Genomic DNA, 113,564 nt, shown 5'->3' with positions numbered 1-113,564 from the left:
GGCGACGACGATGAGGGAGGCAATGCCCAGCAGCGAGATATTCCGCTCCAGCTTGCCATGGTCGAAGAATTTGGAAGCCATGATGGCGTCTCCTTATGCAGGCTGGGCAGCGATGAGAGGCTTGTCGGCGCCGGCATCATAGGCCGCGCCGCGCATCGGCTTCTCTTCGCGCAGGGGTTTGCCCGCGATGGTCATGCCGATGTTCCAGGCCATGATGATCGCGCCGCTGAGGTACAGCAGACCGCCCGCCGCGCGGATCAGATACATGGGCAGCATCGCGCTCACGACTTCGGAGAAGCTGTAGACGAGATAGCCGTCGGCCCCATATTCGCGCCACATCAACCCCTGCATGATGCCCGCAACCCACATGGCGGCGGCGTAAAGGACGATCCCCAGCGTCGCGAGCCAGAAGTGCCAGTTAACGAGGCGCAGCGAGTAGAGCCGTTCCCGTTTCCACAGGCGCGGCGTCAGATAATAGAGGCAGGCGAAGGTGATGAGGCCGTTCCAGCCCAATGCGCCGCTATGCACATGGCCGATGGTCCAGTCGGTATAGTGGGACAGGCTGTTGACCGCCTTTACCGACATGACTGGCCCTTCGAAGGTGGACATGCCGTAGAAGGCCAGCGCCATCACCATCATGCGGATGATCGGATCGGTGCGGATCTTGTCCCATGCGCCGTTCAGCGTCATCAGGCCGTTGATCATGCCGCCCCAACTGGGCATCCACAGCATGATCGAAAAGACCATGCCCAGCGTCTGCGCCCAGTCGGGCAGCGCGGTGTAATGGAGGTGGTGTGGCCCCGCCCAGATATAGAGGAAGATCAGCGACCAGAAATGGATGATCGACAGGCGATAGCTGTAGACCGGCCGTTCCGCCTGTTTGGGTACGAAATAATACATCATGGCCAGGAAGCCGGCGGTCAGGAAGAAGCCCACCGCATTATGGCCGTACCACCATTGCGTCAGCGCATCCTGTACCCCGGCAAAGGCGCTATAGCTTTTGGAGCCGAGCAGGCTGACCGGCATCGACAGATTGTTGACGATGTGCAGCATCGCGATCGTCAGGATGAAGGCGAGATAGAACCAGTTCGCCACATAGATATGCGGCTCGGACCGCTTGATGACGGTGCCGCCGAAGACGATCAGATAGCAGACCCAGACGATCGTCAGCCACAGATCGACATACCATTCCGGCTCGGCATATTCCTTGCCCTCGGTGATGCCCATCAGATAGCCGGTCGCGGCCAGCACGATGAAGAGCTGATAGCCCCAGAAGACGAAGTCGGCGAGTTTGGGCGAGAAAAGCCGCGCGCGGCAGGTGCGTTGCACGACATAGAAGCTGGTCGCGATCAGCGCATTGCCGCCAAAGGCGAAGATGACCGCCGATGTATGTAGCGGACGCAGGCGTCCGAAGCTGGTATATTCAAGGCCGAGGTTGAGCGCCGGGAAGGCCAGCTGGAGCGCAATATAGAGGCCCGCCAGAAAGCCGGCGAGGCCCCAGAAGACCGTCGCGATCACGCCCCAGCGGATGACGTCGTCATAATATCTGCCCTGATCGGCGGGCATTTTCATGAGGCCCCGCGCAAAGCCCGCATAGTCGGCGCTGCGCATGGCATAGATGACCAGTCCCAGCGCGGTCGCGCTCACAATCCCCATATGGACGGCAAATCCGCTGTCGCGCGCGCCCAGCATCGCCGCAAAGGCGATCAGCGCCACCGCGAACCAGCCGCCCGTCCGCATCACCAATCTGTCCATGGCCTTGTCCCCGCATCAGCTCTTTGCGGCGCTCCATCGGACAGGCGCCGCGCTTATGCCTTGATCCCTGTCAAAAGCGGGCGGCGCGGTCTTTACGGGATAGTGCGTAGGGAGGTGGGTCAGTTGCCAATCATCCGTTCGCCCTGAGCGAAGTCGAAGGGCAAGTCTGAGCGAAGCGAAGACATTTCGCTCTGCTCAATGAAGGGCTTCGACTTCGCTCAGCCCGAACGGACATTGGGCTAACCCGCGTCGGCCAAAGCCTCCAGCGCGCCTGCATCCACCAGCCTTACGCCGCGCCGGCCGATCAGGTCGATGACGCCCGTGCGCTTCAGCTCGGTCATCTGGCGCGAGACGGTTTCGATGGTGGTGCCCAATATGTCGGCGATCTGCTGGCGCGACAGGGGCAGTGCGATCACCCCGTCCGCGTCCGCACGCAGCCGCCGCCCCATGTCGAGCAGGAAGGTCGCGACCTTTTCCCGCGCAGTCTTGCGGCCCAGCAGCAGCATCCAGTCGCGGGTACGGTCGAGGTCGTCGAGCGTCCGCTGAAGCAACCGGTGCTGCAATTCGCCATGGCGCATCGCAAAACCGTCGAAACTGCCGCGCGGAAACAGGCAGAGCCGCGCGTCGGTCAGTGCGGTCACGCTATGCGGCGTGCGCGCACCGAAGGGGCGACCGATGAAATCGGACGCATAGACCACGCCCACGATCTGCTCGCGCCCGTCGCCGGTGGAGGTGGCGAGTTTCAGCGTCCCTTCGATCACATTGGCGACGACGGTGCTGTCGTCCCCTTCCCACATCACCGTCTGCCCGGCCTGAAGCGTGACGCGCCGCCCGATCCGGCTGAGCGCCTCCCGATCGCCGTCATTGAGGTCCGCGCAGATGGCATGGTCGCGCACCACGCAGGCGTCGCAGGACTGGCCGCTACAGGGACGGGCCATGGGCGGAGGGGCGACATTTTGCGCCATGTCAAATCGCATATCCATGCCCGGTGCATGACGGGCGCGCAGGTCGCGACCTATCCGTAAATGTCCTTAAAGGCGGGTGAGATCGGACGATGCCGAATAGGAAATAGCGCGCTTAACTTCGCACATTTCCCGCTGAATGCGACATTTGCGAACAACTGTTGGAAATTTTGTTGCGAGAGCGGTGCGGAGTAACCCAGCGCGCTTATAGCAAGTGCAGCGATGATAGGACAGAGTCGGCTATGGCGGATTTGGGTGGTGAGGGGACGTTTCTTACCCCTCTCCCTTGAGGGTCGGCCAGAGTCACGTGCCTCTGGCCGAGGCTGCGTAGACTTGGCAACTTGTTGCCTAGTCGTAGCTGGGTGAGGGGGATAACCTCACGGCAGTAGGCCAATCTTGCGCCAATCCCCCTCATCCAACTTCGCCTAACCGCTCTGCGGTAAGGCTTCGTATCCTTCTCCCTCCGAGGGAGAAGGAACGTCTCAAAATCGCCGCTACCCGCCCGCCACTTCCACGCCCTCACTTGCGTGAAACGCGATGCGCAGGGCTTCGGCGAGGCTCTTGACCTCCAGCTTCTGCATCAGATTGGCGCGGTGGATTTCGACCGTCCTGGGGCTGATGCCCAGATCATAGGCGATGCTCTTGTTGGGCAGCCCCTCGACCAGCCCGTTCAGCACGTCGCGTTCCCGGTCGGTCAGTATGTTCAATCGCGCCTGTGCCTCCTGCGCGCGGGCGCTCGCGCCCCGCGCGGCGATCGACTGGCGGTGCGCGGCCTCGATACAGGCGATCAGCGCGGCTTTCTCGAACGGCTTTTCGATGAAGTCGCTGGCGCCCGCCTTCATTGCGGCGACCGCCATGTCGATGTCGCCATGGCCGGTCATGATGACGACCGGCAGCATCACGCCACGCGCGCGCAGCTCCTGCTGCACCGCCATGCCGTCGATATCGGGCATGCGCACGTCCAGCAGCACGCAGCCGGGCGGCAGATCGGCCGCCTCCTTCAGGAAGGTATGCCCCCCTTCGAACAGGCGGACGGCATAGCCGCTCGTCTTGAGCATGAAGGATAGCGACCGGCGGATCGCATCGTCATCATCGACGACATAAATGGGATAGGGCTCGCTCATGCGCGTCTCCGGCTCAGTCTTCGGCGATATCGAGGGTGAAGTGGAAGGCGGTGCCGCCCCATGGCGAGGGCGCAGCCCAGATGCGGCCGCCATGCCCCTCCACGATGGTCTGGCTGATCGACAGGCCCACGCCCATGCCGCGCGCCTTGGTGGTGGAAAAGGGGGTGAAGAGCGTGCGCGACATGTCCGGGTCCAGCCCCGGTCCGCTGTCGGCGACGATCACCTCCACCTTGCCCGGTGCGTCGGTGGCGGGGGTTGCGGTCACGCGCAGGATGCGGACCGGGCTGTCCTGCATCGCCTCCACCGCATTTTTGACGAGGTTGATGACCACCTGCTGCAATTGCACCCGGTTCACGAACACCCTGTCGATGGCAGGATCGACGCTGACGTCCATGTCGATGCCCCGGCTGTCGATGCCGATGAAGGCCAGAGCCGCCCCCTCCGCCAGCAATCCGCGCAAGGGTTCGGGCTGGCGCATGGTTTCGCCGCGCTTGATGAATTCGCGCAGCGAGCGGATGATTTCCCCGGCCCGTAGCGCCTGCCCAGCGCTTTCGTTCATCGCCTCGCGCAACATGTCGCGGTCGACGGGGCCATCCCCATCCAGCAGATCGCGCCCCGCCTCCATATAATTGGCGATAGCGGTCAGCGGCTGGTTCAGTTCATGCGCCAGCGCGGCGGCCAGCGTGCCCATGGCGGTGACGCGCCCGGCATGGGCGAGTTCGGCCTGCAAATCGGCGACGCGCCGTTCCGCCTGCTGCCGTTCGGTCAGGTCGCGGATGAAGCCGGTGAAAAGACGGCGTCCTTCCGTCTCCACTTCCCCCACCGACAATTCGATGGGGAAAGTCGATCCATCCCGCCGCCGCGCGCTGGTCAGCCGGCCGATGCCGATGATGCGCCGTTCGCCGGTGGTAAGATAATGGTCGATATAGCCATCATGCCGTTCGCGATCGGGCGATGGCATCAGCATGGAGATATTCCCCCCCCAGCACATCGCCTTCGGCATATTGGAACATGCGCTGCGCCGCCGGGCTGAACGATACGATCCGTCCGCGCATGTCGATGACGATCAGTGCATCGGGCACGGTGGTCAGGATCGACCCCAGCAGCGCCTGTTCCAGACTATGGTCGCGCATGCCCAATCCGTCGGTGTCGTCGTCCGCTACTGCCATCGGGGAATCATGCCGTCCTTTGCCTGCGCCAGCAAGAGTGGCGACCCTGATCCGGTTAGGCGCCCGCGTCCATGCCCGCCATCCGGGATAGTCCGTATTTCGCGTGGCAGCGGAAGCGGTCAGACAGGGCAGCATGACCTGGACCACGATACGCCTGGAACTTGCCCGCACGCCCGCCTTCCCCAATGGCTCGGCCGCGCGCAGCTATGTGATGCGGCTGCCGCTGGGGCCGGACGGGCGGATCGACGAGCAGGAATATCGCCATCATCCCGAATATGCGACCGTGCGCCGCTTCTGGCCCAACGAGCCGGACCGGCACGGCCATTTGCTGCGCACGGCGGAGGGATGGGCGCTGACATACAATCCGCATGAGGCGCCATACCGGCTGGAGGCGACGATGATCCGGTCGGGTAGTCATCTGACGCTGATCGAGCCGGGCGGCGAAGGGATGCCTTTTGAAGTGAAGGCCGTCGGGTCCATTTAGAGCATCGAGCGTTAAATTTGGATCACCTGATTTCCGTTCGTCCTGAGCCTGTCGAAGGACGTTGGGCAACGTCCTTCGACAGGCTCAGGACGAACGGATCATATTTAAAGCGCGCGGCTTTGATCCCTTCGTCATTGCGAGCGGCCAATTGGCCGGCGGCGGCCCGACCGGACCGCCGCCCCCCTCTCCTCACAGTTTGAACCCGACGCCCACGCCCACCACCAGCGGGTCGAGGTTGACGCGCACCTTCTGCACGCCCGCCGCCGTGGTGGACAGGCGCGCGGTGGTGTCGATGTCGATATATTTGACGTCGATATTGAGGAACATGCGGTCGTTGAGGTCGATGTCGACGCCCGCCTGCGCCGCCCAGCCGAAGCTGTCGGACATATGCACCTTCGTCCTGCCGACCGCGCCCTCCAGACCGCTCGACGCATCCTCATTGTAGAAGAGCGTATAGTTGACGCCCGCGCCGACATAGGGGCGGATCTTGCCTTCGGGCAGGAAATGATATTGGGCCGTCAGCGTCGGCGGCAGCACCCAGGTCGATGCCAGCTTGCCGATCGAACCGGTCGTGCCGCTGCGGCCGCTGGCGGAATGTCTGGTGGTCGCGGCGATCAGTTCGAAACCGACATGGTCGCTCGCCATCCAGGTGAAGTCGACTTCGGGCGTCACCGCATTGTCGACGCTCACCTTTTCGCCGGGGAAGCCGGGCAGCACGCTGCCGCTCTTTTCATTGGGGGCGACCATGATGCCGCGCACGCGGATCAGCACATCGCCCTGCTTCGCCTGTGCCGGGGTGGCGAGCCCGCCGACGATGGCGGCGGCGCCCAGCAAAATGGCTTTCCTGTTCATTAGGAGTCTCCTTCCCTTCCGGTTGGTGACTGCCCTTTGCGCCCGGCCGATCAGCCCGGCATTGATCCGGCGCAAGCTGCAATTTGATGTGGCGCAATGCGTGGAAGTGGCGCCCGTGCGATCCGGCCGCCATGTGGACCTATCATCCCGATCTGCTCGCCCGGCCGGTGCCGCGCTACACCAGCTATCCCACCGCCGCCCAGTTCAGCGACGCCGTGGGGGAGGCGGACCTGCTGGCACGGCTGGACGCGCTGGAGCCGGACACGCCGCTGTCGCTCTATGTCCACATCCCCTATTGCCATGACATATGCTGGTATTGCGGCTGCAACACCGGCGCGGCCAATCGCACCCAGCGGCTGACCGCCTATGTCGAGGCGCTGGAGCGGGAGATGGCGATGGTCGCCGCCCGGCTGGGCGGATGCGGGCGGGTGCGGCGCATCGCCTTTGGCGGGGGCAGCCCCAATTCGCTGCCGCTGGTCGATTTCATCCGCTTCTTGCAGCAGCTGACCCGCTGCTTCGATGCGGGGGACGCGCATATCTCGGTCGAGTTGGACCCGCGCCGGCTGGATGGCCCATGGATTGCGGCGATGGCGGCCATGGGGGTGGACCGGGTCAATCTGGGCGTACAGACCTTCACCCCGGCGGTGCAGGCGCGGATCGGCCGGGTCCAGCCACACGACTTGGTGGAACGCGCGGTGGAGGGGTTCGCCCGTGCCGACGTGTCCGTTGGGTTCGACCTGATGTACGGCCTGCCGGGGCAGGTGATAGACGATCTGACCGCGACGCTCGACGCCAGCATCGCCATGGCACCGGCGCGAATCGCGCTGTTCGGCTATGCCCATATGCCGCGCCTGCTGCCGCGCCAGCAGCGGATCGACGCCAGCGACCTGCCCGATCTTGCAAGCCGGTTCGCCATGGCGGCGCAAGGGCATGATAGGCTGGTCGCGGCGGGCTATCAGGCGATCGGCTTCGACCATTTTGCTTTGCCGGGCGACAGTCTGGCGCAGGCCGCGCGCGACGGGCGGCTGCGGCGCAATTTTCAGGGCTTTACCGAGGACGATGCCGATGTTCTGATCGGCATGGGAGCAAGCGCGATCAGCGCCTTTCCCGACCTGCTGATCCAGAATGAAAAGCGCGCTGGTCCGTATCGCGAGGCGATTGCCGCTGGCCGCCTGCCCGCCACGCGGGGCGTGGCACGTGACGGTGAGGATCGGCAACGCAGCCATATCATCGAGGCGCTGCTTTGCCGGGGAGAGGCGCATGTCGGCGCGACGCCGATGCCCGACCTGTCCAGTTTCGCAGCGCTGGGACTGGTCCAGTGCAGCGAGAGGCGCGTATTGCTGACGCCCGCCGCGCGGCCCTATGCCCGCGCCATCGCGGCGCGCTTCGACGCCTATCTGGCGGTCGAGGAAAAGCGGTTCAGCCATGCTGTCTAGCGCCGCACCATGGCTGGCGGCGATGGCATGCCTCAACCTGGCCGCCGCGGCGCTGCCAGTGCCGGCGGATGCGCGCGCCATCCCCTTTTGCGGGACGCCGCCGCCCGGATGGCTACCACCGGGCCATCGCGAGCCGGCCCGGCCACCCCTGCCGGGCGGCGGCTGCCATGTCATTTTATGCGCTGGCGATCGGGAGAAGGACTTGGTGTGGGACGACCCGTCACACCTGTAGACACCATTGTCGCAGGGCGACCCGCATGCTATGATCAGCATCAGGGCGCATCATATTTTTGAATCATCGTCGATGATGGAGCGGTTCATGACGAACCCTGCGCATGTCATGGTGCTTGGCCTTCTTGCCAGCGGATGCGTGACGGACACGTCCGCGGACGCTTCTGCGCCTCCAGCCGAAACGCGCCGTTTGCCCGGCACCGGCGGAATCATGGCGCCGCCATCCGACCCTGAAGCGGCGATTCGATCCGAGTTTGCAGCAATCGAGCGCAAGGGTACGGCACAGGCCTATGCCCTGTTCGCGCATCGCCATCCTGATCACGCTCTGGCCGATGAAGCCCGGCGCCGGGCTGCTACGCTGGATGCAAAGGCTCCGCGTACCGCTAATCCCACCCCTTGCCCGGAGGACGATCCGCGCAATTGTGCGCCGGCTTCCTGATTTTACGTGAATTCGCCTTCACTAAAATCGAAACAATACAACATGCTATAGTTTTACTTATACTATGCCGTTGATTTATTGACACAATGTAATGCTTGGCATGGAATAGAAATAGTGCCATGAGTGCCGGCAACAAAACGGTCGCCAAACGACACAGTGAACGTGTCAGCCTCTAAGCTCTTCAGGAGGATGTATGTTCAAGGTCACTGGCTCAGGCCCTATCAAGGCCAAGTTAACTCCCGACTATTCCTTGCCATCAACTTCGGACGCAGCGGGATCTGCGCCTGAATTTACCGGCGCGTGGTCGGTATCGCGCGAGGCACAGGTGCGCAGCGAAGTGCGACTGCTCTATCCGATGGACGCGCCGACTCCACCGGTGACGACGCCCAGTTCGGGCGATCTGGCGGAAAATGGCAGTGCCTCCACCACGGCAACCGTCGGAGCGTCCGGCGATGCCAAGATCGACGGCATCCTGCGCGGCGTCAAATGGTCCGGCAGCATCACCTATTCGGATACGGATGCGGCAAGCGACTATCAGTCCGGCTATTTTTCCGACAGCGACGGCGATGGTACAAGCGCGCAGAACGAGGGTTTTTCCCAGTTCACGCCGCAACAATTGCTGGCGATGCACAGCGCGCTCAACGCCGCCACCTACACCCAGTTAGCCGGTGCTTACGGCTTTTCGATCGAAGGCTTTACCAACCTGACGATCGACTATAACGGCGCGGGCAGCAGCACCGCTACCATCCGCGGCGCCAATTCCAGCGATGCGCCAACGGCTTATGCCTATTATCCCGCCAGCAACATCTATGGCGGCGATACTTTCTTCGGCAATGCCTATGACGGTACGTCCAACTCGTTGAAGAATCCGATCGCGGGCAATTATGCCTGGCACACCATGTTGCACGAACTGGGCCATTCGCTGGGCCTGAAACATGGCCAGGAACTGGGCGGCGTCAGCAACACGGCCCTGCCCACAGCCTGGGACTCGATCGAATTTTCGGTCATGACCTATCGCAGCTATGTGGGTGCCCCGCTTTCAGGCTACAGCTATGAACAGTTCGGCGCGCCACAGACCTATATGATGCTCGACATCGCCGCGCTCCAGACCATGTATGGCGCAGACTATACGGTCCATGCGGAGAATACGACCTATAGCTGGAACCCGTCGACGGGCATCACCTATATCAATGGCGACGTCGCCATCCAGCCGGGCGCCAACCGCATCTTCGCGACCATCTGGGACGGTGGTGGCATCGACACTTATGATCTGTCGGCCTACAGCAACAACGTCACGATCGACCTGACGCCCGGAGGCAATTCGCTGTTCAGCTCGACCCAGCAGGCCTATCTGGGCGGCGGCAACTATGCCCGCGGCAATATCTTCAACGCGCTGACCTTTGGCGGCAGCAACGCGTCGCTGATCGAAAATGCCACTGGCGGATCGGGCAATGACACGATCACCGGCAATGCCGTGGCCAATCTGCTCAAGGGTGGCATCGGCAACGACGTCATCTATGGCGGTGACGGCAACGACATCATCCAGGGCGGCTTTGGCGAAGATACTGTCTATGGCGAGGCCGGAAACGACGTCTTCCAGGTTCTCCAGGGAGAATTTGGCGACAATATCGATGGCGGCAGCGGCACCGACCGACTGGACCTGAGCGATTATACCGCCTCTTATGGCGCGACGGTCGATCTCGGCGCGGGCAGTTGGGATCTCGATCCCAGTTTCGGCGGCCCCTACACCATCACCAGCGTCGAAGACGTCGATGGCACCCAATTGGCCGATACCATCATAGGCAGCAGCGCGAACAATGTCCTGCGCGGCAATGGCGGCAATGATATACTGAAGGCCGGGATCGGTAACGACACCGTCTATGGTGGCGATGGCAATGACATCATTCAGGGCGGCTTTGGTGCCGATGATGTCTTCGGCGAAGGCGGCGATGACGTCTTCCAGGTGTTGCAAGGCGAATATGGCGACAATATTGACGGCGGGACCGGAATCGACCGACTCGACCTGAGCGATTATACTGCTGATAGTGGCGCCACAGTGAATCTGTCAGCTGGCAGTTGGGACTTCAACCCCAGTTTCGGCGGCCCCTACACCATCACCGGCGTGGAAAATGTCGACGGCACGCAACTGGCCGATACCATCACTGGCAACAGCGTCGACAATGTCCTGCGCGGCAATGGCGGTAATGACACGATCAATGGTGGCGGCGGCAACGACACCATGATCGGCGGCTCCGGCAACGACATATTCGATGGCGGGTCCGGGATCGACGTCGCCTATGGCGAGGCCGGGGATGATGTCTACAAGGTCATTGCCGGCTGGAATGGCGGTTATGGCGAACTCTTTTCCGGCGGCTCCGGGACGGACACGATCGACGGCTCCACTTTGGCTTCCGACTATGTCGTCAATCTGGCCGATGGCGAATTCGCGGGCAGCAGCGGCGTCGGCCTGATCACGCTCGCCAGCGTGGAAAATGCGACGACCGGGTCGGGCAATGACACGCTCACCGGATCCGGCGAAGCCAACCGCCTGATCGGCAATGCCGGCAACGACACGATCAGCGGGCAGGACGGCGACGACGTCCTGCAAGGCGGCGCAGGCGATGATCGACTGAGCGGCGGCAACGGCAACGACACGCTCGATGGCGGGGCGGACAACGACACCGTCACCTATGCCGGCATCGCTACCGGCGTCACCGTCAGCCTGGCGATCGCCGGAGCCCAGAATACCGTGGGCGCCGGTGTCGACACGTTGATCGGCATCGAAAATCTGTCGGGAACGTCCTACAATGACACGCTGACCGGCAATAGCGGCGTCAACCAACTGTTCGGGCGCGCTGGCAACGACATTTTGAATGGCGGTGCCGGCGCCGACTATATGAATGGCGATACGGGCAACGACACCTATTATGTCGATAATGTCGGTGACAATGTGGTCGAGTCATCCGCATCCGGTGGCACCAACGATCAGATATTCTCGTCTGTTAGCTACAGTCTGGCCGGTCGTCATATCGAGCGACTGACCCTGACCGGCTCGGCGAACATCACCGGAACCGGCAACGATCTGGCCCAGACCATTGTCGGCAATAGCGGCGACAATGATCTGATCGGCCTGGGCGGCAACGACATACTCCAAGGCGGTGCCGGGGCCGATCGGCTCAACGGCGGCACCGGCGATGACACACTGGATGGCGGCACGGGCAGCGACACCGTGACCTATGCCGGCATCACGGCTGGGGTCAATGTCAGCCTGGCAATCGTGGGTGCGCAAAATACCGGCGCCGGCGGTACGGATACGCTGATCGGCATCGAGAACCTCTCCGGTACCTCCTATGCCGACACGCTCCGCGGCGACAGCAATGCCAACGAGCTATATGGTCGGGCCGGCAATGATACGCTGATCGGCGGCTCCGGTGCCGACCTGATGGTGGGCGATACCGGCAACGACATTTATTATGTCGATAATGTCGGCGACGTGGTGGTGGAAACGGCCGGGAACGGCACCAGCGACCTCGTCTATGCTGCTGTCAACTATTCGCTGGTCGGTCTCGACATCGAAAAGCTGACCCTGACCGGTTCGTCGAACATCAACGGCACCGGCAATGATCTGGCCCAGACGATCACCGGCAATAGCGGCCAGAATGTGTTGAACGGCGCCGGCGGCAACGACGTGCTCAATGGCGCTGCCGGCGCGGATACGCTGACCGGTGGAGCAGGATCGGATATCTTCCTGTTCGCTTCCGCACTGGGCGGAGGGAATATCGACGCGATCACCGATTATTCGGTGGCCGACGATACGATCCAACTGGACGATGCCATCTTCACCGGCCTTGCGCTGGGAACTTTGGTGTCGGGTCAATTCTATGTCGGATCGGCCGCACATGACTCGACCGATCGGATCATCTACAACAAGACGACCGGCGCCCTGCTGTTCGATGCCGACGGTACCGGGTCGATCGCAGCGGTCCAGTTCGCCACACTTACCCCCGGCCTGACCATGGCGACGGCGGAATTCGTCGTCGTGTAAGGATCAGTCAGGCGATCGCAATGGGCCATCCGATCCGTCGGGTGGCCCTTTTTTTGATCGCGAGGATGGACAAACCCCGACAGGTTAACCCGGCCAATGACGACCGTCAGAATGTTGGCCATCAGTTCCATCGCTAGGCGGACCACCGCCAAACATCATCTGCCATAGCGCAAGGACGAGTACAGCAACCCCGAAAAGAGCAAGAAGCGGTATCATTCTGCTTTTTCCATCGGCTTGTGCTGCAAGATTTTTGCCTGCCGCCTGTTTGCCGCAAAAGACACAGCGCAGGCTCAAGGCACGGGTCGCCAGAGACCGGAGCCATGGCTCCAGCCCCGTGCATGACCGCCCCCTGCCCGGAGTGGATCATTCGCGGAAGGCGGTTTCCTTGAGGCGGGTCAGCGGGGTCAGGATATAGGCCAGCACCGTGCGCTTGTCGCCGAGCAGATTGACATTGGCGCCCATGCCGGGGCCGATCCGCAGCCGATGGCCGTTCTTGTCCAATATGGCATCGCTGGTCGTCCGCACCCGGACGAGATAGTGGCTCTCGCCCGTCCGTTCATTGATGACCGCATCGGGCGAAAGCGCCACGACCTGCCCCTGCATCGACCCGTAGATGGCGCTGTCATAGGCCGATATCTCGACCTTGGCGCGCTGGCCCAGCCGGACCGAGGCGATATCCTTCGCCGCCACCATCGCTTCGACCAGCAGATTGTCGCGCGCCGGCACCATTTCGAGCAGCGGATCGCCCGGCCGCACGCTGCCGCCGACCGTCGTCACGAAGACGCGGTTGACGCGGCCGTCCAGTGGCGCGCGTACGATCGTCCGGTCGAGCTTATATTCATAGGCGGGCATGGTCGCCTCGCGCACCGCCATTTCGGCGCGGGCGGCGGTGAGTTCATCACCCGCGCGCGCGATCCAGTCGCGCTTCTGCTGCATCGCCGTGGCCTGTGCTTCGGCCAGGATCGAATGGGAACGGCTGAGCGCGGCCCCTGCCCCTGCGGCTTCGCTGGCCGCGACGCTATAGCTGTTTTCGGCCTGAAGCAGCGACCGGCGTGGCTCGATCCCTTCGCGAACCAGCGGCCGCATCAGGTCGAGATCAACCCGCGCCGTGTCGCGCGCCGAAATGCGCGCCGCCTGCGCCGCAGCCGCTTCGCCGATGCCGCGTTGCGCCTGCGTGATGCGGGCCGAGCCGACATTGGACAGACTGGCCAGTTCGGCCATGCGCGCACGATAGAGGCTTTGTTCGACCGCAATCTGGCTGGCCATGCTGGGGTTGCGCGCGGCCGGGAAGACCGGCGAGCGCCCGGCAATTTCCGCTTCCAGCCGCAGGATCTTGAGGCTGAGCGCATCGCCGCTGGCACGGTTGCTGGCCAGTTCGGCGCCCGGCTGGATCGGGCTGAGGCGAATAAGCGGCGCGCCGGCCTTCACATCCTGCCCGGTTTTGGCGAGGATGGTTTCGACCACCCCGCCTTCCAGATTGGAGATGACCTGGAGCTGCGAACTGGGAATGACCCGGCCGTTCGCCCGCACGGTGCGGTCGATTTCGGTGAAGCCGGCCCAGAGCAGGAAGATCAGCAGAAAAGCGGCGATCGCCCAGAGGAAGATATTGGCCGGAACGGCAGGCCGGATATGCGCGTCGCCCGGCTGCGGGATGTCGTCGCTCATGCCGCCTTGCCCCGCGTCAGACGTTGCAGGATGACGTCGCGTGGCCCGTCAGCCGCGATCTTCCCCTGTTCCATCACGATGATCCGGTCGACCAGCCGTAGCAGCGAGGGGCGATGGGTGATGAGCAGGACGGTACGCCCTTCCACTTCGGGTTGCAGCCGGTCGATGAGGTCTGTTTCGGTCTGGGCATCCATGGCGCTGCTCGGTTCGTCGAACACCAGAATCGGCGGTCGCCCGGCCAGTGCGCGCGCCAGCGAAATGGACTGGCGCTGCCCGCCCGACAGACCGTCGCCACGATCCGCCAGCTTCAGGTCATAGCCGTTGACGATCTTGCCCATGAAGGCATGGGTGCCGCTGAGCGAGGCGGCGCGCAGCATCTCGTCATTGTCGATATCGGGCCGTTCGAGGCAGATATTGTCGCGCACCGATCCGGCGATCAGGACATTGTCCTGCATCGCCGCGCCGATGAAACCGCGCAATCGGGCAGGATCGAACTGCCGCACATCGGTGCCGTCGATCATGACGACGCCTTCCTGCGGCTCGTACAGGCCCAGGATCAGCCGGGCCAGGGTCGACTTGCCCGATCCGACACGGCCCAGAAAACCGACCCGTTCACCCGGTGCGATCGACAGGCTGATCTGGTCCAGCGCCTTTTCCGCCGCACGGGGATAACGGAAGGCAACATTGCGCAGTTCGACCGCGCCGAGCAGCCGCGCCGGCTGCAACGGCTCGCCCACCGGCCCCTCGCTCGGCGTGTCCATCAGGCTGTTGATCTGACGACAGGCGATACGGGTGGCGGACAGGCGCGCCAGCAGGTTGGCAATCTGCGCCAGCGGGGCGATCGCCCGGCCGCACAGGATGGAGCAGGCGAGCAGCGCGCCGGTGGTGATGCTGTGATCGCGGATCAGGCCGACACCCAGGATGATGATGCCGCAATAGGCGATGATATTCGCGCTATTGGCGACCGTCATCGCGATGGAGGCGGTCAGCCGCTGGCTGAGCGAACTATGCGCATGGCTTTTGAGCGCGGTGCGCCACCGGTCGCCCAGCATCCCGCCCGCGCCGATGGCCTTCACCGTTTCCAGACTGCCGATGGTTTCCACCAGTACCGATTGCTTGCGCAGGCCATCGCCCAGGCTGGCGGCGGACAGACGGTCGAGCGCCGGATTGGTGACCAGCCCGGCAATGACCACGACCGGGATCATCGCCAGCGGCGGCAGCACCAATATTCCGCCCAGCATGGCCATGACCGCCAGCGTGATGATGATGAAGGGCACGTCGATGATCGCGGTCAGCGTGGCGGAGGCGAAGAAATCGCGCAGCGTTTCCAGTTCGCGCATCAGCCCGGTGAGCGTGCCGGTAGACCCCGCCCGTTTGTCGAGCCGCATCGACAGCAGCTTGGCAAAGAGGGTGTCGCCGACCTCATAGTCGATATTGGCGCCGGCAATGTCGACGAAATAGACGCGCAGCAGCCGCAGGACGAAGTCGAATATGACCACGATCGCCAGACCGATGCTGAGGCCGACCAGCGAGGAGGAAGCATCATTGGGAATGACGCGGTCATAAACGGTCATGGTGAAGAGCGACGACACCATGGCAAACAGGTTGATCATCGCCGCAGCGATCGCGACCTTGATATAAGTGCCCTTGTTGCGGAGCATCGGTTCGATCAGCCAGGGCGCGAAGCGTTGCCGGGCGGCGGCGATCAGGGGCTGGTCGGTCATGGCGTTTCCATCCGGTCCGAAGGATTGGCGGCGATAGAGAGACTGGGCAGAAGACGCCCCGTCCGGCTCAACAGGGCGAAGCGCGACACATCCCGTTCGGCCAGCGTCTGAATATAGTTGGCGATCGAATAGAAGTAGTTATCCTCGACATAGAGCAGGTCGTAGAGCGTGCCCTGCGAGGCTTCGAAACGGGTGGCGATGACGTCGCGGGTGTTGCGGTTGGCGACATAGCTCGCCTCGGCAGCAGCCAGTTGATCCTCCAGCCCGCGAATGTCGGACAGCGCCATCTGCGCGTCACGCATCGTTTCCTGCCGGACCCGGTTGGCATAGGCATCCGCCGCATCCGCGCGCGCCGTCGCCTGATCGGCCTTGGCGTTGAAGCCCGCACCCAGTTGCGCGCGCACGATGATCCGGCCGCGCACATCATAGTCGCCGGGATTTTCAAAGACACCGTAGCGGCCGGCATCCACGCCGGCGGCAATGGTCGGCAGACGCTCCGACCGCGTCGCGCGTGCCTCCTGTCGGGCCGCCCGCGCCTCGGCCTCCGCCTTGCGGACGACGGGCGATCGCAGCACGATGGCGTCCAGTACGTCCGCATCATTGACGGCTTCGGGCGGCAGCACGGCGCGTGTCAGTGCAGGCGGCACGTCATGGCCGGCCAGGGCACGATATTGCGCCTCCGCATTGGCGAGATCGCGGCGGATGCTGGCGAGGCGCGACTGGACATTAGCGATCGAACTGTCGACGCGCGGCAGGTCGCCCTGGGCGGAAAAGCCTTGGTCGATGCGCCGTTGCAGATTGGCGCGTAGCTGCTGTTGCCGCCCGATATATTCCTGCGTCGCCTGAATCAGCAGCCGCTGGGCGAAAACCGAATACCAGGCGGTGATGGTGCGCAGCCCCACTTCCTCGCCATAGCCCAATATGCCCTGCTGCGCCGCATCGACCCTTGCATTGCCCGCATTGATGCGACTCGACGCTGCGCCGAAATCGAGCAGGCGCTGCCGCACCGATGCGGTCGCGTCGGTCCGCCCTTCGGGGCGTGACCGTTCGATGATATTGCCGATATCGTTGGAGAAGTTGCGGGCGAAAGAGCGGTTGGCGTCGATCGACAGGTCCACCGAGGGGAAGAGCAGCGAGCGGGCCTGGGTACGCGCGGCTCGCGCTTCCCGCTCGCTGGCGCGCGCCTCATCCAGCAGCGGGTTGTTGCGGATCGCCGCCTCGATCTCCGACCGGAAAAGGGGATCGGCAGCCGCCGGCCTGGCCAGCGCGAGCAGAGGATCGGCCGTGGCGGGAGCAGTGAAGGGCCGGGGATTGGGCGGCTGGACCAGCTTGCGCGGCGCATCGGCGGCATGGGCAGTGCTACCATGCGCGCAGACCATTATGCCGAGCGCGATCGCCACGCACCCGGAGCCGCGGAGGTCGAGCCCCCTGTTTCCTAACCAGCGATGTAACACAAGCACAGTGCCCCGGCCGCGCGAATAAACCCCCTCCAGCTCTCCACCATATCCGATGACGGAATGGTGGAAGACCGGCTCATTTCTGCATGCCCCAGAAAGGTTGCGCTGGCAACTTACATCCACTGTAATGTTCGGTGAATCGAAGGCAGACGATCATTTCGTTACCGCAAGCATCCAGACAGACTAAACTTGTCGTCAACTGTACGGCCGAACCGTCAGGCCAGCCGATCCGGCACGGACAATGCCTCGTCCACGATCGCCTGCTGCGTGGCCAGTTCTTCCCAGGGGAAGACGAACCAGCGCTTGTCGGTGTCACGGTCGACGCTGTCCGCCCAATAATCGACGCTTTGGCCCGATCGGCGGTTGTTGAGCAGGACAGCGAAGCGCAGATGAGCCATATCACCGCCCTTGTCGGCCAGCAGGCCGCGCAGGGCCGAGATGGTGCCACCGCTGTCGTTGATATCGTCCACGATCAGCAATTGCGTGCCCGCCGCGCTGCGCGCCGCCACATCGGCCAGCGCCGCGTCCGCCGAGGCGCTGCTATAGTCGATCGACAGCATCGGGCAATTCAGCCGGTGCGACAGATAGACCGCCGGCACCAGCCCGCCGCGCCCCACGCCCACCAGCATGTCGGGCGCCCAGTCGCCAGCCTCGACCGCGCGGGCCAGCGCCTGCACATCGGCCAGGAAGCGGTCGTGGGTGATGGGGTGTAGGATCGGACTATCGTTGCTCATATATGAGAGCGGGAATTAGCCTGTCCGACGCGCGGGGGCAATGCGGGGCGATATCGTCCAGCAAGGCTGCCCATTGGTCGAACATCGCGTCCAGTCCATAGGCCGCGATCCGGTCGCCGGGATGCAGCGCGGTGGCCGGGTCGATCTGATGCTGTAATGCCTGCGCCATGGCGGCCGGATCGGCCGGATCGACGAGCAGGCCATGACGTCCCCCGTCCAGCACGGACGCCGCGTTGCCGGCAATGTGCGAGGCGACGACGGGTATGTTAAGCGCCATCGCCTCCAGCAGGACATTGGCCGACCCTTCCCACCAGCTGGGCAGGATAAAGGCGGCGGCGCGGGCGAGCCAGGGGAAGACATTGTCCACCGTGCCGGGCAACAGCAGGTCGGCGCCGATGCCGAGTGCATCTGCTTGTTCCCGCAACGCCTGCCGCGAGCGATCGCGACTTTCGCCCAATATAACGAGGCGGGCGGTGGTTCCGTTCTGTCGCAATTGGGCGAAGGCGGCGAGCAGGGTGCCGAAATTCTTCTGCGGCGCCAGCCGGCCGATTGCGACCACCACCGGCACGCCATCGTCGAAACAGCCATGCGGCGATGGGCCGGCGGCACGGGTGCGGGCGATGGCCGGATCGATCGCATTTTCGATGACGGTGGCGCGGCGCCGGGCCAGAGCGCGGCCGAAGGCCGCCGCATCGCTGGCCAAAGTGGGCGATACCAGCACAAGATGATCCGCATCCGCCGCCAGCAGTCGGGCGATCAGCGATCGGCCAGCCGAACGGATCGTGCTTTTGGGTGTGCCCGGCGCGGCGCGGCGCAGGTCGTTGCTGATGCGATAGAGCCGGCGCAGGCCCGGCACCGCCCGGCTGCCCAGCAATGCGGTCAGATGACCATGATTGCCGGCCGACATCAGCAGGTCCGGACGGTGCGCGCGCAGATGAGCGTGGAGCCGGGGCATGGCGCGCCATTTCTGGAGCAGGCGCGATCCGCCCGTGTCGGACAGCAGCGCATGATGCGGCACGCCATCCACGCCCTTGCCCCCCGGCAACGCGGTCAGCAACGCCACATCATGCCCCCGCGCGCGGAAATCGGCGGCGAGCAGGCGGACGTTGCGGACGACCCCGGTGGCCGCCAGCACATGGACATAGAGGGCGATCTTCATCGCCGATCCCGCTGCACCACCTGCGCCGCGCGCCAGTCCGCTGCCGTCAACTGGGCCAGCGCGTAGCGGTAGAGGATGCCTAGCCGGCTGTCCGCCAGCCCCCGGCCGTTCACCAGCTGGACGATGTCGGTGCCGGGGTTCCAATTACCCTCGATCAGTACCGGTCCCTGCGCGGTCAGGCCGATATCCCAGCCGATGAGGGTAAAGCCATCGCGGAATCGCTCATGCGCCCGGATCGCCAGTGCTTGCGCGGCCGCATGATCGGGCAACAATACGCCCTCGATCGCCACACCGGTCACAGGGTGACTGGTGTGGCGGGAGGGCGGCCGCTTGCCGCCGCTGCGCCACGCCGGACCGCAGCGTCCCATGCCATCGACCGCCAGCACCAGATTACCGGCGTTGAAATTATCCACAGGGCGCGGGCCGCCGGCCGACAGGCGCAGCGCCATGTCGCAAATTTCCGGTTCGCCCTGTTCATCAAGGCAGGTGACGATGCGCAATGTCGGCAGCGCGCCCGGCGACAGATCGGCCAGCGCATCATGCGTGGGCAGGCGTTGCTGGATTACCCCGCCCTGCCGCCAGACGTGGCGCAGATGGGCGGCAAGCTGGGCAGCGTCCATCGCCCGGTCGCCACCGCGCCAGCCAATGCCCTCGCGCACGAAACGCTCGACCCCCTGCCCTTTCGACCGGTAGCTGGGCTTGGCGATGATATCCTCCTGCCCGGCGATCCATGCGCCCAGATCCTGCAGGTCGGGATCGCAGGCGTCGGGCAACGGCAGGCCCGATGCGGCCTGCGCGAAGAGTTGCTTGTTCTTCAGCGGATTGGCCGCCAGCGGAAAGGCGGCGGGGTTCAGCAGCCGGTGCAGCCCCTTGCGATCGCGCATGCTTAAGCCCTGCCCGCGCACCGCGTCACCCAGATAGAGGCGCTCGGCCGGCGTCCAGCCGCCTCGCCCCAGCGCGGCGAGCAGATGACCGGTCAGACGCTGCGCAGGGCTCCAGTGCCGGACCAGCCCGTCATGATAGTCCCGCAGCAAGGCATTGCCGCCCCGGTCCCGCAGCGGCAGCGCACGCACGGTCAGCAAGGGGCGTTACTCCGCCGCCTGCGCCAGGGACATGCGCTGGTCGAGCAAGGTGGAGGCGACGCCGTGCGAGCGTGCATTGTCGACGTCGATCGCCACCGCTCCGTCGGTCAGGATCACCGGACTAATGGTCATGCGGAAGCGGCGCGAAAAGCGGGCGAAGGCCTGATCCAACGTGCCGATGCCGAAGCGGAAACGGATGAGGTTGATGAGGCCGAATGCACCGATGATGCGGCCGGGATGCTTCACGAACTGCCCGCCCGAACGGAAGGTTTCGGCGGCCTTCAACGCTTTGCGATCGCACAGCCAATAAGTGTTGCAGTTGGAATAGCCATCGTCGGCGAAGGTGTAGAATTTGCGCTGCCCCTCCGGATGCGCGGCCAGCACCGATGCACGGCGTGTGAAGGCGACGGCCGCGTCCGCACCCTGCGTGGCGCAACCGTCGAGCATCTCGTCGATAGCGTCCGGGGTCAGCATCACATTGTCGGCGGTGGTGATGAGCAGGGGGAAGGCAGCCCCCTCCGCGCCGGCCAGCACGCTGTCGACCAGATTGGGCTGCGCCGCCACGCCGACCAGCCGGCCATTATGGAGCAGGCCACGCAGCGCCGGGATGGTCGCCAGCAAATTGGGATCTTCGATCACCACGCGCACCGTGCCGATGCGACGATTGGCGACCAGCGCGTCGATGACATGGAGCAGCATCGGCTGGCCGACGACCGGCACCAGGCATTTATGGCTGACACCATGGGCCAGTGCGAGCGGATCGGTCGCGCCGTCGCGGCGGCCGGCGAGCAGGATCGCCGTGGCCCTAGTCTCGTTATGGCGCCCGATCATGCCGCTACCTGCACGATCGCTTCGTCCAGCAGGCCCTGTCGCGCCAGGCTATGGCCGACGATGGTTTCGACCAAAGCGGCATGATCGACGCCGATCGACGCGGCGGAGCGCGAAATCGTCTTCTTCGACCAGAGGTTGCAGGACAGGTTCACTTCCATGAACAGCAATTGCCCGCTCGCCGGGTCATAGCGAAACTCGAAGCGGCCATAGTCGAACGGCCAGAGTTCGGGCAGCAGCGCGGCGGTCATCGCCTCCAGCCGGCTGCGGAGGTCAGCATCCTCGACCAGGATCAGCGGATCGTCGCCCGCGTCGATCAACCCGCGCTTCTCCTCATAGCTGCGTTCGCGATGCGGATCGGCCGGCACATACATCATCGGCGGCAATATCCAGGGCTGGCCGCCGCTGCCGCCGACCACCGGCACGGCGACATCCAGCAACGGCGCCCATTGTTCCACCAGCACATCGTGGCCGAGCGCGAACAGGCTGTCGGCATGGTCCTGCGCCTGTGCCCAGCTATCGACCATCTTCACACCCCAGGAGGCGGAAGAGGCGTTGGGCTTCACCACCAGCCGATCCGCATCAAACGCGGGCGCCTCGAACAGGCCGCCACGGCGGAAAAGCTGTGCCGCCATGGTCGGCACACCGCGCGCGCGGGCGATCATCTTGCTCAGATATTTGTCGTCGGACAGGCCACGGACGATTGGACTGGCGCCCAGATAGGGCATGTCGCGCCGGCCGAGCAGCAAGGGGGCCAGCATCTCGCTATTCTGGAAACCGCCGCGGTTGAGCAGGGTGACGACGAAGTCGGTATCGGGCCGCTCGTAAAGCGCGTCATAGCTGTTCGCGACATCGACGTTGAGGCCGATCGCCTCCAGCGTCGTGCGCATTTCATGATGATAGATGGCGTGATTGCCATCCTGCGCGTCCGGCCGGCCGTCGGCACAGGCGTGCTTGGCAAGAAAGAGAAGGCGCAGCCGCGCCTTGTCGGCGGCGGGGATGCGGATCTGGCGGGGATGTGTCGCGATCATGGCACCGGATTACAAGCCGCGCGTGACAGGGCGCCTACATTGGCGTTGCAGCGGGATAACCGCAGTCGGTCAAAATGATGACGGTTCGGTCACGCATTTGTGACCGAACCGTCCGTCGTTACAAAGTTTAGAAACCAGCCTTCAGCGTCGCGAAGAATTGCTGCGGCGCACCGATCAGCAGGGTCTGCGCGTCGCCGCTGTTGCCGAAGCCGCCCGAACCGATCGTGCTGACATATTTCTTGTCGAACAGGTTGCTGGCGTTCAGCTGCACTTCGATCTTGTCGGTCAGGCGATAACCGATCGAGGCGTCCACGATCACGCGGCCGGGGACAGATACGTCGTTGGTGTAGCTGTAGAAGCGCTTCGACATATAATTGGCGCCGATGCGGGCGAAGACCGGACCCTGATCGTAATTCAGTTCAGCTCGCGCCATATGCTTGGGACTGTCCACCACCGTCTTGCCCTTCAGCGCGGCGACCAGCGTGCCGTCCGAGCTATTGATCACATCGTCGCGATAGGTGGCATCGGTGTAGCTGTAGGAGCCGAACAGGCTGACACCCGAGCCCAGATTGACGGTACCGGCCGCCTCGACGCCGATGGTGCGGACCTTGCCCACATTCTGGAGCGCCGATGCGAGACCCTGAATCGGGCTGCCCACCTGCACCGCGTTCAGCCGGTTGCGGAAGTTGACGAAATAGGCGCCCAGCACGCCGTTGAATACGGGACTGTTATAGCGCAGGCCCAGTTCATAAGTGTCCGACGATTCCGGCTTCAGATCGTCCTTGATCTGGTCGAAGCCGGCCTGATTGGTCTGGAACGGACCGGTGGTGGTGGCCGACGCAAAGGCGCGGGTTACCTGCGTGAAACCGCCGAACACTTCCATTTCAGGGTTCAATTCCACCGCGAAGCCGGCATGGGGCTGGAACCAGTCCTGCGCCTTGATCTTGCCCTCCGGGAAGGTGGAGGCGACGATCGCGTCCGCCTTGTTGGTGACGCTGAAGCCCTTCCACCCCAGGTTGATCGTCACGGTGCCGAGGTCGATCTTGTCCTGCACATGATATTGGAAGGTGTCGGTGGTGAAATCGAACTCCCACTGGGTGAAGAAGGGATTCTTGGGATAGTCGCGGAAGCTGACGCCCGGATCGGTGCGGCTGGCGAAGGCGTAGAAGCGGCGGGCCTGATGGAATTTGTTATTTTCATACCAGGCGCCGGCGCTGAGCGTCTGGATGCCGATCGTGTAATCGACGCTGCCGAACGCGCCGATGCGGTCCATGTCATATTCGGTGGTACGGATCGACATCGGCACGCCGTTGGGGCTGGGCGTATAAGGCGTGGCCCACAGGCCCATGCCGCTGTTGTTGTGATAATAGCCCTTGATCTTGAAATTGGCGTTTTCGCCCAGCGGCGTGGTCAGGCCGATCGAGCCCAGCCAATCCTTGCGCAGGCCAGCCGCGTCATAATAAGCATCGTCGGCGCTGGTGACATTGCCGGGATAGACCTGACTGCCGAACGGCGCGCCGCTATAGTCGTAGAGGCCGTCAGGGAAGGGCGAACCACCGCTGTTGCTGATATTATCAACGTCGTTCAGGCGGTCGGCATAGTCGATCGCGCGGGCATAGTCGGGATAGGTATTGTCCCACTTCCAGCCGAGGCGACGGATCATGCCCATCGACATGTCCTGATAATCCTGCTCGCGGCGGTCGGAATAGCTGAGCCAGCCATCGATCTTCGCTTCGCCGACCGGAATCACGACCTTGGCATTGCCCATATGCTGGTCCTGCGTGCCCTGACCCCGCCACTTGTCGGTCGCGCCATAGCCGTAGGACAGGAAGCCGCGAATGCCGTCCTTCGTGCCGAGCGCGATGCGGCCGAAGGCGCGCCAGGTTTCGTCGCTGCCATAGGTCAGGTTGCCTTGGGCACCGTACGCGCCGCCGCTCAGATAATCGGCCGGGTCGGCGGAGAAGGTTTCGATCGTGCCGCCGAGGTTGCCGGTCGACTGGGTACCAAGCGAGCCAGCGCCCTGCGATACGCGCACGCTGCCGATATTTTCGCTGCTGATGGCGCGCGTGATATGCAGGCCGTTATGGTTGCCATAGCTCATGTCGCCCAGCGGAATGCCGTCGAAGGTGAAACCAAGCTGATTCTGGTTGAAGCTGCGGATGGTGACGCGCTGCGACCATTCATAATTGCCGAACGGGTCGGACGACTGGAAATTGACGCTCGGCAGCTTCTCGATGGCTTTAAGCGCATTGGTGCCGGGCGTCAGCGTGATGATGTCTTTGTTGGTGATTTCCTGCACCTGGCGGGTTTCGCCCCGGCCGAAAACGATGATCTCCGCGCCGGATTCGGCCGCGGCGGCATCGACGGGCGCCACATCCTGCGCGAAGGCGGGCATGGAAATGATGGCGGTCGACGCCATCAGCAGAGCGGTGGTGATACGCATGGACTTATAATCCCCCTTTGGACCCTTGGTCGGGGGGCGGCCTAGCTGCGCGATGTTGCAGTGCAATGTGGGATGGTTGACGGGGCGAAGTCAGTCGCGTGACAGGCCTGTCATAATAGGATCGGGGAGAGCGGCGCCCTCCCCGACCTTTTGGGTCAGTCGTTCACGAAGGTCAGCGTCGCGATATGATAGAGGGTCGCGACCTTCTGCCCGGCGAGGGTCAGGTCGCCCTTCTCCTCCTGCGAGCTGGTGACGATGAAGCGGCCCTTTTCCTTGAGCGGCAACGTCACCAGGCCCTGCGCGTCGGTGACCAGTTCCTTCGTCCATTTGTCGGGCGAAATGACGGTCAGCTTGGCGGCCGGCACCGGCTTGCCGTCGCGCACCAGCGTGAAGCTGTCGGCATTGGCAGCGGTCGGCACGATTTCCAGCGGCAGGCCCGCCTTGGCTTCCGCGCGGCCGGCGCGGGCATAATAGATCACGCCCTCCTTCTTGCCTTCTTCACCCCAGGGCGCGAACACCGTATCGTCGATCAGGCGGACGTCGCCGGCGGGCACCGCGACCTCGATATAGCCGGCCTTGCGGGTCTGGGCCGCCTTGGACGCGGGCACCAGCTTTGGCGCCTTGAGCTTCTCGAACTCCGGATCGCCGCCTTCGGGCAGCACTTCGCCGGGTTCGCCCAGATAGATGCGCGCCGGGCCGGTCCCGTCCCGCTCTACCCAGACTTCATGCGCCTGCGCCGTCGCGGTCAGGCCGGCCAGCGCCAGCAGGGCCATGGACAATGTCTTCATCTTCACTCTCCCCATCATGGTCTTCAGAAGCGGAAACCGACCGTGCCCATCACGTTGCGCGGCGCGCCCATGAAGCAATCGCCGCGCGCCAGACAGGACGCATAATAATTGTTGTTGAGCAGGTTGGTGGCATTCAGCGCGAAACGCCAGTTGTTCCAGTTGATCTCCGCCAGCGCGTCCACGGTGGTGCGGGCCGGGGTGACGATCGACCAGAGCGAACTGGTCGAAATGCTCTTGCCGCTATAGACGACGCCGCCGCCCAGACGCAGATTGGCCTCGCCAGGCAGACCGAAGGTCTTGGTCGACCAGACCGATGCCGTGTGACGCGGCATATAGTCGAGGCTGGTGTTCGTTTCCGACTTCAGCTTCGCATAGCCATAATTGGCCAGAAGTTCGAAATTGCCGGGCAGGGTATGGCTGGCTTCGATCTCGAACCCCTTGGTGTTGAGTTCGCCCGACTGGGTGGTGCCGCCGGCGGCGAGATAGAGGACGCGGTTGCGTTCCTTGATCTTGAACACCGTGGCCGTGACCAGCGTGTTGATGCCCGGCTGCCACTTCACACCGGCCTCGAACTGTGTACCGGTCTGCGGCCGATAGGGGTCGCCGAAGCTGCCGTCGCCATTGTCGATGCGGCCCGCCACCGGCAGGAAGCTCTCGGTATAGCTGAAGAAGGGCGAGATGCCGGCGCCGATTTCACCGATGATGCCGGCACGGAAGGTGGTGGCATTGTCCTTCTGGCCAGAGGAGCCGGTCACGCGGTCGCGGCGGGCGCCCAGCACGACCGAAACGCGGTCGTAGAAGCGGATCTGATCCTGCACATAGACGCCCAGCTGCTTCTGGCTTTCCGTGGTGAAGGGACCGGTAGGATCGTAGGTTGCCAGCGCATCATAGTCGATATCGTACAGGTCCACGATCTCGAAACCGCCAGCGTAGCGCTTCTGCACCTTGTTCCAGCTATAGTCGATGCCGACCAGCAGCTTGTGCTCGATATTGGCGCCGGTGTTGAAATTGAACTGGACGTTGTTGTCGGTCGAGAAGACGTTCATCCGCGCGTCGCTGGCATCGGCATAAAGGCCGATGGTCCGGCCATCCGTGCCATAGACCGAGAAGGGATCCTGCGGGTTGGAATAGCTGTCGGCATAATGGGTGTTATATTCAAGGTCGCTGTCGATATAGCGGGCCTTGAGGCTGAGCTTCACATTGTCCGAGAAGCTGTGGGTGATGGACCCACCCCCCTGCAAGGATCGGCCATTATAGCGGTCCCAGCCGGGCTTGCCGACGAACGTATATTGATCGAGTTTGCCTTCCGGATAGGCCGTGTTCGGGCGGAAGGTACCGACGATCGGCAGGAATTGCGACGTCGAACCGGTGTCGTCCTCCTGATAGAGGCCAGTCAGCACGATGTCGGTGTCGGGCGTCGGCTGCCAGCGGATCGACGGCGCGAACATCACGCGGTCGTCGGGCACATGATCGACATAGGTGTCGGCATCGCGGACGCGTCCGACAAAGCGGACCGCCAGATTGTCGGCCAGCGCGACATTGACGTCGCCCATCGCTTCCTTGCGGTCAAAGCTGCCATAGACGAGGTTGAATTCGCCGCCGGTGCGGAATTCGGGCGTCTTGCTGACGAGATTGACGAGGCCGCCGATCGAGCCCTGACCGAACAGCACCGATGCCGGACCGCGCACGATTTCCACGCGGGAGAAGTTGTAAGGGTCCGACGTGATGCTGGCATAATAGCTGAAGATGTCGCGCATGCCGTCACGGAACTGGAGCGCGTCGAGCCCGCGCACGTTGAAGCCGTCCACACGGGTGTCGCGGCCATAGGGATTGGCCAGCACGCCGGCGGCATATTTCACCGTGTCGCTGATGCTGATCGCGCCTTGCGACAGATATTGTTCGGAACTGATGACCTTGATCGGCTGGGGCAGTTCGATCAGCGCCGTGTCCGTCTTGGTCCCGGTCGTGGCGGCGGTGACGATGATGCTGTCCTGATCCGTATCGGCAACAACCGCCTCATCCGCTGCATAAGCTGCCGTGTGGCACAGAGCCATGGCCGCTGCGCCGCCCAGCGCGATCCACTTCACATTCATTTCAACGCCCCTTTTGGTATTTCGATTGGGAGGCGCCTACAGATAATGCGATAGATTCGCAATTGCGTTGTCACATTATATTGATCCGCTTTCGCAGCCAGCGCGGCGAACCTTGGCGTAAAAATCCTGTGATAGGACTGTAAGCCGTAATGAACTCAGAGGCTTGTGAAGCGTTGGGTTGATACGGAGGATGCGATGGCGATTGATGTGCGATATCCCGACGGCAGCTTACGGTCGGTTCCCAGCGAATTGCGTCCCATCGACCCGACGAAGAGCGGCGCGCTGGCGCGCTTTCATCACTGCCCTGTCAACAGCGATCCCCACTGGCGGTTCTGGAGCGATGGCCTGATCTGGCATGCCCGGCCACGCCATGGCGCATTATCGATCCTGGTGCCGCCGCTCGATGATTGGTGGCAGGGGATTACCGCCATGGCGGATGCCCCTGCGCTTGCCGATATGTCGGAGCAGGACGCCCAGTCGCCCCGCGCCGCCTGACCGTTACCGCCGTCAGGGGCAGGGATCGGGAATGAGGCGGTGGATGTCCTCGATCGCAGCGAATTGTTCCTCCGTCAGCCGGACGTCCACGCTGGCAATGTCCGTACGCAGTTGGTCCAGGCTGGTCGCGCCGATGATGTTCGATGTAACGAAGGGCTGAGCATTGACGAAGGCCAGCGCCAGTTGCGCCGGATCCAGCCCGAAGGCATGGGCGATTGCGACATAGCGTGCGCTGGCGACAGCCTGATTGGGCAGGTCATAGCGCACGAACTGACGTGACACATCGCGGCGCGATCCGGTCGGGATGACGCCGCCCAGATATTTGCCGGTCAGATTGCCGTCCGCCAATGGCGAATAAGCGAGCAGCCCGACATCCTCGCGCAGGGCAAATTCGGACAGGCCGATCTCGAACGTGCGGTTGAGCAGATTATAGGCATTCTGGATCGAGGCCACGCGGGGCAGGCCGGCATCGCGCGACAGGCGCAGATATTCGCTGACACCCCAGGGCGTTTCGTTGGACAGGCCGAAATGCCGGATCTTGCCCGCCTGCACCAATTCCGCCAGCGCGCCCAGCGTTTCCTCGATCGACACGGTTTCGGGGCCATCCTCGATCGCCGCTATCCCGCGCCGGCCAAAGGACGGCACCGGGCGGTCGGGCCAGTGCACCTGATACAGGTCGATATAATCGGTCTTCAGCCGGGTCAGGCTGTCGTCCACCGCCTGAAGGATATTCTTCCGATCGAGCCGGTGGTTGCCGCCGCGAAACTTGCGGATCGGGTCGCGTGACGGCCCGGACACCTTGGTCGCCAGAATAAGGTCATCGCGCTTCCCGCGCTTGGCGATCCAGTTGCCGATATAGGTTTCGGTCAGGAACTTCGTATCGGCGCTGACCGGGGTGACCGGATAGCCTTCCGCCGTGTCGATGAAATTGACGCCCTGCGCGACGGCATAGTCGAGCTGCTCATGCGCCTCCGCCTCGCTATTCTGCGACCCCCAGGTCATGGTGCCCAGGCAGATCAGGCTGACCTTGATATCCGTGCGGCCAAGCGTGCGATAATCCATCCGATCCTCCTGCGATAGTGTCGAAGCCTCTTATCCGCCGAGGGGCGTAAGGAAAGAGGGCGATGCGGGCTTCATCAAAACTCATCGACCGATGAGCAGCGATCAAGCCTGATCCGTCAGGTCCATGAAATTGCGTGCCGCCTCCCGATCCGCCTCATCCTCGAAGGCGACGTCCAGATCGGGCGCAGCGCCCAGCAGGTAAAGCAGCGACCAGAGCGCGAATCGCCGGCCGCGCTCCTCTTCCAGACCGAGATCGACGCGCATCCGGTCGATCCCGGCCTCGATCGTCGTTGCGGGCAGGCTGTCGAGATCGGTGGTACCGAAATAGCGCAGGAGTTGGTCATCAAAGTGCATCGGCCCTGCCTAGCGCAGCGCGGCCATTACGGGCAAGTCGCAGCGGATCAAGCTATGCCGCGATCAAGCATGGATTGCAGTGCGCGATCGCAGAGCGGCATGTCGAACCGGATGCCGAACCGCTTGCCCCGCGTCCAGACGATATGGGCCCCCGCTGTCAGTTCCGGCCCCTCGATCAGGACAGCCGCGCCAACCGGCGGCGGATGATCGGCATGGAGCAGCGCGCCGCCCACCGACAGGTCGAGCATATGGGCACGACAAGACAAGCCGCCATGGCGGATCGCCAGCGGCTCGAACAATTTATGGCGCGCCGCGCTGCGCGGTCGCATGCCAAGGGCCGTGATACCTGCCCGATCGGTCATGCTCTTTGCCTCCCGCTCGCCATGATAGGACGGGGCCAGCAACCGGGGGATCAACAAGCGATATGAGGGCGGGATTAACCCTGACCAGATTGACCTGACCAGATCAGCCTTGAAAGGCGCAGGGCACGATGCTGGCAGGATCAGGGCGCGCGGCGATGCGGCGAAAGCGCGCCAGATAGCCGCCGGCGGTCGGCTTGGGGATCAGTTCTTCCATGCGAAAGCCCATGGCGGCCAGTTCGCAGGCGAGCAGGCGCGGCGGCGTGCCATGCTGGTCGGTCGGCCGGTTGGCATCGACCACGATCAGTTCGCCATCCTTTTTCAGTGCCGGACTGAGATGCCAGAGAAAGGCGTAAGGCTCGGCGATCTCATGATACATATGGACCATGAGGATACGGTCGAAGCTGTTTTCGGGCAGGCGCGGGTCTTCCGGCGCACCCAGCTTCACGCTGACATTGTCCCATTTCTCGCGGGTGATGCGGCGCGACAAGGCCTCGATCACCTCCGGCATGATATCCTCAGCCAGGACACGGCCTCTCGCGCCCACCCGTTTGGCGAGGCGCACCGTATAATAGCCCTCGCCCGCACCAAGGTCAGCGACGGTCATGCCCGGACGGATGCCCGCCCGATCCATGATGTCCTCTGCCTCGTTGACGCGATCGCGCGCCTCCTCGCTCGACCAGCGGGTCGACACGATCGGTGCGACCGGTCGGTCTGCCAGCGGGAAGGGTTCGGCGGCGGTAGAACGCTGAGCCTCCCTGCCACCGCCCATCTGGTCACAGGCGGCAAGCAGGAGAAATGCGCCCGCCAGAACCGCCCGGATCATCAGTCGACATCCTCCACATCGACCTTCTCGCCCGTCACCTTCTGCGACAGCGCTGCCGCCATGAAGGGATCGAGCGCGCCGTCCAGCACATCGTCGGGCGCGGTCGAGGTGACGCCGGTGCGCAGATCCTTCACCAACTGATAGGGTTGCAGCACATAGGAACGGATCTGGTGGCCCCAGCCGATTTCAGTCTTCGCCTGATAATCGGTATTGGCCGCTTCCTCGCGCTTGCGCAGCTCGGCTTCGTACAGGCGCGCCTTCAGCATATTCATCGCGGTCGCGCGGTTCTTGTGCTGCGACCGGTCATTCTGCGACGCCACGATGATGCCCGACGGAACGTGGGTGATACGGACCGCGGAGTCGGTGGTGTTGACGTGCTGGCCGCCCGCGCCCGATGCGCGATAGGTGTCGATCTTGAGGTCGCTTTCCTTGACCTCGATATCGATATTGTCGTCGATCACCGGATAGACCCAGACCGACGAGAAGCTGGTATGGCGACGCGCCGCGCTGTCATAGGGGCTGATGCGGACCAGGCGATGGACGCCGCTTTCGGTCTTGGCATAGCCATAGGCATTCTCGCCCTTGATCAGGAAGGTCGCAGACTTGATGCCGGCGGTTTCCCCGGACTGATAGTCGACCAGTTCCACCTTGTAGCCGCGCCGTTCGGCCCAGCGGCGATACATGCGGGACAGGATTTCGGCCCAGTCCTGGCTTTCGGTCCCACCGGCGCCGGCATGGATTTCCAGATAGGTGTCGCTGCCATCGGCCTCGCCGGAGAGCAGCGCCTTGATCTTGTCCTCATCCGCGCGGTCGGCCAGCGCCTTTAAGGAGGCGATCGCTTCGGCCACCATATCCTCGTCACCCTCGGCCTCGGCCATTTCGATGAGTTCGGCGGTGTCGCTCTTGTCCGTCCCGATCGCACGGGTCGCGCCGATCGCGCTGTCGAGGCGGGTGCGCTCGCGCATCACTTCCTGCGCCAGCTTGGCATTGTCCCACAGGGTCGGGTCTTCGACGCGCGCGTTCAGCTCGTCCAGGCGGCGCAGGGCGCGATCCCAGTCCAGCGATTGGCGCAGCAGGGCCAGCGCGGCGTCGATACGGTCGATATATTGCTGCGCTTCGGCGCGCATGACTGATTCTCCAACTTTCACGCCTCGGCGGTCGAACAGGTCACTAGGCGTTCGGCCCCGATTTGTCGAACGGCCGTCCTTCCTGAGGAAATGGCCGCTCGTCAAGCACCTGCCTTGTCGCAACCGTGATGCCGTCCGTCGAAAAACCGCCGCCAGACTATTGCGAACCGCGCGCAAATCGGAAATTTTCAGGACATATCAGGACGCTAACAGGGGCGCGCGCAGAGTCGATCCGACGCAGTTCGGCCGGCGCGGCAAAAGGGGGACAGGCTTCATATAAAGGCTATCCCATGACGACCACCGACAAGACCGCCCATTCCGCGATCGCCCGCCAGAGCCCTTCGGCACTGTTCCTGTTCCTTGATGCCGTGCGCTGCTGGGGCCAGGCCCGCCGCCGGCAACAGCCGACGTTGACGGCTCTCTACGCACGGCTCGGCCATTATGGCTGCGGCCAGATGCTGCCGGCGATCGACAGCCTGCTCGACCTGACCGTCGCCTTGCTGGGGCGGCCGTTGCGGCTGGGGCGGGGCACTGCCCTGTCCGATGACGAGAATCGCCTGATCAATATGTTGCAGGGTCGGCGGACCGCACCTTTCGACCATGCTTGCAGCGACGCCGTGCTCTGCACCTTTTGCTGTGCGCTGCGATCGGTCCAGTTGTTGATGGACATGGAACTGGGCCAGCCCTCGCGGCGCAAGGCGGCCTAACCATATTGCCCGGAGGCATTCATCCGGCACTGCCCGGACGCATGCCTCCGGGCGCCCAATGCCATGTGGCCCATCTTGCCACGCTCCCCTGCCCTCCCTAAGCGCAATGGACCCATGGGAGGCAAGATATGCAAATCGACGCGAGCTTCAGCCAGTTTAACGAGGATGTCGTCATCGCATCGGTTCTTGGCGCCAGCGGACAAGATTATGCGCCCTATTTCATTGATGTGGGCGCCAATGACGGGAAAAGCTGGAGCAATAGCTGGCTGTTCGGCCAGAAGGGCTGGAGCCTGCTGCTGATCGAGCCGATTGCGAAGTTCGCACAACATTGCCGCGACATCTATGCGGGCAAGCCAAATGTCGTCGTCGAGGAAAAGGCCATTGCGCCGGTCGCCGGCACGGCCGAGTTTTTCGTCACCGACGAACCGGACCGCGATTTGCTACAGATGGGATCGTCGCTCTCGCCGGAAGGCGTCCCCTTCGGCCTGCGATCGGTCAAGATCAACGTCCAGACGGCGCCCCTGAGCGACCTGCTGCGCAAGCATGATGTGCCGAAAAATTACGGGGTGCTGTCCGTCGATGCGGAAGGCCATGACCTTGCGGTGCTGGAGACGGCAGCGCTCGACCTTTGGCGGCCAAGCGTCGTGTGCGTGGAAATGGCCTATGGCAACCCGGCCTATGCGCCGCTCGATCGGTTGCTGACGGGCCATGGCTATCGATATGCCGCTTCGACCCCATCCAATGCCGTCTATATGCGCGCCGCCTGAACGAAGGCGGGAATAATCGAATGAGGGCCTTGATCCCCCCTCAATAAATCCCGCCCTGTCCTTCTAGGAAGTCGGCGTCGGTACGGCGGCGGCCGGTAGAGATGGCGCGATCGGCGCGGGCGGCGGCGACCTTGGCCTGTTCCTCGGCCTCTTCCTTGCGGATGGTGCGGCGCGGTTCGGATTCGGGCTTGAACGCTTCCCAGATGATTGCGGGCTTGGCGTCGGTGCCGGGCCATGCGCCATAGACGCGCTTGCCCGAACGACGGTCGATCGCGACCATGCGGATGCCGGCCGGCGCGACGAAGGGCGTCTTGGGCATGGTTTCCAGCAGCGGCGTCATCGCCGCCTTCCAGATCGGCGCGGCGATGCGGCCGCCCTGCGCCCAGCCGCCAAGGCTGCGTGGCTGATCGTAACCGATATAGACGCCAGCGACGATATCGGGCGATCCGCCCACGAACCACACATTTGTCGGGCCGTTGGTGGTACCGGTCTTGCCGAACAGCGGACGCTTGAGATCCGCCAGCACCGTCGCAGTGCCGCGCTGGATCACGCCTTCGGTGATGTGGACGACCTGATAGGCGGTCATCGGGTTCATGACCTGCTTACCCTCCATGCCAAATCGAGGCATGGGCTTGCCGTCCCAGTTCGCCATGTTGCATCCATCGCACGGGCGCCAACGCTCGGGCCAGATCACCTTGCCGCGACGGTCCTGCACATAGTCCATCACCTTGGACGGAAACTGCTTCCCCTGATTGGCGAGCGTCGCATAGGCGTTGACCATCCGCTCCACCGTCGTCTCGCCCGCGCCCAGCGCGAAGGAGAGATAGGGCTGATAGTCGCCGATGCCCATATTCTTGATGGTGCGCACGACACGGTCCATGCCGGTCTGGCTGGCAGCGCGCACGGTCATCAGGTTGCGCGACTGTTCCACGCCCCAGCGCATCGTCTGCGGCCCGGCACTACCGCCAGAGAAGTTGCGGAAGCATTTCTGGCCAAGGCCCGCGCCCTGATAGACGCACAAGGGACCATCGACGATGATCGACGCCGGGGTCATGCCACCGTCCAGCGCAGCGGCGTAGACGAAGGGCTTGATGGTGGACCCCGGCTGGCGCAGCGCCTGCGTCGCGCGGTTATAGCTGGACAGGCGCGAATCGAAGCCGCCCTGCATGGCCCGGATACGGCCGGAATGGACTTCCTGCGCGACCATGCCGCCCGACACTTCAGGAATGTTGCGTAGCGCCCAGCTCGATCCGTTGCGCGCCACGGCGATCAGGTCGCCGGGCTTCATCGCGGAGAAGGCCGGGCCGCCGGTCTTGCGATAGGGCGTGTTGGCGGCGCTGGCCGGCAGGGTGCCGGTCGACCCATCGGCAAAGCCGATCTGCGCGTCGGTCGAGGTGCGGCTGATGATGACGGCGATGCGCCATTCGGCATAATCGACGTCGATATAGCTGGCGGCCAGTTCCCGCTCCCAGCCATTGTCGACATTGACATGGCCGACCGGGCCGGACCAGCCGCGCCCGGCATCGAAGCGCAACAGGCCGTTGCGCAGCGCGGTCGCCACATTGTCCTGCAACACCGGATCATAGGGGCTGCGCACCCACAGGCCGCCGGCATAGACGCTGTTGGGGCCGTCCTCCGCCTTTTCGCCGAACAGCTGGATCAGGCGACGACGCACTTCCTCCATATAATAGCCGCCGGCACGGGCGTCGAAGCTGGAGCCATGGGCGGCGACGGTGCCGAGCGGCTGGGCACGGGCGGCGTCGCGCTGGGCAGCCGTGATCCAGCCATTTTTTTCCATTTCGCCCAGCGCCCAGTTGCGGCGGTCGAGCGCGCGGGCATGACCGGTTTCGCTTTCGGGGCGATAATTGGCCGGTCCCTTGGGCAGGATCGACAGATAGGCCATTTCATGCAGTTGCAGATCGGCGACGTCCTTGTCGAAATAGGCGCGCGCGGCGGCCTGTACGCCATAGGCGTTCCGGCCGAGGAATATCTGGTTGAGATAGAGTTCGAGGATCTGCTGTTTCGACAGCACATTTTCCATGCGGTAGGCGAGGATCATTTCCTTCACCTTGCGCGTAGGCGAATATTCGTCGCCGATCAGCAGATTCTTGGCCACCTGCTGGGTGATGGTGGAGCCGCCACGGGCGCGCTGGCCCGAGCCCAGCTTGCTGACATAGTCGAACACCGCGCCGGCGAAACCGGGGATATCGACGCCATGATGTTCGAAGAAGGTCTTGTCCTCCGCCGCCAGATAGGCGTGGATCAGCTGCTGCGGATAATCGCTATATTGCAGCTGGACGCGGCGTTCGCGGGCATAGCTGTGGACCGGCTGGCCATTGATGTCGCGCACGATGGTCGGCAGCGGCGGCTCATATTCCAGCAGCGTGGCCGCGTCGGGCAGGCCGCGCGCGAAGATCAGCCAGAACAGACCCATGCCGAGCAGCAGCCCGCCCAGCGCGATGATCGCCCAGCGGAACAGGCGCCGGGACCAGAGCGGGCGCAAGCGACTGAAAAAGCCCCCGGCGTCGCGGCGCAGGCGATAGGCGAAAGACGATGGGGCGGTATCGGAACGGGCCTCTTCCATGGGAAAGAGGCTCTAGGGTCAAATTGCGGCCAAGGCCAGTGCGGATGATGCGATCCGCCGCATCAGCCGATCGGCCCTGCCCATACATCGGGCACCCCCACCCTTAACTTCGCACATTTCCCGCAGATTCGGACATTTTATTGCGCGGGCCTGATCCTATCGGAAAGGCGCAGCCATGATGGCAGCAGCCCGGCCGATAGGACAGTTTATCCGCCCGCCGTGCCGTCGCGCATCGCCAGCTTGCGGGCGAAATGCACTTCGATCGCGCGAGCGACGCCACGGGCGATCTTTTGTTGCCCGTCTCGCGAGGAGAGGAAGGCGCTGTCGGCTTCATTGCTGATATAGCCGGTTTCGAACAGGATCGACGGCGTATCCGGCGCCTTGAGAACCATCAGCGAGGCGAAGCGGTGATAGGCGCTCCGGAAGGGCACATAGGGTGCGGCCTCCCGCTGGAGCAGGCGCGCGAAACTGGCCGAGATGTTCATCGATTCCCGCTGCGTCAGGTCGATCAGGATCGAGGAGACGTCGCCCGACTGGCCACCAAGGTTCACGCCGTTGATGATATCGGCCTTGTTCTCCCGCGCGGCCAGCCGGGCCGCCTCACGGTCGGATGCGGTTTCAGACAGGGTGTAGACGGTGGCGCCATGGGCTTCGGTATTTTCCGCCGCGTCGGCATGGATGGAGATAAACAGGTCCGCGCCCAGCTTGCGCGCGATGCCATAACGTTCCTGCAACACCAAAAACTTGTCGTCGTCGCGGGTCAGCGCCACCCGCACCCGGCCGGACTTCACCAGCTGGTCGCGAATCGCCTGAGCGATGGCGAGCGTGACGTCCTTCTCGCGCTTGCCATTATCCTTGTTGATCGCGCCCGGATCATGGCCGCCATGGCCGGCGTCGATCACCACCAGCGGCCGGGCGCCGTCATGCGCGCCTTCCACCGCCGGCAGCGCCACGCCGCGCGCGGCGGCCGGGATCGGCACGGTGATGGAATGGATGCGCTTTTGCGGACGGGCGGCCATGTCGACCGGCGCGTCGAACCGGGTGCGCCCCTTGCCGACTTCACTACGGAAGCGCGTATCGCTGACGCCCTGAAGCGAGAAGCTGAGCGACTTCCCGTCCGGCGCCATTTGCAGATTGCCCAGCGTCGCGGGGGAAGACAGGTCCAGTACCACCCGCGCAGTGCCGCTGTTCAGCTGCCCCTGGCGCACTGCGGCAATACTGCCCTTGCCCGGCGCAAACTGGAAACGGCCCATCTGCGCGCCGTCGATATCTAGCGCAACCCGGCGCGGCGCATCCAGCAGGAAGGCCGACGCACCGTCGATACGGCCATCGAAGCGCACGACGACATCATCGTCCCGTACATCGACTCCGGCGATGCCGCCCGCACTGCCGGGAGCGGCCGCAATGATCATCCCTGCCAGGGCAAGGCTCTGGAACATGCGCTGCTTGTGCAACGCACGGCCGTTGGCCGTCCAGCCAATTTTCATGACGATGTTCCGTCTTGAGCGTCCCCACGCTGAATTCCGGATTAAGCATCAGCCGTGTGAGTCGCGTAAAATGAGACGGTTAACGACGGCTTCAGCATGAAAAGTCGGGATCGCGACAGAGTGGCGTCAAATGTGGCAACCGCGTCACAATATTTCAGGCAGACGTTGCCCCATGGGTATTTGACTGCTACCCATTCATATTCCTGACAGGACCGCCCTTATCGAGAGGGCCTTTCAGGGCAATGAGATAAGCATCGGCGGTCGCGGGATCGCACCCCCGCCGATGATATGAACAGGTTGACGCTGCATGAGGCAAGATTTCCATTCCACGCTGACCCCGGCAACGGGCGTAGCGGCGTGGATGGAGCGGCCCGGCGCTTTGTCCGGCCCTGCCGACGCAGCAGACACGCATCTTTCCTTTGAAACCTGGACGACGCCGACACCCGCGCCCTTAACGGAGCGCGTCCGGCCGTCCCTTCACAATCGCGTGGCGTCGCGGCCCAGCGTCGCGACCCGCCCACGCCGGAGATTACTACATGACAATGCGTATGCTGATCGATGCGCGCCACCGGGAAGAAACCCGTGTCGCGGTCGTCAAGGGTAACCGGATCGAGGAGTTCGACTTCGAATCCGCTGAGCACAAGCAGCTCAAGGGCAATATCTATCTGGCCAAGGTGACCCGCGTGGAGCCATCGCTCCAGGCGGCGTTCGTCGATTATGGCGGCAACCGCCACGGCTTCCTGGCCTTCAGCGAAATCCACCCGGATTATTACCAGATTCCCCGCGAGGACCGCGAAGCGCTGCTGCGCGAAGAGCGCGCCCATGCGGAAGAAGAAGCCGCGCTGCGCGCCGATTATGACGATGAAGACGACGATCATGATCATCACGATCATGTCGCGCCCGAAGGCGGCGTCGAATATGTCGAGGCCAGCCATCATCATGACGATGAGGAAGAAGGCGAGCAGGCCGAGGGTGGCGAAACCAGCGAATCGGGCGAAGCCGATTCCGGGCGCGGCAACCGTCGTGGCGGTGGACGCGGTCGTGGCCGGGGCGGCGACGATGCCGCCGACGAACTGCGCCGCAAGCGCATGGCGTTGCGCCGCCGCTACAAGATCCAGGACGTCATCAAGCGCCGACAGGTGCTGCTGGTCCAGGTCGTCAAGGAAGAGCGCGGCAACAAGGGCGCAGCGCTGACCACCTATTTGTCGCTGGCGGGTCGCTATTGCGTGCTGATGCCCAACACCAGCCATGGTGGCGGCATTTCGCGCAAAATTTCGAACGCCGCCGACCGCAAGCGGTTGAAGACGATCATCGCCGAAATGGCGCTGCCCTCGTCGATGGGCTGCATCGTGCGCACCGCCGGTCTCCAGCGCACCAAGCCGGAGATCAAGCGCGACTTCGACTATCTCGCCCGCCTGTGGGACGAGATTCGCGAGAAAACGTTGCAGGCCGCTGCACCAGAGCTGATCCACAACGACAGCGACCTCATCAAGCGGGCGATCCGCGATATCTACAACAAGGATATCGAGGAAGTGATCGTCGAGGGCGAGCATGGCTATAAGGCCGCCAAGGACTTCATGCGCCTGCTGATGCCGAGTCACGCCCGGCGGGTTAAACAATATGCCGATCCGGTGTCGCTGTTCCAGCGCGCCAGCGTCGAGGAACAGCTGGCGGCGATGTACAATCCCGTCGTGCAGCTGAAGTCCGGCGGCTATCTGGTCATCAACCCGACCGAGGCTCTGGTGTCGATCGACATCAACTCGGGCCGGTCGACCCGCGAACATGGCATCGAGCAGACCGCCGTTGCGACCAATCTGGAAGCCGCGCGTGAAATCGCACGTCAGTTGCGCCTGCGCGACATGGCAGGTCTGGTCGTGATCGACTTCATCGACATGGAGGTGAACTCCAACATCCGCAAGGTCGAGAAAGCGATGAAGGAGGCGTTGAAGGACGATCGCGCCCGTATTCAGGTCGGCCGCATTTCGGGCTTTGGCCTGATGGAAATGAGCCGCCAGCGCCTGCGCACCGGCGTGCTGGAAGCGTCCACCCGCCAGTGCCCGCATTGCGAAGGCACCGGCCTGGTCCGCACCGCATCGTCGGCGGGCCTGGGCGCGCTGCGCATGCTGGAAGAGGAAGCGGCGCGCGGTCGCGGCAGCCTGATCACGCTGCGCGCCAGCCAGGAAGCGGCCTTCTACGTCCTCAACAACAAGCGCGCCGAACTGGACGAGATCGAACAGCGCTATGGCGTGCGGATCGAAGTCCTGCCCGATGGCGAGATCGAGGGCGCCCGCATGTCGGTCGAGGCCAGCGGCCCGCGCCCGGAGCGCGTCGTGACCTATGCGCCGCTGCCCGAAGAGGATGACGATCTGGACGTCATCGAGGAGGAAGAAGAGGAAGAGGTCGAGGAGGCCGAAGCCGAAGCTGAGTCCGAGCGTGAGGAACGCGCTCCGCGCGGCGAGCGTGGTGACGAGGATCGGGATGGCGGCCGCCGTCGCCGTCGCCGTCGTCGCCGTCGTGGTGGCCAGCGCGACGAAAACGCCGTCGAAGGCGCCGAGGAAGCTGCCGAGCAGGCCGAGGACGAAGCCGAGGACGCCGAGCAGGCCGAGGAAGTGACCGAGGCGCCTGTCGAGGCCGCTGCTGCCGGTGACGAGGAAGAAGGTGGCGCTCGCCGTCGTGGTCGTCGTGGTCGTCGTGGTGGCCGTCGCCGTCGCGAAGGTGGCGAGGACGCCGTGTCGAGCGAAGCGGAAGCCGCTGAGGCCGAATCGGTGGAAGAGCCCGTCGCGGAAGCCGCAGCCGAGCCAGTGGTCGAAATCGCACCCGAAGCCCCGGCTGAGGAAGCGCCCAAGACCCGTCGTCGCCCCCGCGCTCGCAAGAAGGTAGAGGCCGAGCCTGCTGCCGAGGTGGTCGTGGCTGAGGTTGAAGCCCCTGTCGCACCGGTGGAGGCGCCTGCCGAAGCCGTCGCTGAGGAAGCACCGGCGAAGCCCAAGCGTACCCGTCGCAAGAAGGCGGATGTCGCCGCTGAAGCCGCGCCCGCAGCCGAAGTGGCATCGGTCGCCGAGGAAGCGCCCGTCGAAGCAGCGCCGGCCAAGCCCAAGCGCACCCGTCGCAAGAAGGCCGATGTCATCGCGGCTGAAGCGGAAGCCGCAGCGCCCGCTTCCGAAGCCATCGTAGACGCCGCCCCGGACGCGCCTGTCGCTGAAACCGCCGGTGCCGGCGAAGAAGGCGAAGGCGATAATGGCGAACCACGCCGCGGCTGGTGGCAGCGCACCTTCGGCCAGTAAGCCCAGGACGCCATAGCTGATGAATAAGCGCCGCTGCCCTTCCGGTCCCGACCGGTGCGCAGCGGCGCTTTTCATTGCACCGCGCTTCACGGCCGGTTCAGGGCGGGCACGGCATCGGCCCCAATCCATGATGCGCCTGTTGCAATTCTTCGCCGTCCTGCTGGCATCGCTCGCGCTGATGGCGCGGCCAGCCATGGCGCAGTCCATCCTGCGCGACGCCGAAACCGAATCCTTCATGGCCGACATGTCGGGCCAGCTGGTCAAGGCGGCTGGCATGGAGCCGAAAAACGTCCAGGTGATGGTCATCAACGACCCGGAGATCAACGCCTTCGTCGCGGGCGGCCAATATGTCTGGGTGCATAGCGGGCTGATCGCGCAGGCCGACAATGTGAACCAGTTGCAGGGCGTGGTGGCGCATGAACTGGGCCATATCGAGGGCGGCCATGTCATCCGGTCGGGCGAAGGCATCAAGGAAGCCACCAGCGTCACCATATTGAGTCTGGTGCTGGGCGCGGCGGCAATCGCGGCGGGCGGCGCGGAAGCGGGCATGGGCCTGATGGGGCTGGGCCAGCAGGTCGGCATGAGCAAATATCTGGCCTTTTCGCGCGGGCAGGAAAGCTCCGCCGATCTGGCTGGCGCGCGCTATCTGTCGGCGGCGGGCCTCAGCGGCAGGGGCAGCCTCGAATTCTTCAAGAAGCTGCAAAATCAGGAATATCGCCTCGCGATTCCGCAGGACAATAGTTACGGCCGCACTCACCCTCTGTCGGGCGAACGCATCAGTGTGTTGCGCGAGGTCTATACCGTCGATCCGGCCTGGGACCGGCCGGTGGACAAGGCGCTGGAGGCGCGGTTCGAGCGGATCAAGGCGAAGCTGATCGGCTTCGTGTCCGAACCGACCCAGACCTTGCAGAAATATCCGGAGAGCGACCAGTCGATCCCCGCCCATTATGCGCGGGCCTATGCCTGGCATAAGAGCGCCTATCCGCAAAAGGCGCTGGAGGAGGCCGATGCGCTGCTCGCCGCCGCGCCGCACGACCCCTATTTCCTGGAGTTGAAGGGCCAGATATTGCTGGAAAGCGGCCGACCGAAGGATGCGGTCACGCCGTTGCGGGAAGCGGTGAAGATCACCAACCAGCCGCTCATTTCGGTGCTGCTGTCCCACGCGCTGATCGCGACCGAGGATGAGAGCAATTTCGCCGAGGCCGAGCAGGTGCTGCGCCTGGCCGTGCAGCGCGACCGGGAAAATCCCTTCGCCTGGTATCAGCTGGGCGTCGTGTACGAACGGCGCGGCGACACGCCGCGCGCCGCGCTGGCGACGGCGGAACGCTATGCGATGATGGGCCAGCACCCGATGGCGCTGCGCAGCGCGGACGCGGCGATGCAGGGATTGCAGGCCGGCACGGTTGACTATCTGCGGGCGCAGGATATCGCGATGACCTCCCGCGCCGCGATCGAACAGCAGCGCAAGAAAAGATAGATATGACAGATCAGACCCGGCCCAGCTTTCGCGCGGCCCTTTCCAACAGGACCATACAGATGACCCTCGGCGCCCTCGCCCTGACCGCAATTGCCGGCGTCGCACTGGCCGCGCAGGCTCCCGCCAGCGTCAACGCGACCGATAAGGCCGCGATCGAGAAGATTGTGCACGATTATATATTGGAGCATCCCGAGATCATCCCGCAGGCGGTGGAGAAGTTGCAGGCCAAGCGCATGTCGAGCACGATCGACGCCAGCCGCAGCACGCTCGAAACCCCCTATGCGGGCGCCTGGGAAGGCGCGGCCAATGCCGACGTCACCGTGGTCGAATTTTTCGACTATGCCTGCGGCTATTGCCGCGCCTCGCTCCCCGATCTGGCCAAGCTGGTGGGTTCGGACGCGAAGGTGAAGGTCGTCTATCGCGAACTGCCGATCCTGTCGGAAGCCAGCAGCGACGCGGCCAAGGTGTCGCTCCTCGCCGCAGAGCGTGGGCAATATATGCCCTATCATCGCGCGCTCTACGGCGCGGGCAAGGTGACGCGCGACACGATCCTTGCCGCCGCCGCCAAGGCGGGCCTGACCAGGTCGGAAGCCGAATCGGCTATCGCATCCAGCAAATATGATGCGGAGATCCAGTCCAACATCGCGCTCGCCCAGAAATTGCAGGCCAGCGGCACCCCGACCTTCGTGATCGGCGGTCAGGTGCTGAACGGCGCGGTGGGCTTTGATGCGCTGAAGGACGGCGTGGCGAGCGCGCGGGGGAAGTGAATAGCCCGTTCGTCCTGAGTAGCCATTGAGCGAAGTCGAAATGGCGTATCGAAGGATGCTTCGATACGGGGCTTCGACAAGCTCAGCCCCTACTCAGCACGAACGGCCTATGAATCCTGCCAGCTGCCATTGACTTCCCCCCCCCTTTTGCCTATCGGACGCCCCCTGACTGGCGGCCGCTGTTTGGCGGCCCTTTTTTGTCACGCCTGATTCTCTATTTGTTTTTGAGGAATGAACGATGAAGCGCACTTTTCAGCCGAGCAATCTGGTTCGGAAGCGCCGTCACGGTTTCCGCGCTCGCATGGCGACCCCCGGCGGCCGCAATGTGATTCGCGCACGCCGTTCGCGCGGCCGCAAGAGCCTGAGCGCCTGATTTCAACGCCCGAAAATGCTGCTGCGCCGGCCATGATGGTCCGGCGCGCGGATTTTCTGGCGGCGAATCGCGGACGCCGCGCGCCGATGCCGGGCTTTGTCCTGCTGGTGCGTGAGCGTGGCGACGGCGATCCGGCGATGCGTTATGGCATCACGGTCACCAAGAAAGTAGGCGGCGCTGTCATCCGCAATCGGATGAAGCGCCGTTTTCGCGTCCTGGCGCGTGAGCTGCTGCCGCTGCATGGCATCGCCGGGGCGGATCATGTGCTGATCGGCCGGGATGGCGGGATCGAGCGCGATTTCAGCCTGCTGCATGCCGAATTGGGCAAGGCGCTGGGCAAGATCATGGCGCGCCCGATCGACCCGCCGCGCGATCCCTCCCGCACTGGCGGCAAGACCAGAGGCCGAGGCCGGCCGTCCCGCGACCAGCAGAAACAGACGCACAAGCAGGAAAATGGGGCGTGATCGCCCGCCTGCTGATTCTGATCGCGCGCTTCTGGCAGGTCGGCCCTTCGCGCATTCTGCCCCCTACCTGCCGCTATGCTCCATCCTGTTCCGAATATGGAATTCAGGCCGTGCGCAAATATGGCGCGATCAAGGGTAGCTGGCTGGGGTTCAAGCGGCTAATGCGATGCCACCCATGGGGCGGCTCGGGCTACGATCCCGTTCCCTGACGATATAGACATAAGACGGCGGAGCCGAACACAGTGGACGATAAGAAGAATATCATTCTGGCGGTGCTGCTGACCGCAGCGATCCTGTTCGGCTGGCCCTATGTTTCACATTATGTCTTCCCGGCGGCCAATCCGCCCGTCACGAAGATCGAAGGCGGCAAGACCACGCCGGTCGCCGCCCCCGGCACCGACACGGCCGATGGCGCCGGCGTGATTCGCGACCGCGCGATCGTGCTGAAGGAAAGCCCGCGCGTACCGATCCGCACGCCCAAGCTGACCGGCTCCATCAACCTGAAGGGCGCGCGCATCGACGATATCGTGCTGCCGACCTACAGCGAGACGATCGCCAAGGATTCGCCCGCCGTCCGCCTCTACAGCCCCAGCGGCACCGCAGACGCCTATTTCGCCGGTTTTGGCTGGCAGGGCGAGGGCCTCAAGACGCCGAACAAGGACACGGTCTGGACCGCGCAGGGCAGCGCCCTGACGCCGACCACCCCTGTCATACTGACCTGGAACAACGGTGCCGGCCAGACCTTCGAAATCCGCCTGTCGGTGGACGAGAATTACATGATCTCCGCCGCGCAGAAGGTGTCGAACACGGGCGCCGGCGCGGTCGGCGTGAAGCCTTACAGCTATATCAGCCGCAATGGCATTCCCAAGGATCCCGACACCTGGACCATCCATGTCGGCCCGATGGGCGTGTTCAACGGCGCCGCCAATTATGACGTGAATTACAAGGATCTGGACAAGGGTCCGTCGACCCAGAGCTTCCAGTCCAAGGGCGGCTGGATCGGCTTCACCGACAAATATTGGCTGTCCGCGCTGGTCCCGGCCACCGACGCCGACTTCGCCGGCCAGTTCCGTAAAGGTGCCGGCACCCAATATCAGGCCGACGCCGCGCTTGGCTCGACCATGCTGGCCCCCGGCAAGGCCGCGACCCAGTCCATCCGCCTGTTCGTGGGCGCCAAGGAAGTGAAGACGCTGCAAGCCTATGAGCGTGCCGGCGTCCCACTGTTCGACCGCGCGATCGACTGGGGCTGGTTCTACTGGTTCGAACAGCCGATCTTCGCGCTGCTTCACTGGCTGTTCGAAACGCTCGGCAATTTCGGCGTGGCGATCATCTGCCTCACCTTCTGCGTCCGCGCACTCATGTTCCCGGTTGCCCAGCGCCAGTTCGCCAGCATGGCGGCCATGCGCGCGGTGCAGCCCAAGATGAAGCTGCTCCAGGAAAAATATAAGGACGACAAGCAGCAGCTTCAGGTCAAGATGATGGAGCTGTACAAGCAGGAGAAGGTGAACCCGCTCGCCGGCTGTCTGCCCATCTTCATCCAGATTCCGATCTTCTTCGCGCTCTACAAGGTGCTGCAGCTGACGATCGAAATGCGTCACCAGCCCTTCGTGTTGTGGATCAAGGATCTGTCCGCGCCCGATCCGCTGCACATCCTGAACCTGTTCGGCCTGCTGCCCTTCACCCCGCCCTCCTTCCTGGCGATCGGTGTGCTGGCGCTGCTGCTCGGCATCAGCATGTACTTCCAGTTCAAGCTGAACCCGGCCCAGATGGACCCGATGCAGCAGCAGATCTTCTCGATCATGCCGTGGATGATGATGTTCATCATGGCGCCGTTCGCGGCGGGCCTGCTGGTCTACTGGATCACCAACAACTGCCTGTCGATGGCGCAGCAATGGTGGCTTTATCGCAAGCACCCGGTCCCTGCCCCCGCGACGGCGAAGTAAGGATATGAGATCCTCCCCCGAAAGGGGGAGGATTTTTCGATTATGACAGAAGAAGACAACACCGCCCTGATCGAGGAAGCCCGCAAGGTCTTTTCCGGCCCCATCGCCTTCCTCAAATCCGCGCCGACGCTGGATTTCCTGCCGGACATGGCGGTGAATGAAGTCGCCTTTGCCGGCCGGTCCAATGTGGGCAAATCATCGCTGCTGAACGCGCTGACCAATCGCAATGGCTTGGCGCGCACGTCCAACACGCCGGGGCGCACGCAGGAATTGAACTTCTTCGACGTGGGTGAGCCGCTGCGCTTCCGGCTGGTCGACATGCCGGGCTATGGCTATGCCAAGGCGCCCAAGGATATCGTGCGCAAGTGGAAGTTTCTGGTGAACGACTATCTGCGCGGGCGCGCGGCATTGAAGCGCGCGCTGGTGCTGATCGACAGCCGCCATGGCATCAAGGATGTCGATACCGACATGCTGGACATGCTGGATGGCGCGGCGGTCAGCTATCGCATCGTCCTGACCAAGAGCGACAAGATCAAGGCGAGCGAACTGGCCGCCGTGACGCAGAAGACCGCCGACGCGATCCGCAAGCGCCCGGCCGCCCATCCCGACATCATCGCGACGTCGAGCGAAAAGGGCATGGGCATCCCCGAACTGCGCGCTGCGGTTCTGGAAGCCGTCAGTCAGGGATAAGCCGCCATGGCCGACGACGATTATGTCTATGACGAAGCCAGCGGCGAATGGATCAGCGCTGCTGATGCCGCTGCGCAGCCGGATGCATCCGACGCCGTGGAGGTGCGCGATTCGGTCGGCAATTTGCTGGCCGATGGAGATCAGGTGACGTTGATCAAGGATCTGACCGTCAAGGGCGCGGGCCAGACATTGAAGCGCGGTACGCTGATCAAGTCGATCCGCCTGACCGGCGACGCGCAGGAAATCGACTGCCGCTACGACGGCATCAAGGGGCTGGTGTTGCGCGCGGAGTTCGTGCGCAAGCGGTGAGGGAATATGTTCCCCCTCCCGTTTACGGGAGGGGGCTAGGGGGTGGGCTAGACGTCACGACAGCCCACCCCACTGCGACTAACGCGCTACGCGCATAAGTCTCGCTACCCCTCCCGCAGGCGGGAGGGGCATATTGCTCCTCAACTCCAGCCCCTCAAAACAAACTATATTGCGCGTCGCCCTGTAACTTCCATGTGCCGACCGTCTCATGCCGGGTGCGGCCGACATGGCTGCACACCAGCACCAGTTCGTCCACCCGCCAGCCAAAGCCGTCGATGCGGCGCTGCCGCGGCGGACCGTCGCGATAGAAGAGCGTCTGGTGCGGGCTGAAGGACCAGTCTTCGCGCGGCGGGGTTGCCGACCGTTTCAGTGTGTCGGCAACCTGCCGCTGCAACCGGGCCAGCGCCACATTGCTGCGGGACGGGCGCAGCGCCGCCGACCGCCCGCCATAGCTCAGCCGATCGAGCAGCAGGTCGAAGGGATCGGCCATGATTCGCGTCGCCGCGCCCTGCAACGTTTCGATCAGCGCCTGTGGATAAGTCGGCACATCGGCGGAAATGCCGAGCGTCACATGCTGGTGCGCGGGCAATATGCGGTCGGCCCCGCCCGCCAATATTTCTGCATAATGGTCGATCTGCCGCGCGACGACCAGCGGCGGCTTTACAGCAAAGAACAGGCGATAGGTGGGGGCAGCCCGGCGGCCCATATCACGATTCCCGAATCACACAATATGTTCCTTATATGTTCTATTTCCCTTTGTGTCGATTCGGTCAGGAACCCGAATCGCCCTATCCTGCGTTAAGACCTGATGGAGGAAAGGAGTGAGGCCCATGCAGCACACAATCGCCAGCCTGTCCGAGAAGATGCAGCATATCGATTTTGCGATGCTGTCGACCCATACAGAGGACGGCCATATCGGCGCCCGGCCGATGAGCAACAATCAGGATGTCGCCCATGGCGGGGACAGCTATTATTTCACCACCGAAGATACGCTGATGGTACGGGATATCGAGCGCGACCCCCGCGTCAGCCTGTCCTTCCACGGCAAGAGCGGCCTGTTCAGCCAGCGCCCGCTGTTCATCGCGCTGGAGGGCCATGCGTCGCTGATCCGCGACCGAAGCCTGTTTGTCGATCACTGGAATCCCGATCTCGAACTCTGGTTCGAGGATGGCGTCGATACGCCCGGTCTGGTGATGATCCGCGTCCATGCCGAGCGCGCCCATTATTGGGACGGGCAGGATGAGGGTGAACTGGAAATCGACGTGATGCATTGATCGGGATGCGCGTCAGGACGATCGCCCGCATCACGCTTGCCGTCCTTTATGCGCTGGCCGGTGTCGCGCACCTGACGCGACCGGCTGGCTTTGTCGCGATCACACCCGATTGGGTGCCCGCACCCGCGCTGGTCGTGGCGCTGACGGGCGTTGCCGAACTGGCTGGCGCGATCGGCCTGATGATCCAGCCTTTGCGCCGCGCCGCCGGGGTCGGACTGGCGCTCTATGCCCTGTGCGTCTGGCCAGCCAATATCAACCACGCGCTGAACGATATAGCGTTGGGCGGCGTGCATCTGAGCTGGTGGTATCATGGCCCGCGCCTTGTGCTGCAACCGATTATCATCTGGTGGGCGCTCTGGGCCGGCGCCGTCATCGACTGGCCCTTCCGACGAAGGTAGCAGCCCGTAGCAGGTTGTCTTTCAGGGCCAGCAGCTTAGGGTGGCCGTTCACTCCTGAACAACCAATCTGGCATCGACGAGGCGGCATGACCCGGCACATTCCCTGGATTTTGACCGCCATCCTCGGCGCGGTCGCGTTGGCCGTGGTGGCGGTATCGCGCGGCGAGGCCGTCAATGCACTGTGGATCGTCGTCGCGGCGGTCAGCTGCTTCCTGGTCGCCTATCGCTGTTACGCCCTCTATATCGCCCGCCATGTGATGCGGCTCGACCCGTCGCGGCCGACCCCAGCGATCCGTCGCGCCGATGGCCTCGACTATGTCGCGACCGACAAGACGGTCCTGTTCGGCCATCATTTCGCGGCGATCGCGGGCGCAGGGCCGCTGGTCGGCCCGGTGCTGGCGGCGCAGATGGGCTATCTGCCCGGCACGCTCTGGATCATCTTCGGCGTGGTGCTGGCGGGCGCGGTGCAGGACTTCATGGTCCTGTTCATCTCCATGCGCCGCGACGGCAAGTCGCTGGGCGAACTCATCCGCATGGAAATGGGGCAGGTCGCCGGCACGATCGCACTGTTCGGCGCCTTCATGATCATGGTCATCATATTGGCGGTGCTGGCCCTGATCGTGGTCAAGGCGCTCGCCGAAAGCCCGTGGGGCATGTTCACCGTCGCGGCCACCGTGCCGCTGGCCATGGCGATGGGCGCCTATACGCGCTGGATACGGCCGGGCCGGATCGGGGAAGTGTCGATATTGGGGCTGATCGGTCTGCTCGCCGCCATCGTCTATGGGCAGGCGATCGCGGAGTCGCCGGTCTGGGGGCCGGCCTTCACCTTCACGCCCGTTCAACTGTGCTGGATATTGATCGGCTATGGCGCGGTGGCTTCCGTCCTGCCGGTGTGGCTGCTGCTGGCGCCGCGCGATTATCTGTCGACCTTCCTGAAGATCGGGGCCATCGCCGCGCTGGCAATCGGCATCGTCATCATGGCGCCGCCGCTCAAGATGCACGCCGTTACCCAGTTTGTCGGCGGCAATGGCCCGGTCTGGTCGGGCGGCCTGTTCCCCTTCCTGTTCATTACCATCGCCTGCGGAGCGGTGTCCGGCTTCCACGCCCTCATTTCCAGCGGCACCACGCCCAAGCTGATCGCCAGCGAAGGTCATGCGCCGATGATCGGCTATGGTGCGATGCTGATGGAGGCGTTCGTGGCGATCATGGCGCTGGTCGGCGCCTCGATCCTCGATCCCGGCATCTATTTCACGATGAACAGCCCGGCCGCGCTGATCGGCACCGACGCGGCGAGCGCTTCAGCCGCCGTCACTGCCATGGGCTTCCCGATCTCGCCCGACCTGATCGCCCAGACGGCCAAGGATGTCGGCGAACATACGATCATCAGCCGGGCGGGCGGCGCGCCGACGCTGGCGGTGGCGATGGCGGAAATCTTCAGCCATGTCGTCGGCGGCCCCGCGATGAAGGCCTTCTGGTATCATTTCGCGATCCTGTTCGAGGCTTTGTTCATCCTGACGGCCGTTGATGCAGGCACCCGCGCCGGCCGCTTCATGTTGCAGGATCTGATCGCGCTGGCCGTGCCCAGCTTCAAGGAAACGAAGAGCCATGTGCCCGGCATCGTCGCCACCGGCCTGTGCGTCGCGGCCTGGGGCTTCTTCCTCTATCAGGGCGTCACCGACCCGCTGGGCGGGGTGAATACCCTGTGGCCGGTGTTCGGCATTTCCAACCAGATGCTCGCGGCGATCGCGCTGATGCTGGGCACCGCCGTCCTGTTCCGCATGAAGCGGGATCGGTTCGCGTGGGTGACGATGGTGCCGGCGGCCTGGCTGCTGATCTGCACCCTGTCGGCGGGCTGGCTGAAACTCTTTTCCGCCGATGCGAAGGTCGGCTTCCTGGCCCATGCGGCGAAGTTCAGTGCGGCGGCGGATGCGGGTGAGGTACTCAGCCCGGCCAAGTCGATGGCGGAAATGCAGCGGATCATCTTCAACGACCGGGTCGATGCCGCGCTGGTGGCGCTGTTCCTGGCGGTGGTGCTCTCGCTGCTGTTCTTCACCGTGAAGACCTGCCTTGCCGCCCGGCGCATCGCTGCGCCCACTGCGCGGGAAATCCCCTCGCAACTGGTGCCGGCGGAATGAACGGCTGGCTCGACATCGCGCGCCGCACCGCGCGACTCATGGTCGGTCTGCCCGACTATGACGCCTATCTGCGCCACATGGCCGTGCATCATCCCGATCGTCCAGCCATGAATCGGACAGAATTTTTTCGCGACCGGCAGGAGGCCCGCTATGGCGGTAAAAATGGCGGACGCTGCTGCTGAAACTACCACAGAAACAATCTGTTAACGATTTTTCGGACTGACATACATTGCAATGTTCGTAATATTACGACCGTAAAATCCAAATCAACGACCAGAAATTTCAAAAATACACCTTTGGGGGTATTGATCGCTTCCGTCGCTTTGCTAGGGCGCGCCATCCTTTGTGCCCGACAGCGTAGAGGATGTGCCCCCTGTCCATCCCTTGCGGCGGGGGGCACCCATGCCAGCTATCCCCGCGCGTTGAAGCCCGCGACCATCCCCGCACTGATCGACAGGGCGATTTCCGCCGGACCGATGGCACCGATATCGATGCCGGCCGGGCCGTCGATGCGGGCCTGCTCCATCGCCGTGAAACCCATCGCCGCCAGCCGCTCCAGCCGCGCGGCATGGCTGCGGCGCGATCCCAGCGCGGCGATATAGCCGGTCGGCGCCCGCAGCGCAGCGACCAGCGCGGGATCGTCAATCTTGATATCGTGGCTCAACACCACCACCGCCGTCGATTCGCCCGGCAGTCGGGCCGCCACCGCCTCGTCCGGCCAGCGATCGTCCAGTTCGACGCCGGGGAAACGCTCGGCCGTCAGAAAGCGACCGCGCGGGTCGATCACCACCGGCGTCACCCCGATCGCCTGTGCCAGCGGCACCAGACTTTGCGCAATCTGCACCGCACCCACGATCAGCAGGCGGCGCGGCGGATCATAGCGGTTGAGGAAATGGCCATCTTTCGCCTCCGCGCGCGTGACGCCGCTGGCCAGATCGGTCGCCAGCGTAAGCGCGCGTCCCGCCTCGCTTGCCATCGCGATCTGGGCGAAGAGGTCAGGGGGAAAGCCCGCTTCGCCCACCGGCTGGACCAGCACGGCAATCTCCCCGCCGCAGGGCAGGCCAACCTCCCAGGCATCGCCATCGGCCACGCCATATAATTCGACATGCGCAGGTCGCCCCTCCATCACCTCGGCCGCGCGTTGCAGAACGGCGCTTTCCACGCAGCCGCCGGAAATGCTGCCTTCGAACCGGCCATCGCGATGCACGATCATATGGCTGCCGCGCGGACGCGGCGCCGATCCCCAGGTCGACACCACCGTCGCCAGCGCCATGGGCGCGCCGCGCCATTCGATCGCCTTGCGGATCACCGCACCATTATCGTTCAACTGAAACTCCCCGGCCAGTCATGGCGCCATCAACGCTGGCCTCAGCATCCGTGTCCCATATGGGAAGCGGGCATTGTCTATTTAATGCAGGCGCCTGCCGCTCCAGACGACCCGGCCGACAATATCCACCAGCGCCGGATCGATATCGGTCCAATCGGGATAATGGGGATTGTCGCTGACCACGCTGAACCAGCCGCGCCGCGGCCCCATGGCGATGCGCTTGACCATCAGCACCCCGTCCAGCCGCAGCACATAGACGCCGTCGCGCAACCGGCCGGCATCATCCTCATGATCGACCATGATATCGTCGCCGTCGTTGAGCGTGGGCGCCATGGATTCGCCATCGACCCGGATGATCGACACGCGCTGCGGCCTGACGCCCAACTGCCGCAGCCAGCGTGCATCAAACGCCATCACGCCCGCCGCCTGCTCATCCTCGTCCAGCGACCCCTGCCCTGCCGACGCACCCAGCGCCAGACGCGGCACCGTCACCACGGCCGGCATGCCGCGCATCCGGGACGGCGTGGATTGCACGATGGCCAATGAACCTTCGGCCCCGCCCAGAATCTGTTCGGGCACGCCGAAATAGCGCGCCAGCACCCGCCGATCCGCCTCATCCAGCTTGCGCGGCGTGCCACGCTTGATGAATTGTTGGATATAGGCGGGATTGCGACCGATCAGCCGGGACAGATCGGCATAATTTTCCCCGCGCTCGGCAATCAGCCGATCCAGCGCGATCCGGGCGTGCTGCGATTCATCCATATCCAGTCCATAATGATAGGAATTTTCCTAGACAAGTAGGAAATTGAGTTTGAGATAGGAATATACCTATCGACTCGCAGCGGGCGAGTCGCATTGACGGGGGAGAAGAAGGCCCATGCTGCTGCCCATGATCGAACGGTTCCTGCGTGAACATGACATGCCGCCAACCCGGTTCGGACGCGATTGCGCGCGCGATCCGCGCCTGGTCTTCGACCTGCGCCTTGGCCGGGAACCCGGCGATCGGGTGCGGAGACGTGTAGAACATTTCATGAACAACTATTGCAGGAGCGTTCAACAATGACAAGCGCCGATCACCGCTTCACGAGTGCGAAAATCATCCGAAATCAAGCAATAGGAAAAAGGCGGGACGATCCGTTACCCGCCCTGCTGGTGCAATTGCTCGCCAGAGCGGGCCAGCCCGCGATGATCGAGCGGGCGGTCAGCCGCCCCTGGGCCAGCGCCCTGTTCCAGGGCCGCCGCCATGTCATCAGCCTGCGCCTGACCGGGCCGGATGCGCAGGTCCGCCGCGAGCGGTTGCTGGAGGAACTGCCTGAAGCCGAATGGACGCTGTCAGGCTATTTCGTCGGCGATATCTTCGTGGATCGCGACGGCAGCGACGATCAGGGCCAATGGCTGGACCTGTCGGCCCTGACGGTCGAAGACTGGTAGGATCAGCGTCGGCTGGCCATGGAGCGCAGCGCACCCAGCGCGGCGCGCAGCGCTTCATCCTGATCCTGCTCTACGCTGGCGCGGACCGGGACCGCCGGGGCGACCGGCATGTCGGCGATGGTGCCGGCCGGTGCGCTCATCTTGCGCGACCGGTGGGCGAGGCCGCGTTCCAGCCGGTCGGTCAGCTCGGTGATCGACAGGCCATGGGTCGGCAACGGCGCCGGGCGGGCCGGTTCGACGGCCGGTTCGGGCGCGGACAGGGCAGCGGGGATCGACGAGGCCATGGCCGGAGAGATGGGGGCCGCCACCGGCGCCGTCCAGACCGGCTCCGGGATTTCGGCGACGATATCCTCGACGACAGCTTCGTCCTCGATCTCGTCCGCCAGATCATCCTGCACTAGCGTCGGCACGGCAAACGGGCCGGCCGGGCGCAGGAAGGCGGGCTGGGGCAATTGTTCTTCCGCCAGCGGCATCGGCGCGCTGGGCATGGCCAGATTACCCAATGGCACGACGGTGTCGCGTTCCGGTTCGCGCTGCGTCACCAGCGGGCGACGGCCCGATTCGGTCCTGGGAAAGATATCCAGCCCGTCGAAGTCGCGGCTGGCGAAGATGGGCGGGCGCGATGGCGCATCGGGATGTGCATCGGCGCGGCGCAGAACCGGCATGTCCGGTTCGGGCGCGGCGCGGCCACGGGCCAGTGCAGTCAGCTTGGAGAATGCGAAACCCATTTTTCTTGCTCCCTGGACGCGTTTGGCACGTCCTGTTTCATCTTCAAGGGCCGGAACGCCCGGATCGCGGCGCGTCAGGCCAACAATGCCCACCGCCATCAATCCGGCGAAACCTGCCATGATCAGTCGCGCCTTCAACCCCAGCGGGGGCGCTGCGGCCGGCAGCGCTTCGCTCAGGCCACTCGACGCCACAAGCATTTCGACCAGGCCGACCGGCGTCCACAGGAACAGCAGGGCGACCGCCAGACCGGCCAAAGCCGCCAGCGCCATCCCCCGCTTCCTGTCTACGCCTGCCGACACCTTTTTGTTCAACCCCTGCTCAGGCCCTGCTCATGCGGCGGCCCGCGCGCCGGTCGGGCGCGCCAGCAGCCGCTGGTAAACAGGCTCGTAACGCAAAATGTTTGACGACCAGTTACGCTCGCGCTCCACAAAGGCGCGGGCGACGGCGCGGCGCTCGTCCCAGATCCCCCGGTCGGCGAACAGATTGGCCAATGCCGTGGCGATCGCGGCCGGATCGTCCGGCGCAAACAAAGTGCCGGTCACGCCATCTTCGATCAGTTCGCGATGCCCGCCCACGCTGGACGCTGCGACCAGCCGGCCCTGCGCCATTGCCTCCAGCGGTTTCAGTGGGGTGACGAGATCGGTCAGGCGCATCGCCTTGCGCGGATAAGCCAGCACGTCGACCTGCGCATAATAATGTTCGACCTGATCGTGCGGCACCCGGCCGACAAAGACGATATGATCGGCAAAGGGCGACGCCATCGCCTGATCCCGCAGCGCCTGTTCCATCGGCCCGCCACCGACCAGCAGCAGCTTCGCCTTCGGCCGGGCGCGCACGAGTCGCGGCATGGCGGCGATCAGGTCGTCCAGCCCTTCATAATCATAGAAGCTGCCGATGAAGCCGACGACGTCCGCCCCCTCCAGCCCCAGCTTCGCGGTCAGCGCCGGGTCGCGATCGACCGGTGCGCCGAACTGGTCCATGTCGACGCCATTGGGCGACACGACGATCTTGCCCGCGTCCACGCCGCGCGCGATCAGGTCGCCGCGCAGCCCTTCACAGATCACCGCGACGGCATCGGCGGCGCGCACCGCATGGCTTTCCAGCTGGCGGGTCAGCCAGTAACGCGGGCTGCCCTCCACGCCGGTGCCGTTGCCGACCGCTGCATCTTCCCAGAAAGCGCGGATTTCGTAGATCATCGGCAGGCCATGGCGCTTGGCCACGCGCTGCGCCGCGATCGCGTTCAGCACCGGCGAATGGGCGTGAATGACATCCGGCCGCCACTGGCGCACCAGCGCATCGATCGCATCGGCATGGGCCGCGATGTCGCGCCATTCGCGAATCAGCGGATTGCCGCTGGCTGCCGTGCCGGGCGTGCGATGGAAGGTCAGGCCGTCCACCACTTCTTCCGATGGACCGTCCGCGACATGGCGGTGCCCGGTAATACCGCGCACGTCCCAGCCACGCGCCATCTGCGCCCGCAGGATCGCACGGGTGCGAAAGGTGTAGCCGCTGTGGAGCGGCAGACTGTGGTCCAGGACATGGAGTATGCGAGTCATAGCCTGATCTGTTTGCCGAAAAAGGTTTAACGGCCCGTCAACTCTGTCTGGTTAGTGGAGGGACCGTGTCGAACGGAATCACCCCAGCCCCCATGATGGACGCGCGATGATCGACGCCCTGTCGCTGCTGATCAGCCATGGCGTGATCCTGCTCGCCGCCTGGCGGCTGTTGCCGCGCGCCGATCTGGATCGTGATCCGCCGCCAACGCAGCCTTCCGCGTCGGAGCCGCATGCCGATGCGTGACCTTTTCTTCATCGCCTTCCTCGGTATCTTCGGCCTGATGGGCCTGCGCCGACCGTTCCTGCTGGTCGCGGTCTATGCCTATATCGACATCGTTTCGCCCCAGCGGCTGTCCTATTTCCTGCTCAACACCATTCCCATTTCCGCCATGGCCTTTGCTGCCATGGTCGGCGCATGGCTGGCGATGGACGACAAGAAGGATTGCCGATTCTCCTTCCGGCAAGTGCTGATGCTCATATTGGTGGCCTATTGCGGCTACACCACCATGACCGCCGACTTCCCGGTCGAGGCGCTGACCAAATGGAACTGGGTGTGGAAGGCGATCATCGCCGGCATCTTCCTGCCGCTGGTCCTGCGCACGCGCCTGCGGATCGAGGCGCTCACCGTCTTCATGATTCTCTGCGCCAGCACCATCATCATCAATGGCGGCATGAAGACGGCCCTGTCGGGCGGCGGCTATGGCGTGCTCAATCTGATGGTCGAAAATAACAGTGGCCTGTATGAAGGCAGCATCATCAGCTGCGTCGCCATATCGCTGATGCCGCTCATCCTCTGGCTGTCCAACCATGGCACCATCTTCCCGCCCGACTGGCGCGTGAAGACCTTCTGCTATGCCCTGTGCCTTGCCTGCATGTTGATGCCGATCGGGACGGAGGCGCGTACCGGCCTCGTCTGCCTCGTCATCCTGTTCGGCATGATGCTGGTGCGGTCGAAGAAGAAGTTCATCTACGGCCCGCTGCTGGCCATCGCCGGACTGGCCGCCATTCCTTTCCTCCCCGCCAGCTTCACGCAGCGGATGGAAACGATCGAGAATCACCAGGGCGACGAAAGCGCCGCCACCCGCGTCGCGGTGTGGATGTGGACGCTCGACTATGTGAAGACGCATCCGGGCGGCGGCGGCTTCGACAATTATCTCCAGAACAGCTTCACCTATTTCGCCCAGAGCACCGTCGTCGACAGCGGCGGCGCGCGAATCGAACGCCGCACCGTCACCGATCGCGGCCGCGCCTATCACAGCGCCTATTTCGAGATGCTGGGCGAACAGGGCTATTTCGGCTTCTTCATCTGGGCGCTGATCCACGGCATCTGCTTCATTCGGACGGAGACGATCCGTCGTATCTATCGCAAACGCGACGGGCCGGATGAAGCCTGGATCTCCCCCTTCGCTTCGGCCCTGCAACAGGGCCATGTCGTCTACATGATCGGATCGCTTTTCGTGGGTATCGCCTACCAACCCTTCATCTTCATGATGCTCGCGCTCCAGATCGGGCTGGACACTTATCTGACCCGGCTGCGCAAGGATGCGGCCAAGCGCGACCTGGACGCCGCCCTCGCCGCGCGGCACGGAGTTCCGGCATGAACGGCGAATTGCGCGCATTGGGCGTAGCCCATGGCCTGCTGCTGGGACTGGCGCTGGCCTGTCCGCTTGTGGCGCCGGGCCTGTTGCCCTGGGGCATCGACGCGCTGCTGCTGGTCGGCGGCTTCCAGTTGCGGCTGATGGATCGCCGCTTCACCCTGCGCATGGGGGCGAAGGAATGGGTCAGCCATATCATCATGGCGCCATCGCGCCTGCTGCGCTGGGGCGCGGCGGCCGTGGTCGCACTGATCGCCGGGGATATGGGGCTGGCAGGCGCGATCCTCATCGCTGCCTTTGCCTGCGAACTGCTCGCCTATCCGCTGGCCACCCTGCTGATCGGCCGGCGTAGCCTGCCCCATGTCGCGGGCGCGCTGGTGCTGCTGATTGCGGCGACCGGGGCGATGGGCCCGCCTGCCCTGCACCTCACGCTCAGCTTCCTTACCGGCGTCGCCGCCTGCATGGTCTGGCTGCGTGGCCCGGATGGCGAACCACGCGCGCTGGCGCTAGCACTGGGTGGCGGCGCGGCTGCTGTCACCGCGCCCCTGTTGTTCCCCGGCGCCCTCGCCTTCGCCGCCCCGACATTCACCGTCTGCGCCGCCTGGGTACTGGCCCATCTGTCGGTGCTGCGCCGCCCGGTCATGCCATGGCGACTCAGCGCCGTGCCGGGCAGGCTGTCGGTCAGGCTTCGACCGGCTGCGCTGCGGTCACCGCTGCCCTGAAGGCATCGACAAAGGCGGGAATATCGTCCGGCTTACGGCTGGTGATGATATTCCCGTCGATAACGACTTCCCGATCGACCACCTGCGCACCGGCATTGGTCAGGTCGGTACGTACCGATGGCCAGCCGGTCACGGTCTTGCCGCGAACGACGTCCGCCTCCACCAGCAGCCATGGCCCATGGCAGATCGCCGCTACCGGCTTCCCCGATTCCACGAAGGCCCGCACGATCGCCACGGCCTTTTCATGGGTGCGCAGCGTATCGGGATTGGCGACGCCACCGGGCAGGATCAACCCGTCATATTCGGCGATCTTTATCGCATCCAGCGTGATTTCCGGCGTAATCGTGTCGCCCTTCTCGTCATGTTTCATGCCCTGGATCGGCTTTATATCGGGCGCGGCCAGTACGACCTCCGCTCCGGCGTCGAGCAACGCCTGGCGCGGTTCGAACAGTTCCGACTGTTCGAACCCGTCGGTTGCGATGATCAGGATGCGGCTTTCCTCGATGGCGGGCATATGTCTCTCCTTGATGATGCGGGAAGGCTCTTCAACTGCCCGCCTCCGCCACCGGTTGCGGAACGAAGCGACGAACCGCGGGTTTTCTGCTGCAAATGCCCGACGCCCCGCTCATCCACAGCGATCATGACTGCCCCGGCATCAGCCGCCGCGCGTTGAAACATGGCTGGGGCTATTATGATGCCTATGGCAGCCGCATCACTGACCGCGACGAGATCGACCGGCTGAACCGCATTGCCCTGCCGCCCGCCTATCACGACTGCTGGTTCTGCCCCTCGCCCTATGGTCATATTCAGGCAACCGGCCATGACGATCGGGGCCGGAAGCAATATCGCTATCACCCCGACTTCCGCGCCGCGCGGGAGGCGGAGAAATATGCCGGTTGCCCGGATTTCGGCCGTGCCCTGCCGAAATTGCGCGAGCGGCTGGAAGCCGACCTTTCGAAGCGCGGCCTGCGCAAGGACCGCACTCTGGCCGCCGTCGTCCGCCTGCTGGATCTGGCCAAGCTGCGTGTGGGCAACGAACATTATGCCACGACCAACAAGAGTTTCGGCGCCACCACGCTGCGCCGCCGCCACGTCGACCTCAGCGGCAAGACGCTGACGCTCCGCTATCGCGCAAAGTCGGGCAAGCAGCAGCAACTGACCGTCACCGACACCCGCCTGCTGCGTTTCGTGCGGCAGGTACAGGATCTGCCCGGCCAGCATCTGTTCCAATATTTGGACGAGGATGGGGACGCGCGGCCGATCAATTCCAGCGACGTCAACGCCTATATCGCCGATGCCATGGGCGCCCCATTCACCGCCAAGCATTTCCGGACATGGGGCGCCTCCACCATCGCGTTCGAGACGCTGGCGGCCGGTCATGTGTCCCTGAAGCAGATGCTGGAGCCGGTGGCGCAGGCGCTGGGCAACACGCCCGCGATCAGCCGCAAAAGCTACATCCACCCCGCGCTGATCGCGCTTTGCCGCGATGGGCAGGATGAATGGCGCGCGGGGCTTCGCCTGCCGCGCCGAACCCGCTATCTTTCCCGCGAGGAACGCGGCCTGATCGCCTTCCTCGACGCGATAGCCGATTGCGCCCCGCTGGCTGCGGCGGCCTGAGACAAGATTTTCGACCAGACAGGACAGGCATGGCCGACAAGACCGACACTTCTCTTCCCGACCTCAGCATGCATGCGCCCAATTTGCGGGAGTTGGGACATAGCATGATCGCCTGGTTCCAGTTGCATTATGTCCAGATCCTGATCGCGGTCGGCGCCGCCACCCTCATCTATCTGGCGCTGGCGGCGCTGCGCGAACTGGGCAAGCGGCACAAGGGCGGCATCGGCGACCCGCTGGGCTATGCCAATGTGCTGGGCCGTGCGGCGGCCCGCACCACCCATTATTTCATGATCCTGGTCGCTGCCAAGCTGGTGGTGGGCTATGCCGACGCGCCACCCTCGCTGGCGAAAACCGTCACCTTCCTCTTCACTATCGCGGCCGTGTTGCAGGCCGCGCTCTGGGCGCGGGAAATCATCCTGGGCCTCATCGAGCGCAAGACGCTGGCCGAAGATGGCGGGGGCGAGACGCTGGCCAACGCCATGGGCCTTATCCGCATTTTGGTCAGCGTGGCCCTGTTCGCGATCGCGGCGATCGTGGTGCTGGACAATCTGGGCGTCAACGTCACCGGCCTGGTCGCGGGTCTGGGCATCGGCGGCATCGCCATCGGCCTTGCCGCGCAGGGCATTTTCTCCGACCTGTTCGCCGCGCTATCGATCATCTTCGACAAGCCGTTCCGCCGGGGCGAGATCATCACCTATGACCAGACGACCGCGCGGGTGGAGAAGATCGGCCTGAAAAGCACCCGCCTGCGCGCGACCAGCGGCGAGAAGAAGGTGATCGGCAATTCACAACTGCTGCAAAAGGAAATCACCAGCCTCCAGACCCTTAGCCAGCGCCGCGTCACATACGCCATCGGCATCATTTATCAGACGGACGAGGCGAAGGCGGAGGCGATCCCCGCCATGCTGCGGGAGATTATCGAGAGTGAAGGGCTGGCCTTCGTCAATTGCGGCATCGTTGCCTTCGGTGCCAGCAGCCTCGACTATCAGCTGAATTTCGACGTGCCCGACCCCGACCATCATGATTATTTCCAGATGCGCCACCGCATCGGCCTCGCCATCTGGAAACGCTTCAATGCCGAGGGGATCGAGTTTGCCTATCCGACCCAGACCAGCATCACCGCCGGCCCGGATGGGAAGGCGATCATGCCCTATCCCGACGTCCAGCCGGTCCGGCCGGTTGGGGAGGCTGGATAAGAGCGAAACGCCGACACCCCTTCCTGTCTGTCCGGCCGATGAAGTTCAGCATGACGAAAGGATGTTGAGGGTTTAAGCGGCTGATATGAACAGCCTGTCTCCCTCCCTTGCCAAGGCCCGCGCACTGGCGCTGCTCGCGCCGCTCGTCATGCTGGCCGGCGCCTATGCCTTCCAATATCTGGGCGGCCTTCATCCGTGCGAAATGTGCTGGTGGCAGCGTTACGCCCATTTTGCCGCCATTCCGTTGGCGCTGGTCGCCTATGCCGCGCGCGGCCGGGCCTGCATCAGCGGGCTGTTCGCGGGCTTTGCCGGCATCGCGGTCGGCGTCAGCGGCCTCATCGGCCTGTTCCATGCCGGCGTCGAATATGGCTGGTGGGAAGGGCTGACCACCTGCTCCACCTCGCCCGCCGGCGGCAGCGCGGCGGACATGCTCAATCAGATCATGGCCAGCCCCATCACCCGCTGCGACGTCGCCGCGTGGAAGATGGCCGGCATTTCGATGGCGGGCTATAACGGCCTCTTGTCCAGCGCCGCCGCACTCGCCATCTTGGCCCTGCTGCTGAAAGCGAGGAAGGCATGAGCGCTGCAAAGGATTTCCCCCGGCCGGGCAAGCGGCTGAGCGATGCCGATCGCGCCTCCATGGTGCGGGTCGATCAGGCAGGTGAATTCGGCGCGGTGCGTATCTATCGCGGCCAGCTGGCGGTGATGGGCGATCGCCATCCCTATGGCCGGCTGATCGCCGGCATGGCAGCGCAGGAGGAGCGGCATCGCGCCGCCTTCGATGCGATGATCGCGCGGCGCGGCGTGCGACCGACCATCCTCTCTCCCTTCTGGCATGTCGCCGGCTTCGCGCTGGGCGCAGTCACCGCCGCGATGGGGCCGAAGGCGGCGATGGCCTGCACCGCTGCGGTCGAGACGGAAATCGACAAACATTATGCGGACCAACTGGAGGCTCTGGGCGAAGAAGACCCGGAACTCTCCACCGCCATCGCGGATTTTCAGGCGGAGGAGGTCGAGCATCGCGAGGCCGCCATCGCCCATGGCGCCGAACAGGCCCCCGCCTACCCCCTCTTGTCGGGCGCCATCCGTTTGGGATGCCGGGCCGCCATCGCGCTGTCGAAGCGCATCTGAAAAGGACGGATTGATGATGAAGACCCCGATGATCGCAGCGTTGCTGATGCTGGGCGCGTCCGTCCCCGCGCTGGCCCAGCCCGCCGCCGGCCCCGCAACGACCGATACTGAGAAGGTGAACATCGTCATCGTCTATGGGGACGATGCCTGCCCGGAGAGCGCCGGGGACGACATCGTCGTGTGCGCGCGCAAGGGCGAGGAGGAACGCTATCGCATCCCCGAACCGCTGCGTGGCGATCCCAACATGCCCAGCAAGCAAGCCTGGGGCGAGCGCGTCCGATCGATGGAATATGTCGGCCGGTCCGGCACCGAAAGCTGCTCGCCGGTGGGCAGCGGCGGCGCGACTGGCTGTTTCGCGCAGCTCTCGCGTCTGGCCAAGGCCGAGCGGCAAGCGCTGGACAATGCCAGCTGGAAGGATCTGGTCGCCGCCGAGCGCGCCAAGCGCCTGTCGACCATCGATTCGGACAGCGAAGCGATCGAGGCGCGGGTGAAGGCTGAGGAAAAGGCAGCGCAGCAGTCCAAGGCCGAACCGGCGCCGCCGCAATAAGGACGGTTTGGGGGTGCTGGCGGCGTCCCAAGCATGAACCGCCGGGTCATGGGCAGGCCCGGCATGGAACAGGCCAAAGGCAACGGGGACATTAAGGATTTTTGCGATGCGTCACCCCGTCCTCCCCCTGATCGGCCTGCTGCTGGTGCCGTTGCTTCCGAGCGCGGCCGCCGCGCAGGCGGAACCGCCGCCCGAACGCATCATCAACCTGCTGGTCTATGGCGACGACCCCTGCCCGCAGAGCAAGGGCGACGAGATCGTCGTATGCGCGCGCAAGCCCGAATCGGAACGCTATCGCATCCCCAAGAAGCTGCGCGAAAAGCCTGCGGTCGCTGGCGGCCCCGGCTGGGGCAGCCAGGTGGCGACGATGGAACAGGTGCAGCGCCAGACGCTGCCTAACAGCTGCAACGCAATCGGCAGCAACGGCTTCACCGGCTGCACCGCGCAGATGCTGCAACAATGGTTCGCCGAACGGCGCATGCAGGAAAGCGCGGGCGAGCCTTAATCCCTCGGATATAGCCCATCCATATGGGTAAGGCTCTGGACGATCAGCCGCTCCAGCACCGCCATGTCGATCTGCGACAGGCGCTTGATATAGAGGCAGCCCTTGCCGCGCCTGTACTTGCCGAGCGGCGCGGAGTCCGCCTCGTCCAGCCCGGCAAGGTAGAAGACCTGTTCCGCCTTGCGCGGGGAGAAGCCGATCCGGCACATGTCCCCCTCGCGCCCGCTGTCATAGCGATAATGGTAGCGGCCAAAGCCGATGATGCTCGCCCCCCACATATGCGGTGGCTCGCCCGACAGACGCGTCATCAGCGCCGCGACGATGCGTCCGTCCGCCTGCCGCTCGGGCGGCTCCACCCGGATGAGAAAATCCTCGACCGCCGCGTCGCTCTCGATCGTCTTGTTCGGCTCCGCCATGGCTTGCCCTCCCCGCCCGTTTGGACTAGAGGCTAGCGCGTCATCTGGGGAGTAGCCAGCCGTTCCGCGTCATGCGAACGGGCCATGCGTCAACATATTTGGTCGAGAGGCCATGGCGTATGGGAAGCGGGTCGTATCCGCATCGGGCGAGACCAATGGCATCGACGCTTTTCTGTCCGGCCGGGCGGAAAGCGACGGTGGCATTGTGTCTGCTTAACCTACGCCCGGCCCGGAAACATGATGATGGAAGCTCTCTTCACCTCTGCCGCGCTGGTCGCGCTCGCCGAAATGGGCGACAAGACGCAATTGCTCGCCATGCTGCTCGCCACCCGCTTCAGGAAGCCGGTGCCGATCATCCTGGGTATTTTCGCCGCTACGGTGGCCAATCATTTCCTCGCCGCGCTGGTCGGCCATTCGATCGCCGGTGTGCTGACCCAACCCTGGTTCCGCTATGCCGTCGCTGCCTCGTTCATCGCCATGGCCGCCTGGACGCTGGTGCCTGACAAGATCGACGAGGACGCGCCACTGAAAGCCCCGTCGAAGGCCGGCGTGTTCGTGACCACGCTGGTCGCTTTCTTTCTGGTCGAGATGGGCGACAAGACGCAGGTCGCCACCGTGGCGCTCGGCGCCCGATTCGACAATCTGATCGCCGTCACCATGGGCACGACGCTGGGCATGATGGTCGCCAATGTGCCAGCCGTCCTGTTCGGTGAGGCACTGGCTAAGAAGGTGCCGATGCGCGCACTTCAGATCGGCGCGGCACTGCTGTTCCTGGGTCTGGGCCTGTGGATGCTGGCCGATTTGCAGGGCTGGCTGGGTTAAAGTCAGTTGTCAGCGCGCGGTGGCTGTTGCAAGGGGAATGACAGAGTCATTCCCCTAAACATGGACATGGGACGCGCGTGATGAAGGACAGTCTGGTAACGATCTTCGGCGGCGGCGGCTTTCTGGGCCGGCAGGTCGCGCAGGCGCTGATGGCGCGGGGCGCGCGCGTACGGATCGCACAGCGCGACCTGGCCAGCGCGGTCAAGGTGAAGGCGCTCGGCAATCTGGGCCAGTCCCAGTTCGTCGCGGCCGACATCCGCAAGCCAGTGACGGTAGAGCGCGCCATCCAGGGCAGCGACATCGTCATCAACCTGGTCGGCATCCTGTCCGGCGATTTCGACGCCTTCCATCGTGACGGCGCGGCCAATGTGGCGCAGGCTGCCGCGGCGGCGGGCGTCAGGGCGCTGGTCCATATCTCCGCCATCGGCGCGGATGCGAACAGTCCCAGCGCCTATGGCCGGTCGAAGGCGGCGGGCGAGGACGCGGTAAAGGCCGCCTTCCCGACCGCGACCATCATCCGTCCGTCGATCATCTTCGGTGCGGAAGACCAGTTCCTCAACCGTTTCGCCCAGATCATCGGCTCCGCGCCGGTCATCCCGGTGATCGGTGGCGCCACGAAATTTCAGCCCGTCTATGTCGCCGACGTCGCACAGGCGATCGCAAACGCGGCCGAGCAGCCAGGCGTCTTCGGCGGCAAGACCTTCGAGGTCGCCGGCCCGCAGGTGATGAGCATGAAGGAGATCAACGCCTGGATCGCCAAGGCAATCGGCCGTGACAAGCCGCTGGTGGACGTCCCCAATGGCTTCGCGTCGTTGCTGGCGCTGCTGCCCGGCGGACCGATCACCCGCGATCAGCTCGCCATGCTCGGCCGCGACAATGTCGCCGCTCCGGATAGCGAAGGGCTGGCCGCGCTGGGCGTCGACGCAACGCCGCTGGGCGCGGTCGCGGGCAAGTGGATGATCCGCTATCGCCGCCATGGCCGCTTCGCCGGCCGGGTCAGCGCCTGATCATAGAAGGAGGCGGGGCAATCGTTTTGATAGCCTCGCCAACAATGCTCCTCCCCGCAGCCAGACAGTTGGGCGGGGAGGATTTTTTATGCCAAGCACATAGGGCTTTGCCATGGACCTCCATTATCTGACCGTCATTCTGCTGGGAATCGTCGAAGGGCTGACCGAATTTCTGCCCGTCTCCTCGACCGGCCATCTGATCCTGGCGAGCGAATTGCTGGGCTATGACAGCTCCACCTGGGCGATGTTCAACGTCGTCATCCAGCTGGGCGCGATCCTGGCGGTTGTAGTGCTCTACTGGCGCACCTTCTGGGCGGTGGGCATGGGCCTGCTGCGGCGCGAGCCGGTGAGTTGGCGCTTCTTGCGCAACCTGATCATCGCCTTCATCCCCGCCGCTGTCATCGGCCTCGCCGTGCACGACTATGTCGAGATGCTGCTGGGGGCGCCCAAAGTCGTGGCAACAGCGCTGATCGTTGGTGGCATCGCGATCCTGCTGATCGAACGGGCAGTAAAGGAACAGCGCTTCCACGGCATTGCCGACATACCGGCCGTCCGCGTCCTCGGCATTGGCCTCATCCAGTGCATCGCGATGATCCCCGGCGTCAGCCGGTCGGGCGCGACGATCATGGGCGCGCTGACGCTGGGCGTGGAGCGACGCACCGCCGCCGAGTTCAGCTTCTTCCTCGCCATCCCGACCATGCTGGGCGCGACTACGCTGGAACTGCTCAAAAAGGGCGACCAGATCACCAGCGCCGCCGTGGGCTGGGACAGCATCGCGCTGGGTTTCGTCGTCTCTTTCATCGTGGCCCTGCTGGTCATCAAATGGTTTGTCGGGCTGGTGTCGAAACATGGTTTCGCCCCCTTCGCCTGGTACCGAATCATCGCTGGCGCGGCGGCTCTCATCTGGCTCGCAGCACGATAGGTCCGGATCGGTCGCAAATACCCTGCGATATTTGCGATCAATTCTCAATAAAGGCTGAAATGGCCATTTATTAGGTAAGCCATACTGACTTAACTGTCAAAATCGGCGTGACTCCGTCGGTTTTCCTGCTATGCGCACTTCAGCAACATAGTAGGGACAAGGGTATGGCCGACAATCCGATGCTGAAATTCGTGGGCAAGGCGCAATCCTACCCGGAAAAACGCGCGGCGGACGATCGTGCCGATGATTTTCTGGAAATCAGCAAGTCCTTCATTCTGGACAAGGCAGAGGAACAGGCGTCGCGCTGCTCGCAATGCGGCGTACCCTATTGCTCGACCCATTGCCCGTTGCACAATCATATCCCGGACTGGCTGCGCCTGACCGCCGAAGGGCGTCTGCGCGAAGCCTATGAGCTGTCGAACCTGACCAGCACCATGCCGGAAATCTGCGGCCGCATCTGCCCGCAGGATCGCTTGTGCGAAGGCAATTGCGTCATCGAATTTTCCGGCCATGGTGCCGTCACCATCGGCAGCGTCGAGAAGTACATCACCGACACCGCCTGGAAGGAAGGCTGGGTCGAAGCGCTCGTCCCCGGCCAGCCGCGCGGCCAGTCGGTCGGCGTCATCGGCGCGGGGCCTGCCGGCCTGACTACGGCGGAATATCTGCGCGTGGCCGGTTATGAGGTGCATGTCTACGACCGGCACGACCGCGCCGGCGGCCTGCTGACCTATGGCATCCCCGGCTTCAAGTTGGAGAAGGATGTGGTCATGCGCCGCATCCAGCGCCTGAAGGACGGCGGCATCGTCTTCCACGAAAGTTTCGAGGTCGGCCGCGACGCGACGCTGGAGCAACTGCGCCAGAAGCATGATGCGATCATGATCGCGACGGGCGTCTACAAGCCGCGCGACATCAAGGCGCCGGGCGTCGGCGCCGCAGGCGTGGTCAAGGCGCTCGATTATCTCACCGCCTCCAACAAGGCCGGCTTTGGCGACGCCGTGCCGGAACATGAGGATGGCACGCTGCTGGCAACGGGCAAGAATGTCGTCGTCATCGGCGGCGGCGACACGGCGATGGACTGCGTCCGCACCGCCATCCGGCAGGGCGCCAGGTCGGTGAAGTGCCTCTATCGCCGCGACCGGGAGAATATGCCCGGATCACAGCGCGAAGTCGCCAATGCCGAGGAAGAAGGCGTCGAATTCGTCTGGCTGACCGCGCCGATCGCATTCGAAGGCACGGAGCATGTCACCGGCGTCAAGGTAACGAAGATGCGCTTGGGTCAGCCCGACGCATCCGGCCGTCGCGCGCCCGAACCCGATCCGGGCAGCGAACATACGCTTGAAGCGGACCTCGTCATCAAGGCGCTGGGCTATGATCCGGAAGAACTGCCCAAGCTGTTCGGCGCGGACGACCTGTCGGTCACCCGCTGGGGCACGCTGCGCGTCGATCACAAGACGATGATGACCAGCGTGGACGGCGTGTTCGCCGCCGGCGACATCGTGCGCGGCGCATCGCTCGTCGTCTGGGCGATCCGCGACGGTCGCGACGTCACCGACCATATGCACCGCTATTTGAAGGCGAAGGCCAAGGCAGCGGCGGGCGAAAGGGTCGCGGCGTAACAGCCGCCCCTATCCCGCCCCCTCAACACCATCATCATCGGAAGGAAGGCCCGATCATGACCGACACCAATTTCATGGCCAGCCCGGAAGAGCGCGCACGCATCGCTGCCGAGGGCATGTATCACCCCGACCTGGAAGGCGACGCCTGCGGCGTGGGCCTTGTCGCAGCAACCGATGGCCGGCCGAGCCGCCGCGTGGTCGCCAGCGCGATCGACGCGCTGAAAGCCGTGTGGCACCGTGGCGCGGTCGATGCCGATGGCAAGACCGGCGACGGCGCGGGCATCCATGTCGACCTGCCGGTCCGATTCTTCGACGATGCCATCGCCGATTCGGGCCACAAGCCGCTGCCCAACCGCCTCGCCGTCGGCATGATCTTCCTGCCGCGCACCGACCTCGGCGCGCAGGAAGCCTGCCGCACCATCGTCGAGAGCGAGATCATCGAGGCAGGCTACACCATCTATGGCTGGCGTCAGGTGCCGGTGGACGTGTCGGTCATCGGCCAGAAGGCGCAGGCGACCCGCCCCGAAATCGAGCAGATCATGATCGCCGGCCCGATGCCGGAAGAACGCGATCAGGCCGAGTTCGAAAAGGATCTCTACCTCATCCGTCGCCGGATCGAGAAGAAGGTGATCGCCGCGCAGATTCAGGATTTCTATATCTGCTCGCTGTCCTGCCGCTCGATCATCTACAAGGGGCTGTTCCTGGCGGAATCGCTGTCGGTCTTCTTCCCCGACTTGCAGGACGAGCGGTTCGAAAGCCGCGTCGCCATCTTCCACCAGCGCTATTCGACCAATACCTTCCCGCAATGGTGGCTGGCGCAGCCCTTCCGCACCTTGGCGCATAATGGCGAGATCAACACGATCCGCGGCAACAAGAACTGGATGAAGAGCCACGAGATCAAGATGGCTTCGCTGGCGTTTGGCGAGCAGTCGGAAGACATCAAGCCGGTGATCCCGGCCGGCGCGTCGGACACCGCCGCGCTGGATGCCGTGTTCGAGGCGATCTGCCGTTCGGGTCGCGATGCCCCGACCGCGAAGCTGATGCTGGTGCCCGAAGCATGGCAGGCGGACAGCGCCGAATTGCCCAAGGCCCATGCCGACATGTATGAATATCTCGCCTCCGTGATGGAGCCGTGGGACGGTCCCGCCGCGCTGGCGATGACCGATGGCCGCTGGGTCGTGGCCGGCGTCGATCGCAACGCATTGCGCCCGCTGCGCTACACGCTGACCGGTGACAATCTGCTGATCGTGGGTTCTGAAACCGGCATGGTCGTCGTGCCCGAAACCACCATCGTCAAAAAGGGCCGCATGGGTCCGGGCCAGATGATCGCCGTCGATTTGCAGGAAGGCGAAATCTACGACGACCGCGCGATCAAGGACCAGATCGCCGGCGAGCGCCCCTATGGCGACCTGATCAAGGACTTTCTGACCGTCGCCGATCTGGCCGATGCGCCGACCGCGCTGCCCGCCTGGGACAAGGCGGAACTGACCCGTCGCCAGGTGGCCGCCAACCTGACGCTGGAGGATATGGAGCTGATCCTGTCCCCCATGGTCGAGGATGCGAAGGAAGCCATCGGGTCGATGGGCGACGACACGCCGCTGGCCGTCATTTCCGACAAGCCGCGCACGATCAGCCATTTCTTCCGCCAGAATTTCAGCCAGGTCACGAACCCGCCGATCGACCCGCTGCGCGAACGGCACGTCATGAGCCTCAAGACGCGCTTCTCCAACCTCCACAATATCCTGGAGGAAGGCGCGCAGAACAGCCATGTGCTGGTGCTGGAATCGCCGGTGGTGACGAGCGGGGAATGGTCGCGGCTGAAGGCCTATTTCGGCCCCGCCGTGGCCGAAATCGACTGCACCTTCCCGGCGTCTGGCGGGCAGGAGCAACTGCGCGCCGCCATCGCCCGCATCCGTGAGGAAGCCGAGCAGGCCGTGCGTGAAGGTCGCACCGAAATCTTCCTGACCGACGAAGCCGTCAGCGCCGATCGCGCCGCCATTGCCGGCGTGCTGGCGGCAGCCGCCGTGCACACGCATCTGGTCCGCAAGGGACTGCGCAGCTACGCCTCGATCAACGTGCGGTCGTGCGAAGCGCTCGACACCCATTATTTCGCGGTGCTGATCGGCGTCGGCGCGACCACCGTGAACGCCTACCTCGCCGAAGCCAGCATCGCCGACCGGCACAGCCGTGGCCTGTTTGGTGGCCTGTCGCTGGACGCCTGCATCGAGCGCTATCGCACGGCGATCAACGAAGGCCTGCTGAAGATCATGTCCAAGATGGGCATCGCGGTCATCAGCTCCTATCGCGGCGGCTATAATTTCGAAGCGGTCGGGCTGTCGCGCGCGCTGGTCAACGATCTCTTCCCCGGCATGCCGGCGAAGATTTCGGGCGAAGGCTATGCCTCGCTCCATTATAGCGCGATGATGCGGCATCAGGCGGCGTTCGACGCGGCGGCGGTGCGCCTGCCGATCGGCGGCTTCTATCGCCAGCGTCAGGGTGGTGAGAGCCATGCCTATTCGGCGCAGCTGATGCACCTGTTGCAGACGGCGGTGGCGACCGACAGCTACTCCACCTATCTGCAATTCTCGCGCGGGGTCCGCGACCTGCCGCCGGTCTATCTGCGCGACCTGATGGAGTTCAACTTCGCCCGCGAAGCCGTGCCCATCGATGAGGTCGAGGCCACTACCGAAATCCGTAAACGCTTCGTGACGCCGGGCATGTCGCTGGGCGCGCTCAGCCCCGAAGCGCATGAGACGCTGGCGATCGCGATGAACCGTATCGGCGCCAAGGCCGTGTCCGGCGAAGGTGGCGAGGATGCGAACCGCTTCAAGCCATATGAAAATGGCGACAACGCCAACTCGGTCATCAAGCAGATCGCGTCGGGCCGCTTCGGCGTCCATGCCGAATATCTGGCATCGGCCGAGGAAATCGAGATCAAGGTCGCACAGGGCGCCAAGCCCGGCGAGGGCGGGCAGTTGCCCGGCTTCAAAGTGACCGAGTTCATCGCCAAGCTGCGCCATTCGACGCCGGGCGTGACGCTCATCTCGCCGCCGCCGCATCACGACATCTATTCGATCGAGGATCTGGCGCAGCTCATCTACGACTGCAAGATGATCAACCCGCGCGCTCGCGTGTGCGTGAAGCTGGTCAGCCAGGCCGGCATCGGCACCGTCGCGGCGGGCGTGGCAAAAGCCCACGCGGACGTCATCCTGATCGCCGGCCATGTCGGCGGCACCGGCGCCTCGCCCCAAACATCGATCAAATATGCCGGCACCCCGTGGGAAATGGGCCTGTCGGAAGCCAATCAGGTGCTGACCCTCAACGGCCTGCGCCACCGTGTGAAGCTGCGCACCGACGGCGGCCTCAAGACCGGGCGCGACATCGTGATCGCGGCAATCCTGGGCGCCGAGGAATATGGCATCGGCACGCTATCGCTGGTCGCCATGGGCTGCATCATGGTCCGCCAGTGCCACAGCAACACCTGCCCGGTGGGCGTATGCGTGCAGGATGAAAAGCTGCGCCAGAAATTCACCGGCACGCCGGAGAAGGTCATCAACCTGATGACCTTCATCGCGGAGGAAGTGCGCGAAGTGCTGGCGCGTCTGGGCTTCCGCAGCCTGGACGAGGTGATCGGCCGCACCGAGCTGCTTAAGCAGGTCAATCGTGGTGCCGAGCATCTGGACGATCTCGACCTCAACCCGATCCTGGCCAAGGTGGATGCGCCCGACGACCAGCGCCGCTTCAGCCTGACCGAGTGGCGCAATGAAGTGCCCGACAGCCTGGACGCGCAAATGATGCGCGACGCCAAGGCCGTGTTCGAGCGCGGCGAGAAGATGCAGCTGACCTATACGGTGCGCAACACGCATCGCGCCGTTGGCACCCGCCTCTCCTCCGCCGTAACCGATCGGTTCGGCATGTCGACGCTGGCCGACGGGCATTTGACCGTGCGCCTGCGCGGGTCGGCCGGCCAGTCGCTGGGCGCCTTCCTCTGCAAGGGCATCACCCTTGAAGTGTTCGGCGACGCTAACGACTATGTCGGCAAGGGGCTTTCGGGCGGCATCATCAAGGTGCGCACGACCGTGTCCAGCCCGCTTTCTTCCAAGGACAACACCATCCTTGGCAACACCGTCCTCTACGGCGCGACCAGCGGCAAGCTGTTCGCGGCGGGTCAGGCCGGCGAGCGCTTTGCGGTCCGCAATTCGGGCGCGCAGGTCGTGGTCGAAGGCTGCGGCGCGAACGGCTGCGAATATATGACCGGTGGCACGGCGGTCATTCTGGGCAAGACCGGGGCCAATTTCGGCGCAGGCATGACCGGCGGCATGGCCTTCATTCTGGACGAGGATGGCAGCTTCCCGGCGCAGGCCAATCCGGAAGGCATCGTATGGCAACGCCTCGACAGCAAGCATTGGGAAGCGCAGGTCAAGGCGCTGATCGCCGAACATGCGGTCGCGACCGACAGCAAATGGTCCAACACCATATTGGACGACTGGGATCGCTGGCGCCGGTACATCTGGCAGGTCTGCCCGAAGGAAATGCTCGGCCGCCTCGCCCATCCGCTGAGCGACACACCGGCGGAAACGGTCGCGGCCGAATAATCAGGGCCGCCTGATCATTGGGGCAGGATGCTCTCCGTCTCCGTGGGTAACACTATCTGCGGCGGCGGAGTGGCCTCCTGCCCTTGGCGCGTCATCGTCGCGGGCGGCGACGGCGTATCGCCCGACACGAATCGCGTAATCTTCGGCGGCAGGGGGTTAACCGGCACAGGCGGCTCCACGACGGTCGCCATCGCATAATCGTCCGACGGCACCTCATAGCTCGTGTCCATCGGGCCCACCGAGTCCAGCCCGGCCATGTCCGCCTTCCAGCGACGCTCAGCCAGAGTCGGCCCGCATCCGGTACAGTGAATGGCGCCCGGCCCTTTCTGCGTCGTAAAGCCCGCTTCCTCCACGCCATCATCGTCGATCGCGGTATCGATCGTCGCGCTTGCGGCGCGCGCAGGCGCCTGCGGACTGGTGACATAGCTGCCAAGGCCAAAGCCTAAAACCGCTGCCACGCCCAGCGTCACGCCGGTGCCCATCCAGAAATGTGCCGAGAGCATAGGCCGTCTCCCACGAACACTTTATCTTCTCCAATCAAACCCAACGCAAATGACGATCACTTGTTGCATGACCCAAATCGCTTTGCTAAGGGCCGCCTCCTACCAAGTCACCGGCCCCGCCGGTTTCCTGTTTGATGTGCGGTCATGGCGGAATTGGTAGACGCGCAACGTTGAGGTCGTTGTGGCCGAAAGGCCGTGGAAGTTCGAGTCTTCTTGACCGCACCATCACTCCGCCGGGCCTAATGGCCCGGCAGATAACGCCCCCCTCGATACGATTGGCTGTTGCATTGCAACAAGGGCTGGCGTTTGATCGCGCCATGCTCAAGGCCGCCCTGCACCACCTCACCGCCTATCGTTATAACCGCCCGATCCGGCTAGGACCGCAGGTGGTGCGATTGCGCCCCGCACCGCATAGCCGGACGAAGGTGCCCAACTATGCGCTGAAGATCGAACCGGCGAACCATTTCCTCAACTGGCAGCAGGATCCGCATGGCAACTGGCTGGCGCGCATCGTCTTTCCCGACCCGGTCGACCATTTCTCGATCGAGGTCGACCTGCTTGCCGATCTCGACATCATCAACCCGTTCGACTTTTTCGTGGAGCCTTATGCGGAGGATTATCCCTTCGCCTATGACGACCAGTTGAAAACCGACCTTGCCGCCTATTTCGATATCGAGCCGCAGGGGCCGAAGTTCGAGGCGATGGTCGCCCAATATGATGGCTATCAAAGCCGGACGGTGGATTTCCTGGTAGAGGTCAATCGTCGCCTGCAACAACAGGTCGGCTATGTCATCCGCATGGAGGCCGGCGTCCAGACGCCGGAGGAGACGCTGGACGTCGGCACCGGCTCCTGCCGCGATTCGGCCTGGCTGCTGGTGCAGTTGCTGCGGCGGCTGGGCTTCGCCGCGCGTTTCGTGTCGGGCTATTCGATCCAGCTGGTGGCCGATGTCGAACCGATCGAGGGGCCGAAGGGCGTCACACAGGACGTCGTGGACCTTCACGCCTGGGCAGAAGCCTATGTGCCCGGCGCTGGCTGGGTCGCGCTGGACGCGACCAGCGGCATGTTCGCGGGCGAAGGCCATATCCCGCTCTGCGCCACGCCCCATTATCGCTCCGCAGCCCCCATCAGCGGCATGGCCGAACCGGCCGAAGTCGATTTCAACTTTGAGATGAGCGTCAGCCGCATCGCCGAAGCGGTGCGGATCACCAAGCCTTTCACCGACGCCCGCTGGGACGCGGTGATGGCGCTCGGCGCGCAGGTGGACGCAGACCTTGCCGCGCAGGACGTCCGCCTGACCACCGGCGGCGAACCGACCTTCGTGGCCGAGGATGGCGGCGATGCGGGCGAATGGAATGGCGACGCGGTCGGTCCGACCAAGGCCGCCTATGCTGACCGGCTGATCCGCAAGCTGCGCGCCGAATTCGCGCCCGGCGGCCTGCTGCACCATGGACAGGGCAAATGGTATCCCGGCGAAAGCCTGCCGCGCTGGGCCTATGCGGTCTACTGGCGCAAGGATGGCGTGCCGCTGTGGCGCGACGAAAGCCTGATCGCGCCGGACGATGCGCCCGAAGGCGCTGCCACCGTCACAGCGGCAGATGCGCAGGCCTTTCTGGCGCATATGGCCGGCAATATGGGCTTTTCGGCGGACTATACCCATCCCGTCTATGAAGACCCGGCGGTCTGGGCCGTAAAAGAAGCCGACCTGCCGCTCAACACCAGCCCCGACGATCCCAAGATCAGCGATCCCGAAGCGCGCGCCCGCATGGTCAAGACGTTCGAGCGCGGCCTCGACCAGCCGGTCGGCTATGTCCTGCCGGTGCAGCGCTGGCAGACACAGGCGACGACGCCCCGCTGGCAGAGCGAAATCTGGCAGTTGCGGCGCGGCAAGCTGTTCGCGGTACCCGGCGATTCGGCGCTCGGTTATCGCCTGCCGCTCGGATCGCTGCCCTATGTGCCGCCGTCCGACTTCCCCTATATCCATCCCCGCGACACCAGCGAACCGCGCGAACCGCTTGCGGATTTCCGGACGCAGGTCACGCAGCGGGCCAATGTCGAGGAAGTCCGCGCCCAGCAATCGCAGCGCGTCGCCGGGCCGGATGGCGGCGTGGCCGCACAGGACAGGGTCGAGCAGGTCTTTATCGAGGGCGCGGTCCGCACCGCCGTCACCGTCGAACCGCGCGGCCATTATCTGTCCGTCTTTCTGCCGCCGGTGCAGGCGCTGGAAGATTATCTGGAACTGATCGCAGAGGTGGAGGCGGCAGCCGAAGCGCTGCGCATCCCCGTGCGGATTGAGGGCTATGCCCCGCCGCCAGATCCGCGCATCGACGTGCTGAAAGCCACGCCCGATCCCGGCGTGATCGAGGTGAACGTCCAGCCCGCCGCCAGTTGGGACGAAACGGTGGCCATCACCGAACGCCTCTATGCGCTGGCCCGGCAATGTCAGCTGACCGCCGACAAGTTCATGGTGGACGGCCGGTCGGTCGGCACCGGCGGGGGTAATCATATCGTGCTGGGCGGGGCGACTCTCAATGATTCGCCCTTCATCCGCCGCCCGGACCTGCTCAAGAGCTTCGTCCTCTACTGGCAACGGCACCCTGCACTCTCCTATCTTTTCTCGGGCCTGTGCATCGGCCCGACCAGTCAGGCGCCGCGCATCGATGAGGCGCGGCATGACGGCCTGTATGAGTTGGAGATCGCACTGGCGCAGGTGCCCAACCCGTTTTCGGGCGATGGTGCCGCGCCGCCGCCATGGCTGGTGGACCGCCTGTTCCGCAACCTGCTGGTCGATGTGACGGGCAACACCCACCGCACCGAAATCTGCATCGACAAGATGTTCTCGCCCGATGGCCCGACCGGGCGTCTGGGCCTGCTGGAGTTTCGCGGGTTCGAAATGCCGCCCGAAGCGCGGATGAGCCTGGCGCAGCAATTGCTGATCCGTGCGCTCGCTGCATGGTTCTGGCGCCAGCCGCAGCAGGGCAATCTCGTCCGCTGGAGCACGACGCTGCATGATCGCTTCATGCTGCCCCATTTCGTCTGGGCCGATTTCCTGGAAGTGCTGGGCGACCTTCGAAGCGCAGGCTACGACTTCGACCCCAACTGGTTCGAGGCACAGCGGCAGTTCCGCTTCCCCATCCATGGCACAGTCGATGCTGGCGGCGTGGGGCTGGAAATCACCCATGCGCTCGAACCATGGAACGTGCTGGGCGAAACCGGGGCGATCGGCGGCACCGTCCGTTATGTCGATTCATCCACCGAGCGCTTGCAGGTGCGCGCCACCGGTCTGGTCGCCGGGCGGCATATCGTCGCCTGCAACGGCCGGCAGGTGCCAATGACGCCGACCGCCGTGCCGGGCGAAGGCGTGGGCGGCGTGCGCTACAAGGCATGGGCGCCGGCCAACTGCCTGCATCCCAATCTACCGGTCAATGCACCGCTGACCTTCGACGTGCTCGACAGCTGGAGCGGGCGATCGCTGGGCGGCTGCGTCTATCATGTCGCGCATCCGGGCGGGCGCAATTACGATACGCTGCCGGTCAACGGCTATGAGGCGGAAGCCCGGCGCAAGGCGCGCTTCCAGGATTATGGCCATACGCCGGGTCAGGTCGATATGCCCGCCGCCGAACAAGCCGCCGAATTCCCGATGACGCTCGACCTGCGTTTCCAGCATCACGGGCTGTAGGATGATTTCACCCTTTCACCCTAACCCTTATCGGTGCATGCGCACCTCTTTCCCTATCCCGACGGGAGAAGGAAGGGGCCCGCGCCGCATGGCGGCGTGGGAAGGGTGAGGGCGATATTGTGGACGTCGACGTTCAACTAGACTGGGCCGACGCCTATCTGGCGCAGGCTCCGGCGGGCGATCTGTTTGCCGGGGCCGCACCGGCCATGGCGGCACGCTGGCGCGCCATGCTGGAGCGCCTGTCGACGCAGGCACAGGGCGATCCCGCCATATTGGCCGACCATGTCGCGCGGCAGGCGATCGACCTCGGCATGGCGTTCCGCCACACGGGCGATGAGGAAGAGCGATCCTGGCCGCTCGGCCCGGTGCCGCTGCTGGTCGATGCGGCGGAATGGGCACATATCGAACGCGGCCTGATTCAGCGCGCCGACCTGCTGGAGCGAGTCGTCAGCGACGTCTATTCCACACAATCGCTGGTGCGCGACGGCAAGCTGCCCGCCAGCATCATCACCGGCAGCCCGCATTATTGGCGGGTGATGACCGGCACGCCACCGCCGCGTGGCCATCATCTCCATTTCTATGCCGCCGATATCGGGCGCGGCCCGACCGGCGAATGGCGGGTGCTGGCGGATCGGGTGCGCACGCCCGTGGGCGTGGGCTATGCGCTGGAAAACCGGCTCGCTTTGTCGCGCGCGACCGGCGACATGCTCGGCGCGATGAACACGCGCCGGCTTGCGCCCTTCTTCGACGAACTGCGCCGGGGCCTCGCCGCCGACTGCACCCGCGCCGATCCGCGTATTGGCCTGCTGACGCCGGGCCGCTTCAACCAGAGCTATGCCGAACAGGCGCATCTCGCCCGCTATCTCGGCCTGCTGCTGGTGGAAGGCGACGACCTGATCGTGTCGGACGGCCGCCTGTTCGTACGCACCATTCAGGGCCTGAAGCGCATCGACGGCCTGTGGCGCTGGATGGACAGTCGCTTCCTCGATCCGCTGGCGTTCGACGGCCAGTCGCGCATCGGCGTGCCCGATCTGTATGACGCCTGCGCGCGCGGCGGCCTGATGGTCAGCAACTGGCCGGGTGCCGGCGTGATCGAATCGCGCGCCTTCGCCGCCTTCCTGCCGCAACTGGCGCAGGCGATGCTGGGCACCGACCTGATCCTGCCCAACATCGCGACCTGGTGGTGCGGCCAGCCCCGCGAGTGCGACCATGTGCGGGCGCAGATCGACAATCTGGTGGTCGGCTCCGCCTTCATGGCCGACGCGCCGTTCACGCCCGGCGCCACGCTCGACCGGGATCAGCGCGCCGCCCTGTTCGACGCCATGGCGCGCCGGCCGATGGACTATGTCGGGCAGGAAGTGGTGAAACTGTCGACCACGCCCGCAATCATCGATGGGCAACTCACGCCCCTGCCCTTCACCCTGCGCATCCTCGTGGCGCGCGATGCGACCGGGCGCTGGCGGGTGATGCCCGGCGGTTTCGCCCGGCTGGCGGGCCATGGCGACATTCGTGCCGCACTGATGGGACAGGGCGATATGTCCGCCGACCTGTGCGTGGTCGACAGCAGCCCGGTGCCACCCGACAGCCTGCTGGGGGGCGCACCCGCCATCCGCCGGGTCGGCGGCATGCTGCCGGCCAAGGCGGCGGATAATCTCTACTGGCTGGGCCGTTATATCGAGCGGACGGAAATGACGCTGCGGCTGATCCGCGCCATCGTCGGCGGGTCTATCGAGGCGGACCTTGGCCCCTCGCTCGCCTCCCCCACCATGGCGCGACTGGTCGATCAGCTGGCTCTGTGGGGCGCGGTGCCCGGCCGGGCCGGTGCGGTCGGTTCGCTCTGCGCCACAGCGCTGGGCGATGCGCGCCAGTCGGGCAGCGTCCGGGCGCTGATGGCGACCGTCGCCAATATCGGCGAAGGGTTGCGCGATCGGCTATCGAGCGATGTATGGCGGCTGCTGCGCCTGCCCCTGCCCGGCTTCGACCCCACCGTCACCGAAACCCTGCTCGATGCCTCGTCCCGCATGATCGAACGCATGTCGGCGCTGTCGGGTCTGGCGGCGGAGAATATGGGCCGGACCGAAGGCTGGCGCTTCCACGATATGGGACGCCGCATGGAACGGGCGGTCAATGGCTGTCGCCTGATCTCCCTGTTCGGCGGGGACAATGCGTCGGCCGACGACCTGATGGTGCTGCTCGACCTGATGGACAGCCAGATCAGCTATCGCACCCGTTATCTGACCGGCCCGGCGCTGCCGCCGGTGCGCGATCTGGTCGCGCTGGAGCCGCATAACCCTCGCGCCATCGCCTGGCAGGCATTGCAGCTGGCCGATCATGTCGCCGCGCTCCCCACCCTGCGCGCCGATGGCATGCCGGAAGAGCCTCGTCGTCTGGCCGACGCACTGGCCGCCCGGCTGGCCCCTTTGACCGGCGACACTGTGACGATGGCCGACATCGCCGATGTGGAAAACCGACTGCTGCGCTTGTCCGAAGCGATCGGCCAGCGCTACTTCCTGCAACTGCACAAGACGCAGGACGCGGACATGCTGTCATGATCTACCATGTCCGCCACCGTACCATATTGCGCTATGCCAGCCCGATGCGGCTCGCCCGCTTCAACCTGCGGCTGCGGCCTGCGCCATGGATGGGCCAATGGACGTCGGACTATGCGCTCAGCGTCGATCCCGTGCCTTCGGTCATCGAATCGCGCCCCGCCGCCTGGCCGGTGCAGGTCGCCCGGCTGGTGATCGAAAGCCCGATCCGGCAACTGACGATCGAAAGCCGCTTTCGCGCTGGCGTGCAGCATGGCGCGCCGATTCTGCCCGATACCGGCGATCCGACCGTCGCCACGGTTGCGCAGGCGGCACTACGCGATCGCGACATGGGGCCATCCGCCCCCGCCCATTATCTCTTCGCCTCACCTCGCGCCCCACTGCTGACGGCGATCGGCGACTGGGTGGGCGACACGCTGGCGCCGGACCGGCCGATCGTTGCCGCCGCGCTCGATCTGGCGCTGCGCATCAAGGCGGAGTTCGCCTATCAGCCCGGCGCGACCACCGCCGCCACACCCGTCGCCGACGCCTTTGCCGCGCGTCATGGCGTGTGCCAGGATTTCGCCCATGTCATGGTAGTAGCGCTGCGCCTTGCCGGTCTGCCCGCCGCCTATGTCAGCGGCTATCTGCGCACCCTGCCGCCGCCGGGCATGCCGCGCCTCGTCGGCGCGGACGCTATGCATGCCTGGGCGATGCTGTGGTGCGGGCCGACGCGGGGGTGGATCGGCTTCGACCCGACCAACGGCGTCATTACCGGCGACGACCATCTGTTCGTCGCCATGGGCCGCGACTATGCCGACGTCGCACCGATGGACGGGCTGTTCGTCGGCGGCGCGGGGCAGAGCCTGTCGGTGATGGTCGACGTCGCGCCGGAAGAGGAAAAGGAAATCGCATGACCGCCATCATTCTCGTGCTGGCTGGCATTTACTGTCTGACTCGCGGCGTTATGGACCTGCGCGCGAAACGCTGGGTCTGGGGCGTACTGGGCCTCGTCAGCGGCGTCGCCATCATGGCCGCGCCGGTCCCGACGCAGGTACAGGTGACCCTGCCTGCCAGCCCAGCGCGCTGATCAGACGCGCTCGAACATCAGCTTCATGCCCTTGCGCGGGCGCACGGTCAGGCGGCTGATCGGTTCAGCCTTGAACCCCTTCGCCACGGTCAGCCGATAGCGGCGCAGCGTCGCGGCGATCACCGTCATCACCTCCTGCTGGGCAAAGCCCGCGCCGACGCAGACGCGTGGCCCCCGACTGAAGGGGAACCAGGCCTGTTTCGCCATTTCCGCATTGGCGGGGTCGGCAAAGCGATCGGGGTCGAAGGCATGCGGGCAGGCCCAATTATCCTTATTGCGCTGGGTCAGCCAGGGGGCGACCACCAGCATCGCGCCCGGCTCCAGCTGCTTGTCGCGCATCTGCATCGGGCAGGGCACTTCGCGCGGGAAGAAGGCGAGCGGCGGATAAAGGCGCAGCGTCTCCTTGAAGACGTTGCGCACCACGGGCATGTCCTTCAGCATCGCGGCGGTGAAAGGGTCTTCGCCCGCAACCTGCGCCACCTCGGCCCGCGCGCGATCCTGGATATGGGCGCATTCGGCGAGCAGATACAGCGCCCAGGTCATCGTGCTGGCCGATGTTTCATGCCCCGCCAAGAAGATGGTCGCGACCTGATCCATCAATTCCTTCAGCGTGAAATGCGCGCCCGTCTCGGGATGCTTCGCCTCCACCAAGGATTGCAGGATATCCTTATATTGCGCCGGTTCGCCCGCATGAAAGGCGTCGAAGCGCGCCGTCACGATCGGACGGAAGACATCGCGGATCGCCGTCGCCGGGCGCTCCGACCATTTCTCGAACCAGCGGCTCGGCAGGCCGTACAGGCCCAGCATGGAGGCGCTGTGCGAATAGCGCTGGAAGCGGCCGAACGCCTTGTGGATGATCGCCGAGCGCTGGAGGTCCAGCGTCTCGGAAAAGAGCGTGCGGAAGATGATGTCGGCCGCCACATGAGTCATCATCGGATCGACGTCGAACGACTTGTCCGTCCCCGCCGCCTCGATCCGCGCGAGGAAGGCATCGGCGGCGGCCGCCATCAGCGGCATCGACTTGGCCAGTGCAGTATGGGCGAAGGCCGGGTTCACCATCGCCCGCTGATTTTCCCAATCCTCGCCATTGGCGGAAAAGACGCTGTTGCCGATCAGCGGCCACAGCCCCTTCACCAGTTCATGATGCTTGGGAAATTCGGTGCCGCCCTTCAGGATGCGATCGACCAGTACCAGTTCGTTGGCGATATACATGGTCTGGCCGCGCCCGCGCACCTCGCCCATCTTCATCGTATAGCTTTTTTCGAACAGCACATGGATCCAGCTGTGCCAGCCGATGAAGAAGCGCTGCATCATCGTGCGCTTGTTGCGCGTGGGCTGCGGAAAAGGCGGGGTGAAGAGCGGATCGGTCATGGGATCGTCCTGAAGGCGGCGATGGACTCGTCGAGGCGGCTGCGACCCGCTGTCAGACTGATGAAATCGACCGGCGACAGGCGATCCCCGACGCGCAGATAGTCGAAATGCGCCTCATATTTGTTGGACCAGCCGCCATGATAATTTTCGGGCTCATAAAAGAGGTGGAAGCGCGGCGATAGCATGTCGACCCGCGCCGCATGTCGATCGGCGACAAGAAGCAGCGGATTGACGTTGAAATAGGCCGCGCCATCCGGCGGGAAGGACAGGTCGACATAGCGGAAATGCTTGTCGGCCAGCACCTTCAGGTCGGCATGATACCAGCGCGCATCGGTGCGCAGCGCCACCACCGGCACCACCTGCCCCAACCCGACCATGGCGAAATGGGCCGGCAGCGTGTCGCCGCGTCGATCGAACAGACGGCGCATCACCGACATGCCCAGGATCGTGCCAGCACTGTGGGTGACGAACAGGACTTCGTCCCACGGCCCGTCCAGTTCGTCTGCGATTCGGCCCGCAAAGGCATCGAGCCGCGCGTCCAGCGCTTCGCCGGGACCGCCAGCCGCCAGCGTGTGATGATAATAGGTGAAGCGCAGCAGCCAGGGCACGACCAGCTTGTTGAGCCACTTGCCCGACAGCAGCGCGCTCACGCCGATCCCCACCAGCGCCGCCGCCCAGAAGGGCAGCACGATCCACAGCAGCAGCGCCGGCATCAGCGCGAACAGCAGCGGGATCATCACCGCCAGGAAGGGCGGGTAGCAGATGGTCAGCACCGGGCCGGGCCGCAATGCCTTCATGCGGCCGAACTGCATGAATCGGCCATGGCCGACATAGGTGGCGATGGAGCGCCAGGCGAGTTTCAGCGGATTGCGAATCCACACCTTCCCGACCAGATCCTCCCAGCGCAGATATTCATAGTCGGTCTGGGTGCCAGCCGCGTCATTATCCACGCTCCAGGCCGCCGACACGGTCGATCCGGCCGCACCGGCACGGCGCGCACTCACCGTCAGACTATCGCCGGTCAGGGCCGCATGGCGCGCCGCCTGATCGCGATAGAGCTGATGATAGAAACGCACGCCACGCGGATCGAATCCGCCCAGATAAAAGACTTTACGCTTGAACTTTTCCACGGCCCCCGCCCTAATCGGATCCATGAGTATATCCGAGCGCGACTATTGCTATTTCATCGACCACCGAAAATACAACCGAAACATCGGTTGCCGCAAACATGACAATATGTACGGAATCAATGGCGGCGGCGGTGAGCGGGACCGTTGGCGGGCCGACATGACCTTTTATCGCCATATGAAGGCCAATGGCGATCCGATGGCGCTGCCTTCGCTGCTCGCCTGCCTGACCTTCGGCTGGTTCTGCTGGAACTATCATCCGGGCAAGGGGCTGTGGCGCGGTCAGCTGTTGCGCCGCTTCTTCAAAGCGCCCAAATGAGCGGCATGATCCAGCCCAAATCCGTCAGCGTCGGTTCCGTCACATTCGGCAACGACCTGCCCTTCGTCCTGATTTCCGGCCCCTGCCAGATCGAAAGCCGCGACCATGCGCTGTTCATGGCGGAGGCTCTGGCGAAGGCCGCGGCGGCGGCGGGCGTGCCCTTCATCTTCAAGAGCAGCTTCGACAAGGCGAACCGGACATCGGTATCGGGCCGGCGCGGCGTGGGCATCGACGCAGGGCTGGCGATCCTGGCCGACGTGAAGGCGACTTTGGGCTGCCCGGTGCTGACCGACATCCATGGCCCCGAACAGGTGGAAGCGGCGGCGCAGGCGGTGGATATCCTGCAAATCCCCGCCTTTCTCTGCCGCCAGACCGATCTGCTGATCGCGGCAGGGAAGACCGGCGCGGTGATCAACGTCAAGAAGGGCCAGTTCCTCGCCCCCTGGGACATGGCGGCGGTGGCGCAGAAGGTCGCCTCCACCGGCAATGAGCGCATATTGCTGACCGAGCGCGGCGCGAGCTTCGGCTATAATACATTGGTCAGCGACATGCGCGCGCTGCCGACCATGGCCGAAACCGGCTATCCGGTGGTGTTCGATGCCACCCATTCGGTGCAGCAGCCCGGCGGGCTGGGTTCGGCATCGGGCGGGCAGCGCGAATTTGCGCCCCTGCTGGCGCGCAGCGCGGTGGCGGCCGGGGTCGCGGCGATCTTTGCCGAAGCCCATGAAGACCCGGACAATGCCCCATCCGACGGCCCGGTCATGCTGCCGCTCGACTGGGTCGGGCCGATGCTGGAAAAGCTGGTCGCGATCGACGCGGTGGTGAAGGGCCGGTAGGAAAATCCGGGCTTAACTTCGCACTTTTCTCGCACATTGCGACATATCGTTGCGTGGGCCTGATCCTATCGGAAAGTCAGGCCCATGGCCGACTGGCCCGATCATGACAGAGTCAGGCCAGATAGGACAGGCTGGTCATGGCCGGGTCTGGCCCCGGCCCCGCACGATCCACTTGTAGGTGGTCAGCCCTTCCAGCGCGACCGGGCCACGCGCATGCAGGCGGCCGGTCGAAATGCCGATTTCGGCGCCCAGCCCGAATTCGCCGCCATCGGCAAACTGGGTAGAGGCGTTCCACATCACGATCGCGCTGTCGACGGCATTGAGGAAATGTTCCGCCGTCGCCGCGTCTTCGGTGATGATGGCGTCGGTATGGTGGCTGGCATGGGCAGCGATATGGGAGATCGCGTCTTCGACGCCGTCGACCAGCCGGATCGAGACGATGGCGTCGAGATATTCGGTATCCCAATCCTCGTCGCTCGCCGCCGTGACGCGCGCATCCATCGCCTGCACCGCCGCATCGCCGCGCACTTCGCACTGGGCGTCGAGCAGCGCCTGCACCAGCGCGGGCGCATGGCCATAGGCGCGATCGATCAGCACCGTTTCGGTCGAACCGCACACGCCGGTGCGCCGCATCTTGGCATTGACGACCAGCGCCTGCGCCATGGCGGGGTCGGCCGCGCCATCGACATAGCTGTGGTTGATGCCGTCCAGATGGGCGAGCACGGGCACCCGCGCTTCCTCCTGCACCCGCGCGACCAGGCTCTTGCCGCCGCGCGGCACGATCAGGTCGACAAATTCCGATGCCTTGAGCAGCGCACCCACCGCCGCGCGATCGGTGGTGGGAACCAGTTGCACGACGTCGGCGGGCAGGCCGGCGGCGACGATGCCGTCCACGATCGCGGCATGAATGGCACGGTTGCTTTCCTTCGCCTCGCTGCCGCCGCGCAGGATCACGGCATTGCCCGCACGCAGACAGAGCGCGGCAGCATCGGCCGTCACATTGGGGCGGCTTTCATAGATGATGCCGATCACGCCCAGCGGCACGCGCACCCGGCTGAGTTCCAGCCCATTGGGCCGCACCGACGTGTCGATCACGCTGCCCAGCGGATTGGCGAGCGCAGCGACCTGATCCACGCCGTCAGCCGTGGCCGCGACGCGATCCTCGTTCAGCTTCAGCCGGTCGAGCATGGCAGGCGACAGCCCATTGGCCACCGCATTGTCCATGTCGCGCGCATTGGCGGCGATGATCGCCGGCGCCTGATCCCGCAGCGCCTGTGCCGCGCGGCGCAGCGCGTCCGCCTTCTGCGCGTCGCTCGCCTGCGCAATGATTGCAGCGGCGCGGCGCGCGCGCGCGCCCATCGTCGCGATCAGCATTTCGGGGGTCTGGGTCAGGTCGTTCATGGACACTCTCGGCCGAATTTGGCCGCGCCTTAAAGCATTTTGACGTCATCTGGAACAGATGACGGCTCGCAAAATGCGGGAAACCGAAAATGTAGCATGAAAGCGCGTCGCAGCGAAAGGCGCACGGGGCCTTAAAGCGGAGCGAAAAAGGGAGGAGTACCAACGGCCGGATCATGGGTCGCAATATGACCCGGCCGTCAGCAGGCAGGCGTAGCCCGCCTCTCCTTCGGTTTAGCGATTCGGCATCGCCGCCACATACCCCAACAGGGGTAAGGCAGCAGAAATTCCGCTTCCGTCAGTGACTGATAAGCCCGACGATCCGCACCAGTTGCGATTCCCGGTTGCAGCCGGTCTTCTCGTAGATGCTGCGCAACTGTACCTTGAGCGTCTCCACCGACACGCTGCGGGCGGCCGCGATCTGCTGGCGCGATTGCCCCGCCGCCAGACGGATGGCGATGTCCGCCTCGGCCGGGGTCAGGCGGAAGGTGCGGGTCAGCAATTGCACATGCCGGTCGGACGGCTCCCCCACCCGCGCAACGACGATCGCGCGCGGGGCGAAGGGCAGCGCCCAGGGTCGCACCGGCAGCGGATGAAATTCCAGCATGATCGCGACGCCGCCGGCCTCATCCGCCAGCGCCACCGGATCGGCAGTGCGGCCGGGTGGCTCGATCACGCTGCGCATCGCCCGCAGGATCGCCCGCGTTTCGTCCGCACGGTCGCTCGCCAGCCAGCCATCGCTGACGTGGATGCGGCTGGTGGACAGCAGCGCCTCGGCACGCGGGGTCATGCCACCGACCCGCCCGGTCGCATCGAGCAACCAGCAGGCCCGGTCCATGGATTCGAACGTGCCGGACAGGAGCGCAAAGCCCTGCGCCTCGATCGCCTGCTGCAACAGCACGGCGGACCGGGCATGGCCGGCGATCCGGGCGAACAGGTCGCGCTGCTCCTGACTGGTCCGGCCATCCTTCGCATTGCGCAGCAGCGCCAGCCCGACCATCTGGTCCGGCGCGCCGACCAGCCGGGTCTGACATCCGTCGAAAATGTCGAAGTCCGAACACATGTCGAGATAGTCGTCCGACCGCAATGTCGGGCGGGCCATGTCATAATGGGCTTCATGCACCACGGCCGGTCGGTCCGGCAGACGATCGGCTGCGATGCGGAAATTGAGGTCGGGCTTGGCCTGGTCGATCGCCGCGCCCTTGGGCACGATGCTCGCGTCGATATCGCTGATCCAGTTGAAACCCCAGGCCCCCGGCCCGAAGCCGATCAGCTGACCATGGCCAGAGCCGGTCGCCCGCGCCATCGCCTGAATGGCGGCGCCCCATTTTTCCGGTTCGAGCGCAGCGGACAGGAACATGTCCGCCCACGCCGCATCATCCTTGGCGCGAGTCGCCATAGAAACCCCCCAATGCCCCGGATTCGCCTGAGCCAAAGCACAGGCGAAGTCAAATGGGTCGAAGGAGGAAACCGCCCAAAAACGGGGCGTTATTGATCTGGATTAACCTTCGGTCAGGCGGCCTGCGCCAGTTCTTCTTCGCGCACCGCTCGGATCATGCGGCATGGCGGGATATTGCGCCATTCCAGCGCGTCGCTGACATCGCCGAAGATCGGGTTCAGGAAACGCAGTACATAGCGCGAATATTGGTAGATGAGGAAAGCGCCGCCCGGCCGCAGCGCCCGCCGTGTTTCGGCGCAGATGGCTTCGCCCACGCCATCGGGCAGGGTCGAGAAGGGAATGCCCGACAGCACATAATCGGCCTGATAATGGCCCGCTTCCTTGATGAAACGGCGAACGTCGGCGGCGGAGCCATGGACGACACGCAAGCGTGGATCGTCAATTTCCGCCTCCAGATAGGCGACGAAATCCAGATTGAGGTCGATCGCCAGCAACATCGCGTCGGCTGGCAACCGGTCGAGGATCGGCCGGGTGAAGGTGCCGACGCCCGGACCATATTCCACGAACAGCCGCGTATTACGCCAGTCCACCTGATCCAGCACCCGGTCCACCAGCGTCGCGGAGGACGGGATGACCGACCCGATCATGCCGGGATGCTTGATGAACTGGCGAAAGAACATGCCCCACTGGCTGAAAAAGGAACCGGACTTCCCTGCGCCGGCCTTGGCCTTCTTGGTCTTCTTCAATGGAATGGAGGCCATCAACGTCCGCCTGTGTGAATCATCCAGAACGCCTTGCAAATCCGGACCTTTCTGGCAAGCGGCTTTGCAACATGCCTGTCATGAACGCAGGGGGCGGCGGATGGGTTCAATCCGCCGCCCCCCGCTGCATGGCCGCATCAATCCGCCCGGTCGCGCGACCGCACCATGCCCGGCGCGATGAAGCCGATCGGATCGACCTGCATCGCCCGCTGTTTCAGCTGCGACTGGATCTGTTCATATTCGCGCTCCATTTCGGGCGTGACGGAGGCACGTGTGTCTTCCAGTGCCGCCTCGAAATGCGCCTGCGTCACCTTGTCTACCGACAGCGACTGGCGCAGCGCGAACAGGCCGGCACGGCGGACCAGATCCTCCAGATCCGCGCCGGTGAACCGCTCCGTCTCCGCCGCCAGACGGTCCAGATCGACATCGTCGGACAGCGGCATCTTGCCGGTATGGATGCCCAATATGCGCCGCCGCCCTGCTTCGTCGGGGACCGGCACATAGATGAGTTCGTCGAACCGCCCCGGCCGCAACAGCGCCGGGTCGATCAGCGTCGGCCGGTTGGTCGCGCCGATGACGACCACCGACTGCAACTCCTCCAGCCCGTCCATCTCGGCAAGGATGGTGTTCACCACCCGCTCCGTCACCGCTGGCTCGCCCAGGCCACCGCCGCGTGCGGGGACCAGACTGTCCAGTTCGTCGATGAAGATGACCGTTGGCGCTACCTGCCGCGCGCGGGCGAAGAGACGGGCGATCTGCTGCTCGCTCTCGCCATACCATTTAGACAGCAGGTCGCTCGATTTGGTGGCGATGAAATTGGCCTGCGCTTCCCGCGCGACCGCCTTCGCCAGCAGGGTCTTGCCGGTGCCAGGCGGGCCGTAGAGCAGGAAGCCCTTGGCCGGGCGGATGCCGATGCGGCGGAAAGCATCGGGGTCTTTCAGCGGCAGCTCGACCCCTTCCTTTAGGCGCATCTGCGCATCGTCCAGCCCGCCGATATCGGACCAGCCGATATTGGGTGCCTGCACCATCACCTCGCGCATGGCCGATGGCTGCACCCGCTTGATCGCGGACAGGAAATCCTCCCGCGTGACGGACAATTCCTCCAGCACGTCGGGCGGGATCGTCCCGTCCTCCAGATTGAGGCGCGGCATGAAGCGCCGCACCGTCTCGATCGCTGCCTCGCGGGTCAGCGCGGCAAGATCGGCGCCGACAAAGCCATAGGTCATGCGTGCCAGTTCGGCGAGGTCGACCTTGTCGCCCAGCGGCATGCCGCGCGTATGAATGCCCAATATCTCGCGCCGGCCGCGCTCGTCGGGGACGCCGACGATGATCTCGCGATCGAAGCGGCCGGGCCGGCGCAGCGCCTCGTCGATCGCTTCGGGCCGGTTGGTGGCTGCAATCACGACCAGATTGGTACGCGGCTCCAGCCCGTCCATGAGCGTCAGCAGCTGGGCGACGAGCCGCTTTTCCGTCTCGCCGGTCACATTGCCGCGCTTGGGCGCGATCGAATCGATCTCGTCGATGAACAGGATCGACGGCGCGGACTTGGCCGCCGCCTCGAATATCTCGCGCAGCTGCTTTTCCGACTCGCCATAGGCCGATCCCATGATCTCCGGCCCGTTGATCAGGAAGAATTCGGCATCCGACTCATTGGCGACCGCACGCGCCAGCCGCGTCTTGCCGGTGCCCGGCGGGCCATGCAGCAACACCCCCTTGGGCGGATCGACGCCCAGCCGCGTGAACAGTTCGGGATAGCGCAGCGGCAATTCCACCATCTCGCGCAGCTGGTCGATCGCATCGGCCATGCCGCCGACATCATCATAGGTCACGTCGGCGCGGCGCGATTCGCGCGGTTCTTCATATTCGGCGCGCAGCTCGACTTCAGTCTCGGCGTCGATATGGACGATGCCCTTGGGCACGGTGGACACCACTACCAGCCGGATTTCCTGCAAGGCGTAGGCCGGCGCGGCCAGCATCTGGCGCAATTGCGGCGGCATGTCATTAGGGGGCACCTGCTGCTGCCCGGCGGTCGCAACGACATCGCCAGCGGTCAGCGGCCGCTGGTAGAAGACGCGCTTCAACGCGTCGGGATTGCCCTGTAGTCGTAGATTATTTTGTGCAGGTGCGAACACCACTCGCTGGGCGGGGCGCGGTTCGGCCTTCATGATCTGGACGAAGTCACCCGATCCCACACCGGCATTGGCGCGCTGCAATCCATCAAGGCGAAGAACGTCCAGCCCTTCATCCTCCTTGTACGGACGCACCACCCGCGCCGGCGTGGCGCGCTTGCCGACAATCTCGACCACATCGCCTTCGGCCAGTTCCAATTGCGCCATCACGGTCAGCGGCAAGCGCGCCAGACCGCGCCCTGCATCTTCCGGCCGCGCATTGGCGACCTGAATGCGGCGTCCTTCCTGTTCCTGATCGGCCACGCATCATCCCCGTCTTTGTCGTTCCGTAACGATGTAGGAAACACCGGGCCGGGGAAAAAGGGGCAAGCGATCAGATGGCGCGACCAAAAAAAAGGGCCGGTCGCAAGACCAGCCCTGAAAGTTTTAGGAGAGGATGCCTGAAAGGCCTGTCCTATGTGCAGTGCGGCACGATATATTGCAAGTGCGAAAAGAATTAGCGAGTTGCAAAAATTGCATCTTGCCATCTAGCCCATTTTCCTGCTCTGTAGGGAGAGGATGCTTGAACCCCGGTTCGCGCGGCGCACGACAAGAATCAATGACGCGGCGCAGCGCACCGGCATAGATATTGACGAGATATGCGCAGATTGCCGCCCCTTACGGCCCTGGAGGCCTTTGTACAGGTTGCCCGCCTGGGGTCCGTCAAGGCGGCTGCCGAGGAACTCGCCCTGTCGACTCCGGCGCTCAGCCGCCGCGTCCAGGCGCTGGAGCGCTTCATCGGCCGCCCCCTGTTCGACCGCAAGCATCAGGCGCTGGAAATCAATGCCGAAGGGCAGCGACTGCTGGACGACATTGCCCCCGCGCTGGATTCCCTTTCGCAGGCGCTGGAGAATATCCAGAGCGGCGGCAACCAGTTGCGGCTTCGGCTGGCGGTGATGCCGCTGTTCGCGACCCAGCGACTGTTCCCGCATCTGGGCAATCTGCGCAAACAGCATCCGCAGCTGCATATCGACATCGAAACCACGCCCCACGCCGTCGCGCGACTGGGCGAAGGACTGGACGCGGCGATCGTGCTGATGGCCAAGGACATCGATTCGGCCCTCTATGCGCATGAACTGGACCATGAGCAGGTCTACCTCATCGGTCGGCGGGAGTTGCTGGAGGGGCCGCATGCCCTGACCTCGCCGGAAGAACTGGCGCAGCAGACCGTGCTGCTCCATCGCGACATGGCGCTATCCTTCGATGCGTGGAAGGAAGCGGCGGGCCTGCCCGACCTGCAACCGCTGGCAGTGGACAATTATGATTCGGGCCAGTTGATGCTGGAGGCCGCCGCACAGGGGCTGGGCGTTGCGGTGATGCACGCCAGCCATTATGAACAGTCGCACGATCCGCGGCTGGTGCGGCTGTTCCCGATCCATGTCGACAGTCCCTATCGCTATTTCTTCGTCTGCCGCCCGCGCGCGCTCCAGACGCGCGCCGTGCGCATCTTCCGCGACTGGCTGGTCAGCGCGGATATCTGAGGAAAGCGGCGGCAGTCGGCTTTTCGTCGCACACCCGATTATTTCGCTGCCGGTCCCTTAACCTTGTTTCATGCCGTCCGTTATGGAGAGCATGAACGGGGCACAACCATCTTCCGCGAGCCCGCAACATGGGCTGACCGACCGTCTGGCACGCTGGGCCAGGGGGTTTTCCGGCAAAACCGAGGAGGGTGTCGTCGAAGACGAAGAAGAGCAGCGACCGCGCAGCGGCACCGCCTCCAACCGCGAGATTAATCGCCGCAAACAGCTTTACAGCGACATTGGCGACTTTCTCTTCGCCCATGACCTCGACCTGACACCGATCAACTTCAGCGTCGCGCTGGACTATCTGACCGGCGCGAACATCGGCGTCGAAAAGGCGATCAAGGCCGTAATGATGGAACGCGGCAAGATCACCAACGGCTGGATCGAATCGATCGCAGCCGAACAGCGCGCCGACGAGGTCACGCCCGAATCGCTGGCCTCCATGCTGGACAAGGTGGAGGAGAACCTCACCCAGTTCACTGGCCTGATGCATGAATCGCGCAACAGCGCGAAGGATTATGGCGCGGCCTTGCAGGAGCAGGCCAAGGATCTGGGCGAAGGCCGCGACAATGAGCCGGTGCTGGCCCGTCTGGTCGGCCTGACCCGGTCCATGGTGGAAAAGACGCGCCAGGTCGAAAGCCAGCTGCGCGAGAACCAGAAACAGACGCAGGCGCTCAAGTCGAGCCTGGAAAATGCCCGCCGCGCCGCCGAACATGACCATCTGACCGGCCTGCCCAACCGCCGCGCCTTTGAAGGCGTGCTGCGCGATGAAATGGAACAGGCGCAGGGCAATGGCGAAACGCTGTCGGTCGCCTTCTGCGACATCGACCATTTCAAGCATATCAACGACACGCATGGCCATGACACCGGCGACCGGGTGCTGAAATTCGTCGCCGGCCTGCTGGCCAAAGCCTCCAACGACCGCTGCCATGTGGCGCGGCATGGCGGCGAGGAATTCGTCATGCTGTTCCGCGGCAAGACCGCCGCCGAAGCCTGCGAAGTGGTGGATAGCGTGCGCGAGGATCTGGCCAATCGCAGCCTGGTAAACCGCACCAATGGCGAGCGGATGGACCGGGTCAGCTTTTCCGCCGGCGTTGCCAATGTGCTGGCCTATGACGACCCGCGCGGCGCGCTCAAGGCCGCCGACCGCGCCCTCTACCTTGCCAAGGAACATGGCCGCAACCGCGTCTACCTTGCGGCGGAGGTGGACTAAAGGCGTTAGAAATCCGGCTTTTCATAATGGGCCGGCGGGGTAATGACCTCCATCCGCTCCGACAATAACGGGCGGAAGGAGGGGCGCGACTTGAAGCCGGCATACCAACGCCGGACCGGTTCGTGCCCCTGCCAGTCGATGCCGCCCAGATAATCCGCCACCGACAGATGCGCAGCCGCGGCGATATCGGCCAGACTGAGCGTCGCACCTGCCATCCAGCTGCGATGATCGAGCAGATAATCCATATAATCCATATGGACATTGGCGCGCTTCATCGCCTCGCGCAGTATGCGGGCATCAGGCGACGTCCGTTCAACCAGCCGCTTCTTCATCCGCTCGTGCAGCAACGGGCCGACCACATCACCATAGAAATTCTGGTCGAAAAAGGCGGTCAGCCGCCGCACCTCCGCCCGTCCGGCGGCGGTGCCAGAGATCAGCGGGACTTTCTCCACCGTCTCCTCGAAATATTCGCAGATCGCCTGACTGTCGATCAGCGTCACGCCCTTTTCCGCATCCGCCATGACCGGCGTGGTGCCGGCCGGGTTCAGATCCAGAAACTCGTCGCGCATCATCCAGGGCGATTCACGCACCAGATCATAGCCGATCCCCTTCTCACCGAGGAGAAGCCGGACCTTGCGCGAAAAGGGACAGAGCGGGAATTGATAAAGCAACCACATAAGTGATCCCTGTTAGAGCATTTTGAAGTCATCTGGAACAGATGACGGCTCGCAAAATGCGGAAAACAAAAGAGACCTGGCGCATGATGGTCGCATCATGCGCCAAGCGCGGGCGGGCTGCGGGGAAAGCGGCAAAATGCCATCACGATATTCATTCGATACGGCGATATTGGCCAAAAGGAGGGCAAGAAACGGCATGGTCCGGCCTTCCGATCCCCGCCATCGGGCGATAGAAGAGAAGGCAATAATGGTTTCGTGATGGAAAGGATGCCCGATGTCTGACGATTTCTTCCCGGTGCCGGAGGAATGGGCCAAGGGCGCACTGCTGGACCGGGCGGCACGCGACGCCGATTATGCGCGCTCGATCGAAACGCCGCATGACTATTGGCTGGAGCGGGCGCAGCGGCTGGACTGGATCACTCCTCCGACCAAAACCAATGAAAGCAGTTTCCACGAAGCGGATTTCGGCGTGCAATGGTTCTCCGACGGGGTGTTGAACGTCAGCGCCAACTGCATCGACCGCCATCTGGCGCAGCGGGCCGACCAGACCGCGATCCTGTGGGAACCCGATTCGCCGGATGCAGAGCCGCGCCGCTACAGCTATGCGCAGTTGCATGAGGAAGTCAGCCGCTTCGCCAATGTACTGAAGGCCGCAGGCGCGAAGAAGGGCGACCGCATCACCGTCTATATGCCCATGATCCCGGAGGCCGCCTTCGCCCTGCTCGCCTGCGCGCGGATCGGCGCGGTGCACAGCGTCGTGTTCGGCGGCTTTTCCCCCGACGCGCTGGCCGGCCGCATCCAGGATTGCGATTCGAATATCGTCATCACCGCCGATGAAGGGCGGCGCGGTGGCAAGGCGGTGCCGCTCAAGGTCAATGTCGATGCAGCGCTGGCCCATTGCCCCAGCGTGAAGAAGGTCGTGGTGGTCAAGGCGACCGGCGGCGCGGTGACAATGCAGGCCGGACGCGACCTGTGGCTGCATGAGGAAGCGGCAAAGGTATCGGCCGATTGCCCGCCCGAACCGATGCAGGCGGAAGATCCGCTGTTCATCCTCTACACCTCCGGATCGACCGGCAAGCCCAAGGGCGTGCTGCACACGACCGGCGGCTATCTGCTGTGGGCGGCGCTGACCCACGAACTCTGCTTCGATTATCGCCCCGGCGACATCTACTGGTGCGCGGCCGATATCGGCTGGGTCACGGGCCACAGCTATATCGTCTATGGTCCGCTGGCCAACGGCGCGACGACCCTGATGTATGAAGGCGTGCCCAACTGGCCGACGCCCAGCCGCATCTGGGAGGTGGTCGACCGGCATCAGGTGCAGACGATCTTCACCGCTCCCACGGCACTGCGCGCTTTGATGAAGGAGGGCGACGAATTCGTCACGAAGACCAGCCGCAAATCGCTGCGCCTGCTCGGCACGGTGGGCGAACCGATCAACCCGGAAGCCTGGCGCTGGTATCATGGCGTGGTCGGCGAAGGCCGCTGCCCGATCATCGACACATGGTGGCAGACCGAAACCGGCGGCGCGATGATCGCGCCGACGCCGGGCGCCACGGACCTGAAGCCCGGCTCCGCCACCTTCCCCATGCCCGGCGTGGTGCCGCAGATCGTCGATAGCGAAGGCAAGGTGCTGGACGGCGCGACCGAGGGCAATCTGGTCATCGCGCAAAGCTGGCCGGGGCAGATGCGTACCGTCTGGGGCGATCATGATCGCTTCTTCCAGACCTATTTCACCACCTTCCCCGGCAAATATACCACCGGCGACGGCGCGCGGCGCGATGCCGACGGCTATTACTGGATCACCGGGCGCGTGGACGACGTCATCAACGTGTCGGGCCACCGCATGGGCACGGCGGAGGTCGAAAGCGCGCTGGTGCTGCATGAAAGCGTCGCGGAAGCGGCAGTCGTGGGCTTCCCGCATGATATCAAGGGGCAGGGCATCTACGCCTATGTGACGCTCAACAGCGGGGAGGAAGCGACCGACGATCTGCGCAAGGCGCTGGTGAAATGGGTGCGGACCGAAATCGGCCCGATCGCCACGCCCGACGTCATCCAGTTCGCCCCCGGCCTGCCCAAGACCCGGTCGGGCAAGATCATGCGCCGCATCCTGCGCAAGATTGCCGAGGGCGAAGTCTCCGCGCAGGCGCTCGGCGACACCAGTACGCTGGCCGACCCGTCGGTGGTGGAAAATCTGGTCGCCAATCGTCAGAAGTAGACAGAAAGGATCGCACCGCCGCGCAATCCGTTGGATATAGGGCCATGGCCGTCGGGTAGGACGGCCATGGCTGTTTCAGGGACACATCCGAAAAGGAGCAGCCCATGGCCCGTTACACCTCCGTCGCCCGTGCCCTGCACTGGATCATCGCGATCCTGATATTGGGCAATCTCTTTTTCGGCTTTGCCCATGATGCCCTGCCAAAGGACTGGGCCGTGATGCCGGTCCACAAGTCGATCGGGCTGACCGTGCTGGCGCTGACACTCTTGCGGATCGTCTGGCGGCTTACGCACCCTGCCCCGCCGCTGCCCGCCGCCATGCCGGCATGGGAAAAGGGCGCCGCCCATGTCACGCACATCGTCTTCTACGCGCTGATGCTGATCCTGCCGCTGTCGGGCTGGATCATGTCGTCGGCGGGAACGCGGCCGTTGAACTGGTTCTTCCTGTTCGACGTCCCCAAATTTGCGGTGGGCAAGGAAGATGCGATCGTCGGCCTGTCGCGCGGGGCGCACAGCCTGCTCCCCTGGCTCTGGGTCGCGCTGATCCTGCTGCATGTCGGCGCTGCCCTGCGCCATCATTTCATGCTGAAGGACGATGTGCTGCGGCGGATGCTGTGAGTTGAATTTTTGACGATTGCGCGCTATATGGAGCGTGCAAATGTCATGGCGTTCTCGCCTTTGATAGAAGAACCCCCGTCACGGCAATGGCGGGGGTTCACTCGTTTGGGGACGCGCGGCAACGCGCCCCCGCCCGTCGCACACCTTATTTGGAGCGCGAAACCTCCACGATCTTGAGGATCAAGGTCGCAAAGGCGATCATCACTCCAAGAGCGATGCACGCATCTGCAAATGTCATGCGCGTTTCTCCTTCTGATAGACGGCATTATTGCCGCAAATCAGACGTAACAGAGAAACAGATGCCCCGTCCAAGGCATCCGGCTGACATCTTCCACTACACCATCTCGCCCGTCAGCAGCCTTGGCAGCGCACCCGACTGGCCCCGCGCTTCGGCCATGAAGCGCCCCTTGAGCGCACCGCTGCGCTGTACCGCCGCCAGTCCCGCGCGGCGCACCAGCGACGGGATTTTGCCCGGCACGTCGAACAGCCGCACCAACCCGTCCATCGCCACGCTGGTCATCATCGAATCGAGGCCACGCCAGCGCTGATAGCGCGCCAGCAACTGCGCATCGCCGGGGTCAAGGCCAAGGCGCATCCCTTCCACCAGTATCTCGACCAGCGCGGCGACGTCGCGGAAACCGAGGTTCACGCCCTGCCCCGCGATCGGGTGGATGGCGTGCGCGCTGTCGCCCACCAGCGCGAGACGCGTGTCGGTGATGCGCGCGGCATGGTGGAAGCCGAGCGGATAGGAGGAGCGCGGCCCGGCCAGTTTGATCTCGCCCAGGAAACCGCCGATCCGCTTCTGCGCCTCGGCCAGCCAGGCGCGTGTCGACAGCTTCATCATCGCCGGTGCCTGCTCCGTCGGCACGGTCCACACCACGGCGGAGCGGGTACCCGGCAGCATCGGCAGCAGCGCGAAGGGGCCGCCGACATAGAAAATCTCGTAAGCCGTGTTGGCGTGCGGCACCTCATGGTCGATCGCCGTGACCATGGCGGTATGCTTGTACTGCCAGCGCGTCGTGTTGATCCCGGCGGCCTCGCGCGTGGGGCTGTTGCGCCCCTCCGCCGCGACCAGCAGCGCGCCGTGGATGGTCGCGCCGCTCGCCAGCGTCAGCGTGACGCCATCGGCATTGCGATCGACATGGGTAGCGCGATCCGGCTGGTAGCGGGTCAGGTTGACGGCTTCGTCCGCCGTCTTCGCCAGCGCGACGCGCAGGTCGCGATTGGGGACCATCGTCCCCATCACGCCATCATCGGCGTCCGGTGCGAAATCCAGCGCGCCCGGCTCCAGCCCGTCGCTGACCCAGATGCGGTCGATCGGGCAGCCCTTGCCCTCAAGATGCTTGCCCACGCCAATGGCGGTCATCATCGCATAGCTGGTGGAACTGATCGCCGACACCCGCCCGTCGAAACCGGCGGCGGTCACGCCCACCGGATCGGCCGGGTCGATCACGGCGGTCTTCACGCCATGGCCCGAAAGAGCGATGCCAAGGGTCAGGCCGACAAGGCCACCACCCAGAATAACGACGTCGAAGCGTTCCATGGGGCTGTGTCTAGGCGCTTGGGATGCGATTGGGAAGTATGGCTAAACCCTAATTCCGTTCGGGCTGAGCCTGTCGAAGCCCCTTTCTTTCTTCTGACAGAAAGGAGAGGCCCTTCGACAAGCTCAGGGCGAACGGAGCTGAGTTTGCCGCTTAAATTACAGCGTGCGCACCCAATCGGCCGGGTCCGCCACCACGCCGCGCTGGATGCCGGTCAGTTCAGCCCGCAGCGTTTCCGTCACCAGACCGCCATCGCCATTGCCGACGGTGAAGTCGCCATCGACGCTCTTGACCGTGCCGATGGCAGTGACGACCGCCGCTGTGCCGCAGGCAAAGGCCTCGCGCAGCGTGCCGCTGGCGGCGTCTGCGCGCCACTGGGCGAAGCTATAGGGTTCCTCCCGCACATCATGGCCCTTGGCGCGGGCCAGGTCGATGATCGAATTGCGGGTGATGCCGGGCAGGATCGTGCCACCCAGCGGCGGGGTGACGATCGACCCGTCATCCATCACGAAGAAGACGTTCATGCCGCCCAGTTCCTCGACCCACTTATTTTCGGCGGCGTCGAGGAAGACGACCTGATCGCAGCCATGGCCGATCGCTTCCTTCTGCGCGACGAGGCTGGCGGCATAGTTTCCGCCGCACTTGGCGGCACCGGTGCCGCCGCGCGCGGCGCGGGTATAATGTTCGGACACCCACAGGGTCACGGCCTTCTTGCCGCCCTTGAAATAGGCGCCGACGGGCGATGCGATCACGCAGAAAATATATTCGTTCGACGGCCGAACGCCCAGAAAGGCTTCGCTCGCGAACATGAAGGGGCGCAGATAGAGGCTGCCTTCACCCGCCGGAATCCAGTCGGCGTCGATCTTCACCAGTTGTTCGATCGCTTCCATGAACAGATCCTGCGGAATGGCAGGCATCGCCAGTCGTTCAGCCGAATCCGCAAAGCGGCGGGCATTTTCTTCCGGGCGGAACATGGCGATGCTGCCATCTTCCAGCCGGTACGCCTTCATCCCTTCGAAAATTTCCTGCGCATAATGCAGCACGGCGCAGGCGGGATCGAGCTGGAAGGGCGCGCGCGCCTCGACCTTGTGGCTGTGCCAGCCCTGCCCCTCGGTATAGCGAATCGTCACCATATGGTCGGTGAAGAGCCGGCCGAAGCCCGGATCTTCGAGCAATACAGCGCGCTTGTCCGCCGGCACAGCCTGGCTGTTGCGGGTGACGGTGAAACGCGACGTCTGCTCGGCGGCCATGGTGAGTCTCCTTGTTCTGGCTCGGACGAGGCCGCCTATGTCACAGAGCGGCCAGCGAAACAATGGGTCATCTATACTGACATATTCCATGATCGGAAAAAGGCCGGTTGCGCGCTGCTGGCCTCTTCCCGCCTGCGCGCCGTCCGGTTATCGCTGCGCCATGCACTTCTTCTCCGACAATGTGACGCCCATCGCTCCCGCCGTCATGACCGCCATCGCTGATGCCGACCGGGCGGATCATGGCTATGATGGCGACGCCTGGAGCGCGCGGCTGGACGGTGCCTTTTCCGACCTGTTCGACACGCCGGTCAGCGCCTTGTGGGTGTCGACCGGCACGGCGGCCAACTGCATCGCGCTCGCCACGCTCTGCCCACCCTATGGCGGCATCCTCTGCCATGAAGAAGCACATATCATTGCCGACGAATGTGGCGCGCCGGGCTTCTTCACCCATGGCGCAACGCTGATGCCGCTTGCGGGCGACGGCGCAAAGCTCACGCCCGATCGCGTGACCGACCGGCTGAAAGCAATCCGCCCGGATGTGCATCAGGTGCCGGCCCGCACGATCAGCATCACCAACGCCACCGAATATGGATTGGTGTACACGCCCGAAGAGGTGGCCGCACTGGGCGATCTCACCAAGGCCCATGGCCTCGGTTTCCACATGGACGGCGCCCGCTTCGCCAATGCGGTCGCGCATCTGGGCTGCGCGCCTGCCGACGTCACATGGCGCGCGGGCGTGGACGCATTGTCCTTCGGCTGCGTCAAAAATGGCGGCATGGTGGGTGAAGCGCTGCTCTTCTTCGGTGAACAGGGCCCCGCCCGCGCCGCCGAAGCGAAGCGCTGGCGCAAGCGGTCTGGCCATCTCTTCTCCAAAGGTCGCTATCTCGCCGCACAAATTCTGGCCATGATCGCGAATGACCTGTGGCTGCACAACGCCCACGCCGCGAACGGCGCGGCACAGGCGCTGGCGCAGAGCGCCACAGGCCGACTGATGCACCCGGTCGAAGCGAACGAGCTGTTCGTGCGCCTGACCGCCGACGAAGCCGCCAGCCTGCGTGCGCAGGGCTTCGACTTTTACGATTGGGGTGAAGGCGCCGCGCGACTCGTCACCAACTGGTCGCAGGATGCGCAGAGCGTCGCGCCGCTGGCCGCAGCGCTCAAGGCCCTGCCCCATGGCTGAGAACGGGAAAGGGGGCATCGCGATCCCCTTCATCCTCGTCACGCTCATCTGGAGTTCGACTTGGATCGTGATCCGCGACCAGATCGGGTCGGTGCCGGCCAGCTGGTCGGTCTGCTACCGGTTCGCGCTGGCCGGGATCGCCATGGCAGCCTTTGCGCGGATGCGCGGCGTATCGCTCAACATCGGGCGCAACGGCCTGCTCTACGCCGCCCTGCTCGGCATCGCGCAGTTCGTGCTCAACTTCAATTTCGTCTACCGGGCGGAGCATTATCTGACCTCCGGCGTGGTCGCGGTCGTCTATGCGATGCTGCTAATCCCCAATTCGATCCTCGCCTTCCTCATCTTTCGCCAACCGGTCAGCCGCACCTTCATCGGTGGGTCGGTGGTGGCGATGACGGGGATCGTGCTGATGCTGCTGCATGAATATCATGCCGCACTATCTGAAGCCGGGGGCGTCCGCCCGGACATGGTGCTGCTGGGCGCGGCCTTTTCCTTCGCCGGGCTGATGAGCGCGTCGGCCGCCAATGTGATGCAGGGGATGGAAATTGCCCGCCGTCTGCCGATGGTGGCGGTGCTGGCCTGGGCGATGCTGATCGGCGCGGGGGTGGACGCGCTCTATGCCTGGGCGACGCTTGGCCCTCCGACCTTCGACAGCCGCATCGGTTATGTAATGGGCGTGGGCTGGCTGGGCATTGCGGGATCGGTCGTGACCTTCCCGCTCTATTTCACCCTGATCCAGCGCATGGGCGCGGGCCGCGCGGCCTATACCAGCGTCCTCATCCCGGTGATCGCGATGCTGATCTCGACCATATTGGAGGGCTATCGCTGGTCGGCGCTGGCCATCATCGGTGCGCTGCTGGCGACCGCCGGCATGGCCATCGCCCTGCGATCGAAGGCGGCTTAACGCGCGCCCGGCTGGTAACGCAGCTTGGCGGTATTGACCTTGTCCAGCAGGCTGGCGATCGACGGCACCGCCGCGCCCGAACGGCCGGGTACCGTCAGGTCGTTCATCCGGTGGCTGAGTTCCGAAAATCTCTGGTCGATGCGGGTCACGAGGCGGTCCTTATGAAGTGCTGCCCCACTTGTCGACCAACTCGGTTAACAAGACGTAAACCATGCGACAGATGCCTTACAGGCAGGCGCGCAATCCCTGCACATAGGTCGGATAGAGCGGCATCCAGCCCAGCAACCGCTTCGCCCGACCATTGGCGACCCGGCGATTTTCAGCATAGAAAGCCCGCGCCATCGGTGACAGCCCGGCTTCGTCCAGCGTCTGCAAAGACGGCCATGGCAGCCCCAGCAGGTCGCAGGCCGCCTCTATCACATCATTCTGCGCGCAAGGCAGGTCATCGGCCAGATTATAGGCGCCCGCAGGTCCGCCGAACGAGGCGATCACACCCGCGACGATATCGTCCACATGAATGCGGCTGAAAACCTGATCCGGCAGAGCGATGCGATGCGCCTTCCCTTCCCGCACCCGGTCCAGCGCAGAGCGGCCGGGGCCATAGATGCCGGGCAGGCGAAAGCGGCGCATGTCAGCGCGTAACTCCCCCCACGCCATATCCGCCGCCGCCCGCGCGGTCCGGCGCCCCCGCCCGACCGGGCTGGCTTCATCCACCCACGCCCCGGCCGCATCGCCATAGACGCCGGTGGAGGAAAGATAGCCGGTCCACAGTGCGGGCGCGGCGGCAATGGCGTCGCCATAGCGGGCCAGCACCGGGTCGGCGTCACCTTCAGGCGGGACGGAGGAAAGGATATGGGTTGCCCCTGCGATGGCGGCGCGGACGGCGCTGTCATCGTCAAAGGCAATATTGTCGGCAGCGGCGCGGCGGCGGACGCCGGTGATGGTCCAGCCCTCGCCGCGCAGGCGAACGGCGAGACGGGCGGCGGTATAGCCCATGCCGAGGATCAGCATATATGCCATTATTCCCCCCGTTCGGTTCGAGCGTCTCAAAAACCCCGCGCAAGGTTCTCGACAAGCTCGAACCGAACGGAGGAGGAAAGCGCTTAAACCGTAAAGCTCTCGCCGCAGCCGCAGCTGCCCTTGGCATTGGGATTGTTGAAGACGAAGCCGGCGGTGAAATCATCCTCCACCCAGTTCATCGTCGATCCGATCAGATAGAGCACCGACGCGCCGTCGATGTAGAGGACGCCGCCAGGCGTTGCGATCTTCTCGTCGAACTTGGCTTCCGTCGTCACATAGTCGACCGAATAGGCCAGACCCGAACAGCCGCGCTTGGGCGTGGACAGCTTGACGCCGATCGTGCCTTCGGGCGCCTGTGCCATCAGGTCGGCGATGCGCTGCTCCGCGCTCGGCGTCAGGAGGACGGCGGCGGGGCGGGCGCGGGTCTTGGTCTGTACGTCGGTCATTACAGCATCCCCAGTTCGAGCTTCGCTTCGTCGCTCATCTTCTGCGGATCCCATGGCGGATCCCAGACCAGATTGACCTGCGCATCGCCCACACCCGGCACCGCGCCGACCCGCAGTTCGACTTCGCCCGGCATGGATTCGGCGACCGGGCAATGCGGCGTGGTCAGCGTCATTGTGACGACGACATGGCCGTCCGTGGTGACATCGACACCATAGATCAGGCCCAGATCATAGATGTTGACCGGGATTTCCGGGTCGAAAATCTCCTTCAGGGCCTCGATCACGCCATCATAAATGTCGCCACCCGGCTCGCCGGCGGACAGTTCAGCGGGCTTCTGCGACAGGAACCCGTCCAGATAGTCGCGCTGGCGCGGCGCGGCTTCGGCCCCATCGTCCACGCGCACTTTCGGCGGCGCATCCACCGCGTCGACTTCTTCCACCATGATCTTCCGCTCGTCACTCATCCGAAAATCTTTCTGACCCGCTCAATACCTTTGACCAGCGCATCCACATCGCTGTCGTCGCTATAGATGCCAAAGCTGGCCCGTGCGGTCGCCTCCACACCCAGATGCCGCATGAGCGGCTGTGCGCAATGATGGCCGGCCCGGATCGCGACGCCCGTTTCGTCCAATATGGTGCCGACATCGTGCGGATGCACCCCCTCCACTTCAAAAGAGAGGATACCCGCACTGTCGTCCGGCCCGAAGACGCGCACGCTGTTGATCTGCTCCAATGCGGTGCGGGCCCTGGCGACCAGCGCACATTCATGCGCGTGGATGGCGTCGAGGCCGATGCCCTGCACATAGTCGATCGCAGCGGAAAGCCCGACGACGCCGGTGATATGCGGCGTCCCTGCTTCGAACCGGGTCGGCGCGGGGGCATAGGTCGTCTTTTCGAACGTCACCTTGTCGATCATCGACCCGCCCCCCTGATAGGGCGGCATGGCATCAAGCAATTCCTTGCGCCCCCACAGCACACCAATCCCGGTCGGGCCGTAGAGCTTGTGCGCGGAAAAGACGTAGAAATCGCAATCGAGCGCAGCCACATCGACGGCAAGGCGCGGCACCGCCTGACAACCGTCGATCAGGATCTTGGCGCCGACCATATGGGCGATGTCGGCGGCGCGGCGGCAATCGAGCACGCTGCCCAGGACGTTGGATACATGGGCCAGCGCGACCATCCGGTGCTGCGGCGTGATCATCGCGCGCATCGCGTCCAGGTCGATCCGGCCATCCTGCGTCAGCGGCACCACGTCGATATGGGCGCCGACCTTCTCCGCCACGATCTGCCAGGGCACGATATTGCTATGATGTTCCAGCGTGGACAGCAGGATGCGGTCGCCCGCCTTCAACTGCGTGCCCGCCCAGCATTGCGCGACCAGATTGATCCCTTCGGTCGCGCCGCGGACATAAACGATCTCGCTGTCCGACTTGGCCCCGATGAACGTCGCGACCTTCCGCCGCGCCGCTTCATAGGCCAGCGTCATGTTGGCCGACCGTTCATAGACGCCGCGATGCACCGTCGCATAATCGGGACCATAGGCCCGCGCGATCGCGTCGATGACGGCATTTGGCTTTTGCGCGGTGGCGGCACTGTCCAGATAATGCCAGTCGCCCACACCGGGGAAATCATCCCGCAAGCGCAGGCCCTGCGCGAGGTCGGTCATACCAGCGACTCCAGCTTGGCGATCGCGGCGGCTTCCAGCGCGTCCTTGACCGCTTCGTCCGCCACATCGTCGAACACGCCCGCAACAAAGGAGCGCAGCAGCAGCGTCTTGGCCGTCGCCGGGTCCATGCCGCGCGACGCCATGTAGAAGAGCGCCGCCTTGTCCAGTTCGCCGACCGTCGCGCCATGGGCGCATTTGACGTCGTCAGCGAAGATTTCCAGTTCCGGCTTGGCGTTCGCCGTCGCGGTGCGGTCCAGCAGCATCGCCTTGATCGACTGGAAGGCATCGGTGCGCTGCGCATCGCGCGCGACGTTGATGCTGCCGAGGTAGCTGCCCGTGGCGCGCTGGCCCAGGATCGATCGGATCGTCTGGCCGCTGGTCGAATCCGGCTTGGCATGGGTGACGCTGGTGATGATCTCCAGCGTCTGGTCGCCGCCGCCAAGGATCGCGCCGTTCAGCTCGAAATGCGCGTTGCTGCCGATTGTGACGTCGAACGTCACGCGCCCCAGCTTCCCACCGACATTGAGCACATGAAAATCGCACCGCGCCCCGTCCGCGATGGTGATGACATAATCATGCACCGCCGCCGCGTCTTCGCCTGCATCCTGCAACAGATGATGGCGTACGCTTTCCCCGGCGGCAACGTCGATGCGCGTAGGCGCGGGCGTCGGCCAGATGGCGGCGACAGCCTCCACATCGCTATAGCGCCAGGCTTCGTCCTTGCGCGTGGGAAGGGCCAACGCGGTCACGCGGACACCACCTCGGCATAGCCTTCGCGTTCCAGTTCCAGCGCCAGTTCGGGACCGCCCGACTTGACGATCCGGCCGGCGGCCAGAACATGCACGAAGTCCGGCTTCACATAATCGAGCAGCCGCTGATAATGCGTGATCAGCAGCACGGCCTTGTCAGGCTTGCGCATGATCGCGTTGATGCCGGCGCCCACGATCTTCAATGCGTCGATGTCGAGGCCGCTGTCCGTTTCATCCAGGATCGCCAGCCTGGGGTCGAGAATCCCCATCTGCACCATTTCGGCGCGCTTCTTTTCGCCGCCCGAAAAACCGACATTCACCGGACGCTTCAGCATTTCCATGTCGAGGCCGAGCAGACCGGCCTTTTCCTTGGCCAGCTTGATGAACTCGCCACCGTTCAATTCCTTCTCGCCACGCGCGCGGCGCTGCGAATTGAGGCTTTCGCGCAGGAATTGCAGGTTGGAGACACCCGGAATCTCGACCGGATATTGGAAGCCCAGGAACAACCCGGCCGCCGCACGCTCATGCGGCTCCAGTTCGAACAGGTCCGCGCCCTCGAAGGTCGCTCTGCCGCCCGTCACTTCATAGTTGGGACGGCCGCCCAGCGTATAGGCCAGCGTGGACTTGCCCGCGCCGTTCGGCCCCATGATCGCGTGGATTTCGCCCGCGTTGATCTGGAGCGACAGGCCCTTCAGGATCGCCTTGCCGTCGATTTCGTTGGTCAGATTGTCGATCGTCAGCATCAGTCTTCAGTCCTTATGGGCGCGCTGGAGCGTCCGCGCGGTCCAGAAAGCCATGTCGCGCACATCGCCCGGCGCGGGGAACAGCGTGTCGATATGGCGCTTGATCGGCATATAGGGCCACCAGTCGGCATCCGGTTCCGGCGCGCCCTTTTCCAGCAGCGCGACGACGAATTCGCTGACCGGCCCCATGCGGGCCAGGTTGGGCGCCTTCGCCTTGTGGAACGCCTTGTCCTTGCGCAGCTTATCGGTGAAGGCCACGTCGCCCGCTTCCAGCGCGGCGCGGCTCTCCGCCTCATAGGCGTCGAGGTCACCGAAATCCTTGGCGGCGCGGGCCTGCAACTCGCCCTCTTCCAGCTCATAATCTTCGGTCAGGATACGGATCGCAGCAGTCCATGACTGGCCATTGCTCACATCCTCCGCGAAATCCGCGAGGGCATCCTGAATATCGTCTTCGTCGCTCAACTCTCAGTCCTTCAAGCTCTTAAATTCCACGTCACCCTGAACTTGTTTCAGGGTCCATTTCTCCCCCAACCCTCGCCTGCGACGGCGAAATGGATGCTGAAACAAGTTCAGCATGACGGGGGAATGATATTATCCCACGCTGCCTTCAAGACTGATGCCGAGCAGCTTCTGCGCCTCCACGGCAAATTCCATCGGCAGCTGTTGCAGCACTTCACGCGCGAAACCGTTGACGATCAGCGACACCGCGCTTTCCTGATCCAGCCCGCGCTGCATGGCGTAAAACAGCTGATCGTCGCTGATCTTGCTGGTCGTCGCCTCATGCTCAATCTGCGCACTGGGGTTGCGCACTTCGATATAGGGCACGGTGTGCGCGCCGCACTGGTCGCCCAGCAACAGGCTGTCGCACTGAGTGAAGTTGCGCACGCCCTCCGCGCCCGGCGCCACGCGCACCAACCCGCGATAGGTGTTGTTGCTGCGGCCGGCGCTGATCCCCTTCGACACGATGGTCGAGCGGCTGCCCTTGCCATTATGGATCATCTTGGTGCCGGTATCGGCCTGTTGCAGGTTGTTGGTCAGCGCCACGGAGTAGAATTCGCCCACGCTGTTTTCGCCATTCAGCACGCAGGACGGATATTTCCAGGTGATCGCCGACCCGGTTTCCACCTGCGTCCACGAAACCTTGCTGTTGCGGCCCTGGCACAGCGCCCGCTTGGTCACGAAATTATAGATGCCGCCCTTGCCGTCCGCGTCGCCGGGATACCAGTTCTGGACGGTGCTGTACTTGATCTCCGCATCGTCCAGCGCGACCAGTTCCACGACTGCGGCGTGCAGCTGATTTTCATCGCGCATCGGCGCGGTGCAGCCTTCGAGATAGGACACATAGCTGCCTTCGTCCGCGACGATCAGGGTGCGTTCGAACTGCCCGGTATTTTCCGCGTTGATGCGGAAATAGGTCGACAGCTCCATCGGACAGCGCACGCCCTTGGGAATGTAGACGAAGGTGCCGTCGGAAAAGACCGCGCAGTTGAGCGTCGCAAAATAATTGTCGTGCATCGGCACGATCTTGCCGAGCCACTTCTTCACCAGATCGGGAAATTCGCGCACGGCTTCGCTGATCGAGCGGAAGATGACGCCCGCTTCCTCCAGCTCCTTGCGGAAGGTGGTGGCGACGCTGACGCTGTCGAACACGGCGTCGACCGCAATCTTGCGGCTACCCTTTACGCCCGCCAGCATCTCCTGCTCGGCGATCGGAATGCCCAGCTTCTGATAGGTCGCCAGGATTTCGGGATCGACCTGATCCAGCGAATCCAGTTCGATCTTCTTTTTCGGCTCCGCGTAATAATAGGCGTCCTGATAGTCGATCGGCGGGACGTTCAGCTTCGCCCAGTCCGGCGCATCCATCTTCTGCCACATGGCGAACGCCTTCAGCCGCCAGTCGAGCAGCCATTGCGGCTCGTTCTTCTTGGCGGAAATGAAGCGGACCGTATCCTCGTTCAGCCCCTTGGGCGCGAAGTCCTGCTCGATGGCGGACGACCAGCCATGTTCGTAGGTCGACGCGCGATCGGCGGCGTCCTGCGCTTCCTGGTTGCGAACGGTGGTTGCTTGTTCAGTCATGCCATTTCTCGTGTCAGACTGGCGATCGTCACCCCCGCGAGCGCTTCGCGGATGGCATTGTTCGCCACATTCATGTGCGGACGGATGCGGCAATCCTGTTCCAGATTGCAGTCATGCGCCCCTTGTTCGCTACACGCGGTCATGGCGATCGGTCCTTCGACCGCCTCCACCACATCGGCCAGCGTGATGGTGGCCGGCGGGCGCGACAGGCGTACGCCACCACCGGTGCCCCGGCTCGATTCGAGCAGGCCGGCGGCCGACAGGCGGCTCACCAGCTTCTGCGCGGTGGGCAGCGGAATGCCGGTTTCGGCCGACAAGGTGGTCGCGTTCATCTTGAGATGCTTGTTGGTCGCAGGGTCAAACCCCGCTCCTGCGCCACAGTGGCGCGCGGCGGCGGACATCAGCACGACCGCATAGTCAGCGAAGCTCGACAGTTTCATGTCGCGACACGCGCCCTTCAAAGTTGCGAACCATTCTCAAATCGGACTGATTCCATCCGATTGGGCGCATGTGGTCGCAAGCGGACCGTTAATCAAGGAAATTTTGCTTGGGCGCGATTAACTCAGGCGGTTCAAAACCGCCACATCGCCGCCCAGCGAGCGCCGCAGCAGGGTCAGTTGCGCAACCGCCGACGGCTCCGTCTGCAACTGGTGCGGGGTCAGGCCGATGAAATGCTTGATCTCCCGGATGAAGTGCGACTGGTCGTAAAAGCCGCCCTCCTCGCACAGCTGCTGCCAGCTGTCGCCATCCAGCGCGATCCGCGCCGAACAGCGCAACGCTCGATATTTGCGCGCCAGCAGCTTGGGCGGCGCGCCATAATATTTATTGGCCAGCCGCGCGAGTTGGCGCGGCGACAGGTCGGTCGCCTCGGCCAATGTCTCGATTTTGGGCGACCCTTCGTCCACCAGCCAGGCGTCGATCGCCGCCAGCAATGCCCATGTAGCCGGGCGCAACGGGCGGACCAGCTTCCCCAATTCCGCCCAGCATAGCGCCGCCATTGCATCGGCATCATCGCCCAGTGCGCGCAGCCCCTCCAACAGGCGATGATGGACCTCGCCCCGCTCCGCTGCCAGATCGCACAGCCGATCGGCCAGACTGCTGGCATCGCCGCCATGCAACGCAATCCATCCCGCCGGCAGCAGGGAAATGCCCATCAGCCGCAGCGGCCGGTCCAGCACGAAACGCGTGGCCCCCATGGTCGGCCCCAGCAGGCAGACGTCGGGCGTCGCCATCGCCGTTCCGTCCTGGAACTGATAATGACCGCCGCCCTCCAGCATCAACCGCAACTGTGGCACATCGGCACGGGTGGCGTCGGCATAATGGTCAGCGGACACGGTAAAGAAGTAGAGCGAACCGAAATAGGAACGCAAATGCGAAGGCGGCGCGAAATAGCGCAACCGCACCGGCCCCTGCGCCGCATCCACCGCGTAGGATAGCGGCCCCCTGTCATCCGGCAGCGCTATGGCGCGTGCCGCATTTTCGCTGTGATGCGACCCCATCTTTTCACCCCTGCCGATCACTATGCGCCAACGCGACGGCGGCGCAAGCGTCCGAAAGGGAAAATCGTAAAGTTTTTCGACAGCTAGCAGCCATGGCCCAAAAAAATGACCCGGCGATTTTCATCGCCGGGTCAGTAAAAGGTCTCATAGGCCATAGGCCTGAGAGCCTTCGGGTCGCAAGGCGGCTTTACGCCCGAATCACAGCAACTTTATTGGATGAAACGGACATTTTTCCGCTGCAAACGGTCTCATTCATGACGTTTCTTGTCATGAAATAACCAAGAGGGGTCGCTGTTGCTGCATGGCAACAGCCTCTCGACGAATAGGCGGTCCGCTGGCATAGGCTTGGCGCATGTCCTACCGCCTGATCCGCCCGCTGCTCTTCGCTCTGGATGCCGAGCGCGCCCATCATTTGTCGATCGCCGCGCTGCGCTTCATGCCGACGCCCGCGCCGCTCGCCCCCGATCCGATGCTGGAGTCGGTGGTCGCCGGAATCCGTTTCCCCAACCCGGTCGGCCTGGCGGCGGGCTATGACAAGGATGGGCGGATCGCGCACAAGATGCACGGCCTGGGCTTTGGTTTTGCCGAACTTGGCACGCTGACCCCGCTGGCCCAGCCGGGCAATCCCCAGCCACGCCTGTTCCGGCTGGTGGAGGACCGCGCCGTCATCAACCGCTTCGGCTTCAACAATGGCGGTCAGGGCGCCGCGGCCGACCGCATCGCCCGCTATCGCCAGCCGAAAGGGGACGGCCCGGTCATCGGCATCAATATCGGCGCGAACAAGGACGCGACGGCCGCCGGGCGCGGCGTAGCCGACTATGCCACCGGCGTGCGCGTCATGGCGCCGCTGGCCGATTATCTGACCGTCAACATCTCCTCTCCCAACACGCCGGGCCTGCGTGCCTTGCAGGGCCGGGCAGCGCTGGACGACCTGCTGTCGGCCGTGATGGCGGCGCGTGGCACCGATACCACGCCCATCTTTCTGAAGGTCGCACCCGATCTGGATCCGGCCGATGTGGAAGATATCGCCGCTGCCTGCCTCGACCACCGCGTCGATGCGCTGACCGTGTCCAACACTACCATCACCCGCCCCGCACTCAAATCGGCCCATGCCGGTGAAGCGGGCGGCCTGTCGGGCGCGCCGCTGACCGACCTGTCGCTGGATCGGCTACGGGACTTCCGTCGCCTGCTCGGCACCCGCCTGCCGCTGATCGGCGTCGGCGGCATCGCCAATGCGGATCAGGCCTATGCCCGTATCCGCGCCGGCGCATCGCTGGTCCAGCTTTACAGCGCCCTGGTCTATGAAGGGCCGTACCTCGCCAGGCGGATCAACGCGGGCCTGAAGGCGCTGATGGCGCGGGATGGGGTGAAGAATGTGGCAGAGATCGTGGGCGTCGACGCCTGATCCATAGCCGCGGCGGCTTGGGGCAGTTCAGAAGCCGCCCATGCTATGCTCCTCAACCTTCTTGCCGGTGCGGGCTTCATAGCAGGCCAGATAAGATCCAGCCCCGTCTGCCGCCGTCGATCGCAGGTCGACGCAAATCCGATCCGACAGGCGCATGACCATCGGGAAAGTCTTTCGTTCCTGCGCGGCTTCAGGAAAGATTGCGCGCGCATCCTTCCGGGCTTTTTCCACCCAAGCTGTGTCGTCCCGCCGCACAAGCGGTAGATTTGCACGAGGATAAAGAGTCACGAGCACGGCAAACCCTACAACCAGTAATATGGTCAGCCCGATAATGATGGATCGACTGGACATGTGCATGATCAAACATCAACGGCAACGGAGCCTGCCCCGCAAGCGAAAATCCCCTACAACGGCTCAAAATGCTTGGGGGCCCAAGTCAATTGAAAGGGTTGCGGCAGGCAACCTTATGGCTAGGGTAACTGGCATGATCCTTCGCCTTTCTGGCCTGCTGGCCTCGCTCGCCCTCACCGTCCTAGCACCCCTGCCCGCTCTCGCCCGCGAGCCAATATCGACCAACGCCACCGTCTCCGCCGCCGATCCGCGCGCGGCTCAGGCCGGGCAGGAGATTTTGCGTCAGGGTGGCAGCGCCACCGACGCCGCGATCGCGATGATGCTGACGCTGAACGTCGTGGAACCGCATAATAGCGGTATCGGCGGCGGCGGCTTTCTGATGCACCATGACGGCACGACCGGCCTGCTGGAATCGATCGACGGCCGCGAAACCGCGCCCGCCGCCGCGCGGCCCGATCGCTTCATGGGACCGGACGGCAAACCCCTGCCCTTCATGCAGGCCTGGCCGGGCGGCTATTCTGCCGGCGTGCCGGGCAATCTGCGCATGGCATGGGACGCCCACAAAAAATGGGGCAAGCTGCCCTGGGCCGATCTGTTCGCGCCCGCGATCCGCTATGCCGAAGACGGCTTTGATCTCGGCGAACGCACCGCTACCGCACTGCGCGCCACGCAGGGTATCTGGGCCGATTTCCCCGAAATCCAGAAAGCCTTCTGGATCGACGGCGCACCGCCGCCGGTCGGCACGCACCTGAAAAACCTGCCGCTCGCCGCCCTGTTCAAGCGGATTGCGGCGGAAGGTCCGGACGCCTTCTACACCGGCGAAAATGCCCGCCTGATCAGCCAAGCCGTCACCAACGCACCCAAGAATCCGGTGCCGATGACGGAAGCCGACCTCGCCGGCTATCAGGCCAAACCGCGCAAGCCGGTCTGCGGCCACTACCGCGCCTATACCGTCTGCGGCATGGGGCCAGTGTCCGCCGGCGGCGTCACCGTGCTGGAAATTCTCGGCATGGTGGAGCGCTTCCCGCTGGCCCAATGGGGTAAGGATGATCCGCGCAGCTGGCATGTGATCGGCGAAGCGATGCAGCTGGCCTATGCCGATCGCGACACATGGCTGGGCGATCCCGATTTCGTGTCCGTGCCGGTCAGCGGCATGATCGACCCCGCCTATCTCAAGCAACGCTCCTCGCTCATCCGCCTGAACAAGGCTCTGGGTGCCTATAAGCCCGGCACGCCCCCCGGCGCCCAGCCGCGCACGGCCTCGCTGCCCCAGCCCGAAAGCGGCACCAGCCATTTCGTCGCGGTGGACCGCAATGGCGATATCGCCGCCTGGACCTCCACGATCGAAAGCTTCTTCGGCAGCCAGTTGATCGCCAATGGCGTGATCCTGAACAATGAACTGACCGATTTCAGCTTCACGCCCGAAAAGGACGGCAAGCCGGTCGCCAACCGGGTGGAGGCGGGCAAGCGCCCCCTCTCCTCCATGTCGCCGACCATCGTCTATGACGACAAGGGCACACCGATCTTCACCGTCGGCGCGGCGGGCGGCAAGACCATCATCATGCAGGTGGCCAAGGCGCTGATCGCCCATTTCGACTGGGGCCTGTCCGCGCAGGATTCGATCGCCCACGGCCTCGTCTTCTTCAACGGCGACGGGCTGGTGCTGGAACAGGGCACGTCGCTGGAGGCGATGAAGGGACCGCTGGAGAAGCTCGGCCATCGCGTCAGCGTCAACCGCATGGGCCTGAAGGCCAATGCCGCCGAACGCCTGCCCGATGGCCATTGGCAGGGCGCCGCCGACCCGCGCAGTCCGGGGGTTTCGTTGCAGGAATAAAAGTACGTCATTGCGAGCGGAGCGAAGCGATGAAGAGCCAAGCAGCGCGCTTTATATCTGATCCGTTCGTCCTGAGCCTGTCGAAGGACGCGCGCAACGTCCTTCGACAGGCTCAGGACGAACGGAAATTGGGTGATCCAAATTTAGCTCTACCCCTTCAAATCCAGCCCTGCCACGTTGAATTCGAACGGCACGGTCTGGGTCTTGCCGTCCACGATCAGGTCGACCTTCAGGCTCCTGGCGTCCTTGATGATGGCATAGGCACCCTGCGACGGCGCGATCGCGATGCCGTCATCGTTGGTCGCCATCCGCCCCTGCCACTCATGTTTCTTGCCGTCATCGGTGACCGCCGTGATCCGACAATCCGACAGGTCGCAGGTGAAGGGCGCGCCGACCAGCTTGACCGTCACGTCCGCCCCGCCCTCTTTCAAGGGCTGGACCAGCAACACCGAAAATGTGTCCGGCGCGGTCATGGTCTGTACGCTGTTGGCGCTGCCGATATAGGCTACCTTGGGCCGGCCGCCGCCTTCCGCCCCTTCATATTTCCATACCTGGCCGATCTGCTCGCGCTGGGTCGGTCCCTCGGGCTTTTTGTCGCCGCAGGCCGCCAGCGTGGCAACGACCGCAATCATCATGATGGCGCGCATCGCGTCATGTCCTTCCGATATAGTTACGGAAGGATAATGTCTGAACCGGCCTGCGGTTTCCTCAGGCGGTGTAGCGGCCCGCCGTCTCGCGGATCAGCGCGATCATGTTGGGGATGCCCTGCGTCCGATTGGAGCTGAGCTGGTTCTTCAAATCGAACGGCGCCAGCGCGCCTTCGATATCGGCTGCCGCGATGTCCGCCGGCGCGCGGTCCTGCACGGTCAGCAGCACCAGCGCGATGATCCCCTTGGTGATCGCCGCATTGCTGTCCGCCAGAAAATGCAGCCTGCCCCCATTGTCAGAATCGGCATCCAGCACGGTAGGATAAACCCACACCGCCGCCGAACAGCCGCGCACCAAAGTCGCGTCCGTCTTGAGCGCGTCGGGCATATCCTCCAGCCCGCGCCCCAGATCGATCAGCAGGCGATAGCGATCGTCCGCATCGAGAAATTCATATTCTTCCTGAAGATCGGCAAGGTTCGGCAGGTCGGTCATGCGAGCCATATAGGGGCAATTGGACCGAGCGGAAGCCGCTTTCGCATCCTCTGTTCGCTTCAGGCGAACAGAGGATGTAGACTTTCGGCTTAACTTACCACCTTGCACCCCTTGGCCGCTGCCATGCCGCGCAGATAGCCGCGCCGCGCGATGCCCGCCGTCACGGCTGCCTGCAAGCGCCGCTCGGCCGGCGCCGCGCCGCTGATTTCGCGCACAAGACCCCG

General features: G+C 64.2%; 106 protein-coding genes, 1 tRNA gene, 1 pseudogene and 1 riboswitch (2 of these 109 only partly in view). Of the genes and pseudogenes, 52 read left to right on the top strand and 56 right to left on the bottom strand.

The window, feature by feature from the left end; all coding sequences use genetic code 11:
* The 5 genes and pseudogenes from ccoO to RQH62_RS11795 form a co-directional block, all read right to left on the bottom strand.
* A protein-coding gene (gene ccoO, locus RQH62_RS11815) for a cytochrome-c oxidase, cbb3-type subunit II (RefSeq protein WP_311268952.1) crosses the window boundary here: on the bottom strand, positions 1-81 show its 5' portion. The gene continues 654 nt to the left of window position 1, outside the view; 81 of the gene's 735 nt are visible here — the first part of the coding sequence; the start codon lies at positions 79-81; its stop codon lies off the left edge, out of view.
* Between the two features lie 12 nt (positions 82-93).
* Positions 94-1,755 (bottom strand): cytochrome-c oxidase, cbb3-type subunit I, encoded by a 1,662-nt coding sequence (ccoN, locus tag RQH62_RS11810; RefSeq protein WP_311268951.1) that lies wholly within the window; start codon positions 1,753-1,755, stop codon positions 94-96.
* A 239-nt stretch (positions 1,756-1,994) separates the two neighbouring features.
* Positions 1,995-2,738 (bottom strand): Crp/Fnr family transcriptional regulator, encoded by a 744-nt coding sequence (locus RQH62_RS11805; protein WP_311268950.1) that lies wholly within the window; start codon positions 2,736-2,738, stop codon positions 1,995-1,997.
* Positions 2,739-3,211: 473 nt separating this feature from the next.
* Complete coding sequence (gene fixJ, locus RQH62_RS11800) at positions 3,212-3,841, bottom strand: response regulator FixJ (protein ID WP_311268949.1); 630 nt, start codon at positions 3,839-3,841, stop codon at positions 3,212-3,214.
* Between the two features lie 13 nt (positions 3,842-3,854).
* Positions 3,855-5,010, bottom strand: a pseudogene (locus tag RQH62_RS11795) (sensor histidine kinase).
* 133 nt (positions 5,011-5,143) lie between these two features.
* On the opposite strand from RQH62_RS11795, the gene RQH62_RS11790 reads away from it, so the two are divergent.
* Entirely contained in the window at positions 5,144-5,494 is a 351-nt protein-coding gene (locus tag RQH62_RS11790) for a hypothetical protein (RefSeq protein ID WP_311268948.1), read from the top strand.
* Between the two features lie 189 nt (positions 5,495-5,683).
* Here the strand turns inward: RQH62_RS11790 and RQH62_RS11785 are convergent, their stop codons facing one another.
* Positions 5,684-6,346: an OmpW family outer membrane protein gene (locus tag RQH62_RS11785; RefSeq protein WP_311268947.1), complete on the bottom strand. Its 663-nt coding sequence runs from the start codon at positions 6,344-6,346 to the stop codon at positions 5,684-5,686.
* Between the two features lie 131 nt (positions 6,347-6,477).
* On the opposite strand from RQH62_RS11785, the gene hemN reads away from it, so the two are divergent.
* The 4 genes from hemN (at position 6,478) to RQH62_RS11765 (ending at position 12,497) form a co-directional block, all read left to right on the top strand.
* Complete coding sequence (gene hemN, locus RQH62_RS11780) at positions 6,478-7,782, top strand: oxygen-independent coproporphyrinogen III oxidase (RefSeq protein ID WP_311268993.1); 1,305 nt, start codon at positions 6,478-6,480, stop codon at positions 7,780-7,782.
* Positions 7,772-8,014 (top strand): hypothetical protein, encoded by a 243-nt coding sequence (locus tag RQH62_RS11775; RefSeq protein WP_311268946.1) that lies wholly within the window; start codon positions 7,772-7,774, stop codon positions 8,012-8,014. The genes hemN and RQH62_RS11775 overlap by 11 nt, the downstream gene beginning before the upstream one ends.
* A gap of 87 nt (positions 8,015-8,101) precedes the next feature.
* Positions 8,102-8,452, top strand: coding sequence for a hypothetical protein (locus RQH62_RS11770; protein WP_311268945.1), 351 nt, complete (start codon positions 8,102-8,104; stop codon positions 8,450-8,452).
* A 193-nt stretch (positions 8,453-8,645) separates the two neighbouring features.
* A complete protein-coding gene (locus tag RQH62_RS11765; RefSeq protein WP_311268944.1) occupies positions 8,646-12,497 on the top strand; it encodes a M10 family metallopeptidase in 3,852 nt (1,283 codons plus the stop codon).
* A 363-nt stretch (positions 12,498-12,860) separates the two neighbouring features.
* Here the strand turns inward: RQH62_RS11765 and RQH62_RS11760 are convergent, their stop codons facing one another.
* The 11 genes from RQH62_RS11760 to RQH62_RS11710 form a co-directional block, all read right to left on the bottom strand.
* Positions 12,861-14,162 (bottom strand): HlyD family type I secretion periplasmic adaptor subunit, encoded by a 1,302-nt coding sequence (locus RQH62_RS11760; RefSeq protein WP_311268943.1) that lies wholly within the window; start codon positions 14,160-14,162, stop codon positions 12,861-12,863.
* Positions 14,159-15,886, bottom strand: coding sequence for an ATP-binding cassette domain-containing protein (locus RQH62_RS11755; protein ID WP_311268942.1), 1,728 nt, complete (start codon positions 15,884-15,886; stop codon positions 14,159-14,161). The genes RQH62_RS11760 and RQH62_RS11755 overlap by 4 nt, the downstream gene beginning before the upstream one ends.
* Positions 15,883-17,286, bottom strand: coding sequence for a TolC family protein (locus tag RQH62_RS11750; protein WP_311268941.1), 1,404 nt, complete (start codon positions 17,284-17,286; stop codon positions 15,883-15,885). The genes RQH62_RS11755 and RQH62_RS11750 overlap by 4 nt, the downstream gene beginning before the upstream one ends.
* A 272-nt stretch (positions 17,287-17,558) precedes the next feature.
* Positions 17,559-18,077, bottom strand: coding sequence for a phosphoribosyltransferase family protein (locus RQH62_RS11745; RefSeq protein WP_311268940.1), 519 nt, complete (start codon positions 18,075-18,077; stop codon positions 17,559-17,561).
* A complete protein-coding gene (locus tag RQH62_RS11740; RefSeq protein ID WP_311268939.1) occupies positions 18,064-19,236 on the bottom strand; it encodes a glycosyltransferase in 1,173 nt (390 codons plus the stop codon). The genes RQH62_RS11745 and RQH62_RS11740 overlap by 14 nt, the downstream gene beginning before the upstream one ends.
* A complete protein-coding gene (locus RQH62_RS11735; RefSeq protein ID WP_311268992.1) occupies positions 19,233-20,309 on the bottom strand; it encodes a sugar-transfer associated ATP-grasp domain-containing protein in 1,077 nt (358 codons plus the stop codon). Before RQH62_RS11735 ends, RQH62_RS11740 begins: the two co-directional genes overlap by 4 nt.
* Before the next feature lie 15 nt (positions 20,310-20,324).
* The gene (locus tag RQH62_RS11730) at positions 20,325-21,149 is read right to left on the bottom strand and encodes an NTP transferase domain-containing protein (RefSeq protein ID WP_311268938.1); all 825 of its coding nucleotides are present in this window, start codon (positions 21,147-21,149) and stop codon (positions 20,325-20,327) included.
* On the bottom strand, positions 21,146-22,177 hold the full coding sequence (locus RQH62_RS11725) for a phosphoribosylglycinamide synthetase (protein WP_311268937.1): 1,032 nt from the start codon (positions 22,175-22,177) through the stop codon (positions 21,146-21,148). Before RQH62_RS11725 ends, RQH62_RS11730 begins: the two co-directional genes overlap by 4 nt.
* A 127-nt stretch (positions 22,178-22,304) precedes the next feature.
* Entirely contained in the window at positions 22,305-24,620 is a 2,316-nt protein-coding gene (locus RQH62_RS11720) for a TonB-dependent receptor domain-containing protein (RefSeq protein ID WP_311268936.1), read from the bottom strand.
* 155 nt (positions 24,621-24,775) lie between these two features.
* Positions 24,776-25,408 carry a DUF4198 domain-containing protein gene (locus RQH62_RS11715; RefSeq protein WP_311268935.1) on the bottom strand — a complete coding sequence of 211 codons (633 nt, stop codon included), beginning with the start codon at positions 25,406-25,408 and terminating at the stop codon, positions 24,776-24,778.
* Between the two features lie 23 nt (positions 25,409-25,431).
* Positions 25,432-27,501, bottom strand: coding sequence for a TonB-dependent siderophore receptor (locus RQH62_RS11710; protein WP_311268934.1), 2,070 nt, complete (start codon positions 27,499-27,501; stop codon positions 25,432-25,434).
* Between the two features lie 195 nt (positions 27,502-27,696).
* Between RQH62_RS11710 and RQH62_RS11705 the strand changes: the two genes are divergently transcribed.
* Positions 27,697-27,996 carry a hypothetical protein gene (locus tag RQH62_RS11705; RefSeq protein ID WP_311268933.1) on the top strand — a complete coding sequence of 100 codons (300 nt, stop codon included), beginning with the start codon at positions 27,697-27,699 and terminating at the stop codon, positions 27,994-27,996.
* 12 nt (positions 27,997-28,008) lie between these two features.
* Here the strand turns inward: RQH62_RS11705 and RQH62_RS11700 are convergent, their stop codons facing one another.
* The 5 genes from RQH62_RS11700 to prfB all read right to left on the bottom strand — a co-directional run bounded on the left by RQH62_RS11700 (position 28,009) and on the right by prfB (position 31,724).
* A complete protein-coding gene (locus RQH62_RS11700) occupies positions 28,009-29,058 on the bottom strand; it encodes an NADP(H)-dependent aldo-keto reductase (protein WP_311268932.1) in 1,050 nt (349 codons plus the stop codon).
* A gap of 102 nt (positions 29,059-29,160) precedes the next feature.
* On the bottom strand, positions 29,161-29,412 hold the full coding sequence (locus RQH62_RS11695) for a hypothetical protein (RefSeq protein WP_311268931.1): 252 nt from the start codon (positions 29,410-29,412) through the stop codon (positions 29,161-29,163).
* A gap of 47 nt (positions 29,413-29,459) precedes the next feature.
* The gene (locus RQH62_RS11690) at positions 29,460-29,774 is read right to left on the bottom strand and encodes a PilZ domain-containing protein (RefSeq protein ID WP_311268930.1); all 315 of its coding nucleotides are present in this window, start codon (positions 29,772-29,774) and stop codon (positions 29,460-29,462) included.
* A 103-nt stretch (positions 29,775-29,877) separates the two neighbouring features.
* Complete coding sequence (locus tag RQH62_RS11685; RefSeq protein ID WP_311268929.1) at positions 29,878-30,597, bottom strand: methyltransferase domain-containing protein; 720 nt, start codon at positions 30,595-30,597, stop codon at positions 29,878-29,880.
* A complete protein-coding gene (gene prfB / locus RQH62_RS11680; protein WP_311268928.1) occupies positions 30,597-31,724 on the bottom strand; it encodes a peptide chain release factor 2 in 1,128 nt (375 codons plus the stop codon). The genes RQH62_RS11685 and prfB overlap by 1 nt, the downstream gene beginning before the upstream one ends.
* Positions 31,725-32,014: 290 nt before the next feature.
* Between prfB and RQH62_RS11675 the strand changes: the two genes are divergently transcribed.
* Both RQH62_RS11675 and RQH62_RS11670 read left to right on the top strand, forming a co-directional pair.
* A complete protein-coding gene (locus RQH62_RS11675) occupies positions 32,015-32,431 on the top strand; it encodes a hypothetical protein (RefSeq protein ID WP_311268927.1) in 417 nt (138 codons plus the stop codon).
* A gap of 128 nt (positions 32,432-32,559) precedes the next feature.
* Positions 32,560-33,198: an FkbM family methyltransferase gene (locus tag RQH62_RS11670; RefSeq protein WP_311268926.1), complete on the top strand. Its 639-nt coding sequence runs from the start codon at positions 32,560-32,562 to the stop codon at positions 33,196-33,198.
* Positions 33,199-33,238: 40 nt separating this feature from the next.
* Here the strand turns inward: RQH62_RS11670 and RQH62_RS11665 are convergent, their stop codons facing one another.
* Together RQH62_RS11665 and RQH62_RS11660 are read right to left on the bottom strand one after the other, a co-directional pair.
* The gene (locus tag RQH62_RS11665; protein ID WP_311268925.1) at positions 33,239-35,782 is read right to left on the bottom strand and encodes a transglycosylase domain-containing protein; all 2,544 of its coding nucleotides are present in this window, start codon (positions 35,780-35,782) and stop codon (positions 33,239-33,241) included.
* Positions 35,783-35,988: 206 nt separating this feature from the next.
* Positions 35,989-37,269: an N-acetylmuramoyl-L-alanine amidase gene (locus RQH62_RS11660; RefSeq protein WP_311268924.1), complete on the bottom strand. Its 1,281-nt coding sequence runs from the start codon at positions 37,267-37,269 to the stop codon at positions 35,989-35,991.
* A gap of 536 nt (positions 37,270-37,805) precedes the next feature.
* On the opposite strand from RQH62_RS11660, the gene RQH62_RS11655 reads away from it, so the two are divergent.
* The 9 genes from RQH62_RS11655 (at position 37,806) to RQH62_RS11615 (ending at position 46,573) form a co-directional block, all read left to right on the top strand.
* Positions 37,806-40,550, top strand: coding sequence for a ribonuclease E/G (locus RQH62_RS11655; protein ID WP_311268923.1), 2,745 nt, complete (start codon positions 37,806-37,808; stop codon positions 40,548-40,550).
* 127 nt (positions 40,551-40,677) lie between these two features.
* Positions 40,678-42,027, top strand: a complete 1,350-nt coding sequence (locus RQH62_RS11650; protein WP_311268922.1) for a M48 family metalloprotease — start codon at positions 40,678-40,680, stop codon at positions 42,025-42,027.
* Between the two features lie 2 nt (positions 42,028-42,029).
* Positions 42,030-42,794, top strand: a complete 765-nt coding sequence (locus RQH62_RS11645) for a DsbA family protein (protein WP_311268921.1) — start codon at positions 42,030-42,032, stop codon at positions 42,792-42,794.
* Between the two features lie 238 nt (positions 42,795-43,032).
* Positions 43,033-43,167 (top strand): 50S ribosomal protein L34, encoded by a 135-nt coding sequence (gene rpmH / locus RQH62_RS11640; protein WP_021317369.1) that lies wholly within the window; start codon positions 43,033-43,035, stop codon positions 43,165-43,167.
* A gap of 35 nt (positions 43,168-43,202) precedes the next feature.
* Positions 43,203-43,631, top strand: a complete 429-nt coding sequence (rnpA, locus tag RQH62_RS11635) for a ribonuclease P protein component (RefSeq protein ID WP_311268991.1) — start codon at positions 43,203-43,205, stop codon at positions 43,629-43,631.
* Positions 43,628-43,840, top strand: coding sequence for a membrane protein insertion efficiency factor YidD (gene yidD, locus RQH62_RS11630; RefSeq protein ID WP_311268920.1), 213 nt, complete (start codon positions 43,628-43,630; stop codon positions 43,838-43,840). Before rnpA ends, yidD begins: the two co-directional genes overlap by 4 nt.
* A gap of 33 nt (positions 43,841-43,873) precedes the next feature.
* Positions 43,874-45,574 (top strand): membrane protein insertase YidC, encoded by a 1,701-nt coding sequence (gene yidC / locus RQH62_RS11625; protein WP_311268919.1) that lies wholly within the window; start codon positions 43,874-43,876, stop codon positions 45,572-45,574.
* Between the two features lie 42 nt (positions 45,575-45,616).
* Entirely contained in the window at positions 45,617-46,264 is a 648-nt protein-coding gene (yihA, locus tag RQH62_RS11620) for a ribosome biogenesis GTP-binding protein YihA/YsxC (protein WP_311268918.1), read from the top strand.
* A 6-nt stretch (positions 46,265-46,270) separates the two neighbouring features.
* Entirely contained in the window at positions 46,271-46,573 is a 303-nt protein-coding gene (locus tag RQH62_RS11615) for an alkylphosphonate utilization protein (RefSeq protein WP_311268917.1), read from the top strand.
* A 154-nt stretch (positions 46,574-46,727) separates the two neighbouring features.
* Here RQH62_RS11615 and RQH62_RS11610 read toward each other — a convergent pair whose 3' ends face one another.
* Positions 46,728-47,279: a 2'-5' RNA ligase family protein gene (locus RQH62_RS11610; RefSeq protein ID WP_311268916.1), complete on the bottom strand. Its 552-nt coding sequence runs from the start codon at positions 47,277-47,279 to the stop codon at positions 46,728-46,730.
* Positions 47,280-47,403: 124 nt separating this feature from the next.
* On the opposite strand from RQH62_RS11610, the gene RQH62_RS11605 reads away from it, so the two are divergent.
* From RQH62_RS11605 to RQH62_RS11590, 4 genes are all read left to right on the top strand, one after another.
* On the top strand, positions 47,404-47,847 hold the full coding sequence (locus RQH62_RS11605; RefSeq protein ID WP_311268915.1) for a pyridoxamine 5'-phosphate oxidase family protein: 444 nt from the start codon (positions 47,404-47,406) through the stop codon (positions 47,845-47,847).
* A 5-nt stretch (positions 47,848-47,852) separates the two neighbouring features.
* Positions 47,853-48,245: a DoxX family membrane protein gene (locus tag RQH62_RS11600; protein WP_311268914.1), complete on the top strand. Its 393-nt coding sequence runs from the start codon at positions 47,853-47,855 to the stop codon at positions 48,243-48,245.
* 86 nt (positions 48,246-48,331) lie between these two features.
* Complete coding sequence (locus RQH62_RS11595; RefSeq protein WP_311268913.1) at positions 48,332-50,380, top strand: carbon starvation CstA family protein; 2,049 nt, start codon at positions 48,332-48,334, stop codon at positions 50,378-50,380.
* Positions 50,377-50,562: a CstA-like transporter-associated (seleno)protein gene (locus tag RQH62_RS11590; RefSeq protein ID WP_311268912.1), complete on the top strand. Its 186-nt coding sequence runs from the start codon at positions 50,377-50,379 to the stop codon at positions 50,560-50,562. Before RQH62_RS11595 ends, RQH62_RS11590 begins: the two co-directional genes overlap by 4 nt.
* A 227-nt stretch (positions 50,563-50,789) precedes the next feature.
* Here the strand turns inward: RQH62_RS11590 and RQH62_RS11585 are convergent, their stop codons facing one another.
* Both RQH62_RS11585 and RQH62_RS11580 read right to left on the bottom strand, forming a co-directional pair.
* The gene (locus tag RQH62_RS11585) at positions 50,790-51,707 is read right to left on the bottom strand and encodes an XdhC family protein (RefSeq protein WP_311268911.1); all 918 of its coding nucleotides are present in this window, start codon (positions 51,705-51,707) and stop codon (positions 50,790-50,792) included.
* An 81-nt stretch (positions 51,708-51,788) separates the two neighbouring features.
* Positions 51,789-52,469, bottom strand: coding sequence for a S24 family peptidase (locus RQH62_RS11580; protein ID WP_311268910.1), 681 nt, complete (start codon positions 52,467-52,469; stop codon positions 51,789-51,791).
* A gap of 115 nt (positions 52,470-52,584) precedes the next feature.
* Here RQH62_RS11580 and RQH62_RS11575 point away from each other — a divergent pair, with 115 nt between their 5' ends.
* The gene (locus tag RQH62_RS11575) at positions 52,585-52,770 is read left to right on the top strand and encodes a hypothetical protein (protein WP_056692447.1); all 186 of its coding nucleotides are present in this window, start codon (positions 52,585-52,587) and stop codon (positions 52,768-52,770) included.
* A complete protein-coding gene (locus RQH62_RS11570) occupies positions 52,767-53,138 on the top strand; it encodes a hypothetical protein (protein ID WP_311268909.1) in 372 nt (123 codons plus the stop codon). Before RQH62_RS11575 ends, RQH62_RS11570 begins: the two co-directional genes overlap by 4 nt.
* A gap of 2 nt (positions 53,139-53,140) precedes the next feature.
* On the opposite strand, the gene RQH62_RS11565 is transcribed toward RQH62_RS11570, so the two are convergent.
* Complete coding sequence (locus tag RQH62_RS11565) at positions 53,141-54,136, bottom strand: hypothetical protein (protein ID WP_311268908.1); 996 nt, start codon at positions 54,134-54,136, stop codon at positions 53,141-53,143.
* A gap of 60 nt (positions 54,137-54,196) precedes the next feature.
* Positions 54,197-55,423 carry a TIGR04063 family PEP-CTERM/XrtA system glycosyltransferase gene (locus RQH62_RS11560; RefSeq protein WP_311268907.1) on the bottom strand — a complete coding sequence of 409 codons (1,227 nt, stop codon included), beginning with the start codon at positions 55,421-55,423 and terminating at the stop codon, positions 54,197-54,199.
* Positions 55,424-55,529: 106 nt separating this feature from the next.
* Between RQH62_RS11560 and RQH62_RS11555 the strand changes: the two genes are divergently transcribed.
* The 3 genes from RQH62_RS11555 to RQH62_RS11545 are packed head-to-tail and all read left to right on the top strand — an operon-like array spanning position 55,530 to position 57,740.
* Positions 55,530-55,667 (top strand): hypothetical protein, encoded by a 138-nt coding sequence (locus tag RQH62_RS11555; protein ID WP_311268906.1) that lies wholly within the window; start codon positions 55,530-55,532, stop codon positions 55,665-55,667.
* On the top strand, positions 55,660-57,024 hold the full coding sequence (locus tag RQH62_RS11550) for a DUF5935 domain-containing protein (protein WP_311268905.1): 1,365 nt from the start codon (positions 55,660-55,662) through the stop codon (positions 57,022-57,024). Before RQH62_RS11555 ends, RQH62_RS11550 begins: the two co-directional genes overlap by 8 nt.
* On the top strand, positions 57,021-57,740 hold the full coding sequence (locus RQH62_RS11545) for a hypothetical protein (RefSeq protein WP_311268904.1): 720 nt from the start codon (positions 57,021-57,023) through the stop codon (positions 57,738-57,740). Before RQH62_RS11550 ends, RQH62_RS11545 begins: the two co-directional genes overlap by 4 nt.
* Here the strand turns inward: RQH62_RS11545 and RQH62_RS11540 are convergent.
* The gene (locus RQH62_RS11540; RefSeq protein WP_311268903.1) at positions 57,700-58,254 is read right to left on the bottom strand and encodes a type 1 glutamine amidotransferase domain-containing protein; all 555 of its coding nucleotides are present in this window, start codon (positions 58,252-58,254) and stop codon (positions 57,700-57,702) included. The two genes, RQH62_RS11545 and RQH62_RS11540, sit on opposite strands and share 41 nt — an antisense overlap.
* A 95-nt stretch (positions 58,255-58,349) precedes the next feature.
* Here RQH62_RS11540 and RQH62_RS11535 point away from each other — a divergent pair, with 95 nt between their 5' ends.
* The 6 genes from RQH62_RS11535 to RQH62_RS11510 all read left to right on the top strand — a co-directional run bounded on the left by RQH62_RS11535 (position 58,350) and on the right by RQH62_RS11510 (position 62,736).
* Positions 58,350-59,357 (top strand): DNA topoisomerase IB, encoded by a 1,008-nt coding sequence (locus tag RQH62_RS11535; RefSeq protein ID WP_311268902.1) that lies wholly within the window; start codon positions 58,350-58,352, stop codon positions 59,355-59,357.
* Positions 59,358-59,386: 29 nt separating this feature from the next.
* The gene (locus RQH62_RS11530) at positions 59,387-60,553 is read left to right on the top strand and encodes a mechanosensitive ion channel domain-containing protein (RefSeq protein WP_311268901.1); all 1,167 of its coding nucleotides are present in this window, start codon (positions 59,387-59,389) and stop codon (positions 60,551-60,553) included.
* A gap of 85 nt (positions 60,554-60,638) precedes the next feature.
* On the top strand, positions 60,639-61,133 hold the full coding sequence (locus tag RQH62_RS11525) for a disulfide bond formation protein B (RefSeq protein ID WP_311268900.1): 495 nt from the start codon (positions 60,639-60,641) through the stop codon (positions 61,131-61,133).
* Positions 61,130-61,684: a demethoxyubiquinone hydroxylase family protein gene (locus RQH62_RS11520; protein ID WP_311268899.1), complete on the top strand. Its 555-nt coding sequence runs from the start codon at positions 61,130-61,132 to the stop codon at positions 61,682-61,684. Before RQH62_RS11525 ends, RQH62_RS11520 begins: the two co-directional genes overlap by 4 nt.
* A gap of 13 nt (positions 61,685-61,697) precedes the next feature.
* On the top strand, positions 61,698-62,231 hold the full coding sequence (locus tag RQH62_RS11515) for a hypothetical protein (RefSeq protein ID WP_311268898.1): 534 nt from the start codon (positions 61,698-61,700) through the stop codon (positions 62,229-62,231).
* A 106-nt stretch (positions 62,232-62,337) separates the two neighbouring features.
* Positions 62,338-62,736: a hypothetical protein gene (locus tag RQH62_RS11510; protein WP_311268897.1), complete on the top strand. Its 399-nt coding sequence runs from the start codon at positions 62,338-62,340 to the stop codon at positions 62,734-62,736.
* On the opposite strand, the gene RQH62_RS11505 is transcribed toward RQH62_RS11510, so the two are convergent.
* Positions 62,733-63,149: a DUF1801 domain-containing protein gene (locus RQH62_RS11505; protein WP_311268896.1), complete on the bottom strand. Its 417-nt coding sequence runs from the start codon at positions 63,147-63,149 to the stop codon at positions 62,733-62,735. The genes RQH62_RS11510 and RQH62_RS11505 overlap by 4 nt on opposite strands.
* A 33-nt stretch (positions 63,150-63,182) precedes the next feature.
* Positions 63,183-63,320: riboswitch (yybP-ykoY riboswitch) on the top strand.
* 72 nt (positions 63,321-63,392) lie between these two features.
* Between RQH62_RS11505 and RQH62_RS11500 the strand changes: the two genes are divergently transcribed.
* The 5 genes from RQH62_RS11500 (at position 63,393) to gltB (ending at position 72,111) form a co-directional block, all read left to right on the top strand.
* Positions 63,393-63,971 carry a TMEM165/GDT1 family protein gene (locus tag RQH62_RS11500; protein ID WP_311268990.1) on the top strand — a complete coding sequence of 193 codons (579 nt, stop codon included), beginning with the start codon at positions 63,393-63,395 and terminating at the stop codon, positions 63,969-63,971.
* An 80-nt stretch (positions 63,972-64,051) separates the two neighbouring features.
* Complete coding sequence (locus RQH62_RS11495) at positions 64,052-64,978, top strand: complex I NDUFA9 subunit family protein (RefSeq protein WP_311268895.1); 927 nt, start codon at positions 64,052-64,054, stop codon at positions 64,976-64,978.
* A gap of 112 nt (positions 64,979-65,090) precedes the next feature.
* Complete coding sequence (locus RQH62_RS11490) at positions 65,091-65,900, top strand: undecaprenyl-diphosphate phosphatase (RefSeq protein WP_311268894.1); 810 nt, start codon at positions 65,091-65,093, stop codon at positions 65,898-65,900.
* Between the two features lie 164 nt (positions 65,901-66,064).
* Complete coding sequence (locus tag RQH62_RS11485; RefSeq protein ID WP_311268893.1) at positions 66,065-67,516, top strand: NAD(P)-dependent oxidoreductase; 1,452 nt, start codon at positions 66,065-66,067, stop codon at positions 67,514-67,516.
* A gap of 56 nt (positions 67,517-67,572) precedes the next feature.
* A complete protein-coding gene (gene gltB / locus RQH62_RS11480; protein WP_311268892.1) occupies positions 67,573-72,111 on the top strand; it encodes a glutamate synthase large subunit in 4,539 nt (1,512 codons plus the stop codon).
* A gap of 14 nt (positions 72,112-72,125) precedes the next feature.
* Here the strand turns inward: gltB and RQH62_RS11475 are convergent, their stop codons facing one another.
* On the bottom strand, positions 72,126-72,614 hold the full coding sequence (locus tag RQH62_RS11475) for a hypothetical protein (RefSeq protein ID WP_311268891.1): 489 nt from the start codon (positions 72,612-72,614) through the stop codon (positions 72,126-72,128).
* A 138-nt stretch (positions 72,615-72,752) separates the two neighbouring features.
* Here RQH62_RS11475 and RQH62_RS11470 point away from each other — a divergent pair.
* The 5 genes from RQH62_RS11470 to RQH62_RS11450 all read left to right on the top strand — a co-directional run bounded on the left by RQH62_RS11470 (position 72,753) and on the right by RQH62_RS11450 (position 79,909).
* Positions 72,753-72,839: transfer RNA gene (locus RQH62_RS11470), tRNA-Leu, on the top strand.
* Between the two features lie 92 nt (positions 72,840-72,931).
* Positions 72,932-76,291 (top strand): transglutaminase family protein, encoded by a 3,360-nt coding sequence (locus RQH62_RS11465; RefSeq protein ID WP_311268890.1) that lies wholly within the window; start codon positions 72,932-72,934, stop codon positions 76,289-76,291.
* A gap of 206 nt (positions 76,292-76,497) precedes the next feature.
* A complete protein-coding gene (locus RQH62_RS11460) occupies positions 76,498-78,843 on the top strand; it encodes a circularly permuted type 2 ATP-grasp protein (RefSeq protein ID WP_405053541.1) in 2,346 nt (781 codons plus the stop codon).
* Positions 78,840-79,736 carry a transglutaminase family protein gene (locus RQH62_RS11455; RefSeq protein WP_311268888.1) on the top strand — a complete coding sequence of 299 codons (897 nt, stop codon included), beginning with the start codon at positions 78,840-78,842 and terminating at the stop codon, positions 79,734-79,736. The genes RQH62_RS11460 and RQH62_RS11455 overlap by 4 nt, the downstream gene beginning before the upstream one ends.
* Positions 79,733-79,909 (top strand): hypothetical protein, encoded by a 177-nt coding sequence (locus RQH62_RS11450; protein WP_311268887.1) that lies wholly within the window; start codon positions 79,733-79,735, stop codon positions 79,907-79,909. The genes RQH62_RS11455 and RQH62_RS11450 overlap by 4 nt, the downstream gene beginning before the upstream one ends.
* On the opposite strand, the gene RQH62_RS11445 is transcribed toward RQH62_RS11450, so the two are convergent.
* Entirely contained in the window at positions 79,910-81,280 is a 1,371-nt protein-coding gene (locus RQH62_RS11445) for a cytochrome P450 (protein WP_311268886.1), read from the bottom strand.
* The gene (locus RQH62_RS11440) at positions 81,277-82,410 is read right to left on the bottom strand and encodes a hypothetical protein (protein WP_311268885.1); all 1,134 of its coding nucleotides are present in this window, start codon (positions 82,408-82,410) and stop codon (positions 81,277-81,279) included. Before RQH62_RS11440 ends, RQH62_RS11445 begins: the two co-directional genes overlap by 4 nt.
* A gap of 22 nt (positions 82,411-82,432) precedes the next feature.
* On the opposite strand from RQH62_RS11440, the gene RQH62_RS11435 reads away from it, so the two are divergent.
* Both RQH62_RS11435 and kdsA read left to right on the top strand, forming a co-directional pair.
* A complete protein-coding gene (locus RQH62_RS11435) occupies positions 82,433-82,726 on the top strand; it encodes a hypothetical protein (protein ID WP_311268884.1) in 294 nt (97 codons plus the stop codon).
* On the top strand, positions 82,723-83,562 hold the full coding sequence (gene kdsA / locus RQH62_RS11430) for a 3-deoxy-8-phosphooctulonate synthase (protein ID WP_311268883.1): 840 nt from the start codon (positions 82,723-82,725) through the stop codon (positions 83,560-83,562). Before RQH62_RS11435 ends, kdsA begins: the two co-directional genes overlap by 4 nt.
* A gap of 135 nt (positions 83,563-83,697) precedes the next feature.
* Here the strand turns inward: kdsA and RQH62_RS11425 are convergent, their stop codons facing one another.
* The 4 genes from RQH62_RS11425 to RQH62_RS11410 all read right to left on the bottom strand — a co-directional run bounded on the left by RQH62_RS11425 (position 83,698) and on the right by RQH62_RS11410 (position 89,552).
* Positions 83,698-84,963 carry a glutamate-5-semialdehyde dehydrogenase gene (locus RQH62_RS11425; protein ID WP_311268882.1) on the bottom strand — a complete coding sequence of 422 codons (1,266 nt, stop codon included), beginning with the start codon at positions 84,961-84,963 and terminating at the stop codon, positions 83,698-83,700.
* 295 nt (positions 84,964-85,258) lie between these two features.
* The gene (locus tag RQH62_RS11420) at positions 85,259-86,359 is read right to left on the bottom strand and encodes a helix-turn-helix transcriptional regulator (RefSeq protein ID WP_311268881.1); all 1,101 of its coding nucleotides are present in this window, start codon (positions 86,357-86,359) and stop codon (positions 85,259-85,261) included.
* A gap of 113 nt (positions 86,360-86,472) precedes the next feature.
* A complete protein-coding gene (locus RQH62_RS11415; RefSeq protein ID WP_311268880.1) occupies positions 86,473-87,120 on the bottom strand; it encodes a methyltransferase domain-containing protein in 648 nt (215 codons plus the stop codon).
* Between the two features lie 137 nt (positions 87,121-87,257).
* Positions 87,258-89,552 carry a CDC48 family AAA ATPase gene (locus RQH62_RS11410; protein ID WP_311268879.1) on the bottom strand — a complete coding sequence of 765 codons (2,295 nt, stop codon included), beginning with the start codon at positions 89,550-89,552 and terminating at the stop codon, positions 87,258-87,260.
* A 335-nt stretch (positions 89,553-89,887) separates the two neighbouring features.
* Here RQH62_RS11410 and RQH62_RS11405 point away from each other — a divergent pair, with 335 nt between their 5' ends.
* The gene (locus RQH62_RS11405; protein WP_184269133.1) at positions 89,888-90,769 is read left to right on the top strand and encodes a LysR substrate-binding domain-containing protein; all 882 of its coding nucleotides are present in this window, start codon (positions 89,888-89,890) and stop codon (positions 90,767-90,769) included.
* A gap of 91 nt (positions 90,770-90,860) precedes the next feature.
* Positions 90,861-92,024: a GGDEF domain-containing protein gene (locus RQH62_RS11400; RefSeq protein WP_311268878.1), complete on the top strand. Its 1,164-nt coding sequence runs from the start codon at positions 90,861-90,863 to the stop codon at positions 92,022-92,024.
* 5 nt (positions 92,025-92,029) lie between these two features.
* On the opposite strand, the gene RQH62_RS11395 is transcribed toward RQH62_RS11400, so the two are convergent.
* Complete coding sequence (locus tag RQH62_RS11395; RefSeq protein ID WP_311268877.1) at positions 92,030-92,701, bottom strand: glutathione S-transferase family protein; 672 nt, start codon at positions 92,699-92,701, stop codon at positions 92,030-92,032.
* A gap of 274 nt (positions 92,702-92,975) precedes the next feature.
* On the opposite strand from RQH62_RS11395, the gene acs reads away from it, so the two are divergent.
* Complete coding sequence (acs, locus tag RQH62_RS11390; protein ID WP_311268876.1) at positions 92,976-94,919, top strand: acetate--CoA ligase; 1,944 nt, start codon at positions 92,976-92,978, stop codon at positions 94,917-94,919.
* A 104-nt stretch (positions 94,920-95,023) separates the two neighbouring features.
* Positions 95,024-95,536, top strand: a complete 513-nt coding sequence (locus tag RQH62_RS11385) for a cytochrome b (protein ID WP_311268875.1) — start codon at positions 95,024-95,026, stop codon at positions 95,534-95,536.
* Between the two features lie 334 nt (positions 95,537-95,870).
* Here RQH62_RS11385 and RQH62_RS11380 read toward each other — a convergent pair whose 3' ends face one another.
* The gene (locus tag RQH62_RS11380; protein ID WP_311268874.1) at positions 95,871-97,079 is read right to left on the bottom strand and encodes a UbiH/UbiF/VisC/COQ6 family ubiquinone biosynthesis hydroxylase; all 1,209 of its coding nucleotides are present in this window, start codon (positions 97,077-97,079) and stop codon (positions 95,871-95,873) included.
* Between the two features lie 156 nt (positions 97,080-97,235).
* Positions 97,236-98,327 (bottom strand): branched-chain amino acid aminotransferase, encoded by a 1,092-nt coding sequence (locus tag RQH62_RS11375; protein ID WP_311268873.1) that lies wholly within the window; start codon positions 98,325-98,327, stop codon positions 97,236-97,238.
* 160 nt (positions 98,328-98,487) lie between these two features.
* Between RQH62_RS11375 and RQH62_RS11370 the strand changes: the two genes are divergently transcribed.
* Together RQH62_RS11370 and RQH62_RS11365 are read left to right on the top strand one after the other, a co-directional pair.
* Complete coding sequence (locus RQH62_RS11370) at positions 98,488-99,507, top strand: beta-eliminating lyase-related protein (RefSeq protein ID WP_311268872.1); 1,020 nt, start codon at positions 98,488-98,490, stop codon at positions 99,505-99,507.
* Positions 99,500-100,411, top strand: a complete 912-nt coding sequence (locus RQH62_RS11365) for a DMT family transporter (RefSeq protein WP_311268871.1) — start codon at positions 99,500-99,502, stop codon at positions 100,409-100,411. The genes RQH62_RS11370 and RQH62_RS11365 overlap by 8 nt, the downstream gene beginning before the upstream one ends.
* Here the strand turns inward: RQH62_RS11365 and RQH62_RS11360 are convergent.
* The 11 genes from RQH62_RS11360 to RQH62_RS11310 form a co-directional block, all read right to left on the bottom strand.
* A complete protein-coding gene (locus RQH62_RS11360; protein WP_311268870.1) occupies positions 100,408-100,560 on the bottom strand; it encodes a hypothetical protein in 153 nt (50 codons plus the stop codon). The two genes, RQH62_RS11365 and RQH62_RS11360, sit on opposite strands and share 4 nt — an antisense overlap.
* 76 nt (positions 100,561-100,636) lie before the next feature.
* A complete protein-coding gene (locus RQH62_RS11355) occupies positions 100,637-101,431 on the bottom strand; it encodes an SDR family NAD(P)-dependent oxidoreductase (RefSeq protein WP_311268869.1) in 795 nt (264 codons plus the stop codon).
* Positions 101,432-101,514: 83 nt separating this feature from the next.
* The gene (locus tag RQH62_RS11350; protein WP_311268868.1) at positions 101,515-101,877 is read right to left on the bottom strand and encodes an iron-sulfur cluster assembly accessory protein; all 363 of its coding nucleotides are present in this window, start codon (positions 101,875-101,877) and stop codon (positions 101,515-101,517) included.
* Positions 101,877-102,341 (bottom strand): SUF system Fe-S cluster assembly protein, encoded by a 465-nt coding sequence (locus tag RQH62_RS11345; RefSeq protein ID WP_311268867.1) that lies wholly within the window; start codon positions 102,339-102,341, stop codon positions 101,877-101,879. Before RQH62_RS11345 ends, RQH62_RS11350 begins: the two co-directional genes overlap by 1 nt.
* The gene (locus RQH62_RS11340; RefSeq protein WP_311268866.1) at positions 102,338-103,543 is read right to left on the bottom strand and encodes a cysteine desulfurase; all 1,206 of its coding nucleotides are present in this window, start codon (positions 103,541-103,543) and stop codon (positions 102,338-102,340) included. Before RQH62_RS11340 ends, RQH62_RS11345 begins: the two co-directional genes overlap by 4 nt.
* The gene (locus tag RQH62_RS11335; protein ID WP_311268865.1) at positions 103,540-104,292 is read right to left on the bottom strand and encodes a SufD family Fe-S cluster assembly protein; all 753 of its coding nucleotides are present in this window, start codon (positions 104,290-104,292) and stop codon (positions 103,540-103,542) included. Before RQH62_RS11335 ends, RQH62_RS11340 begins: the two co-directional genes overlap by 4 nt.
* A complete protein-coding gene (gene sufC, locus RQH62_RS11330; RefSeq protein ID WP_311268864.1) occupies positions 104,289-105,035 on the bottom strand; it encodes a Fe-S cluster assembly ATPase SufC in 747 nt (248 codons plus the stop codon). The genes RQH62_RS11335 and sufC overlap by 4 nt, the downstream gene beginning before the upstream one ends.
* 6 nt (positions 105,036-105,041) lie before the next feature.
* The gene (locus tag RQH62_RS11325; RefSeq protein ID WP_311268863.1) at positions 105,042-105,497 is read right to left on the bottom strand and encodes a hypothetical protein; all 456 of its coding nucleotides are present in this window, start codon (positions 105,495-105,497) and stop codon (positions 105,042-105,044) included.
* A gap of 129 nt (positions 105,498-105,626) precedes the next feature.
* Complete coding sequence (gene sufB / locus RQH62_RS11320; RefSeq protein WP_311268862.1) at positions 105,627-107,111, bottom strand: Fe-S cluster assembly protein SufB; 1,485 nt, start codon at positions 107,109-107,111, stop codon at positions 105,627-105,629.
* Positions 107,108-107,551 carry an Rrf2 family transcriptional regulator gene (locus RQH62_RS11315; protein ID WP_311268861.1) on the bottom strand — a complete coding sequence of 148 codons (444 nt, stop codon included), beginning with the start codon at positions 107,549-107,551 and terminating at the stop codon, positions 107,108-107,110. The genes sufB and RQH62_RS11315 overlap by 4 nt, the downstream gene beginning before the upstream one ends.
* A gap of 117 nt (positions 107,552-107,668) precedes the next feature.
* The gene (locus tag RQH62_RS11310) at positions 107,669-108,610 is read right to left on the bottom strand and encodes a helix-turn-helix domain-containing protein (RefSeq protein WP_311268860.1); all 942 of its coding nucleotides are present in this window, start codon (positions 108,608-108,610) and stop codon (positions 107,669-107,671) included.
* A 352-nt stretch (positions 108,611-108,962) separates the two neighbouring features.
* Here RQH62_RS11310 and RQH62_RS11305 point away from each other — a divergent pair, with 352 nt between their 5' ends.
* Positions 108,963-110,015: a quinone-dependent dihydroorotate dehydrogenase gene (locus RQH62_RS11305; protein ID WP_311268859.1), complete on the top strand. Its 1,053-nt coding sequence runs from the start codon at positions 108,963-108,965 to the stop codon at positions 110,013-110,015.
* A gap of 27 nt (positions 110,016-110,042) precedes the next feature.
* Here the strand turns inward: RQH62_RS11305 and RQH62_RS11300 are convergent, their stop codons facing one another.
* The gene (locus RQH62_RS11300) at positions 110,043-110,372 is read right to left on the bottom strand and encodes a hypothetical protein (protein ID WP_311268858.1); all 330 of its coding nucleotides are present in this window, start codon (positions 110,370-110,372) and stop codon (positions 110,043-110,045) included.
* A gap of 127 nt (positions 110,373-110,499) precedes the next feature.
* Between RQH62_RS11300 and ggt the strand changes: the two genes are divergently transcribed.
* A complete protein-coding gene (gene ggt, locus RQH62_RS11295) occupies positions 110,500-112,200 on the top strand; it encodes a gamma-glutamyltransferase (protein ID WP_311268857.1) in 1,701 nt (566 codons plus the stop codon).
* 149 nt (positions 112,201-112,349) lie between these two features.
* On the opposite strand, the gene RQH62_RS11290 is transcribed toward ggt, so the two are convergent.
* From RQH62_RS11290 to RQH62_RS11280, 3 genes are all read right to left on the bottom strand, one after another.
* A complete protein-coding gene (locus tag RQH62_RS11290; protein ID WP_311268856.1) occupies positions 112,350-112,847 on the bottom strand; it encodes a hypothetical protein in 498 nt (165 codons plus the stop codon).
* A gap of 61 nt (positions 112,848-112,908) precedes the next feature.
* Complete coding sequence (locus RQH62_RS11285; protein WP_311268855.1) at positions 112,909-113,349, bottom strand: SufE family protein; 441 nt, start codon at positions 113,347-113,349, stop codon at positions 112,909-112,911.
* Positions 113,350-113,429: 80 nt separating this feature from the next.
* Positions 113,430-113,564: the 3' end of a hypothetical protein gene (locus tag RQH62_RS11280; protein WP_311268854.1), read on the bottom strand. Its footprint extends 390 nt past the window's final position; 135 of the gene's 525 nt are visible here — the last part of the coding sequence; its start codon lies off the right edge, out of view; the stop codon is at positions 113,430-113,432.

The organism is Sphingobium sp. WCS2017Hpa-17 (assembly GCF_031843765.1).
Classification (GTDB): Bacteria; Pseudomonadota; Alphaproteobacteria; order Sphingomonadales; family Sphingomonadaceae; genus Sphingobium.
This window is presented reverse-complemented; position numbering and strand designations above follow the sequence as displayed.

Excerpts from the sequence above, each read along its gene's own strand:
- ccoN (WP_311268951.1), bottom strand. The coding sequence starts at position 1,755 with ATGGACAGATTGGTGATGCGGACGGGCGGCTGGTTCGCGGTGGCGCTG.
- RQH62_RS11805 (WP_311268950.1), bottom strand. The coding sequence starts at position 2,738 with ATGGATATGCGATTTGACATGGCGCAAAATGTCGCCCCTCCGCCCATG.
- fixJ (WP_311268949.1), bottom strand. The coding sequence starts at position 3,841 with ATGAGCGAGCCCTATCCCATTTATGTCGTCGATGATGACGATGCGATC.
- RQH62_RS11790 (WP_311268948.1), top strand. The coding sequence starts at position 5,144 with ATGACCTGGACCACGATACGCCTGGAACTTGCCCGCACGCCCGCCTTC.
- RQH62_RS11785 (WP_311268947.1), bottom strand. The coding sequence starts at position 6,346 with ATGAACAGGAAAGCCATTTTGCTGGGCGCCGCCGCCATCGTCGGCGGG.
- hemN (WP_311268993.1), top strand. The coding sequence starts at position 6,478 with ATGTGGACCTATCATCCCGATCTGCTCGCCCGGCCGGTGCCGCGCTAC.
- RQH62_RS11775 (WP_311268946.1), top strand. The coding sequence starts at position 7,772 with ATGCTGTCTAGCGCCGCACCATGGCTGGCGGCGATGGCATGCCTCAAC.
- RQH62_RS11770 (WP_311268945.1), top strand. The coding sequence starts at position 8,102 with ATGACGAACCCTGCGCATGTCATGGTGCTTGGCCTTCTTGCCAGCGGA.
- RQH62_RS11765 (WP_311268944.1), top strand. The coding sequence starts at position 8,646 with ATGTTCAAGGTCACTGGCTCAGGCCCTATCAAGGCCAAGTTAACTCCC.
- RQH62_RS11760 (WP_311268943.1), bottom strand. The coding sequence starts at position 14,162 with ATGAGCGACGACATCCCGCAGCCGGGCGACGCGCATATCCGGCCTGCC.
- RQH62_RS11755 (WP_311268942.1), bottom strand. The coding sequence starts at position 15,886 with ATGACCGACCAGCCCCTGATCGCCGCCGCCCGGCAACGCTTCGCGCCC.
- RQH62_RS11745 (WP_311268940.1), bottom strand. The coding sequence starts at position 18,077 with ATGAGCAACGATAGTCCGATCCTACACCCCATCACCCACGACCGCTTC.
- RQH62_RS11740 (WP_311268939.1), bottom strand. The coding sequence starts at position 19,236 with ATGAAGATCGCCCTCTATGTCCATGTGCTGGCGGCCACCGGGGTCGTC.
- RQH62_RS11730 (WP_311268938.1), bottom strand. The coding sequence starts at position 21,149 with ATGATCGGGCGCCATAACGAGACTAGGGCCACGGCGATCCTGCTCGCC.
- RQH62_RS11725 (WP_311268937.1), bottom strand. The coding sequence starts at position 22,177 with ATGATCGCGACACATCCCCGCCAGATCCGCATCCCCGCCGCCGACAAG.
- RQH62_RS11720 (WP_311268936.1), bottom strand. The coding sequence starts at position 24,620 with ATGCGTATCACCACCGCTCTGCTGATGGCGTCGACCGCCATCATTTCC.
- RQH62_RS11715 (WP_311268935.1), bottom strand. The coding sequence starts at position 25,408 with ATGAAGACATTGTCCATGGCCCTGCTGGCGCTGGCCGGCCTGACCGCG.
- RQH62_RS11710 (WP_311268934.1), bottom strand. The coding sequence starts at position 27,501 with ATGAATGTGAAGTGGATCGCGCTGGGCGGCGCAGCGGCCATGGCTCTG.
- RQH62_RS11705 (WP_311268933.1), top strand. The coding sequence starts at position 27,697 with ATGGCGATTGATGTGCGATATCCCGACGGCAGCTTACGGTCGGTTCCC.
- RQH62_RS11700 (WP_311268932.1), bottom strand. The coding sequence starts at position 29,058 with ATGGATTATCGCACGCTTGGCCGCACGGATATCAAGGTCAGCCTGATC.
- RQH62_RS11695 (WP_311268931.1), bottom strand. The coding sequence starts at position 29,412 with ATGCACTTTGATGACCAACTCCTGCGCTATTTCGGTACCACCGATCTC.
- RQH62_RS11690 (WP_311268930.1), bottom strand. The coding sequence starts at position 29,774 with ATGACCGATCGGGCAGGTATCACGGCCCTTGGCATGCGACCGCGCAGC.
- RQH62_RS11685 (WP_311268929.1), bottom strand. The coding sequence starts at position 30,597 with ATGATCCGGGCGGTTCTGGCGGGCGCATTTCTCCTGCTTGCCGCCTGT.
- prfB (WP_311268928.1), bottom strand. The coding sequence starts at position 31,724 with ATGCGCGCCGAAGCGCAGCAATATATCGACCGTATCGACGCCGCGCTG.
- RQH62_RS11675 (WP_311268927.1), top strand. The coding sequence starts at position 32,015 with ATGACGACCACCGACAAGACCGCCCATTCCGCGATCGCCCGCCAGAGC.
- RQH62_RS11670 (WP_311268926.1), top strand. The coding sequence starts at position 32,560 with ATGCAAATCGACGCGAGCTTCAGCCAGTTTAACGAGGATGTCGTCATC.
- RQH62_RS11665 (WP_311268925.1), bottom strand. The coding sequence starts at position 35,782 with ATGGAAGAGGCCCGTTCCGATACCGCCCCATCGTCTTTCGCCTATCGC.
- RQH62_RS11660 (WP_311268924.1), bottom strand. The coding sequence starts at position 37,269 with ATGAAAATTGGCTGGACGGCCAACGGCCGTGCGTTGCACAAGCAGCGC.
- RQH62_RS11655 (WP_311268923.1), top strand. The coding sequence starts at position 37,806 with ATGACAATGCGTATGCTGATCGATGCGCGCCACCGGGAAGAAACCCGT.
- RQH62_RS11650 (WP_311268922.1), top strand. The coding sequence starts at position 40,678 with ATGATGCGCCTGTTGCAATTCTTCGCCGTCCTGCTGGCATCGCTCGCG.
- RQH62_RS11645 (WP_311268921.1), top strand. The coding sequence starts at position 42,030 with ATGACAGATCAGACCCGGCCCAGCTTTCGCGCGGCCCTTTCCAACAGG.
- rpmH (WP_021317369.1), top strand. The coding sequence starts at position 43,033 with ATGAAGCGCACTTTTCAGCCGAGCAATCTGGTTCGGAAGCGCCGTCAC.
- rnpA (WP_311268991.1), top strand. The coding sequence starts at position 43,203 with ATGGTCCGGCGCGCGGATTTTCTGGCGGCGAATCGCGGACGCCGCGCG.
- yihA (WP_311268918.1), top strand. The coding sequence starts at position 45,617 with ATGACAGAAGAAGACAACACCGCCCTGATCGAGGAAGCCCGCAAGGTC.
- RQH62_RS11615 (WP_311268917.1), top strand. The coding sequence starts at position 46,271 with ATGGCCGACGACGATTATGTCTATGACGAAGCCAGCGGCGAATGGATC.
- RQH62_RS11610 (WP_311268916.1), bottom strand. The coding sequence starts at position 47,279 with ATGGGCCGCCGGGCTGCCCCCACCTATCGCCTGTTCTTTGCTGTAAAG.
- RQH62_RS11605 (WP_311268915.1), top strand. The coding sequence starts at position 47,404 with ATGCAGCACACAATCGCCAGCCTGTCCGAGAAGATGCAGCATATCGAT.
- RQH62_RS11600 (WP_311268914.1), top strand. The coding sequence starts at position 47,853 with ATGCGCGTCAGGACGATCGCCCGCATCACGCTTGCCGTCCTTTATGCG.
- RQH62_RS11595 (WP_311268913.1), top strand. The coding sequence starts at position 48,332 with ATGACCCGGCACATTCCCTGGATTTTGACCGCCATCCTCGGCGCGGTC.
- RQH62_RS11590 (WP_311268912.1), top strand. The coding sequence starts at position 50,377 with ATGAACGGCTGGCTCGACATCGCGCGCCGCACCGCGCGACTCATGGTC.
- RQH62_RS11580 (WP_311268910.1), bottom strand. The coding sequence starts at position 52,469 with ATGGATGAATCGCAGCACGCCCGGATCGCGCTGGATCGGCTGATTGCC.
- RQH62_RS11575 (WP_056692447.1), top strand. The coding sequence starts at position 52,585 with ATGCTGCTGCCCATGATCGAACGGTTCCTGCGTGAACATGACATGCCG.
- RQH62_RS11570 (WP_311268909.1), top strand. The coding sequence starts at position 52,767 with ATGACAAGCGCCGATCACCGCTTCACGAGTGCGAAAATCATCCGAAAT.
- RQH62_RS11565 (WP_311268908.1), bottom strand. The coding sequence starts at position 54,136 with ATGGCGCTGGCGGCTTTGGCCGGTCTGGCGGTCGCCCTGCTGTTCCTG.
- RQH62_RS11560 (WP_311268907.1), bottom strand. The coding sequence starts at position 55,423 with ATGACTCGCATACTCCATGTCCTGGACCACAGTCTGCCGCTCCACAGC.
- RQH62_RS11555 (WP_311268906.1), top strand. The coding sequence starts at position 55,530 with ATGATCGACGCCCTGTCGCTGCTGATCAGCCATGGCGTGATCCTGCTC.
- RQH62_RS11550 (WP_311268905.1), top strand. The coding sequence starts at position 55,660 with ATGCGTGACCTTTTCTTCATCGCCTTCCTCGGTATCTTCGGCCTGATG.
- RQH62_RS11545 (WP_311268904.1), top strand. The coding sequence starts at position 57,021 with ATGAACGGCGAATTGCGCGCATTGGGCGTAGCCCATGGCCTGCTGCTG.
- RQH62_RS11540 (WP_311268903.1), bottom strand. The coding sequence starts at position 58,254 with ATGCCCGCCATCGAGGAAAGCCGCATCCTGATCATCGCAACCGACGGG.
- RQH62_RS11535 (WP_311268902.1), top strand. The coding sequence starts at position 58,350 with ATGCCCGACGCCCCGCTCATCCACAGCGATCATGACTGCCCCGGCATC.
- RQH62_RS11530 (WP_311268901.1), top strand. The coding sequence starts at position 59,387 with ATGGCCGACAAGACCGACACTTCTCTTCCCGACCTCAGCATGCATGCG.
- RQH62_RS11525 (WP_311268900.1), top strand. The coding sequence starts at position 60,639 with ATGAACAGCCTGTCTCCCTCCCTTGCCAAGGCCCGCGCACTGGCGCTG.
- RQH62_RS11520 (WP_311268899.1), top strand. The coding sequence starts at position 61,130 with ATGAGCGCTGCAAAGGATTTCCCCCGGCCGGGCAAGCGGCTGAGCGAT.
- RQH62_RS11515 (WP_311268898.1), top strand. The coding sequence starts at position 61,698 with ATGATGAAGACCCCGATGATCGCAGCGTTGCTGATGCTGGGCGCGTCC.
- RQH62_RS11510 (WP_311268897.1), top strand. The coding sequence starts at position 62,338 with ATGCGTCACCCCGTCCTCCCCCTGATCGGCCTGCTGCTGGTGCCGTTG.
- RQH62_RS11505 (WP_311268896.1), bottom strand. The coding sequence starts at position 63,149 with ATGGCGGAGCCGAACAAGACGATCGAGAGCGACGCGGCGGTCGAGGAT.
- RQH62_RS11500 (WP_311268990.1), top strand. The coding sequence starts at position 63,393 with ATGGAAGCTCTCTTCACCTCTGCCGCGCTGGTCGCGCTCGCCGAAATG.
- RQH62_RS11495 (WP_311268895.1), top strand. The coding sequence starts at position 64,052 with ATGAAGGACAGTCTGGTAACGATCTTCGGCGGCGGCGGCTTTCTGGGC.
- RQH62_RS11490 (WP_311268894.1), top strand. The coding sequence starts at position 65,091 with ATGGACCTCCATTATCTGACCGTCATTCTGCTGGGAATCGTCGAAGGG.
- RQH62_RS11485 (WP_311268893.1), top strand. The coding sequence starts at position 66,065 with ATGGCCGACAATCCGATGCTGAAATTCGTGGGCAAGGCGCAATCCTAC.
- gltB (WP_311268892.1), top strand. The coding sequence starts at position 67,573 with ATGACCGACACCAATTTCATGGCCAGCCCGGAAGAGCGCGCACGCATC.
- RQH62_RS11475 (WP_311268891.1), bottom strand. The coding sequence starts at position 72,614 with ATGCTCTCGGCACATTTCTGGATGGGCACCGGCGTGACGCTGGGCGTG.
- RQH62_RS11465 (WP_311268890.1), top strand. The coding sequence starts at position 72,932 with ATGCTCAAGGCCGCCCTGCACCACCTCACCGCCTATCGTTATAACCGC.
- RQH62_RS11460 (WP_405053541.1), top strand. The coding sequence starts at position 76,498 with ATGGCGGCACGCTGGCGCGCCATGCTGGAGCGCCTGTCGACGCAGGCA.
- RQH62_RS11455 (WP_311268888.1), top strand. The coding sequence starts at position 78,840 with ATGATCTACCATGTCCGCCACCGTACCATATTGCGCTATGCCAGCCCG.
- RQH62_RS11450 (WP_311268887.1), top strand. The coding sequence starts at position 79,733 with ATGACCGCCATCATTCTCGTGCTGGCTGGCATTTACTGTCTGACTCGC.
- RQH62_RS11445 (WP_311268886.1), bottom strand. The coding sequence starts at position 81,280 with ATGACCGATCCGCTCTTCACCCCGCCTTTTCCGCAGCCCACGCGCAAC.
- RQH62_RS11435 (WP_311268884.1), top strand. The coding sequence starts at position 82,433 with ATGAGTATATCCGAGCGCGACTATTGCTATTTCATCGACCACCGAAAA.
- kdsA (WP_311268883.1), top strand. The coding sequence starts at position 82,723 with ATGAGCGGCATGATCCAGCCCAAATCCGTCAGCGTCGGTTCCGTCACA.
- RQH62_RS11425 (WP_311268882.1), bottom strand. The coding sequence starts at position 84,963 with ATGAACGACCTGACCCAGACCCCCGAAATGCTGATCGCGACGATGGGC.
- RQH62_RS11420 (WP_311268881.1), bottom strand. The coding sequence starts at position 86,359 with ATGGCGACTCGCGCCAAGGATGATGCGGCGTGGGCGGACATGTTCCTG.
- RQH62_RS11415 (WP_311268880.1), bottom strand. The coding sequence starts at position 87,120 with ATGGCCTCCATTCCATTGAAGAAGACCAAGAAGGCCAAGGCCGGCGCA.
- RQH62_RS11405 (WP_184269133.1), top strand. The coding sequence starts at position 89,888 with ATGCGCAGATTGCCGCCCCTTACGGCCCTGGAGGCCTTTGTACAGGTT.
- RQH62_RS11400 (WP_311268878.1), top strand. The coding sequence starts at position 90,861 with ATGAACGGGGCACAACCATCTTCCGCGAGCCCGCAACATGGGCTGACC.
- RQH62_RS11395 (WP_311268877.1), bottom strand. The coding sequence starts at position 92,701 with ATGTGGTTGCTTTATCAATTCCCGCTCTGTCCCTTTTCGCGCAAGGTC.
- acs (WP_311268876.1), top strand. The coding sequence starts at position 92,976 with ATGTCTGACGATTTCTTCCCGGTGCCGGAGGAATGGGCCAAGGGCGCA.
- RQH62_RS11385 (WP_311268875.1), top strand. The coding sequence starts at position 95,024 with ATGGCCCGTTACACCTCCGTCGCCCGTGCCCTGCACTGGATCATCGCG.
- RQH62_RS11380 (WP_311268874.1), bottom strand. The coding sequence starts at position 97,079 with ATGGAACGCTTCGACGTCGTTATTCTGGGTGGTGGCCTTGTCGGCCTG.
- RQH62_RS11375 (WP_311268873.1), bottom strand. The coding sequence starts at position 98,327 with ATGGCCGCCGAGCAGACGTCGCGTTTCACCGTCACCCGCAACAGCCAG.
- RQH62_RS11370 (WP_311268872.1), top strand. The coding sequence starts at position 98,488 with ATGCACTTCTTCTCCGACAATGTGACGCCCATCGCTCCCGCCGTCATG.
- RQH62_RS11365 (WP_311268871.1), top strand. The coding sequence starts at position 99,500 with ATGGCTGAGAACGGGAAAGGGGGCATCGCGATCCCCTTCATCCTCGTC.
- RQH62_RS11355 (WP_311268869.1), bottom strand. The coding sequence starts at position 101,431 with ATGGCATATATGCTGATCCTCGGCATGGGCTATACCGCCGCCCGTCTC.
- RQH62_RS11350 (WP_311268868.1), bottom strand. The coding sequence starts at position 101,877 with ATGACCGACGTACAGACCAAGACCCGCGCCCGCCCCGCCGCCGTCCTC.
- RQH62_RS11345 (WP_311268867.1), bottom strand. The coding sequence starts at position 102,341 with ATGAGTGACGAGCGGAAGATCATGGTGGAAGAAGTCGACGCGGTGGAT.
- RQH62_RS11340 (WP_311268866.1), bottom strand. The coding sequence starts at position 103,543 with ATGACCGACCTCGCGCAGGGCCTGCGCTTGCGGGATGATTTCCCCGGT.
- sufC (WP_311268864.1), bottom strand. The coding sequence starts at position 105,035 with ATGCTGACGATCGACAATCTGACCAACGAAATCGACGGCAAGGCGATC.
- sufB (WP_311268862.1), bottom strand. The coding sequence starts at position 107,111 with ATGACTGAACAAGCAACCACCGTTCGCAACCAGGAAGCGCAGGACGCC.
- RQH62_RS11315 (WP_311268861.1), bottom strand. The coding sequence starts at position 107,551 with ATGAAACTGTCGAGCTTCGCTGACTATGCGGTCGTGCTGATGTCCGCC.
- RQH62_RS11310 (WP_311268860.1), bottom strand. The coding sequence starts at position 108,610 with ATGGGGTCGCATCACAGCGAAAATGCGGCACGCGCCATAGCGCTGCCG.
- RQH62_RS11305 (WP_311268859.1), top strand. The coding sequence starts at position 108,963 with ATGTCCTACCGCCTGATCCGCCCGCTGCTCTTCGCTCTGGATGCCGAG.
- RQH62_RS11300 (WP_311268858.1), bottom strand. The coding sequence starts at position 110,372 with ATGCACATGTCCAGTCGATCCATCATTATCGGGCTGACCATATTACTG.
- ggt (WP_311268857.1), top strand. The coding sequence starts at position 110,500 with ATGATCCTTCGCCTTTCTGGCCTGCTGGCCTCGCTCGCCCTCACCGTC.
- RQH62_RS11290 (WP_311268856.1), bottom strand. The coding sequence starts at position 112,847 with ATGCGCGCCATCATGATGATTGCGGTCGTTGCCACGCTGGCGGCCTGC.
- RQH62_RS11285 (WP_311268855.1), bottom strand. The coding sequence starts at position 113,349 with ATGGCTCGCATGACCGACCTGCCGAACCTTGCCGATCTTCAGGAAGAA.